Below are 115343 nucleotides of genomic sequence, written 5' to 3' on the forward strand. Positions count from 1 at the left end.
TTTCAAAGAACAATCTTCATTTTGTTACCGTTGTTGCATTCGACATTACTCAACATCATTTGCAACAGGATTTTATCTTAACACATCTTCCAACTCTATGTCAACATCTTTTTTTTCAAAAGCTGATTGACTGTTGTTTCGTTGTGTTCCGCCGTTTCTTGCGGCCGGATTTATAATATAGCATGGCTTGTCCTACTATAGCAACAGGTAATATCAACCATATTCACTCTTTCTATTATATAGAGTGATAGTGTTGATATTACCTTCAGATCCGGATTGCCATTTCTATCTTATCCGTTAATCCATGGCAGGCTTTGCATATGTTCCTTTTTTGGCGGAGCAGCAAGTTTCTTTTTTCGTAGAGTTGCTTTTCTCTCGCTGTTGCTTGAGCTGTGTGCTTCACCGCGAACCGTAGCTTTCTTCTCTTTACTATCATTGCTTTTAATAACGTCCTTGTCTTCTGCATCAGACGAATCTGTATCGGAAGCAGCTTGGAATTCTTCTTCCTGTCTTTCTCCATGACATGCGCAGTCACAAGATTTCGAAGGCATCGATGACTCATATGCGTCCACTGGCATGTTCGACGCCGAAGAATAGGCTGCGGGATTATACCATCCGGCTTCAGGCGAAACGTAGGAGGATGGATATGGAGCATATTCATACCCTTGATGGCCTTGCCGATCATAGCAGTTCGACGGTGCGGTATACATCTGAGCCTGATGAACGGGCGCGATACTCTCCTCGCAGCCGCATGGCATGGCATGGGTATACGGCATGGCGGCATAAGGCTGAATCATTGGTTCCCATATGCCAGACGGCACTGCGCACGGAATAGAGGAAGGAACAGCAGCTGGCACAGAAGACGGTATCATACTTGGCACACCGGATGACACTGCACCGTACATCGGCGGTACAGGAGGGTACATCACGCTCGGCATAGCCGGAAAAGCGTCGAAACATTCAGCTTGCGGATGATACATCGGCATAGATGCGTATGGCGCACAGTTAGAATAAGCATGTGGCATTGGCATCGGGGCCATCATTTCGGCAGCAGGCATGGCGAATTGCGCGAACAAATGATGATGAGGCTTTTCACAATCGCATGGCTTCATCTCAGGACATGGCGCCATCGGAACATACGGCATAGGTGCAATCGGCATTTCATAGTTTGGTGGTGGAAGAACAGGTATTGACGGCATGTTCGGCTGTTGGACTTGGGTCGCTGGAGCAACGTAAGTCGGCATGGGAGGTACTGTAGGCGGAGCCGGCACTTCAGGTGTTGGCGGAACATACGGTGCTACTGGCTTTACGTTTTCGACCTTTTCAATTTCATAAATGCACTCAGCTTTCTTCTCAGGTACTATAATCGGCTTAGTAAGCTCAGCTTTGGGCTGGGTGTTTTCCGTTTTCGGTTTTGTAAGCTCAGCTTTGGGCTTTGTCATTTCTGCATTACTATTTGGCTGCGCTGTCTCAGCAGGCATTGCCATTCCGGTGTGAACCTTTGGAATATTGATGACTTGACCGATAGTCAAGACATTCGGATTTTTCAGCTGCGGATTGGCGTTGATCATCGTCTGCAGCGGGATGCCCCAAGCTTTAGACAATTTCCACAGCGTATCCCCCTCCTTAACAACATGCTTATGAATAATTTCATGCCCGCTCGACGGATACTTTGAAGACGGAACCTTGATCTTCATGCCGACATCCAATTGGTTCGGGTCCTTCAATTGTGGATTCATGGCAATCAACTCTTCAAGGGATACATCGTACTTTTTGGACAACGAGTACAACGAATCGCCTTTTTTCACGATGTGAATTTTCACCTGTTGTAACCTCCCAACCGTTCATCATCCTCTTCACCTCGGGACAATCGCCCGGAAATTCAATTAATACATCCTATGCAGGTGTTAGGCATTTGACATCCCTCAACACAAAAAAATCCTCCCTAACTTAGGGAGGACTGGCCATTTGATATGAAACAGCGGCTAATCGTATACTTTAACGCCGTCTTCTGTGACGATTTTACGGAAATTTTCCAACAGGCTCAGTGTAACCGGTCCGGCTTGACCAGAACCAATAATACGACCGTCCACTTCGCGTACGGCAATAACCTCTGCTGCCGTGCCTGTAAAGAACACTTCGTCAGCAACATAAATGTCATGCAGCGAAAACGGTTCTTCTTTTAAAGTCAGTCCAAGCTTCTGGCACAGCTCCATAATAGCTCCGCGCGTAATGCCTTCCAGTGCGCCCAGGTAGCACGGAGGCGTGTAGACAACTCCTTTTTTCACAAGAAAAATGTTGTCGCCCGATCCTTCCGTTACATACCCTTGCGCATTCAGCATAATCGCTTCACCGACATCAGCCAAATTCGCTTTAATTTTGACCAAAATGTTATTCAAATAGTTGAGCGACTTAATCTTCGGATTCAAAGCGTCCGGGATGTTGCGGCGTTCGGCTACCGACACCGTGCGCAATCCGTTGCGGTACGCTTCTTCCGAATAAATCGCCAATTGCTCTACAATAATGATGACGCTCGCTTTCGGACAACGGAGTGGGTCCAATCCCAGATTACCCGGACCACGGGAGACAATCAGACGGATATATCCGTCCTGCAGCTCGTTTTTGCGAATGGTTTCGAGCAATACGTCCTGCATTTCCTCAATGGGTAATGGAATATTCAGCATAATCGACTTTGCCGAATCATATAGGCGCTCCAAATGCTCTTTACATTTAAAAATGTTGCCGCCGTATATGCGAATCCCCTCAAAAATACCATCACCGTACAAAAAGCCGTGATCATACACCGAAACTTTTGCATTTTCTTTTGTTACAAACTCACCGTCTAAATAAATCCACTGTGTCATCGTGCAGCACCTCCAAATGGTAGCATTATTCTGTCATAGCATGTTGAAAAGTATAACTCGGATAAGAGCCTAATATGCGAACTTGGCAACCGATAGCTTCAATCTCCTCCATTGCGGCGGGAAGTAGCACCGTATCCAGCGCCATTTCGACATCAATGTAAAAATAATAGTTTCCAAGCCGGCGCTTCGTCGGCCGGGATTCGATCCGGGAAAGGTTAATTCGACGCCACGCGAACGCAGAGAGCACCTGATGGAGCGCACCTGGGTAATCCTCCGGCAAGGTGACGAGAATCGTCGTCTTCCTAGCAGACGATTCCGGCAACGAAATCGGTTCTTTCCCGATAAGAACAAATCGAGTGAAATTGTTCTGATGATCAGTCACTTGCGGAGCCAATACATCCAAGCCGTGCGTGCGCGCGCCCAGAGCCGTTCCGATGGCAACCCACCCTTGACCCGGATTCTCCTTTACACGGTGAACAGCCTCGGACGTGCTGTTGACATGTTCCAATTCCGCATGCGGAAGCTGGGCCCGAATGAACTGCATGCACTGCGCCATCGCCACAGGATGCGACATCACTTTGCACACCCGGGACCAGTCACCTTTCACTTCTTCACGTCGGCCAATTACATTTTGAATCGATGGGTACACCCATTCCGCCTGAAAAGGGAGATCTACCTCATGGACAATCCAGTCCATATGTAAATTGACAGAGCCTTCGATCGTATTCTCGATCGGAATGACACTATAATCCGTATCCCCGCGTACCGTCGATAAAAACACATCCGAAATCAGCTTATGGTGCATAAAGCAATTCTCTTCACCGACTAAATATACCGCAGCTTCATGTGATACCGAGCCTTCAGGTAATAATGCTATTCGCGCCATAAGCGTTTTACTCCTTCGCTGACTAATAATTTATACGTGCCGCTAGAACGGAGGACATGTTGTCCCACGTACCGCAGCACACAGCACCCTCCCGACTAATTCCCATCTCCATGACTTTCGCTTCCACACCGTGTGCAAGAAACGTTTTTTTCATATAAGAGACAAGCAAAGCGCTCGATTGACGCTTGTCCGTAAACGCAAGCAGTGTAGGTCCGGCACCGCTAAGCGCAACGCCTAGCGCACCATGCTCTGTCGCCTCGTCCAATATGCGCGACATTCCGGGAATCAATGGTGCCCGGTAGGGCTGATGCAGACGATCCCGCATCGCCGTCTCAATCACATGGAATTGCCCGCTGCATAGCGCGGCGACCAGCAAGGAAGAGCGGCTAATATTAAACACTGCATCCGCCACGCTTACTTGCTTGGGCAGAACATTGCGCGCCAGCTTCGTTTCCAATTGGAACTGCGGAATGGCCACAACCGTGCTTAAGTTACAATGAGGCTCAATCCGGATATGTTCCGTTCGTTCTCCATCCCAAGCAGCTGCAATTATGCCGCCGAACAGCGAAGCCCCGACATTGTCCGGGTGACGTTCGATTAAGGTTGCCATGTTGAACAGTTGCTCTTGGGTCAATGGATAGCCAATCAGTGCATTGGCGGCATAGAGTCCGCCGATGATAGCCGATGCGCTGCTGCCGAGACCGCGTGTCAAAGGAATGTCACTGTACACATCCATTTCAAGCGGACGACCTTCTACTCCAGCTGCACTGAACACCGAATGAGCAATCCGATAGATTAGATTGCTCTCGTCGGTAGGTATGCCCGCCAACTCGCTGCCATGAAGCCGGATGACCGTTGCCTCTGCCGGCTTCATGGCAATCCATAAATGCAAATTGAGTGCCATGCCAAGCGTGTCAAAGCCTGGACCGAGATTCGCGGTACTGGCCGGCACACGCACGAGCACGCCGTCTTGTTGCCACATTATTGCTCACCCTCTAATTGCCGAATCGCGTCCATGACCGCCTCTTCCGAGTCTTTCACAACGAGCGGTTCGGTTGCTGCCGTCTTAATAGCGATGTTCGGGTCCTTCAATCCGTGGCCCGTAAGCACGCATACGACCGATTCACCGCCAGAGAAATAACCTTCCTTATGAAGCTTGATGACGCCTGCAACCGATGCGGCTGAAGCTGGCTCGCAAAATACGCCTTCACGCGCCGCCAATAGTTGGTATGCTTCAAGAATCTGTTCGTCGGTAACATAGTTGATCTGGCCGTTCGATTGATCAGCCGCTTCTACCGCCGTCTTCCAGCTTGCTGGATTGCCGATCCGAATCGCCGTTGCGATCGTTTCGGGTTCGCGAATCGGTTCGCCCTTGACGATAGCCATTGCGCCTTCCGCTTCGAAGCCGATCATCTTCGGCAACTGGTTGCTCTTGCCTGCAGCATGGTACTCTTTGAAGCCTTTCCAATATGCCGAAATATTCCCTGCGTTGCCGACCGGAATCGCGAGCACATCGGGAGCTTTGCCCAATTGGTCGCATACTTCGAAGGCAGCCGTCTTCTGTCCTTCGATGCGGTACGGATTAACCGAGTTCACAAGCGTAATCGGATGCTTCGCCGTAATTTCTCGCACGATTTCAAGCGCGCGATCGAAGTTGCCTTCGATCGCAATAACTTTTGCACCGTAAATCATCGCCTGCGCAAGCTTGCCAAGCGCAATATTGTTGTTCGGAATCAGCACGATGCAGTTCACCCCGCCGCGTGCAGCATATGCAGCCGCTGCCGCAGACGTATTGCCCGTCGAAGCGCACATAATCGTGCGGCTGCCTTCTTCCATCGCTTTCGCAACAGCCATTACCATCCCCCGGTCCTTGAACGAACCCGTAGGGTTTAAGCCTTCGTATTTCAAATATAAATCCAAACCAAGCTCATTCGACAGACGTTCTGCCCGAACAAGCGGCGTGTTGCCTTCATGCAGTGTGAGCATCGGCGTGTTGTCGTTCACTGGTAAGTATGATTTATAGGTTTCGAGCAGTCCCATGTATCTCATCCACATATCCCCTCTTCAGATGTAAATTATATATCGTTAGCCCAAGCCCTTCTCGTTGCTCGGCCTAGCCTTCCACTCGATAAGCGCTCTTGATCGATTTGATAACGTCAAGATTGTCGAAGTGCTTATACACCTTCTTCATGCTCGCTTGGCTCGCCTGATGCGTAATAATGATAATTTCTGCATCCGGGTTGTGCGGATTCGGCTGCTGAACGACAGAATCCAAGCTCACTTCGTACTCCGCAAATACTTGCGTTATTTGAGCAAGCACACCTGCTTTATCTTCAACATGCAGCAAAATGAAGTTTTTGTACACGATTTGATCGTCGGTTTTCAGCTTTTTCTCTTTATATGGGGTAAGCGCACGCTGGCCGTTAACACCAAGCTTCATATTTTTGATGACAGCGACCAAGTCAGCAACGACTGATGTCGCCGTCGGCATTTCACCGGCGCCTGGTCCGTAGAACATTGTCTCGCCTACAGCCTCTCCGTATACATAAACAGCATTGAACACACCGTTCACCGCAGCGAGCGGATGCGAAGTGCTGACCATTGTCGGCTGTACAACGACACTGATCTGGTCATCTTGGCGCTCTGCAATGCCGAGTAGCTTCATTTCGTAGCCGAGACGCTTCGCAAACGCGATGTCCTCCTTCTTAATCTGCGAAATGCCGCGCACATCCACATCTTCCAAAGCGACATCCGAATGAAAGCCGAGCGTAGCCAGAATCGCCATTTTACGTGCCGCGTCAAGACCTTCCACGTCTGAGGTCGGATCAGATTCCGCATAGCCGAGCGCTTGCGCTTCCTTCAATACCTCTTCATAGCCTGCCCCTTCTTGGCTCATCTTGGTCAGTATAAAATTCGTCGTACCATTCACGATACCCATTATTTTCTTAATCCGATCGGAAGAGAAGCCTTCCATCAACGTGCGAATGATAGGGATGCCTCCGGCAACACTTGCTTCATAAAATACATCGCAGCGCTTCTCCTTCGCCTTGGCCATAATCTCGCGTCCATGGAGCGCCATCAAGTCTTTGTTGGCCGTGATCACATGCTTGCCTTGCTCCAAAGCTTCCATAATATATTGCTTGGTAGGTTCAATGCCGCCCATCACTTCAACGACAACATCGATATCCGGGTTATGAATAATGTCACAGGCCTCTTCAGTAAGCATCTCTTCCGGAATAGACACACTGCGCGCCTTTTGCAAATCCTTGACGAGCACCTTTTCAATTCGAATTGGCGATCCTACCTGGCTCGACAAGTCGTCCTGATGCCCCTCCACAATACGTACGACTCCAGTTCCTACCGTCCCTAACCCTAATAACCCAACTTTAATTGGCTTCATCGCTGTTTCTCCCCTTCTCTTCAACGGAATCTATCTGTAAAGCTCAACCATTATCCTTGTCCAATAACCGCAACCCGCTTCACGCCGGGAATATCGCGCAACGAGTCCAGCATCTCGCCGAACGGCTCCGCAATAAGCGACGTTTCTACGGAAATAACGACATTCGCCATCCCCTGCAGCGGAATCGTCTGATTGATGGTCAACACGTTGCCCTCAAAAGATGCCACAGCACCAAGCACCTTGGACAAAATTCCTGAACGATGCTCCAAATCCATAGATATCGTTACGATTCGTTCCCGCTCCAGCTGATTCAAAGGAAAAATGCCGTCTTTATACTTATAAAAAGCACTGCGGCTTAATTCGACGCGCTCAGCCGCTTCATGCACTGTCTTCACTTCACCCGTAGCGAGCAATTGCTTCGCCTTCACAGTCTTGACAACCGCTTCCGGTAAAATGTCCTCTCGTACTAAGTAGTATCGTTCTGACATTGGTAGTCCTCCATAAAAAGACTTTTGTTTTCTTATAGAGGACATTATAGCGGATTTGTATGCGTATTGGCAATAGGCAATCCGATAAAAGTGCGTGATTCAAAGCGAGCTTTTTGCACAACCTCTACAAGTAGTTAAATTGGATCTATTATACACGATCGTGAACTTAACTAAAGCATTTTCCTAACAAGTTGCCTAAAAAAATACGTGGACCATACAGCAAGGGCGCTCCGGCATCATGTTTGGGCAATAAAGCGCCACGCTATTGAAACGAGTGCCACAAAAACAATAATCAATTCCCAGCAGTTGGAACTTTCACGCTTAGGACGCGTACAATGGAATAACGTCAGCACAGTATAGGACTGTTCAATACTGTTGAATTTACTTCATTTTTTAGAAAGGGATGCTTTTATTATGCAGATGAAACCATTAGGGGCCACTTCTCTACATGTGTCTGCCCTCGGATTCGGCGGAGCTCCGCTGTCCGTACAAGGAAGACCAGAACGTCCACAAGCGGAAGCTGCGATCCGGGCCGCTCTGGAGAGCGGGATCACGTTCTTCGATACCGCTGATACATACAGTTTGGGCGAGCATGATCTTGGGCATAACGAGCGCTTGTTCTTGGATACAATTCCAGCTGGCCTGGGTTGCGTCCTTGCGACGAAGGGAGGGCTGGCGAGACCGAACGGAGAATGGACCTATTCCGGCCATCCGCAGGCGCTGCGGGCAGCATGTGAACGCAGCTTGACCCTATTGCAGAGAGAAGCCCATCCGCTATATTACCTGCATGCACCTGATCCTGAAGTCCCCTTTGAAGAATCTTTCGGAGAGCTGACGAGACTACAGGCGGAAGGCAAGATTGAACATCTTGGCTTCCGCCTGTAGTCTCGATGGCTCAGTGTGAAACGGCATTCCGCATGGCGAACGTCGCCGCTATACAGAATCGGTTCCATTTCTTTGACCGGCGATCGCTGGATGTGCTGAATTATTGCGCCGAACACCACATCAGCTTTGTCGCATACAGTCCCAACGGCGGTCCTGGTCAAGCGGCCAAGCTGAAGGAGCATCCACTGCTGCAAGAGCTCTCCCAGCAATATGAGGTGAGCGTCCATCAGATCGTACTTGCATGGATGATGGCCCTGTCACCGCAGCTCATTCCGATACCGGGGGCGACAAGGCCAGAGTCAATCCGCGACAGTGCCAAGGCCGCACAACTATCGCTAGCGTCTGACGATCTGGCGAAGCTTAACGCCTGCAGCACCTCAGACGAAGTTCAGACATAACAGACAGAAGACCGCATGTCCATAATAGGACCTGCGGTCTTTCCTTTTGTTGTTTTTATGTCAATAGTAGCTGCTGCCTTCTACGAATTCAAATTCGAACTCGCCAATACGGATAATCGTTCCATCCGTTGCCCCGCGTTTGCGCAGTTCTTCGTCCACACCCATTTTGCGCAACGTGCGCGCAAACTTCAAAATGGCATCGTGCGAGTTCATTTGCAGTCGTTTCAGCATACCCTCAATCGCTTCGCTCTCTACGACAAACATCTCGTTCTCACGGCGAATCGTGAACTCCGACCGCGCCTCTGTCTTTTTATTATACCGATAAATTTTCCGTTCCTCGACCTCAGCCACTTCTTCGACTTCAGGCGCATCCGGTAGCTGCTCCAGCATATTCATCGCCTTATAGAGCAGCTCTTGCACACCCATTTTCGTCAAGGAAGATATCGGGACGACTTCGATGTCCCGACCGGTCTTGTCGCGCACTTTCTCCTTAAAGATCGCCAGCTGCTCTTCCGCCTCCGGCATATCCATCTTGTTCGCCGCCACGATCTGCGGGCGTTCCGCAAGCTTCTCGTTGTACAGTTCCAGCTCTTCGTTAATCTTCATCCAGTCATCGAACGGATCCCGTCCTTCTGTCCCGGCCATGTCCACAACATGGACAATAATCCGGGTGCGTTCCACGTGACGAAGGAATTCATGTCCTAGTCCGATGCCGGTATGAGCGCCTTCGATAAGACCCGGCAGATCAGCCATGACGAAGCTGCGGCCGTCTCCCACATCTACGACACCGAGATTCGGAGTAATCGTCGTGAAGTGGTAGGCGCCAATCTTCGGCTTGGCGGAAGAAACGACAGATAACAGCGTTGATTTACCGACGCTTGGAAAGCCGACAAGCCCGACATCAGCCATCACTTTCAGTTCAAGCACGACCCAGCGCTCTTCGCCTTCTTCCCCATGCTCCGCAAGCTCAGGCGCTGGGTTGGTAGCTGTGGCAAAGCGGATATTGCCGCGCCCTCCCCGGCCCCCCTTCGCAATGATGACTTCTTGATCTTGCCGCGTCAGATCGGCAACGATCTCCTGCGTATCGTCATCCACTACGACCGTCCCCGGCGGCACGCGGACGATCATATCTTCCGCGTTCGCTCCATGGCGGCTCTTGTTGCGGCCTTTTTCTCCTCGAGGAGCCTTAAAGTGCTTCTGATAACGGAAGTCCACCAACGTACGCAAACCTTCGTCAACACGAAAAATGACGTTGCCGCCCCTTCCGCCGTCGCCTCCGGCCGGACCTCCCATTGGCACATATTTCTCACGGCGAAACGAGACAATACCGTCACCGCCGTCGCCGCCTTTTACATAAATCTTCGTTTTATCTACAAACATGCTGTCACCTCATTACGCGCTGCATGGCACGACGATATGAAATGCATCGTGCTCATTATTTTGTTTCGCCGACAACTGCTCCAGCCGCACGCCGCGTTCCGATGCAATCCGACTAAGCTGTGCGGCCACTTCGCCCGGCCGAAGCAGTTTCCCTTCATATCGATAACGGATAACTAGACGGTTCGGTTCTCGCACGAATGCAAGCTGCAGCGGACTGAAGGTGTCCATTTGCGCCTTCGGCGCGAAGCGGAACGTCTGCACCGTCTCCATAATCACATCCGCTAAGCGGCTTGTGTCTACTTCCAAGTTCAATCGGTCGAGTTCTACAGGCTCGGGAATAATCACGTCGAGCGGCATTGTACCACCTGAAGTGCGTTGCTGCATTAGAAACATGACCAGTTCCGGTATGCCCAACTTCGCAATACGGCTTTCCTCTGCCATCCTTGCTTTTATTGTTTCCACACATTCCGGTAATTTATCGTACTTCTTCAAACGGACATAACCGTACAATAGCTGCAGATCATTCATCCAGTCGTGACGCTGATGATTCATCAACTCAATCGCCGACCATTGATATGACCGCAGCATGCGCTGCCGCTGTCTTGACTGCTCCTGCACAAGAATAGCGGCTCCGGAAATGAAGCTGACGGTTAAAAATATGAGACATACAGCACGCCATACCCAGGTGAGATCCCTGCCGATGATGAACGCGGCGCTACCCAACGCTACTGCCACACAACATCCCAACCCTAAGCGTATCCTCTTCATGGTTTCGCTCCCCGTTAACGTTTCCATGTTTCCAAATTATGTGCAAACACCCCAAAGTTCAGTATATCATGCAGGTGATTCGCACGTCCAAGAAAAGTGAAACGATTCTGGTCTCGTCGAAGCCGTTTTGTCAAAAATCGAGCGTTATAGTTAAAAAGAACCCCCGGCTCAAGCCGAGGGTTCCTCATGTCGTCTTACTTCTCCACAGCTGCTGCAACTGGTGCAACATCAGCCGGGTAGACGCTCACTTTTTTGCGGTCGCGACCCCAACGTTCGAACTTCACGACGCCTTCCACTTTCGCAAACAGCGTGTCATCTTTACCGATGCCAACGTTGTTGCCCGGATGAACTTTCGTGCCGCGTTGACGCACCAAGATGCTGCCAGCCGTTACCGTTTGGCCGTCGGCACGTTTCACACCAAGACGTTTCGAGATACTATCTCGACCGTTCTTTGTGGAACCTACCCCTTTTTTCGATGCGAACAACTGAAGGTTCAGTTTTAACATATGGTCTACCTCCTTTGCTCAATCATTTGTTCTTCTATTTGAAGATACGAACCGTATGAAGCCTCGATCGTACGTAAACTGACGATCATCGACTCCAATAGCAGTTGAACTTTCGTTTCAATGTCTTTCTGCTCAATAAGCGGCACAAATCCGCTTAAGAAGCCATCCTTCATCTTGCACTTCAGTTCAACGCCAGTCAATGCTTCAACGGCGTTCACCGCGCCCACCGACACAGCGGAGACACCAGCACATACGGTGTCTTCCCCGTAGGGAGCGTAATTCGCATGCCCCTCAATCGAGAAGCTCTCAATTGAGCGGTCTGACTTTCGTCGAATGTTAATGCGAATCATCACGGCACCTCTTACGCCTTAATGTTCTCAATCGTCACTTTTGTATATGGTTGACGATGACCTTGTTTACGACGATAGTTCTTTTTCGCTTTGTACTTGTAGACGACAACTTTCTCGCCTTTTCCATGCTTTTCTACTTTCGCCGTTACAGCAGCGCCGGATACGACCGGAGTACCTGTGACCAAACCTTTGTCATTGGATACTGCCAATACACGGTCGAACGTCACGCTTTCGCCTTCAGCAGCGTTCAGCTTCTCGATGTACAATACATCGCCAGCTTGAACTTTGTACTGCTTGCCACCCGTCTCAATAATTGCGTACATTGTGTGCACCTCCTCATGTCTCAGACTCGCCTAAATCAGGTGGTAACGCTCAAAAAGAGCATCACGCTTGCCAACCCGTTCGGTGCGGTTACAGCATGTGTGCAGCAACTAGACTAGACACATACTTGTAGATTCTAACACATCCCTTACAATAAATCAACGCATAAGTTCCGTTTCACGATGTGGGACGACTGCCGACACCAAGCCGGCTCCATTACAAGTGGGACAAGTCTGAAATAGTCGATTCATCACTTGCTCGCGCACTTTTTTGCGTGTCAATTCCAGCAAGCCGAGCTTCGTCCATCCGACGACCAAACATTTTGTTCGATCCTTCTTCATCATTTGCTCTAGCCGCTCGACTACACGCTCACGATGTTCGTCCGTGTCCATGTCAATAAAATCGACAATGATGATGCCTCCGATATCTCGTAGACGGATAAGACGCGCAATTTCTTCCGCCGCTTCCATATTGGTTAAGTATACCGTCTCTTCAAGATCGCTTGTCCCCGTATATTTGCCCGTATTCACATCGATAACCGTCAACGCTTCGGTCTGATCCCAGACTAAATAGCCGCCGCTTTCCAGCCAAGTCTTGCGCTGAATCGCTTTGTCCAAATATTCGTCGATCCGATATCGTTTGAACAACGGTTCGGCATCCTTATAGATGTGAACCCGATGCTCCAAATCCGGTGCGAATGAACGAATAAACGAAAGTACTCGCTTCGCTTGCCGTACATCGTCAATAAGCAGCTGGTCAATATCACGGGAGAACGCATCACGAACCAACCGTTCCACCATGTTCAAATCGTGGTGCAGGAGAGCAGGCGCTTCCACCTGTTCCGCACGGCGTTCAATCTGCTTCCATGCTTCTCGCAAAGATTGAATATCGCCTTCCATCGTATCCAACGTTTCTCCTTGAGCAACTGTACGAATGATCATACCTTCCTCATTCTCGCGAAGCTCATCCGCCAACTGTTTCAAACGGGTGCGTTCCGCTTCCTGCTCAATCTTTTTGGACACTCCGATATAATCGGCAAAAGGCATATACACCGAATATCGACCAGGCAAAGAGTAATGCGTCGTAACGCGAGCTCCTTTGCCGCCTAACGGCTCCTTCATGACTTGCACGATAAGCTCTTGTCCGACGCGAAGCAAACTTGTAATCGGAGGTTTCTGTTTCGGTTGTTTCTCCAAATGCGGGTGCAAACAATCATCGACATAAAGAAATGCGTTCTTCTTCTGACCGATGTCCACAAATGCAGCCTGCATCCCCGGAAGTACATTCACAACACGGCCTTTGTAAAAGCTGCCTACAAGCGTTGTGCCAGTGGCACGTTCGACTGCAAATTCGACGAGCCGACCATGTTCCAATAACGCCATTTGCGTTACTTGTTCCTCACAGTGAACAATCATTTGATTCATGGTATCACCTCTGCTACAGCGCGTCATAGTCCATTGTAACATGAAGCAGGATGCGGTGAACATGTCGGTTTATGGAACGAGCAAAAAAATAACCCCCAAGCTCTATTTCCGTCCGATATTCGTGCCGCCGGGCGTCGGAGCATCGAAGAACGCATCGATTAGCTGCTGCTCGGGGATGACGCGTTGAATGCGGCCGCTCTCGCCCATCACATAAATAAAATGATACGAATCCCGCCTAAATAGACGCACAACCATCGATAAAGATCGACCGGATTGAGCGACGATCGGCCGCCCTAGAGACACACGCTGCTCCCATTGCCTTAGCCGGATTGGCCGGTGCATCAGAAAGCGCACGAAGCGATAGGGAAGGTTGCGCTGCTCCACCCAATTGCTCCACAGCAAAAATAGGGAGAGCACAAACAAGTTCAAATTCATTCGTTCTCCTAACAGTAAAGGATAGACACTGAATAATGCCATCAACACGCTGCATCCAATGCTCATCCATGCGCCTAGCAGAAGTGTCCGATGATAGCTGAACCAGAGGGAGCATACTGCTTGCAGCATGCGTCCGCCATCCAGCGGCAAGATAGGAAGTAAATTAAATAAACCGATGAACGCGTTCGCTCGTACGAAGTCCTCCGTCCACTTATCATTCCACCATCCCATATGTTGAAAAAAGAGGGCAGCAGCGATCATGATGCCATTTTGCAGCGGACCCGCTATGGCTACAATCCATTCCTGCCATGCCGGAGCTAGCGATCCATCTTCCGTCTCCGCCACCCCCCCGAACGGGAGGAGCTTCACTTCCGTAATAGACCAGCCGAACATTCGGGCGGCGACCACATGTCCAAGCTCATGAACGAGCACAATTGCGAATAGCGTTAACAACTCGAATATATAACCGGTTAGAGCGGCCATGCCCAGCATGAGGACGAAAAGCGGGTGCAAACTGTAGACGGTGCCCCTCCATTTAATCAAACGAAATCACATCCGACGGATCGATGTACTGACCCTCTTTTTTGATAGAAAAATAAAGGGTATTCGGCTGCGTAGCTGAGGATGAGGATGAGAAATCTGCCAGCGAGCCGATTGCTTCTCCCGCCTCTACCCAATCGTTCATCTGAACCGAGCTCGAGCTAAGACCGCCATACACCGTCTCCAAGCCTTCCGCATGCTGGACGATAACGGTTGTCCCTTTTTCAGGATGATGTGTAATATCTATTACCCGGCCGGTCGTTGCGCTGTGCACCTCTGCCACTCCGCCTTCAGACGAGTCGGCTGCGATACGCACCCCCTTCAGACTCATGGCGAACGGCTGCACCACCTGGCCTTTCAACGGGGGAATGAGCGATATTCGGGCCTGTGCCGGTTTCGTCGCATCCACGCCTTGCGCGAACTGCGGAATGAACGATGGCGCGCCGGAGAATGTACGATTATACCACGCAGCAATCGGCTTCATATCCATTTCCTCTGTCAATGCCTGCACGATCCATGCTCGGGCAGGAGCATTCCACTCGGCGGGATATCGCATCACTCCATAGGCAGCTGCTAACAGCAGCACCGACAACATCAGTCTTATGCGGATAGAACGCCACAATCCTCCGCCTGGCTCCTGATCCCAGCCATAGCGATCATGCCATTGCCTGCGTGAGGATTTCCACAACCGTTCCGGATCGCCGGAATATGCCGGAATGGATTCCGTGTCATTCCACGTCACATCTCCTCTAGGATCCGCTGCAAGCGGAAATTCATCTTCGTATGGAATGATGTACTTATCGTCCGTAATATTCTGCGGTTCCATGACCACCATCTTGGCTTCCCGCGGATTCTCCTTGTTTATAATTTCTCGTATGCGCTCCTGCCTACGCCGACGAATGTCCTCTATCATGCTTGCCTCATCCCTTCATCACCGATTTCAACATACAGCCGTGTTGAACTTGTGTATATATCATATGTATGACAAGCCCCAATCGGTTATGAACAAGCTCTCCTTTAGAGGTTGTTCATAAAGTCCATTTTTGAACATGTTCGATTAGTACGCATGAGTCATTCTCCACAAAAAAAGGCTCCGCATCAGATCCTTCTTGAAGAAGGTCAAAATACGGAACCTTTGGCAGCCGGGCAATTAAGGCTCCAGCTGATATTTTTCCTGATAAATACGTATGCTCATGACAAGACCGATACAAACCATATTCAAGATGAGAGACGTGCCGCCGTAACTGATAAACGGCAACGTAATCCCGGTAATCGGCATAAGACCTATCATCATTCCGATATTCTCAAAGATTTGGAATACAAACATGGAGACGATCCCGATTATCATGTACGAACCCCTCAAGTCATAGCATTGGAAGGCGATAAGTATCATCCTGTATATTAACAAGAAGTAGAACAGAAGCAGCAGTGAGGAACCTTGAAACCCGAACTCCTCTCCAATGACAACAAATATAGCATCAGAATAGGTATACGGAATGAAGCTGCGCCGCTTCAATTCCCCCTGCATGTAACCGTCCCCGCTCAAGCCTCCGGAGCCGATGGCGATCATTGCGTAATTCGACTGGTGCTTGGCATCATTGGTCGCTTCTTCCGGATTAATCAACGTATCGATGCGCGTAAACCAATGCTCCTGCTTAATGACGTCTCTAAAAAAGCCTTGCAAATCGACTCGAAAAGTAGTAAAGGCAAAAAAGACGGCAGCGAACATAACGGCGGCCAGCAGGCTTGCCAGCAGAACATGGCGATATTTCATGCCGCCTATCCATAGCATCCCAATCAAGATCACGATGTAAATAATGGCGTTCCCCAAATCGGGTTGCTTGACAACAAGCAAAAACGGAACCAAGGTCACAGCGATAATAGGCAGCAAATCTTTGGTAAAGGTTAACGGATCGCCGTCTCTTCTGCCGATCAGCTGCGCCAGTGCAAAGATAAGTGTAATTTTGGCCAACTCTGCAGGTTGGAATGACATTCCCCCGGGAAGCTTATACCAGCCGATCGCTCCGTTCAGATTTTGCCCAAAATAGAATACGCCTACAAGCAAAACTATCGTAATACCCATCGAGATCGGCCAGCTCTTAAGCAGCCAGCGGTAATCGAATAAAGCGACAGCGAACATCAGCAAAAAGCCGATAATGAAATAAACGACCGTCTTCATTGCTGTTCCTTCAAAAGTCGGATCACCATGCGTCGCACTGAGAATTACAAGCGGGCTGAACACAGAAAAGGCAAGCAAAATTCCAACAATAACCCAATCGATTCTTTTAAATTTGTTCAGCACTGCTCACTCATCCCATTCCCAAAAACTTCTTCATCCGGGTGAACACGCCCTTTTTCTGTTCAAGCGGCATAAGCGGCACCGTGTCTCCTAATATACGGCGAGCAATATTGCGGTAAGCCATTGCTGCGCGTGAATCCGGGTTCATTACCGTCGGCTCGCCTGCATTTGCAGCCTTTATTACCATTTCATCATCAGGAACGAGCCCCAACAAATCAATATTCAGCACCTGTAAAATATCGTCCAAATCAAGCATTTCACCGCTCTTCATCATATTGGCGCGAATGCGGTTCACCACTAACTTAGGCGATCCGATGCTTGCATTCTCGAGCAGTCCGATAATGCGATCCGCATCCCGTACGGCCGCATTTTCCGGTGTCGTAACGACGATGGCGTGATCCGCCCCGGCAATTGCGTTCTTGAAGCCCTGCTCAATGCCTGCCGGGCAGTCGATTATGATATATTCGAACTCTTTCTTCAGCTCTAATATAATGTCTTTGACTTGCTCCGGCGACACAGCAAGCTTATCTTTCGTTTGCGCCGCAGGCAGCATGTACAATTCGTCAAATCGCTTGTCCTTGACGAGCGCTTGATTCAATCGGCAACGACCGTCTGCCACATCGCAAATATCATAGATGATGCGATTCTCAAGCCCCATCACGACGTCCAGGTTACGAAGGCCGATATCCGTATCGACCATGCATACTTTTTTGCCGAGTAAAGCAAGCGCTGTACCCAAATTGGCCGACGTCGTCGTCTTGCCAACGCCGCCTTTACCCGAAGTGACGACGATTGCCTCTCCCATTCTTCTACACTCCTTTGAACAAATTGATGTCCTTGCGAACACGATGAAGCTGCGAGATTTTATCGATCTGCATGATGCCGTCATGCACGTAAGCAAACTCCATATGCGCTTGTGTGACACCCCATTCATCCGGAGGACGGCTGATGACATCCGCAATGCGGAGCTGTGTCGGAGCGAACAATGACGCTGCAATGACGGCGGACGAATCACCGTCCACCCCTGCATGCGCTGTGCCTCGAAGAGCGCCGAGCACGAAAATATCTCCACTGCTTATAATCATTCCGCCCGGATTGACATCGCCTAGAAATAATAAATGCTCGTCATGGCATAATATTTGTCCGGAGCGTATAATTCCAGTCATCGTATGAACGTGGTATCCTTTCGTTTCTGTCTTCGAGTCGGCATCGGATTCCAACGATCGAATGAGCAAATTCCCCCGTTGTCTTAAAATTTCCAGCACTTCTGCCTTCTGCTCGTCCGTGACGGAACGGGCCCCTAACTTGACATCGACATACACAATCGGTCCGTCGAAAAAATTCGGTGTATGGTCAAGCTTGTCACGCAATTCACGCAACAAGTCCGTAAATTCACACTCATCGTCAAGCAGGAACACAAGGCCGTCCTTCATGCCTTTAATGGTTACCAATGGCTTGGCCGTCATGAATGTTCCCTCCCCAAGGTTATCTTTTTCGTGACGGAAGAGGAAAGTTCCTGCATGAAAGTAACGAAACATTTAAAAATGGCATTAGCCGCCTGGAAATAAAGTTTCCAAGACGGCTGTTAGCCTTGTTCATCTTCGGCAGATGCCTTTCCCGACAGACGGTCAAACCATGTCCGCATCGGAACATAAATCGCTAACGCGAACAATAGCTGCACGAACAAGCTCGGTATCATAAAATCAAACAAAGCATACTCGTACGTCATGCGATTGATGCCGAACAACGAATAAACAGCGAACAGAATCGTCTGGTTCGCAAAGCTTCCAAATACCGCAATCGCCATCATCGAAAATAAAGTGGCGTTGCGCGACGTGAATAGAAGTCCGACCAAATATCCTAATAACCCCATGCTAAAAGCATGCGGACCGATCATATGACCGTAATATACGATATCTTGCAGAAACCCGAATCCCAATCCCATCAGCAGTGAGGTGTGCCGGTGCTGATATACAGCGTGGTAAAGTATGACCATGAACACGAACTGCGGGACGATGCGCCCTTGCCACGCATCCGGGATCAATACGGGCAGCACCGTTCCCTCCAGCAGGAAGAGAATGAACATGAATCCGATCATCCAATTACGGTTCATCACTTGGCCTCTTTTCCCGTCTCGTTCGCATCCGGCGTAATGACGATGAACAGTTCGCGCCAATCGCGGTATGTCGCCGCCGGCTGCACCGTCGCCGTGCGAGTAAGACCGAATTCCCCGACATTGATGGAAATGACCGTCCCGAGAATAAGCCCCTTCGGAAAGATGCCGCCTTCTCCTGACGAGACAACCGTATCCCCTTCGGCGATTTCGTCATCCTCTTCGATGCGTGTCATAGAAAAAGTGCCGCTGCTGTGATCGTATGATTCAATCATGCCAAATGATTTTTTCTCTTTGCCCATAATCGTCGCCGAAATGGGCCGGGAGCTCGGATCCTTGTCATCCAGATTGGTCAGCAACTGTACAGTCGAAGAGAATTCGTACACGCGGCTAATCATGCCGACGACCCCTTCCACCGAGATGACGGGCATCCCTTGACGAACGCCGTTCTTGGAACCAAGATTGACATTGATCGTCTGGTTGAACGGATCAGCCACGTTAATGGACGTCACCTGAGCAATCCGGTATTCATAAGGAAGATTCAGTTTCTTCTGCCGTTCGGTGAACTTCAAGGCATCCATCAGCGATTCATTCTGCGCTTGAATGGCATTATAGTGAGCTTTATCACGCGTGTATTGAGCAACAGCGATCTTGAGGCGCTCGTTCTCTTCATGCACATCTTTTAGATTGGACACATCTTTAATAAATCCAGAAACGTAGGATGCAGGCTTATAAAAAATCTGCTGCACGAACGTGACGGTATCATGCACAAATTTCTCCGGCCATGACAAGTTCAAGCGTCCGCCAAGAGTGAAGCCCATCAGCGCAATAAATAATATAAGTCCGAACAACATAATAAATAATCGCTTGTTCCCCAACAGCTTAAACAGTGTCAACACCTTCTCATCGTAAAGCGATACTTGTTCCCCCACAAATCAGAGCCCGCGCCGTTAGAACGAACCGACGCGGGAATCCGTAACGCCATTAAGACGCTCTATTATCGTCTGGAACGAAGAGCAGAGCTGCTGCGTCCCTTAAATAAATGAATATTGTCCAACGCGCGGCCTGTACCGATTGCAACGCAATCGAGCGGATTCTCTGCCACGATGACTGGCATTCCCGTCTCGCGTGCAAGCAGTTTGTCCAGATTGCGCAGCAAAGCGCCCCCGCCCGTCAGTACGATACCCCGGTCCATAATGTCTGCCGCAAGCTCCGGTGGACATTTTTCCAACGTCACTTTCACAGCCTCTAAGATGGAGTTTACGGTATCCATCAACGCTTCCGTAATTTCTTGGGAAGAAATCGCAAGCGTCTTCGGAAGACCCGTCAAAAGGTCACGGCCGCGAATCTCCATCTTCTCCACTTCATCCAGCTTCATTGCCGAGCCGACATCCATCTTCAGCTGTTCCGCTGTACGCTCACCAATCATCAGATTGTATTGGCGCTTGATGTACTGAGTGATAGACTCATCCATCTCATCGCCCGCTACGCGGACGGAACGGCACGTTACAATGCCTCCGAGCGAGATGACAGCCACTTCTGTCGTACCGCCGCCAATATCGACGACCATACTGCCTGTCGGCTCCCATACGGGCAGGTCCGCGCCGATCGCAGCCGCGAACGGCTCTTCTATCGTATAGGCTTCGCGGGCACCCGCTTGCTTCGTCGCATCCTCGACTGCACGCTGCTCGACCGCTGTAATGCCGGAAGGCACGCATACCATCACGTTCGGATGGCGCGGGAACAACGAACGCTGCTTCTGCGCTTGTCGAATGAAGTATTTAATCATCGTCGCGGTCGTATCGAAATCTGCGATGACACCATCCTTCATTGGACGGATGGCACGGATGTTGCCCGGCGTACGGCCAATCATCTTCTTCGCAGCTTCACCCACTGCTTCAATCGTCTTCGTATCTGTGCGAATGGCAACGACCGACGGCTCGCGCACGACAATGCCTTTTCCGCGAATATAAACTAATGTATTTGCAGTTCCCAAATCGATTCCTAAGTCTTTTGTAAAGCCACCTAACATGATGTCAATCTCCTTTTTATAACCTTCAATCTCAATCATTATATTACATGAGCCCGCGTTCCTTCAAACTCACATATTGGTTATCTCCGATAACCAGATGGTCAAGCACTTCGATTCCGACAATTTCCCCTGCTTCCATTAACCGTCTTGTCAGAGCCACATCTTCCGGGCTCGGTGTCGGATCGCCGCTTGGATGGTTGTGAACACAGATGATGGATGCAGTTCCGTGCTTCATTGCTGCGCGGAATACTTCGCGTGGGTGGACAAGAGAAGCATCCAAAATGCCTATCGTAATCGTCTCTTGTGCCATAATGCGATTTTTCGTATTCAAAAAGAGGCAAACGAAGTGTTCCTTCTGGTAGTAACGCATCGATTCCATTAACAAATCTGCCGCATCCTGCGGACGTCGAATCGTGACGGCATCTTCTTGGCGCGCACGCGCCATACGCCGTCCTAGCTCTAAGCCTGCTTTCAGCTGAATCGCTTTCGCAAGACCGATTCCGCGGATATTCGTCAGCTCGGTAATCGACAAATCCTGCAGATGCCGCAAATGTCCCACCCGATTCAAGATGCGCTGCGCCAGCATGATCGCGGATTCATCCCGCGTTCCTGTACGCAGCAGAATGGCTAACAATTCAGAATGGCTTAACGCTTCCGCCCCATGCTGCATCATGCGCTCTCTCGGACGTTCATCGTGGGGAAGGTCGCGAAGAAGTGGACTTTTTGCCAATTCACAACCTCCTTAAATAATAAGGAAAATACGGCGTCTGTCAAAACGTTTGATTGCCTTTCCGATTACGGGATGATAATGTCAAACATCTTAAGCATATCCGTCAATAGCGATAACGGCAAGCCTACCACATTGAAGTAGCAACCTTCAATTCCAGTGACTAAGGTAGCGCCTATGCCTTGAATCGCATAGGATCCCGCTTTGTCCATCGGCTCTCCCGTTGCGATATAACGACGGATCTGTTCTTGTGTCCATTCGGTCATATGAACGGTCGTGACCCTATGGGACACTTCTTGGCGACCGTCAGCAGCACGGACGAGGGCAACGCCAGTATACACTTCATGCGATCGCCCTTGCAGTGAGGTTAACATTCGTTCCGCATCCGCTTCATCATGAGGTTTGCCTAATACCTCGCCATCAAGCACCACGATCGTGTCGGAGCCGATGACGATGCCGTCTTCACCGGACACGTGCCGCTCCTGAGCTACCGCTTGCGCCTTACGCAGCGCGAGCGCCTCCACAATTCGGGAGGGATCCCAGTCGGCAGGTACAGTCTCATCTGCATCGCTTGGCTGTACCACATGGGGCAATCCTAATGATGTGATAAGTTCTTGCCTCCGCGGTGAAGAAGACGCCAAGACGATAAGAGAGCGGTCGGATTGTTGAAAGTGCGTATTCAATGTTCTAAATCGCTCCTCGCCATTTTTTGACACCTTTTTCTATTATACGCGGAATTTTCTTTTGAAACAAACGATTCCTTTCATGATACCGCCAATCAACAGAAGGGAATTTGTGGAAAAATATAAAACTGTTATCCATATTGGTTAGACGTCAGTCCTATGCCTAAAGTTACGGAGGGAAATTATGAAACTTCTTGAAGGCGAATATCTAGATAAAGTGCTTGCAGTCCTTTCCAAATGGCAGGTCGTCTTTTACAATTGAGAAGGGAACCTCATAGCAGCAGCACGTCTAGTGGGCAATGAGTTCAAATTGAACGATTCAGGAGGTAACGAAGATGCAGTATCGGAGATTAGGCAAGAGCGGTGTGAAGGTGAGTGAAATCAGCTTGGGCAGTTGGCTTACATACGGCGGTTATGTTGAACGAGAAAATGCCGTGCAAGCGATACGGACCGCCTACGACTTAGGCATTAACTTCTTCGACACGGCCAACGTATACGAAAGAGGAGAAGCAGAGAAAGTGGTCGGCGAAACGCTTAAATCCTACCCTCGCGAGTCGTACGTCTTGGCAACTAAAGTGTTCGGTGAAATGGGAGATGGTCCGAATGATCGCGGTCTGTCCCGCAAGCATATCATCGAGCAGTGTAATGCCAGTTTGCAACGATTAGGCCATGATTATATCGATCTTTATTACTGTCATCGCTTTGATGCACAGGTGCGCATGGAAGAAACGCTGCGCGCCTTGGACGATCTCATCCGTCAAGGGAAAGTGCTCTATGTTGGCGTAAGCATGTGGACAGCTTCCCAAATGGCGGATGCCCTTGCGATCGCAGATCGTTATTTGCTGGATCGCATCGTGGTCAACCAACCGGTGTATAATATGTTCCAGCGACAGATTGAGCAAGAGGTCAGTCCTTACGGTGAACAACACGGTATCGGCCAGGTCGTATACTCTCCGCTCGCGCAGGGACTGCTTACAGGAAAGTACAGTTCGGCAACGGACTTCCCGGCAGAGAGCCGCGCGGCGAAGCTCGAGTGGGTGCGCAAAGGCATTACGGAAGAGCGCATCGAACAAGTGAAGCAGTTAACCGGCATCGCGCAGGAGCTTGAGCTATCGGTTGGACAGTTAGCTATTGCATGGATTCTGCGGCAATCCAACGTCTCTAGTGCGCTTGTCGGCGCAAGTCGCCCGGAACAAATCGAGCAAAATGCCAAAGCTTCCGGCGTACAGCTGACCGATGAAGTGGTGGCACGTATCGAGTCCGTGCTGAACGCGGACGCATAAGCATCTACAGATTACAAACACCCCCTCATACAAGCCTTTCGTTATAGGAATGCCTTGCAGAGGGGGCGTTTGATCAACGCAGCATCTACTTGATAACAACGTCGTTGAACTATGGCATTAGTTTGTGACATTTCGAGTCTTTCCCCGTTACAGACGAATACTTTCGCTTTGGCTATCCCGTTTCAGATCTGCTGCATCCCATTTCCAGTTCGTCACTTACTCCTACCACAAAAGAATTTTTGCGGCTAAAACTTTGCAACTCTGCATTCCTCCCATGCATCCTATCTTTCTATCGAAAACCGAAGAGCCGCAGGCTCCTCTCGCAACCGCAATGTTACGCCTTCATCGTGTCGAGCCAGTTGCTCTCCGCCGTACGATAAATCATGACCGCCTCCTGAACGCTCCACAAATGCGAAGCAGCAGGCTGCTTATTGTATTCATTTACCGCGCTTATCGCTGTATTCATCGCCTGTACGAGCTGCGTCCAAGCCTTGAGGGACTGCTCGGGCTGTCCCTTCTGCATCCCGTTCATCTGCTGCGTCCATTTTAAATGCTCCTGCCGCAGCTGCTCAGTTGCATCACCATCGAACCCTTTGACCTCACTCTTCTCCAAGTAAGCGATAGATTGGGACATCAGCCAGTCGTTCACCTTATCGCTCTGGGCAATGAACTGCTCCACAGTAGCCGCACCGCCTTGAAAAGCCAGCTTCGCCAATGCGGGACGCGTCATTTCACGGACATATAAATCGACCTGATTGTTCTTCATCAGCTGGCTCAATCCCATGGCATCCTCTTTCGCCTGGGCAATGGCTGCATAGACGCGATGCTGACTCGATTGCTCCTCCATGGCTGCAAGCCCGAGTTCACGCAGCTCCGAAGCTGCCTTCTTCGCGCCTTCTGGCTGATCGAACACGCCATACTGCAGCATGTAGAACACTTTTTCCGGAATATTTACTTCGGTTACATATACTCCGCCTGCCGTTGTCGCTGCATGTTGTGCAGCACCCTGGTCAGCTGCAGGCTGATTCGCAGCGGCGACCGTATTTTTCTTCCCTTCACCGCCATCCGCAGACGTAGATCCGGCCTTTACCGCAGCGCCTTGCGTGCTTGTCCCGTTCGATAGCGTTGGAATGGATGCTTCTGGATTAGGCATCGTCACTTCGCCTTTGAACAAAGAGAGAGCCAGAAATCCGAACACTGCTCCGGTCGCCACTGCCCCTGCGACAGAAGCGATCACTTTCCACAAGGAAGGTCTTCTCGTGCGCGTATGCACGCCCTGCCACAGCAGTTCTCCCTGATCGCTCAGCGATTCTCCAGCAGGATCCGCTACAGACGAGCTGAAGGAGTAGGACAGCGGCTTATGATCCGCCTCTCGTATCCACCGTTCAATTTGGTCGGTCTCTGAAATATTCCCGACTTGTGCTGCAATGCCATCATGCGAACATTCTTGTTCCGTATCTTCCGCTCGCAGAGATTCACGCGGCTCCGCCATCGTATTATCGTTAACCAGCGCCGCTTCGACAGAACGGTCAATGTATCGTGTAAAAGGGCTGTCGCTCTCTTCAACCGACTCCGTAGGCTGTATGAGCCCATCGCCTGGTTCAGACTTCGGAAACCGAAACGTCATTTTTGGATTTATTCCGCTCATCTCTCGCACACCTCACCTTGTCCTCTTCGTTACTATCAGTTATATGATAGATTGCAAGACGATAGAACAAGTCCCCGAGTGATTTTTCGCAACACATGCGAATGGCTTCATGCAGATGTCGTATCCGAATCTCGCAACTCATCAGATTGTTGATAGAACGTGGTAAAGAAGGAGACGACATGCGTATCAACAACAATATGAGTGCGCGTGAAGTGCGGCGATTCGTCGAACGGAACATAGGCCGGAGGGTTGATGTAGACTTAATCGGAGGCGCGAATCTGGAAGGAGTCATTTTGTCGGCAGGCGTGACAACATTCCCCTTGCACATTCGCCGCAGGGGACGTAACATCGTGCGCCGGATAGCTTATACCAGCGTCAGAGAAATCAACCTGGACAGAGACTAACCGTTCAGGATATACCGTAATGGCTTCGTCGTCTTGTCAAAAAACGCTCCGTTGGCCCAGAATGAAAGGGACAAGCAAACAGGTGACAGTTCCTGCTCTAGCATATTTACAAAAAGACCACTCCGGCTTATTTGCGGAATGGTCTCTTTGCTGTTCTATGTCAGCTTACGCATGTTCTTTCAGTGCCTTCGTCAACCCATATGCCGTCTTCCAGATGTCGCCCGCACCCATCGTAATGACGATGTCTCCCGGCCGCACAAGTGATTTGAGGCGCTCCAGCGCGTCATCCTTGCTCGCGAAGTATTGTGCGTTCTTGTTGCTGTTCTCGCGAATGCACTCGACCAACTTCGAGGAATGCACACCTTCTATCGGCATTTCACCGGCTGGAGAGTAGATATCGGTAAGAATCAACTCATCGGCATTACGAAACGCACGGCTAAATTGGTCAAACAAAAAGTACGTGCGCGAATATCGCTGTGGCTGAAATACAGCAATGATCCGCCGCTTGGTGGCTCTAGCAGCTACCAAGGTCGCTTCAATCTCTGTCGGATGGTGTGCATAATCATCGACGATAAGCACATCCTGCACTTCGCCAATGACTTGAAAACGGCGCTTGGCTCCGATAAAATCGCGAATGGCCTCTGCCGCCTCGGCAAACGGCACGCCAGCCTGCATGCAGACGATAAGCGTAGCCATCGCGTTCAACACATTGTGTTTCCCCGGAATGGACAAACGAACCGTGCCAAGCGGCTTATCTTGATGCTTCATCGTAAAGGCCATGCCGCGATCTTCGGCTGTAATATCTGCTGCAACGTAATCGGCAGGCGCTTCAATACCATACGTCACCACACCATCACCTAGTTGCGGCACCATGCCGCTTACGATAGGATCATCCGCGCAGAGCACGGCGTATCCGTTCTGATTACGCTGTGACAGAAACTGCACGTAAGCTGCTTTCAAGCGTTCAAAGTTCCCGTCGTAGTTTTCCAAGTGATCGGCTTCAATGTTCGTCACTACGGCGATGTACGGGTGATACGCTAGGAAGGAACCATCGCTCTCATCCGCTTCTGCCACGACGAACTCGCCGCTGCCCGCTTGCGCATTCGTACCCAGGTTCGTTACTTCCCCGCCGATAATATAGGTTGGGTTCACACCGCAGCGTTCTAGCACAAATGCGATCATTGAAGAGGTTGTCGTCTTCCCGTGTGCACCGGCAACTGCGATCCCCTTCTTCGCATTAAGCAGACGCGCCAGCATCTGCGAACGATGCAGCACGGGGACACCGCGTTCCTCAGCAGCAACCCGTTCAACGTTCTCTTTGGGACAAGCTGTAGAATATACGACGATGTCGGCATCCTGCACATACGCCGGATCGTGTCCGATATGTACCGTCGCGCCTTTCGCTCTCAATTTCTCCGTCAAATCCTGTTCGGCCACATCGGACCCCGTGACGGTGTACCCCATTTCCAGCATGACACGAGCGATGGCGCTCATTCCATAGCCCCCGATGCCGATAAAATGAATATGTTCCGTCGTCTTCAACACGAACTCACCAACCTTTTTCAGATTCGGTCCGATGCAGGACGTACGAGCGGACGTCCGCAATCAGATATAATGTGCCAGTGACTACCGCCAAATCGCCCGGTTCAGTCATCGCCTTGAGCCGCTCCAAGGACTCGCGCCAATTCGGCTCTACGATAATCTGTGGTCGGCGCGAGGCTGTTTCCAGCAATTGTTCTGCAATATGACTCAAGCTCTCCGCACTCATCTTCTTGCGGAAATCAGGTTCGGTAAAAATAATGGTATCCGCTAAAGGTAGTATATGACGCAGAACATCCTGATGATGCTTTGTTGACAGCATCCCCATCATGAAATGCAAACGCTCATAACGGTACGTGTCCCGCAATGCTTGTGCCAGCGTCTCTGCTCCTTCCGGATTGTGCGCCCCATCGAGCAGCATGCGCGGCTTCTCGCTTACTATTTCAAGCCGACCTGGCCATGCCGCACGGCGCATACCGGCACGCGTCTCCTCATCATCAAGCATGAAAGCCATATATTGCCGCAACACTTCCAACGCCATCAAAGCAGCGGCAGCGTTCTTCAACTGATGCGCCCCGTTTAACGTCAAGGTCATTTGCTCCATGCTGCGGAACGGCCCAGAGAACGTGAAGATTTGTTCATTTTCAACCGCATGCAGCAGTTCGACTGTGAATTGCTCGTTCATCGCGTACAATGTCGACTTCTGATCACCTGCCGTCTTGCGGATAATTTCGAGCGCCTCAGGCTGATCAACCGTAGTGACGATAGGCACGCCCGGCTTAATGATACCTGCTTTTTCCGCCGCAATCTGCTCGATGGAATCGCCTAAGATGTCCATATGATCGTGACCGATATTCGTGATGATGGACACGATAGGCGTTACAATGTTCGTGACATCGAGTCTACCGCCTAGGCCGGTCTCCCATACGACGACATCTGGATAAGCCACGTTCGCATAATACAAAATGGCCAGTGCGGTAGACACTTCAAACATCGTCGGCGAACCGAGCGAAGTATTCGCAATGTCATCGACAAGCGGTCTAAGCTCATTCGCGAGGCGCAGCAGCGTCTCTTCCGGTATATCCTCATTGTTATATTTAAAACGGTTCGTAAATTTCTCAATATAAGGCGAAGTAAACGTACCAACATCATATCCGTTCGCAAGCAGTGCGCTCGTCAGCAAAGCACAAGTCGAGCCCTTGCCGTTCGTACCTGCGACGTGGATAAATTTCAAGCGCCGGTGAGGAGAGCCCAGCTTGTCCATTAGCGCTTCAATGCGTTCCAGACCGGGACGTATGCCAAAAGGAATCAATGAATTAATCCAATCAATCGCTTCTTCTACACGTGTAAAGGGAACCTCGGTTATATCCGTTTTGTTCGGATCGTTTATTTCCGACATGGCTACTCATCCTTTGTATGATGTCATCAAACGACCGAACCGTCATGAGAACAGCATCTCATCCGGTTCGGCCGCATATCCACATAAATTGACTAGGCTTCTTTCAGTTCGGCAATGCGGGCGATTACCTTATCGCGCTTCTCGCTGTAATCACGCTGCTTCGCACGTTCTTCTTCGACGACCTTCTCAGGCGCTTTCGCCATAAAGCCCTCGTTAGACAGCTTTTTGTCAACGCGCTCTACTTCTTTGGTCAGATGCTCCACTTCTTTTTCCAAGCGGGCGATTTCCTGACCGATGTCGATAAGACCTGCAAGCGGCAGAAACAGTTCAGCACCGGTTACAACGGCGGACATCGCCTTGTTCGGAGCAGATACCTGCTGGCTCACTTCCAGCTTAGACGTACCGCAGAATCGTTCTACATATTCTAGATTATTCGTAACATTCGTCTCGGTTCCTGCATCTGTCGGCTTCACGAGCAGCTCGATTTTCTTGCTCATCGGCACGTTCACTTCAGCGCGAATATTGCGTACCGCACGAATCATATCCATAAGAAGCGTCATCTCGCGCACCGCATCCGGCGCCTCGAACTGAGCATCGTATGTCGGCCAAGCGGCCAGCGTAATCGTCTCGCCGTCATGCGGCAGATGCTGCCATATTTCTTCCGAAATAAATGGCATGAACGGGTGAATCATGCGCAGCGTGCGGTCCAGCACATATGCCAAGACGGATTGCGTCTTCTTCTTAGCCGCTTCATCAGTGCCATATAGACTGATTTTGGAAAATTCAATATACCAATCGCACAGGTCGTCCCAAATGAAGTTATACAGCACGCGTCCGGTTTCGCCGAACTCATACGCGTCCATTAGGCGGGTAATATCGCGCGCCGTTTCATTCAAGCGGTGCAATATCCAGCGATCCGCCGTTCCGAGCTTGCCGGAAATATCGATCTCCTCATAGTTGAAGCCTTCGAGGTTCATGAGGGCAAAGCGCGAAGCATTCCAAATCTTGTTCGCAAAGTTGCGCGCTTGCTCTACCCGCTCCCAACGGAAGCGCAAATCTTGTCCTGGCGTTCCGCTCGTTGAAATCATAAAGCGCATAGCGTCTGCGCCGTATTTCTCAACGACTTCCAGCGGGTCTACTCCGTTGCCGAGCGATTTAGACATTTTGCGGCCTTCCGAATCGCGTACCAGGCCGTGCATCAGCACATCTTTGAACGGAATATTGTCGGTAAACTCAAGTGCCGTAAAGATCATGCGCGCAACCCAGAAGTATATGATATCATAACCTGTTACGAGCACGCTTGTCGGATAGTACCGCTGCAGGTCATCCGTCTGTTCCGGCCAGCCTAGTGTGGAGAACGGCCACAGTGCGGAGCTGAACCATGTATCCAGCACGTCTTCATCCTGCTTCAAATTTGCGCTTCCGCAAGAAGAGCACGCCGTCGCGTCTTCACTGGCAACATGGACATGGCCGCAGTCTTCGCAGTACCAAGCCGGAATGCGATGACCCCACCAGAGCTGGCGGGAGATGCACCAGTCGCGTACGTTCTCGATCCAATTTAAATATATTTTTTCAAAGCGATCAGGTACGAAGTGAACGCCTTTTCCTGTCTTCTGCGCTTCAATCGCGCGTTCTGCGAGCGGCTTCATCTTGACGAACCACTGTGTCGATAAGTACGGCTCGACGACGGCACCGCTGCGTTCGCTGTGACCAACCTGATGCACGTGATCCTCAATCTGAATGAGCACGCCTTGCTCCTGCAAATCTTTCACAATTTGCTTGCGGCAGTCCGCACGGTCCAAACCTTGATATTGCGCAGCATGTTCGTTCATCTTGCCAGACTCATCCATCACCGTAATTTGCGGCAACTGGTGGCGCAGCCCGACTTCGAAGTCATTCGGATCATGAGCCGGCGTAATCTTAACGGCCCCGCTTCCGAATTCTTTTTCAACATATTCGTCAGCAATGACCGGAATTTCTCGACCGACGATCGGAAGCACCAGCATCTTGCCGATCATATGCTTGTAGCGCTCGTCTTCTGGATGAACCGCCACCGCTGTATCGCCTAACATCGTCTCTGGACGGGTTGTGGCCACCGTAATGGAGCCGCTGCCGTCTTGCAGAGGGTATTGCAAATGATAAAGATGGCCTTGCACCTCTTTATACTCAACCTCAATGTCGGACAGCGCCGTACGGGCAGCCGGGTCCCAGTTAATAATGTATTTTCCACGGTAAATTAAACCTTGCTCATACAGCTTCACGAATACACGGCGAACAGCTTTGGACAGCCCTTCATCGAGCGTGAACCGCTCACGTGAATAGTCTAGAGAAAGGCCCATCTTCGCCCATTGCCCGCGAATCGTATTCGCATAATGCTCTTTCCAGTCCCACACCTGCTCCAAAAACTTCTCCCGTCCCAAATCATAGCGGGAAACGCCTTCTTCACGCAGCTTCTGCTCCACCTTCGTCTGCGTCGCAATGCCCGCATGGTCAGATCCGGGCAGCCACAGCGCATCGAATCCTTGCATCCGCTTCGAGCGGATTATAATATCTTGCAGCGTAAAGTCAAGCGCGTGACCGATATGAAGCATCCCGGTAACGTTCGGTGGCGGAATGACGATGGTGAATGGCTGTGCGTCTTTTTTATTGCCCGCTTTGAAATATCCGCCCTTCAACCAATATTCATACCACTTTTGTTCCGCTGCCTTCGGGTCGTACGTTGTCGGCATGGACATTTGTTCATGATTTTCTGACAATGGAATCCCTCCGTTTATCATCGTGCACGTCATATAGACAATGTGCTCCTTGCACAAGCAGAAACGACTGTCCGTCCGTTCTACAAGGACAATTCGCTTCAATGCGGCAAAATAAAAAACCTTACGCCTCAAAGGACGAAAGGTTTAGCTTCCGTGGTACCACCTTTATTCCGCCATTCAAATAAAGGGCATGTATGGCCCAATCAGCTGTGGCGGCTCTTGAACTGCAAGGTAACGGTTGCGACCGTCCCATCCTAGCGCAGCTGCGGAACATGATGAACGTAATGCTCATACACTACCGTGATGCGTTCAAACGGGCGACTCCCAGATGACTTCAGCGCGGGACTTCCTGCAGGCGTTGCACCTCATCGCTCTGCTCTCTGTAAGGGCCTTGACGCTTACTCCTCCTGATCAATGTCTTTGCTTCACATGTATCCATCGTTTACTGAAACATAAAAGGTTGAAACGTTTACGATATATTTTACCTTCGCGCCTTGCATGAGTCAATAGACGAGTTCCAATTCCTTATAGAGGTTGAAGAAAAAGAATAAAAGGCCTTCTTTTCTAACATCCGCTTATAGATTAGTCATATCCCGAATTTCCATTTTCATAACATGTACTATGGGGGGTGGTCCATGCATGGAACGTTGGTGGGTGCGTATTCGTTATTCGGTGAAAGGTGTCATTTTCCCTCTCATCTGCTTGCAATTCGTTCGAACCTTGCTTCTGCCAAGCGGACTCGATGTATTTTTGCTATTTGCGTTATTTCTGATTTACCTCGGCTTTTTGTTAGACGTATATTAATTCATGCATCACAGCAATAGACCCGTCCGCTGGAAAGCCGGACGGGTCTATTGTTGATGAGCAGTTTTTCATTCCTCAGGTCGATATCGAATTATGATGAAATCGGGATATACAAGACCTGGCCTTCTGTTACACTAGGCTCGGCAAGCCGATTATACAGTGCAATTTCACGTGAGTTCATACGGTACCGGTCCGCGATTGTCTCGAGTGTATCCTCCCGCTGTACAATGCATAATCGTACCTTTTTGAATGCAGACTCATGATTGACTCGCTGCAAAAAGAGCGACTGCCACTTCATGTCGTCCCCTGTCGTGTCCTTCTGCGCCTCTACCAAAGCGGCTTCTTCCTCTGCCGCCACTCGTGCTTCCCGCTCCTTCTCCTTCGTCTGATAGCTCGATTGCAGCAGGGAACTGAAGCCGAGCTGCTGAGCCGCTTCCGGATCCACAGGCTTCGCGCTGCCGATCGCAACCTTCATCGCCTGCTTCGGCTCAACCGTTGCAGGAACGGATTCTTCTTCAACGACGACAGCGTCGACCTGTTCCACCAGTTGCTCGCGGCCTGCATCTTCGTCCTGATTCGCTTCCGCATGATGCGATTCGGCAGGATTTGCTTCCGCATGATGCGATTTGGCTTCTGTCGCAGGAGGTGAATTCGCACCGGAACCGGTAGTTGCTGCCGGTTCGCGCTGCTCTGGCACTGGTGCTCCCGCAACCGTTTCCGCCTTCGCCTCGTCCGAGAGGCTGCCCGCCATTGAAGCATCAAACGCGACATCACTATCCGCTGCTTCATCCTCCGCTTGCCTCATCTGCAGCGCATCCGTGAACGTCTCCGCAGCCGGTTCCTTCTCACCCTGTGCAGTAGAGGACTCCGCGTTAACGGTTGCATTCGCCCAAGGGGATTGGCTCCACGTCCATGACATGGGCTCTTGCTCCACATTTTCGGTTCGTGGTGTCGTGGCAGGTTCATCATCAGCTTCCGGCGGCAACGGATCGGACTCCCCTTCCTCCGCATTTTGTTGAACGGAAGCTTGCCATACTTCACTCTGTCGTTCATTCTCCGCGGAAAAGGAAGATATCTCAGCCTTTTCCTCCGTGGCAGGTGATGTCTGAATAGGCTGGCCGTAATCCCGCAGCCACGAAGGTTCTTCCTCTTCCCGCTCGCCATCCGTCTGATGCACGACCGTGAATTGCTCAGGCTCCCATGCCGGCGGTTCGGCGGACTCCATTGCAATCCCGTTTAAAGATAAAATGCCTGTAATGTTCAACGTTCGAGTCGAGATCAAATCGACATCAAAATGTTCAATGTCTACTGAAATGTCATCCAAGCTTCGTATACGGTTCAGTGGAAGGGTAATCTCAACAGGAATCCAATGCTCCAGTGTCTGACTCGTCTCATCTCCTGACGTTCCTACATACGCACCTGCCAATAGCAAGCTGCCACGCACCGTCACTTGGTCTCCGGCTGGAATGACTTGAATATGCGGTGTCAATTCAACCTCTTCCAATTGGTCAATGCCGACGACATCGTCGGACAAATGTACGCGTTCATAAATATCAAATCTTAAACCATAAGATTCATCATACACAGACTGCTCCTCCTCCCGCAGTTCATCTGTCATCCGCCCTTGTTCCCAGCCCTTATACGGTACAATGTGCATATCTCGCTGGCTGTTGCAAAGTCAGACTCGGTTCACTACTTCATCTATATGGGAGTAAAGAGAGGAGCATGACTATATTTTTTGCCGCAAGCGACTCATATCTTCAGGCCAAGGCGCATCCACTTGCACCCATTCTCCCGAGAGCGGGTGCAAGAATCGGAGACTTTCTCCGTGTAGGGCTTGTCGCGGGAATCCGCTGTCATCTCCGCCATATAACGTGTCTCCCAGCAGCGGATGCCCTTTATAGCTCATATGAACACGAATTTGATGCGTTCTCCCTGTTTCTAGGGAAAGACGTACCAGCGACAGCTGCGGACCTGATTCCACAACCTCATAATGAGTGATGGCATGATCTCCGCTCGGGCTTACCCGCCTTCTTGACGGGTGGTGTCGATCCTTGCCGATAGGCGCATCAATCACACCACGCTTGGGATTGGGCTGTCCTTGGACAATTGCAGCATAATGGCGCTGAATTTCTTTTCTGCGCATCGCTTCATCCAGCACGGCGTGCGTAAAGGCTTGCTTCGCATACAACACCGATCCTGACGTATCGACATCCAAGCGGTGAATATGCCGAACCCGCACCTCTTGGCCTGTCCAAGCATAATGGCAAGCGACAGCATGAGCCAAGCTGTTCTTCTGTCTGTCCTGCTCGGGAGTCGTTGCATGTACGGGCATTCCGGCCGGTTTGAACGCGACCAGACACGCATCGTCCTCATACAATACGTCTGCCGGCGCATCGGCTGCTTCTAACGAATCGGTATCCGGTGTAAATATTTTAAGCCGGAGACGATCGCCCGCCGCACGTATTTCCTCCCGCTGCAGCATCAATCTTAACATCTTCTGAGGCATGCGGAGTGTGTCTGTAAGCCACGCGCTCATAGCTTGCTCCGATTCAATCACACTGCGCCCCGGCGTAAACTCCACCCACTCGCCCTGCCGTCTCCAATGTCGGTGCACGCTTCATTCCTCCTTATCACCATATCGGCACAAATCCTGCTTCTTTCCTCTTAAGTCACTATGTCGGCATAGGTACACTGCTTCTTCCTCTTCAAGTAACATGTCAGCATAGGTACACTGCTTCTTCCTCTTCAAGTAACTATGTCAGCACAAGGCCTGCATACTCGATAAGAGCCCCTTGTAGGTTCGCGTTGCATTGGAAAAGATCCAGCGGAATTGCCGGTTTCAGCAAAAATTCGCCGTTCTATTGGAAATTGTCCAATCAAATCCAGCACATGTCTGGTCCACAGCCGTTAAAGGGTCGAATCCATTGGACGTTTTCCAACCAAACATCTCGCATCGCCCCTAACCTCCCCAAACCATTGTATAGAATCCAATGGAATGAACAGGTACATTGGCTTTAATTCTTCTGCATAGATCCTTATGTATGGATTCCTACATGAGGCTTCTCTTGTATGGATTCTTCACGCAGCTTCATCATTCCCGTTGCCTGCAATGGAAAGCCCGGCCGCCGCATATCATCTATGCAGCCCGCCGGGCCAGTCGCCGCCTCACAAACAGATGCGCGTGATTTCCGTTGCTTCTTATCAGTTGCTTTTTAGTAATTGCTTGTTACAGCTTTTTCAACGCTTCATAGTGTGCCTGAATCGTAAATTCCAAATCCTCATCTGTATGTACGGCCGATACGAACATGCCCTCGAATTGAGAAGGTGCAACGCTTACGCCTTCATCAAGCAGATGCTTGAAATAGCTGCGGAAGTGTTCCAAATCCGACGTGCGTGCCGAATCGAAATCGGTAACCTTCTGCTCCGTAAAGAATGGGCAGACCATCGAACCGACACGGTTGATCGTACATGGCACTCCAAGCTCGCGCGCATTGCGTATAAATCCTTCTTCAAGCTTCGCTCCCTTGCGTTCAAGCTCCTCATATACATCAGGCGTAAGGAGAGACAAGGTCGTATAGCCTGCTGCCATCGCAAGCGGATTGCCGCTTAGCGTACCCGCTTGGTAGATTGGGCCGCTTGGAGCAATTTGCTCCATGTATTCGCGTTTCCCGCCGTATGCACCGACTGGCAGACCGCCGCCGATCACTTTGCCGAAGCATGTAATATCCGGCGTCACGCCGAACCTGCCCTGCGCACTATTGTAATGCACACGGAACCCTGTCATCACTTCGTCAAAAATAAGCAAGCTGCCGTACTGCTCCGTAACCTCGCGCAGCCCTTCCAGAAATCCTGGCAGTGGAGGCACCACGCCCATGTTGCCTGCAATCGGTTCAACGATGACACAGGCCAGTTCCTCGCCATGTCGTTCAAACGCGATTTTAACAGATTCCAAATCATTATAAGGGACCGTAATCGTGTTGCTTGCAACGCCTTCCGGAACCCCTGGGCTGTCCGGGAGACCAAGCGTGGCAACACCGGAACCCGCTTTAATGAGCAAGCTGTCAGCATGCCCGTGATAAGAGCCTTCGAACTTCAAAATTTTGCTGCGTTTCGTAATGCCTCGGGCGAGCCGCAAGGCGCTCATCGTCGCTTCCGTCCCGGAGTTGACCATCCGGACGATATCTACCGATGGCACTCGTTCGCACACCGTCTTCGCCATCAGCGTTTCGATTTCTGTCGGAGCGCCGAAGCTGGTTCCCTTGGCAGCCGTTTCTTGCACGGCCTGAATGACCGCGGGATGCGCATGCCCGAGAATAAGCGGGCCCCATGACCCCACATAATCAATGAACACATTGCCATCGATGTCATAAATACGCGAACCTTCGCCTCGTTCGACATAGACCGGTGTAAGACCAACAGACTTAAATGCCCGCACCGGGCTATTTACTCCACCAGGTATGTATTTTTTCGCTTCTGCAAACGCTGCTTGGGAACGGCTGTCGCGGCGGATTGATTTTTTTTCCGTCATGTTTAATCGCTCCTTCTATGTTTAATCATCATATCTATGATAAACTATTAAAAAATTGGAATGGACAAAAGAGGGAAAAGTCATGATTAATTTACTTAAACGTGTACCTTTGTTCGCTGATTTGACCGACGCGCAGCTTGAGATCGTATCTTCCATTACGTCCCGCCGCGAATATGATCCCCATACCATTTTGTTTCAACAAGGAGATCCGGGTCAAACCTTTTGCATCGTCGTTCGCGGCGCAGTGAAAGTGTATACTTCCAATAAGCAGGGCCAGCAGAAAATATTAGCGGTCTTCCAGGCTGGCGACAGCTTCGGCGAACTGGCGCTTATCGACGGCAAGCCGCGGTCCGCAACAGCAGAGACGTTGGAAGAGGATACGGTGCTGCTGACCGTTACATCGGAAAGCTTTCACCTATTGCTCCGCGCACATTACGATATTGCGAAGCAAGTCATGGTTCAGCTGTGCAGCCGCCTTCGTGCAACGAACGGCCACGTGTACGACTTGACGTTTCTTGACGCGCCTAGCCGAGTCGTGAAATATATTGTTCGCATCGCTCAACAGCAGGGCGAACGGCGCGGTGACAGAATAATTATCCGCTCTGCCTTCGATCCGGACGCCATGTCCGGCCTGGCGGGTGTTCACCGCAACGTGCTCGAGCATGTCATACGTGATTTGGAACATCAACGCATCTTATTCTTGGGAGCGTCCGAATACTCACTCGACATCTCCAAGCTGTTCCAGAGTCCCTACATCAGTTAAAGGCAATCCGCTAAACGCAATTAGACAGCCTTCCTTCCCCAAAGCATCGTTATCGGGACAGGAAGGCTGTTATTTATTGTGTATCTGACAACCAGCGTGCGGCGTCCTTCGCAAAATACGTAATCACGATATCCGCTCCAGCTCGCTTCAATCCGACCAACAGTTCCATCGTTACAGCCTTCTCATCTATCCATCCGAGCTTGCTGGCTGCCTTGACCATGGAGTATTCACCGCTGACGTTGTACGCGACGATAGGAAGATCGAACTGATCCTTCAATACGCGGATGATGTCCATGTACGCCATCGCCGGCTTCACCATCAGCATATCCGCGCCCTCGATTACATCCTCCTCCGCTTCGCGCAGCGCTTCTCTTGCGTTGGCCGGATCCATTTGATATGTCTTGCGATCACCGAATTGCGGTGTCGAGTTCGCCGCGTCCCGGAACGGGCCATAAAATGCGGATGCGTATTTGACCGAATAAGACATAATCGGAATATCCGTGAAGCCCGCCTCGTCAAGCCCTGCACGAATGGCCTGCACAAAGCCGTCCATCATGTTCGAAGGCGCGATGATATCTGCTCCTGCTTGAGCTTGGGATACAGCGGTTTGAACCAAATATTGCAGCGACGCATCGTTGTCCACAACGCCCACCTGCTGACCGTTTACTTCGTGGACGTGAACCATGCCGCAATGGCCGTGATCTGTATACTGGCATAAGCATGTGTCTGCGATGACTAACAAATTAGGGTATTTCGCTTTAATTTGACGGGTCGCCTGCTGCACGATGCCATTCTCATCGAATGCAGAGCTCCCTACGGCGTCTTTCGTTGCCGGCACGCCGAACAGAACGACCGCAGGAATGCCTAGCGCAACGATCTCATCCACTTCGGCATCCAGATGATCGAGCGAGAAGTGGTATACCCCAGGCATCGAAGCGATCTCTTCCTTAATGTCAGTTCCAGTTGTTACGAATATTGGCATAATCAAATCGTGGACGGTTAATATCGTCTCCCGCACCATATTGCGCATTCCCGTCGAATTGCGCAAACGGCGCAAGCGTGTTGTTGGAAATTCCATGTTAGCACCCTCCCTGAACAGCTGTTGGCTCAAGCGCACAAACCGCTTCAACCAAGCCGTCTATCGTAGAATATTTCGCTACCGTATCCACTCGCAAGCCCGCTTCTCGAGCCGTACGCGCGGTCATCTCGCCAATGCAGGCCACTAGGGCATGATTCAGTCGTGCGACCGGATCCTGGACCCCCATATACCGAAGCGCAGCAAGCAGATTGGTTACGGTAGAGGAACTTGTAAACGTAATAATATGAATAGACTTCTCCTCGAGCATTTCCAGCAAATCAGGATCGTCCTGCTCGGGCAGCACCGTGACATACAGGTCGACCTCATCCACATGAAGCCCTTCCTCCTGCAGCGTTTCCTTCAACCAAGAACGTGACAGATCTCCCCGGGCAAGCAGCACGCGCTGCCCTGGATGCACAAGCGGCTTCAGCGCTTCCCATATACCTTCCTGGCTATACTGAGCGGCTGCAACATCCGGTTGAATGCCATATCCCTGCAGCGCCTCGGTCGTCTTCGGACCGACGGACACAATTCGTGTGCGGGCCCATTGCCGGATATCAGCCTGCTGCTCCTGCAAATGCTTGAACCAGTAATGTACACCGTTCACACTCGTCAACACGAGCCAGTCGTACGTATCCGCCTCCGCCATCGCACGGCGCAATGCTTGTCGCTGCGCCTCTGTCTCAGGCAGGCGCGTCTCGATGACGGGGAACTCGTATGGCTCACCGCCCAAATCTTCGATGCGCCGCACGAGCTCGCTGGCTTGCGAACGGGCGCGTGTCACAAGAATACGGCGGCCGAACAGCGGACGCACTTCCGCCCATTGCAGTTGCTCACGTTCCCGTACAACGTCGCCGACGATGATGACCGCAGGAGCCTTGAAGCCCGCCCGCTCCACCTCATCGGCAATCGTGGCCAGCGTCCCTACTATCGTTGCTTGTTCCGCTCTTGTTCCCCAGCGGACAAGGGCTACCGGCGTATCCGGAGAGCGCCCATAGCGCAACAGTTGATCCGTAATATAGCGCAGCTTCGCAACCCCCATCAAAAAGAGAAGCGTTCCTGCCGCCAGTGTCAGTTTATCCCATTCGATGAGTTCGTCCAGCTTATTCGGATTTTCATGTCCCGTTACGACGCAGAACGACGAAGCCCAATCCCGATGGGTAACGGGAATGCCCGCATAAGCCGGAACAGCGACAGCTGAAGTGACTCCCGGAACAATCTCGAACGATATGCCATGCGATCGAAGCAGTGCCGCTTCTTCGCCAACCCGCCCGAACACGCACGGGTCCCCGCCTTTCAACCGCGTGACAGTATACCCTTCCAATGCCAAGTCAACGAGCAGTTGATTGATGTCTTCCTGCTTCATCGCATGGCGATCCGGCAGCTTGCCGACGTATATCTTGCGTGCGCCTGCCTTTTTAAATTGCAGCAGGCGCGGTCCTGCGAGGCGATCATACACGATGACATCCGCCTCTTGTAAGCAGCGCATGCCCTTTACGGTAATGAGACCTGCATCGCCTGGACCTGCGCCTACCAAGTATACTTTGCCCGTCTGACGAGGATGCTGCTCCACGGTCATCAACCTCTCTATAAGTGTGTGTTCAAAAAGTCACTTTTCAGCACCAAGATGTACAAGTTTTCGCAAGAAAACTACATTGGAAGCATCCTCGAAGGAGGAGTGGAGTTAATAAGTTCGCGAAGCTCTTCGAGAATGAATACATGATTCGTTGCCGAATCACATCTTGAGACGCTCAGAATCAAAAGGGTCCTTTTTGAACTTCCTCTATTAGGATAACATCCGGTCTGCGCCCCGAGCGAGCAGCCGTTCCGCAACGGCTGTTCCGATTGCTTCGGGATGGTCGCCTTCCATCGTTTCTTTTATAATCTCGCCATCCTCTGCGGAACCGACCAGCCCTGTCAGCTGTATAGCTCCGCACATGCCCACGTTCGTCGCATAAGCGCCGATCGGCACTTGGCAGCCGCCGTTCAACCGGCCGAGAAATGCCCTTTCCGCACGCACGGTACGGGCAGTGTCCGCATCATGATATCGCTCAAGCAGTGAGCACACCTCTTCGTCGTCTTTGCGGCATTCAATGCCGAGAGCGCCCTGTCCAACCGCCGGGACACTTACTTCCTCGGGCAAATAAGAGCTAATGCGCTCCTGCCACCCCATGCGGTGAAGACCTGCTGCAGCTAGAACAATCGCATCGAATCCTTCCGTCTCCAGCTTTTTCAGTCGTGTATCGATGTTGCCGCGCAGCGGTTCAATCTGCAGATCGGGACGATACGCTTGAAGTTGGCAAGAACGCCGCAAGCTGCTCGTTCCCACCTTTGCTCCCAACGGCAAATCATCCAGCGTCTGTCCAGATTTCATAATTAAGCAATCCCGCGGATCTTCCCGTTTCGGAATCGCTCCTACCATCAAACCTTCCGGCTGTTCCCACGGCATATCTTTCATGCTATGTACGGCCATATCAATTTCTTTATCTAATAAAGCCTGCTCGATTTCCTTGACGAACAAGCCCTTGCCTCCAACTTTGGACAGGGTAACATCCAGAATCCGGTCACCTTTTGTCACAATTTTGCGTATTTCAAATTGGAACGGCAAGTTCGCCTTCTCGCATATGTCTTCCAAAGCGGCTATGACGTGTCCCGTCTGTGTCAATGCAAGCGCGCTCTGCCTCGTTCCTACGATAATCGTGCGCATCTCCACTTCCTCCTCGCTTACCTATGTGAACTATTGAAATCTTGTATCCAAGTGCTCCACACTGGCAAAGGCTCCCCTAGTTCATGAGCATGCCAGCATCGATCCGCATACTGCCGCAGCACTTGATGGCGGGCTTTGGCATCGATGAAAGACGACTGTGCTTCGTGCCTTGCTTGCAGCAAATGTTCAGCAAGCTCTGCAAGGCCTTCGTCCATCAGAATGGACAGCTTGTGCATCAAAAGTCGGGTTAGCGTAGGACTGGCGCCGCCAGTCGAAACGGCAACCTGCACCGCTCCCTGTTGCAGAACGCCGGGATTGGCAAAATCGCTTAGTTCTGGCGCGTGCGTCAAGTTCACAAGCGCGCCATCGCGTCGCGCGTCTGCAGCCACCCGCTCATTCACGCCAGCGCAGTCGGTAAGCGCAAAGACGAGCAATGCGCCTTCCGTATCCCCGCATGCATACTCCCGCTCCAGATGAACAACATTCCCTTCCTGCACCAAACGCCGAAGCTCGGGAGTCAACGTCGGACTGACTACCGTCACTTCGGCGCCGCTTGCAATCAAATAGCGTATTTTCCGTGCTGCCACATTGCCTCCGCCGACGATTACACACCGCCGTCCTGCTAACGTGAGCATCATCGGGTAATAAGGCATATGTGTCATGGCTTACACTCCCATCCAACGATGAAACGTCGATAAGGAATTTAAGCTGAAGTTCAGTACCATTGCGGCATAACATCCTAAATTCCACAACGCAAGCCTAAATCCTGTCGACAATTCGCGCGAACGCGTCACAAAATAAAAACTGTATAATATTAGTGCAAACAGTGTCAGCCATATTTTCAAATCGAAGAGCAGCTCGGTCCGGTTGCCGAGCAGCACAGCGCCTATTGCCACGGACAAAGACATCAGAAACAGCGGAATGCCAATGACAGCTGAGCCGTACGATAACCGCTCCATTTTCTCGAGACTTGGCAGCCGACGGACCGCGTCAGACCATTGCTTCGCCTTCAACTTATGATGCAAAAATAAGTACATGCCCGCAAATACCGCTCCGACCGTCAGCGCGGCGAAGCCGCATGCCGCAAGCGCAATGTGGAACGAGAGCAGATTACGCATCATTTCCCATTCCTTCATGGCCGTCGGCGTTGTCGGATCATTCAGCATATTGACGAGAAGCAGAGCGAACCCGATTAAGTTTACGAAAAACACTATGAATTCAATATGAAAAAAACGACTTATAATCAATGAGACCGTTACAAGCAGCCATGAAAACAAGAGCATAAACTCAAAGCTGCTGAATACAGGCACATCCTGATGCCGTACCATGCGCACGGCCATAAAAACCGTTTGCAACACCCAAACAAAAATAAGAAACCCTGTGCCCATCCGCTTCGCTTTCCGATTCATGCCTACGACATCGGAAAAATAAAACAGAAGGCTCAGGGCATATGTGTAAATAATCGCATCGTAAATCCAACTATTCGTCACCATGTGAGCCTGCCGCCTCCCGTCGTCCTCCGCTTACCATGTGACGGCTGCCCAAGATAACGCAGGCTTGGCCCGCTCCGGGTCAGATTCCGTCTCGCGCGATGCTTTGCCGGTAGTATGCTGCACTTTACGTTCCTCTGCGCTGGAAGGAGTACCTTCCGGCTCTTCCAATGCGAATATTTGCGAGAAGAAACGCAGCGCATCTTCCCCGTCCTTCTCTGCGGCTAGCTCTTTAATTTGTAATATCGGATCATGCATCATCTGATTCAGCATGCTCTTGGTCAAGCGGCGTATAAGCTTCTCTTCCCGCTCAGACATATCTGGCAGCTTGTTGAACAAGCTCTCAATCGTTTCTTGATGAATGCGCTCGGCTTTGCTTTGCAGCGCGCGAATGACCGGGGTGATACCTAGCATTTTGAGCCATTGATGGAAAGCTTCCAGTTCATCCGCAATAAGCGCCTCAATCTTAGCCGCTTCCTTGCGCCGGATCGCCAGATTGCTTTCGACAATCCCTTCCAAATCGTCGATGTCGTACAGGAAGACATTCGACACTTCCCCTATACTCGGATCCAAGTCGCGTGGCACCGCAATATCGATAAGAAAGAGCGGGCGTGATTTGCGATTCTTCATGACGTGCTCCACCTCGGCGGCAGATAAAATATATTCCTTGGCCCCGGTAGAACTAATGACGATATCCGCATCACGCAGGAGATGGCCCACGTTGTCGAGCGTTCCGGCTCGTCCGTTGAATTGCTTGGCCAACTGTTCTGCGCGCTCAAGCGTACGATTCGCAACCATGACTTCAGCCGCTCCGTTGGCGTACAGATGCTTAACCGTCAATTCGCTCATTTTCCCGGCGCCCAAAATGAGCACCTTCTTCCCATGAAATGATCCGAAGATGCGCTTGCCGAGCTCTACGGCAGCGTAGCTTACCGACACGGCATTGTCGTTAATGTTCGTCTCCGCATGGGCGCGCTTCGCAAGCGTAATCGCTTGCTTGAACAAGGTATTGAACCATGTTCCTGTAGTCCCTTGCTTCTGTGCGAACAGAAAAGCGCTCCTGATCTGGCCAAGAATTTGCGTTTCTCCAATTACCATGGAATCCAAGCCAGACGTGACTCGGAACAAATGCTCAACGGCCTGATCATTTTCAAATATATATAGGTAAGGCGTAAATTGCTGTCTAGGAATGTCAAACCATTGTTCCATAAAGCTGCGGATGAAGTAACCGCACATATGCAGCCGATCCACTACGACATAGAGCTCCGTTCGGTTGCATGTAGACACCATGACGCACTCAAGCACGCTCTTCGTCTGTCTCAGTTGTAAAAGCGCCTCTTGCCAATCGCTTTCGGGAAGAGCGAACTTCTCCCGAATCTCCACAGGCGCCGTACGATAGTTCATGCCGACGACGACGATGTGCATTCGTTTCACCTGCTTTATCGAAATTTAGTACATTATCAGTTGATAATCATTATAACATGAATCGACACGATCACACGTTCGTTATTTGAAAATATTATGAAATGCATGTCAAAATTTAGTCTGTGCTTGAACAACGCACCTTATACTACCATTCCTATTCTTTAAAGTCATCTTAATTTTCTAAGATCAACCTATTTGAATTACGGCTTTAAATAACGATCCAAGGCCGAGATAAGCTGCTGCTCCGCCGACTGCAGCTCGTCATTTTTCGATGAAATAATTTGTCCGCTTGCATTGAACAGATGGGCATAGCTCTCATACATCGTTGCAATGTGGTCCGCGGCGTTCCCCAATATTTCTTTCTCTGTATCCGTTAGCTGCCGTTCTCCGCTCATTTGCAGCACCGTCACGAATTCGACGAACCGACTCAATCCGGCCAATGACGTCAGCTTCTTCGCACCAACCGCTTTCACCAGCCTCTCATGGGTATACACGGTCGAATAGGCAACCAACTTCACTTTATTCAAAGGAGTGGCTGTATCGTAGCGCTTCGCTTCTTGCATCGATCCGTTCAACAGGTTCATTTGAAAATGGGCAACTTCATACAGCATAATCATCGGATTTTCTGTGCTAGAATGCGGCTGCAGCAGACCATACAACTGGTAGGCCGGCCATATTAGCAAAATAAACAGCAGCACCGGCAGGACTGCACCCGCACGAAATCGCTTCGGTCTCATCATATTCTCCTATCTAGAGGTTTTTTAGAGGTAAACTCGCACTTATATATGCTATGGAGGAGCAGATGGACAAATAACCATGGATACGAGTATCCACGGTTATTACACAGTTATTGTACGATTTTGTGTCTACAATACTGGTTGTATTAAGTTGCTGGATAAATAAAAAAAGCCCGCTCAACTGCTTCTTACAGCAGGTTGAGCGGGCTTGGCTGCCATTTATACCAACTCGGATACTTTCACATCCGGAGTAACTACTTGCAATTCACCTAATCCGCGCACTAATTTCTTAGCGAACGTTCTCTCCGGTTTCAATACAGAGACCAGGTAATCAATGGCCAGTTGCGGGTCTACCGTTTCTCCGCAAGTATAACAATCGATTGCTGCAAATCCACGTTCAGGATATGTGTGGATTGAAAGATGACTTTCAGACAACATGACAAGAACCGTTGCTCCTTGTGGTTCAAACTGTTTGGATTGAACGGACAAGACGGTTGCGCCACACGCTTCAGCGGCTTCTACTAATTGCGTTTGAAGAAATTCAGCATTGTTCAACAAATCGAAGTCGACTCCCCACGTGTCAACAGCAACGTGTCTTCCGAAAGTTGAGTATTCCATCTTTCGGTTCCCCCTTCCTAGGAATAAAATGTTGGAAAAAAAATTTCATCCGCTAGGACCTACGTCATTCACTTCTCGAGGGAATAATCTCTCGCAACAGGCTATGTCCTGAGTGAATCCTGGTTCCTATATTGTTTTCAACGAGATTAAAAATAACATCTTATACTCATAAATGCAACCCTTTTTTGAAATTCATTCGTTTAATTAAATGCAGACCGCACTTTTAAACGCACAATACTATATGGCCTATAAGCTTGTTAGGTTCACCATATATAGAAGCCGCTTTGTAATCGATGCTTGCCGCGTCTTTGCCAGCTTAGGATTTCGTTTTGTTTCGGAGACTCATCCGACTGCAACCTCCTCAAATTGGATTCGTGTGCCTCAAGCTGGCTAATGGCAGGCGCTTGGCAGCCCCCATTCCTGACTTTCACCGCAGAGATGACGCCCATGTTGGCGCACGAAAAAAGCACCCAAAGCTTTTGGGTGCTTTTTTCCACGATTATGAATTAACGTTTAGGCTTCCAGCATAAACAATTGGTGAGCCATGCGGCTAAGTTCTGAATCGATATGATGGAGCGTTTCCGGCTTGCGCGACCGATTCCGTTCATCCAGCAGTACGTTGATGTGACTTTGAACGGAAGCAATACGCAGTTCTACGCTATCATTGCTGTACAGCTTCTGCAAGCTGCGAACCGTATCCTTATGTTCGAAAACAACACGAGACTGGCCTTGCTTATGCTCAACAATCTTACGTACAGCCCCGTCTTCATAATAATAAGTCATCGTAAATCCATAAAAAATCCGATTGACTACCGCTTCGCCACGGAAAGTGGCCACAAGTTTATGCATCACTTGCGTCAATTTCGGATGAACCAAGCGGCAAGACGTTACACAGACATACCGATTGCCTTGTTTCTCGAACAGGAAAGTAATCTCATCACCCTGACCGTCCTCAAGAACCACCTCTTGATTACCGTTTTCCAATACTTTTACTCGCCACACCGTACATTGTAGTGCGAGCGACTGCAAAAATCGGGTCAACTGAGCTTCTGTCAACTGTATACTGGCTTTCACATATTCTGTGGCTAACCGCCGAGCCATAAAAAATCTCCTCAATTCTTTTTTCATACCTGAATTCTTACTCATATTATACTACATGCAAAAAATGAATTCCTGTTCACCAGCCGCCAAATTATTGAGGATTTCTTAAAAAAACGGATTGAGGCCGAAGCAAGCGCATATTTTGCAACGGATCCTCACTAAATAACCATTACATCCCCATCTCGCGTTAACATCTAACATTTTCTATAAAATTACAAATCACCCGAAATGCATAATTATGCATTCCCACCCGGTTCTTCGTCGATTTCATTGTTCTCATCGAGACGCGTATGCTTCACGATCATGTCCCACAATTCCTCTCTGCCTTGACCGGTCTCTGCAGAGAACAAGACACACGGAATGTCTGGTCTGAGACCAAGTGTGCTTCTCACTTGCTTGATGTGCTTTTGCCAATGATTTTTCGAAATCTTATCAGCCTTCGTCGCGACAACGCACACCGGCACACCATAGTGCGTCAGCCAGTCATACATCGTACAATCGTTAGCCGTTGGCGGGTGGCGCAGATCAATGACGAGCAGGACAAGACGGAGCGTATCGCGATCTTGGAAATATGCTTCAATCATGCGTCCCCAAGCTGCGCGTTGCTGCTTCGATACACGGGCATACCCGTAACCCGGCACGTCAACAAAATAAATATCTTCATTAATACGATAATAATTGAGCTGCTGCGTTTTCCCTGGCTGCGAACTGGTGCGCGCCAAATTTTTCCGCATAATCATACGGTTGATTAACGATGATTTCCCTACATTGGACCGTCCGGCAAGACCGATCTCTGGAAGTCCGTCATCTGGATATTGAGCAGGACCAACAGCGCTAATAATAAATTCTGCATTCGTAATTTTCATGTTATTATAACCTCACCTTTACCCTCTTAACATCCATTGTACACGAAAACAGCGCCGAGAAGAAACCAGAATGCCATCGCCGACTGCTATGGATGCACTCATATTGGTTTAGCCTTTTGTCATTATTGCTGGCTGATATGAATCACTCATCTTGGATGACCTTGCTCCACTCTCCCCTTGCATCAGAAACGCCCTCCATCGCATCCCACTCCCAGCATCCCCCTATCTGCCCTCAGCATAATAACCTGATCATGCGCTGATCGAAATTGCTGTTCGTATCTGCTTTACATAATCGCTTTTACACAAACGGACCGTCTGAGTGGCTGCCATTGGAAAATGTACAGTCATTTTTTTCATTTTCTATATTTCATGCAAAAATCTTTGTTCCATTGGAAATCGCCCATCAAATCATCGTTTTTCCGGTTCAGCGACCATTTACAATATTAGAGCATTCCAATGAATCACCATGCTATCAGCTATAACAACGACGGTTCATTGGACAATATCCAATGGGCAGCCCATTTTAAATTTTCCGTCAAACCACTGCAAAAAAAAGAAGCGGACGCATTGCAACCGCGCCCGCTTCCGTAACAAACATATGCTTATTGCAGCGGCGGCTGCTCCAAAAGAGCATGCTGCAGCACTTCGTCCATATGAGATACCGGTATAAAGCTCAACTCTTCACGAACGCTTTCCGGTATATCATCCAAATCGCGTTCATTGTCTTGAGGAAAAATGACCGTCTTAATGCCTGCGCGCAGCGCAGCCAGCGACTTCTCCTTCAATCCGCCGATCGGCAGCACACGGCCGCGCAGCGTAATCTCTCCGGTCATGGCCACATCCTTCGAGACATAACGGTTCGTCAAAGCAGAGACGAGCGCCGTGGCCATCGTAATGCCCGCGGAAGGACCGTCCTTCGGTATTGCGCCTTCCGGCACGTGCACGTGTATGTCCGACTTTTCATGAAAACCCGGCTCCAACTGCCACTGCTCCGCCTTCGAGCGAATATAGCTGAACGCCGCCTGCGCGGACTCCTTCATGACATCACCAAGCTTGCCGGTCAACAGCAGCTTGCCGGAACCAGGCACGACGGTCACTTCGATATTCAGCGTGTCGCCGCCAACCTCCGTCCAGGCGAGACCGGTAACCGTCCCGACTTGATTATCGGTTTCCGCGAGACCATAGCGGTATCTTGCCACCCCTAAATATTCGGATAACTCGTCTGAATGAATGATGACTTGTTCCAGCTGTTCGGAGACGATGCGCTTCGCCGCCTTACGGCACAGCGCAGCCAACTGCTGCTCCAGCTGACGGACGCCGGCTTCACGGGTATATTCGCGAATGACGCGCTCAATGCACGCTTCGTCTACCGACACCTGCTCCTCCGTAAGACCATGCTCCCGCTTCTGCTTCGGAAGCAAATGACGCTTGGCTATTTCCAGCTTCTCCAGCTCCGTGTACCCTGAAATGGACAACAGCTCCATCCGATCCAGGAGCGGGCGCGGAATGTTGTGCACTGCATTGGCAGTCGTCACAAACATGACGCGAGATAGATCGACCGGCAGCTCAACGAAATGATCGCTGAACGTGTTGTTCTGCTCTGGATCCAGCACCTCCAAGAGAGCGGAGGCCGGATCCCCGCGAAAATCAGCTGCCATCTTATCGATTTCATCAAGCAGCATAACCGGATTCATCGTGCCTGCCGTCTTCAATGCTTGAACGATACGTCCCGGTAGTGCACCGACGTACGTGCGGCGATGACCGCGAATTTCCGCTTCGTCCCGCACACCGCCAAGCGAAATACGAACAAATTGGCGCCCCAATGATTTCGCTATAGAACGGGCGAGCGACGTCTTCCCGACACCCGGCGGTCCGACTAAACATAGAATAGGCCCCTTCATCCGCTTAACTAGCTGCTGAACGGCCAAATATTCAAGTACACGTTCCTTCGGCTTATCCAGTCCATAATGGTCCGCTTCCAATATAGACTCCGCCTTATGCAAGTCCAAGTCATCTTCCGTCAGCTTGGACCATGGAATCATGAATAGCCAATCGATATAGTTGCGGATGACCGCACCTTCCGCCGATGTAGGCGGCATCTTCTCCAAACGATCGATTTCTTTTTTGATTCTTTCACGTACTTTATCCGAAGCTTCCAGCTCTTTCAGCTGCGCTCGAAGTTCGTCCACTTCACCCGCGCGTCCTTCTTTATCGCCGAGCTCTTTCTGAATTGCCTTCATCTGCTCACGCAAATAGTATTCCTTCTGCGTCTTCTCCATCTGCTTCTTCACACGCTGGTTGATCTGCTTCTCCAGCTCAAGCACTTCGCTCTCATTATTAAGCATTAGAAGAAGCTTATTCAGACGTTCGGCCGTATTGACGGTCTCAAGCAGCTCTTGCTTGTCTTTCATCTTGAGTGGGAGATGGCTTGCAATGACATCTGCAAACCTCCCTGGCTCTGTAATATCGGATACGGAAGCGAGCGTTTCGGGTGTTACCTTTTTGGACATATGCACATAACTCTCAAATTGAGATAACACCGTCCGCATCAACGCTTCTGTCTCCGAAGACGTCATTTCGGCTTCTTCCTCCAACAAGCGTACGTTTACCTCATAAAATTCGTCATTCGGCACATAATCGATAGCCTCTGCCCGGTCCACACCTTCCACCAGCACGCGAATCGTGCTGTTCGGCAGACGGAGCATCTGACGAACCTTCGCTACTGTCCCGATGCGAAATATATCCTCTTGAGAAGGCTCCTCAATGCTTACCTCCGATTGCGTACACAAGAGCAGCATTTGGTCTCCCATCATCGCATGTTCGAGCGCTTTTATTGATTTGTCGCGCCCTACATCGAGATGAAGCACCATGCTCGGGTACACGAGCAATCCTCTAAGCGGAAGAAGAGGCAGTCGTCGTCCCTTCGTATGTTTAAGCCCCATCGTTCGGCACCCCCATGGTTTACCTTATCTTATACACATGTAAGCAACATTTTATCAAATGTTCACATAAAACACCAATGTGCTGGACTTAAGCGAAGCCATTTGGTTCGGAATGCTTCGTATTGTCCGAGGCTTCCGCATGCATAAGCGGCATCGCTGCGCCCGAAGTCCGTTCGAACGGCTTCGTCATTTGCAGCGGGTCTTCCTGCATGTGACTGCCAAAGGAATGAGCGAATGCTTCATCCACATGTTCAATAGGAATCACTTGTAGTCCACCCAAGTCTGCGAAGATTTCCTGCCAATTCTCCTTAGGGATAAGTACCCGTGTCGCGCCAGCCTGAAATGCGGCCTCTACCTTAGCCAGCACACCGCCTACTGGCTTGATGCGACCGTGTATGCTCATTTCTCCAGTCATCGCCAGCTTGTTGTCCACTGGCCACTGATTAAGTGCCGAAGCGATGGCAACCGCCATGGCCATTCCGGCCGACGGCCCGTCTACAGGTGAACCGCCCGGGAAATTGATGTGCAGATCGTAATTGGCTGTCTCATAGCCTAAGCTGCGCAGCACGGTAAGGACGTTCTCCACTGAGCCTTTCGCCATGCTCTTCCGGCGCAAGGTTCGGCTTCCGCCGCCTAACTCCTCTTCATCCACCGCACCGGTAACTGTATATTTCCCGTGGCCATTCTTCACCCGGATCGCGCTCACTTCGATTTCAAGCAGGGCCCCCATACTCGGGCCGTATACGGCAAGGCCATTAACAAGACCCACTTGCGGCTCTGCAGGCACTTTGCGGTCCGGTCGCGGAGCAATTTGACTGCAGTTCGCTACCCATTCCACATCTGCAGCCTCGATAGCAGATCGTCCTTCTGACATGGCAAGACCTGCGGCCAATTGCACGATATTGACCGCTTCCCGGCCATTCGTAGCATACTTTTTGACCATATCGACCGCTTCTTTCGAGGGCGGGAACCCGATCTTGCGCACTGCATGATCCGCAATGGATTCAATCTCATCCGGCAGGAGCGGACGGAAATAAATCTCCATACAGCGCGAACGAAGCGCCGGAGACAGATCCTGAGGGGACCTCGTTGTTGCTCCCACCAGACGGAAGTCTGCTGGCAGACCATTTTGAAAAATATCATGAATATACGTCGGAATGTTCGAATCCTCGGAATTGTAATAAGCGCTCTCGAGGAACACCTTCCGATCTTCGAGCACTTTCAGCAGCTTGTTCATCTGTATCGGATGAAGCTCACCGATTTCATCGATGAAGAGCATACCGCCATGCGCCTTGGTCACTGCTCCCGGCTTCGGCTGCGGGATACCGGCGACTCCCATTGCGCCAGCTCCTTGATAAATCGGATCATGTACCGAACCAATTAATGGATCGGCGATGCCCCGTTCATCGAAGCGAGCGGTCGTCGCATCAATTTCCGTAAATTTCGATTCCATCGTAAAAGGGGAGCTCGGATTTTTCTTCGCTTCCTCCAACACAACACGTGCTGCCGCTGTCTTGCCCACCCCCGGTGGACCGTAAACAATGACATGCTGCGGGTTCGAGCTGCATAACGCGGCCTTCAACGCCTTCAGGCCATCACGCTGCCCGACGATATCGTTCATTGTCGTCGGTCTCGTCTTTTCCGCTAGCGGTTTCGTTAATGAAATGGATCGCAGCCTGCGCAATTTGTCCATTTCCTTCTTCGACTCGCGATCAACTGCGGAGCGGTTACCTTTCTGACTGCGGAGCAAATTCCAGAAATAAATGCCGATTACAACGGCAAAAAACGCGTTGATTAGCATCAATATTACACTTAAGTTCATCGTTCCATCCTCCCGTGACGCCTATTTCAGGCACAAAAAATCCGGCAAAGTTTAATACTTGGTAGTATTGCCCTTTGCCGGATGCATTATAAGTTTGTTTTAGTCAGAGTTTAAATTTCGTTCCCAACATTCGGCATGCTTTAATCCAGGAACCGAATCCGCATAAAATACGGGCTCTTCGCCAAGCTTGCGCTGCCGCATATAATCCTTCAATGCCGCAAACGCCACTTTTCCCAGAAGCATGATGACAATCAAGTTGATGAACGCCATGAAACCCATGAACAGGTCGGCCAAGTTCCATACGAACGTAAGCTTGGCGATGGAGCCGAACAACACCATTCCTACGACCCCAAGGCGATAAGCGAGCAACCAGCCCTTTTTCTTCGTAATGAACTCGATATTGCTCTGCCCGTAATAATAATTTCCGATAAGCGAAGTGAACGCAAACAAAAAGATAGCTAAGCCAACGAACATGTGCGCCCAATCCCCGACCTGCGAAGCAAGCGCATATTGCGTCAATCTGATTCCATCCAGTTCCCCAGTCGCAGAGACGCCTGAAAACAGAATAATGAATGCCGTCGCCGAACAGACGAGCAGCGTATCGACGAACACGCCGAACGATTGAACCAAGCCTTGCTTAACCGGATGCGTAACATGAGCGGTCGCCGCGGCATTCGGAGCGCTCCCCATCCCGGCCTCGTTCGAGAACAAGCCGCGTTTGATCCCGTTCATAACGGCGGCTCCGATTCCCCCTGCTGCCGCTTCCTGAAATCCGAATGCACTCTTTACAATGGAAGCGAACACACCCGGAATGGCGTCAAAATTGATGACCATGACGAACAATGCGATCGCAATATAAGCAAGCGCCATAATCGGCACGATTGTAGCCGATACTTTCGCGATTCTCTGCACGCCGCCGAATATCGTCGGAACGACAAGCACCGCAAGAATGATCCCCATATAGAGAGGATCCAGGTTGAACATATCCTGAAACGCAGCACTTACGGTATTCGCCTGTACGGAGTTAAACACAAATCCGAAACTGAACGTGATAAGAATGGCGAACACGATGCCAAGCCAGCGCGCATTGAGCGCCTTTTCCATATAGTAAGCCGGACCTCCGCGGAAATGCTTGCCGTCGCGCACCTTGTATACCTGTGCCAGCGTCGATTCTACGAATCCGGAGGCGGCTCCGATGAGCGCAATGGCCCACATCCAGAACACAGCCCCCGGACCCCCGAGCGAGATGGCGAGGGCTACCCCTGCCAAATTGCCCGTACCTACACGGGAAGCCGTGCTCATCGCAAACGCTTGGAAAGAGGATACGCCCTTCTCCTGGCCACTCGTCTTTTTGGTATCGCGTCCCAACATGATGCGGAATGTTTCTTTTATCGCCGAAAGCTGAACGAATCTCGTTCGCAACGAAAAATAAAGTCCTGCGGCAATTAATATAAAAATGAGCATGAAGTACCATAGATCATTAAAGTATCCAATCGAGTCTTGGATTTTTTCAATCATATACCGCACCCTTTCTGATTGTATATCTGCTAGCTGATTTGCGATATGTTAAGTTTACTAACACGCAACAAGAATGATTGTAACTTAAATTAATGCTGATAGCAAAATGTTTTTTATCATAATGTTATTTGTGATAAATTTTCCCTTTTATCAATCGACACCTATTGTTTTATTCCGTCAAATATTGTCTTTTTTCGCTTCCAATTTTCTATACTTCATGTACAATAGGAGTGTTGTATGTAAATATGAACACCTACTCAAACCCGTAGTATTAAAGGGAGGAAGAACCGATGGCCAGGTCTGATGACCGCAGCTGGACATGGATGCTCATTCGGGGCGCCAATCGACCAGCGATTCAATATAGACTGCCTAAGGCTATAGTTATGCTTGTCACCTTTGTTATCATTCTTATTTTTCTGACTCTGCTTATATCGTTCGTTATTCAGCGAGCAACCATTCATTACACCCTCACACAAGTTGAACAGCTTCAGTCTGATCTCACGCAAAAGGAACGCCAGCTTGCCGAAATGAACCGGCAATTATCCGTCATCACTGCCTCCTCCAATCAAATGAAGGAACGGATGGACAAAGTGGCACAGTGGGAACGCCAACTGCGATCCTATCTTCATGTATCGAGCAAGACGGACACACCATCGACACAGAAGTCACCTCCGCCAGCATCCAATGAGCGGCCTTTTGCACAGCTTCCTGGCTTAATGCCTGTGGGCGGTGAATTTATTGAGTCAGTCTTGCCTCCGCAGCGACTATCATCTACTTCAGGGCGGACGCAGTCCTTGCTTGCCGAACATCCCGCATTAGCGATGTGGTATGACTCACACAGGCAGCTGGAGCAAATGGAGCGAACTTGGAAGGAGTGGGATACACAGATTCCACTCTTGCTTGAACAGGCAGATTCTTTTAAGAAGAAGCTGGATGCTACGCCAACTCTATGGCCTACAGAGAGCACACGCATCACATCAGTATTCGGAGACCGAGACGATCCATTCCACCGCAGCAATGCGTTTCACGCAGGCTTGGATATTGGCGGAAACACCGGCGACAGCATCTATGCCGCCGCCGAAGGTGAAGTAATTGAATCGGATGTTGATGAGCTGAAAGGCAACTTTATTATTATTAAGCATCAAAGCGGGCTCTCCACCCGATATTTGCATATGAACAAACGCGTGGCCCAAAGAGGAGATAAGGTAATAAAAGGACAAATTATCGGAGAAGTAGGTTCCACCGGCAGGAGCACCGGGCCTCACTTGCATTTCGAAATCCGTCAAAGCGATCAAGCTATCGATCCGGAGGGCTACATTAGCCCGCCGTGATCACCTAACAACGTTATTATAAGAAAGAGGGGACTAGGCATGTTTTCCAAAGCATCGAATGCTAAAAAGCCGCCAGGTACCGATACGTTAATCGGGCAGGCGACGAAGCTGGAAGGACAATTGGATTGCGATACTGATTTGCGTATAGAAGGCACCGTCAAAGGAGATGTCACTTGCAGCCGCGATGTCACAATTGGGGAAACCGGCATCGTAGAATCTAATATGCGGGCCGCTAACGTCATCATTGCAGGCACGTTGAACGGAGATGTTGACGTGACGGGAACGCTTATCATCGAACAAACCGGTCAACTGACCGGCAATACAAGCTGCAGCGCTTTTATCATTAAAGAAGGCGGGCATTTCAACGGGACGAGCCGCATGTCAGTCGAAGCCCATGACAAGCAATCAGCCAAGCACGGCAAAGCGGCAAAGCAACGTGCCGCCGAGGCAGCGATGGAATCCTAATTACATAGAGGTTTTTGAACACGCATATTAGTCACAAAAAAACACACGAACGGTTGCTCGTAACGTTCGTGTGTTTTACGTATATAACTGTTAATGCTTGCGGCCCGGAATCTTGCCGGTGCGTTCATATTCAGTCACGATATAATCGATTTCTTTCTTTAATTCGGAGACAAGCTCCTGCTCAGGCACTTTGCGAATCATTTCTCCGTAACGGAATAGCAGTCCCTCTCCGCGGGCACCGGCAATGCCGATATCTGCCTCACGGGCTTCGCCCGGTCCATTGACGGCACAGCCGAGCACCGATACTTTAATCGGCACTTTCAGCTTCGAGATGTACTCTTCCACCTCGTTCGCAATCGAGAACAGGTCAATATCCAGCCGACCGCAAGTCGGACAGGATACAAGCGTTGCCGCATTCGTAATTAAGCCGAACGACTTCAACAGCTCGCGTGCCACCTTCACCTCTTCGACGGGGTCAGCACTTATGCTTACGCGAACCGTCGAACCAATCCCCATCGCCAAAAGCGCCCCGAGGCCGGCAGCGCTCTTCACCGTACCGGAAAACAGCGTCCCTGCTTCGGTAATACCTAAATGGAGGGGATATGGAATGACCTCGGCTGCTTTTGTATAGGCTGCTATCGCCATTGGCACATCCGATGCCTTCAGTGACACGATAATATCGTGGAAATCGAGCTCCTCCAATATTCCGATATGGAACAAGGCGCTTTCCACCATCGCTTCCGGAGTCGGGTAGCCGTATTTTTCAAGCAAATGATTCTCAAGCGAACCCGCGTTCACTCCGATACGAATCGGAATCCCGCGTTCTTTGCACGCTTTCACCACAGCTTCGACCTTCTCACGGCGTCCAATATTCCCCGGATTAATACGCACTTTGTCAATGCCGTTCTCGATCGCTTTTAGCGCCAAGCGGTAGTCAAAATGAATATCTGCGACGAGAGGTATGGAAATTTGCTCCTTAATGTCCTTAATCGCTTCCGCCGCTTCTTGATTGTTGACAGTGACGCGGACAATCTGACATCCCGCTTCTTCCAGACGATGAATCTCGGCAACGGTAGCTTGCACGTCTGCCGTCTTCGTCGTACACATACTCTGGATGATAACGTCGTTGCTTCCGCCAATCGTTACATTGCCTACTTGAACAGGTCTAGTCTGATGTCGCAAATACATGATTCACTCTCTCCCATGCCGGAAACGAACGGAAAAGCGCCGGTTAGGCGCTCTCCTCTTGCTTCTTATCCGTCGTTAGTTCCGGAATCATTCGTTCACGGACCACTTGTTCCGTTATGACACATGTCGTAATATCGTCACGCGACGGCACTTCATACATTACATCGAGCATGATGCCCTCGATGATCGCCCGCAGTCCGCGCGCACCTGTGCTTCGTTTGATGGCTTCGCGCGCGATAGCCTCCAATGCGCTCGCTTCAAATTCTAGCTTCACATTGTCCATCTCAAGCAGCTTCTGATACTGCTTCGTGAGCGCGTTCTTCGGCTCGCTCAAGATACGGACAAGCGTATGCTCATCAAGCGGCTCCAATGTAGAGATGACCGGCAAGCGGCCTACGAATTCCGGAATCAGGCCGAACTTAAGCAAGTCTTCCGGAAGCGTCATGGACAAATATTCACCCGGTTTCAGGTCCTTCTGTCCGCCATCCGCGTTAAAGCCGATAATTTTCTTCCCGACACGACGCTTAATGAGTTGTTCAAGGCCGTCAAATGCCCCGCCGCAAATAAACAAAATGTTCGTGGTGTCGATTTGAATAAATTCTTGATGCGGGTGCTTGCGTCCGCCTTGCGGTGGAACCGAAGCAACCGTACCCTCCAAAATTTTGAGCAGCGCTTGCTGCACACCTTCGCCCGACACATCGCGCGTAATGGAAGGATTCTCGGATTTGCGCGCCACTTTATCGATTTCGTCAATATAAATAATGCCGCGCTCCGCTTTTTCCACATCATAATCTGCTGCTTGAATCAGCTTGAGCAAAATGTTCTCTACGTCTTCACCGACATAGCCCGCTTCCGTCAAGGAAGTCGCATCCGCAATCGCAAACGGAACATTCAAAATCTTTGCCATCGTCTGCGCCAAGAGCGTCTTACCCGAACCTGTAGGTCCGACTAACAAAATATTACTCTTCTGCAGTTCGACGTCTTCGATCTTGTTCTGCGTATTGATACGCTTGTAGTGATTGTATACGGCTACGGACAGCGATTTCTTTGCTTGCTCCTGACCGATGACGTACTGATCCAAAATCGAGCGAATTTCCTTTGGCTTCGGTATATCCTTCAGATCGATTTCTTCCTCATGACCGAGCTCTTCCTCGACAATCTCGTTGCACAGCTCGATACATTCGTCACATATATACACGCCTGGTCCAGCCACTAATTTACGTACTTGTTCCTGAGACTTGCCGCAGAACGAGCACTTCAATTGGCCTTTCTCATCATTAAATTTAAACACTCGGTATCCCCCCTTACTTCAGCTCTGGACTACCCGGATGCAGAACGTGGTCGACGAGGCCATATGCCTTCGCATCATCCGCGCTCATGAAGTTATCACGGTCTGTGTCGCGTTCAATTTTCTCCAGCGGTTGTCCCGTGCGTTCTACATAAATTTGGTTGAGCTTCTGTCTTGTCTTAATAATCCAGTCCGCATGAATCTTAATGTCGGACGCTTGCCCCCGCACTCCACCAAGCGGTTGGTGAATCATGATCTCGCTGTTCGGCAGTGCGATGCGTTTGCCCGGCGCTCCCGCCGTCAGCAGGAGAGACCCCATGCTGGCCGCCAAGCCGACACAAATCGTGGAGACGTCAGGCTTGATGTGCTGCATCGTATCGAAGATGGCCATACCGGCCGTAACCGAACCACCTGGAGAATTAATGTACAAGTGAATATCCTTTTCCGGATCATCCGCCTGCAAGAACAACAATTGTGCAATGACGCTGTTAGCTACGTCATCATCGATTGCACTGCCTAAGAAAATGATGCGATCCTTAAGCAAGCGCGAGTAAATATCATAAGAGCGTTCGCCGCGATTTGTCTGTTCGATGACCATCGGGATTAAGTTCATGGTACCGACCTCTTTTCTTTACAAAGCTATACATTTGTATTTTATCATTTTCTGTACTCGATGTCATTTTTACACCGATTACCAATAGTGTATGTACGGCAAATGGGCCTATTCCCTTGAAGCGATGAAGATCCTAATTTGAAATGCGTACGTGTATGGTACCCTAACCAACAGCAGTCTACTTATACATTATGTACACCCTTACTCGGGTGGTGAACCGTTATGTGTGTGAATCGTGATAGGGCTTGGCTTATGAAAAAATAAGGCACGCCTTCGAGAGTAACGTGCCTTATCCTGTTACGCCGCAGGTGATGTCTGCAGCCGATATGCGATTATTTCTTGCTGTTGTCCACGAGGAATTTAATCGTTTTGCGAAGTGCAGCTTCTTCACGCAAGTTGTCGATCGTACCATTTTTTTCCAGAATAGTACGGATTTCGTCAGCCGAACGCTGATAAGATTGCGCCATTTTCTCAAGCTCTTCTTGCAACTCTTCATCCGTAATGGACACTTTTTCTTCTTTAGCGATTTGCTCCAACACGAGGTTGTTCTTCACGCGAGTGTTTGCTTCTTTTTGCATTTGTTCGCGCAAATCAGCAATTGTCTGACCGGACAATGTCAAGAACATGTCAATGTTCATGCCTTGCATACGCAGGCGGTTGTCAAGATCCTTAACCATATGTTGAATTTCGGACTCGATCATCGCGTGTGGAATTTCCACTTCCGCGTTTTCAGCCGCTTTTTCTACCACTGCTGCTTCGCGAGCCGATTCAGCATCGCGCTCTTTGCGATCTTGAAGCTGCTTCTTCAAATCTGCTTTGTATTCGTCCAACGTTTCGAATTCACTTACGTCTTTAGCGAACTCATCATCGAGCTTAGGCAATTGCTTACGCTTGATTTCGTGAACTTTTACTTTGAAGACAGCCGGCTTGCCAGCCAAGTTCTCTGCATGATAATGCTCAGGGAACGTTACTTCAACGTCTTTGAAGTCGCCTGTGCCAAGACCGACCAATTGCTCTTCGAATCCAGGAATGAACGAGTTCGAGCCCAGTTCCAGCGTATAGCGTTCTGCTTTACCGCCTTCAAATGCTTCACCTTCAACGAATCCTTCGAAGTCGATGACGACGCTGTCGCCTGTCGCTGCCGTATCTTCGTCAACGATAACAAGCTCAGCATGACGCTCTTGCATACGCACGAGTTCAGCATTCAGCTCTTCTTCCGTAACTTCAACCTCTTGGTTCTCAACTTCGAGGCCTTTGTAATCTCCAAGCTTCACTTCAGGTTTAACCGTAACTTTTGCTTTGAATTTGAAAGACTGGCCTTTGCCAATCTGTTCAACTTCGATTTCCGGTTGGTCTACCGGGTTAACGTCTGTTTCCTTGAGTGCTTGGGAATATGCCTCTGGAAGCATAATGTCAATAGCTTCTTGGTACAAGCTTTCCACGCCATATTTTGCTTCAAAAATCGGGCGAGGCACTCGTCCTTTACGGAAACCAGGAACGTTCGCACGCTTAGACACTTTTTTAAATGCTTGGTCCAGTGCTTCCGTTACGCGATCCGCATTGACCTCAACTTCCAAAACCCCAACGTTCTTCTCTATTTTTTCCCAGGTTGCTTTCATTTTATGCCTTCCCCTCCAAAAAAAATCACATGGCTAGAGTGTACCATAACACGTCCTGAATAACCATTATAGTATAGCCGACTATGAAAACTTTTTCAAGATGGGCGTATTTACCACTTTAGAACTAATTTTGCCGTCAATTGACTCGCACTTAATTACAGCTGCAACCGCTGCTGACTGATTACTCTCCACTGAGCGAACGTGTAAGTGACCGGAGGGCACGCTCATAGATGATTCGCAAATTATCGGTTATTCCATATATGGTCTTCACTTCGAATTCTTCCTCTTCCAAGTGCAAGAGTCGCGCCACGATGCGATGCAAAGCCGCCGCCCAAGCATCCGCCTCCAGCTCTTTGCCCTCACACAGCCTGCGATAGATTTCCGTACCGTATATGAGCTTCAAATATTGATGCCACATCTCCTGGGCAAAGTAAGCCAGCGATGGTTCACGCACCGAAGCGGCATCGTTCACTCTGTCGATCGGCGCGATGGCAGCTGACGGAAAGGATGAGAGCTCAAGCGGTGTCGCTTCGACTTCGGCTACGATAATCTCTTGCCCGCGCATGAAGCCGACTTCACCTTCAACACCTCTGCGCTTCAACGTTTGCAAGATGCTGAATTGCAGTAGCGGATGAAGTTCTCGCTCCTTCAGCAGAAGCATGAGCGCATCGTCTACGCGCGCATCGTCCGCTACCGCAAGCTGCTCCAGAACCAACAGTTTGCGATCATCCATATCGCCTTCCGTAAGTGAAGTCAGCAGACGTTCCATATATTGCTCATCTGCATGTACCTTCTCTTGAAATTGACGCCGAAGCATATCCTGTTCCGTCTCGTCTTCGGCAGATGTTGTCTCACCGGTATGGACGGCTCCGAATTGCCAACCTTCCTCTGGTCGTTCTGCTTCCGGAAACGCCGAAGTCAACCATTGCAGCAATGCGTGCCATTCCGCGCGAATCTGGGAATCCTCCCCGTCGCACTGCAGCAAAAAGCGGAGCAAAGAAATCGCTTCTCCGTAACGTTCAGTTTCCAACATTCGGGTCAATTCAATTTGGTAGAAATCATGCGTCTTCGGAAATAGAACGACTTTATTTTTTGTCGATGGGGAATGTTCTTCCGGCATACGAGCACCTTCTTTCTATAACAAGCCAACTGCTTAGAACTCAGACGTATTCTTCTATAATATATTCTATGTATTTGCAACAAATCGTTACGTGGGTGCGGTTACGATTGCATTATAACATACCGCGCTCCCTCCTGTTCAACGGCCCTCCATCGCATCGGTTTGATAGGAATGAGAAGTGTGGTGCAATGCGGATTGTGAAGGATGTAAAAAAATATTAATGTTATTTTTTAATTTCCCTATTGCATGAAGCTGATTCTTTTGATAAAATCATTAATGTTCTAATTTTTCTTCCTTACCTGTCCCAGTAGCTCAGCTGGATAGAGCAACGGCCTTCTAAGCCGTCGGTCGGGGGTTCGAATCCCTCCTGGGACGCCAATTGAGAATACATAATGCCGCCTATACAGGCGGCTTTTTTGTGTCCAACAACTGCTGAGGCATAAGCACAGAGCGAAAGTGTGCTAAAATACGCCTCGCCCGCCTTCACCCGTCGATGATGAATCCGATGACTTCACCGTGCGGGCAACCGCAAGTATTAGTCTGTTCAGCCCCGTTATAAATATCATAATACATTTGGTCTTGATACACGGTAAGGCCACTGGTTATTTCCAGTAATAGGTTACCGAATAATCTGATATACTGTACGTACTGCACATATCGTCGAAAGGAGACTAACATGTCGACTCGATATATATTGTCTTCGCTGAGCTATTTCAGCATTTTCTTCGCAGGGTTTATTTTGCCGCTTGTGATATGGCTCGTGGCGAGTGACCCATACATTAAACATCATGCCGGTCGCGCATTGTTTTCCCATATTATTCCTTATGCGTTTATCGTTCTGGCAATCATCAGCTTGATTACAGCCCAGTTTTTGTTAAGTATCGGCTTCGTCATTATTATGGGTGCCGCGTCCCTGTTCATCTTCATCTGGAACGTCATTATGGGCGTGCGCGTGTTGCGTGAAGGCGGAGCGTTCTAATGTGGCTGCGAGACTGATTCGAAGGCCCCTGCCCTTCACTGGCAGGGGCCTTCGCCGTGCTGCTAGGATGCGCATTAGCATCCGACCCGCTATTTGTTTATGAATTCCCACGGGTTCTTCTCCGCAGGATGCTTATGATTGCCGGCAAGCACCGCATTGGCATGCTTCTTCTGATGAACGTACTTGTTACCTTTGTTCTGCTTGAATTGTTCTGTCATTTGTATTCACCCCCTTTCCCAAGGAGTGCTGGAATGTCAAATGTGCCGCATTAATCCATCTGGAACAAATCATCGACCGCATAACGGACTTCAGTCGAACCTAGAACAGCATCCAAAAAATGTGACTTGGCATTAAAATTCACTCCATAATCACTTGTTACAAAGGTTTCCGCCGCAACCTCTTCAAACGCATTATGCATATTATTGTCATACCAATCGTTAGCCAAGCTCGCATCATTGTGCACGACACGCACCAATTCGTAACCACCGTTACGGACGGGGGCAATATACGCAAGCAGTGGAATTTCTTTATCATCAGCCGGAATGATGCCGACCTCAGCGCATAATCGCCCGTCAATCTCCACAGGCCGCCGGAACTTGGTTGCTTTGATCTCAATCATGTTTGCTCTCCTCCGATTACAGAATGCCTATCCCGATGCTACGATTGCTGATCGAACATCTGCTCCACGAACCGCTTCGTATCTGCGGCACCAAGCTTATGGATGTACATATATACTGCATGCAATCTTTGCTGATAGGGAATGTTTATTTTTTCATTTGTTTGAATAGTGACCAGCATGAAACAGTCACGAAACGCATCGGTCTCCGCATCCCCCAAATCATCAATCAGCGCCTGCAAATGCTCACGTTCCGCTCCAGTCGCCTCAATAACGAATTCATAGCTCCCGGACGAAGGATCCGTAACGACCGTGCGTCGTTGAACGGACACGTAGTAAGGTTGGCGTTCCATTGCACACCTCCTTTTTTGTACCGCGCAGGCAATGGCGTTCATCAAAAACAACATGAATGCCTTCATCATCTCCAGCAGCATCACAGCGTATGCTAAGCGCGGTCGCTCTTCAGTGATATGACTCCAGAAGGAGTTTTTCTTATCATCTCCCGATGGACATACATCTTATGCTGTTTTTCGCATACCCATGGTATTATCTCAATCTTCCAGCTGCCCGGTTTATTCGGTCTTCCGGGGGACAGATTGATGCGGAGAGGATGAACGTAACATGTGTGGAATAACAGGTTGGATTGACTGGCACCGGGACTTGACGCAATGCTCCGGCATTTTAGAGCAAATGACCGAAACATTATCAGCGCGCGGCCCGGATGCCAAAGGAACGTGGATCTCCGGACCCTGTGCACTAGGGCATCGGAGGTTGTCCGTCATTGACCCGGTAAACGGCGCACAACCGATGATTCGGCAAACAGAACGCGGCGCCTACGCCATCGCCTATAACGGTGAATTGTACAATACAAAGGAATTGAGATCCGATCTGCAAAGCCGCGGACATCAATTTCTCACACAATGTGATACCGAAGTGCTGCTTGTCGCTTATTTAGAGTGGAAGGATGCTTGTGTAGAGCGGCTGAACGGTATTTTTGCGTTTGCGATCTGGGATGAGGCGGAGCAACGGCTGTTCATGGCACGTGATCGGCTAGGGGTTAAACCGTTGTTCTATGCCCGTGGCGAAGGATGGTTCGTATTCGGTTCGGAGCCAAAGGCGCTCCTTGCCCACCCCGATATTGAGCCAATCATTGGTCTGGAAGGCATGGCGGAGATTTGGATGGTTGGCCCGGCGCGCACACCGGGACATGGAGTTTACGATGCTCTGTCTGAGCTTCGCCCTGGACATACACTTCGCTACGATTATAATGGTCTCGCCATAAGCACATATTGGAAACTGGAAAGCGTTCCACACGAAGAAAATGCCGAAGAGACTGCCTCGCATGTACGCATGCTGCTGGAGGATACGGTCGAGCGTCAGCTTGTATCTGATGTGCCTGTGTGTACTTTGCTGTCAGGAGGATTAGACTCCAGCGCCTTAACCGCTTTAACCGTGCGCCATTACGAGCGGCATGGATTGGGCCAAGTGCATACGTACTCCGTTGACTACGTCGATAACGATAAGCACTTTCAAGCGCATGCTTTCCAGCCGAATGCAGATGAACCTTGGATTCGACGCATGGTTGAGAAGCTTGGCACAGAGCACCACTGGATAAAATTCGATACTCCTGAGCTGGTCGCTTCCTTGGAAGAGGCGGTGCGTGTCCGGGATTTGCCTGGCATGACAGATGTTGATGGATCTCTGCTGCGGTTCTGCCGTGAAATTAAACAAGGAGCCACCGTCGCACTCTCTGGGGAAGCTGCAGATGAGGTGTTCGGCGGCTATCCTTGGTTCCACCGGGAAGAGGCGCTCAGTGCCAACACCTTTCCCTGGGCGCTCGCAACCCCGCTCCGGGCGAGCCTGCTCAAGCCTGAAGTGGCAGAGCACATTCGTGCTGAGGAATACGTGGCGGACCGCTACGCGCAAGCGGTAGGCGAAGTTCCTGCCTTACCGGGAGAAGACGCTCAATCGGCTCGCATGCGGGTGATGTCGTATTTGAACATCACTCGCTTCATGCCGACTTTGCTCGATCGCAAAGACCGAATGAGCATGGGCGTCGGCTTGGAGGTGCGCGTGCCATATACCGATCACCGCCTGGTCGAATACGTCTTCAATACTCCATGGGAAATCAAGACTTATGGCGGACGAGAGAAAGGCCTGCTGCGTAAAGCGCTCGAAGGCGTACTCCCCGATGATGTTCTGTACCGTAAGAAGAGCCCCTATCCAAAGACACATAACCCGAATTACTTGAATATCGTACGCCGCAAAGCATTGGATCGTCTCGATGATTCAACTTCACCGCTGCATCAATTCGTCAATGCAGAGCGTATTCGCGACATCGCTGCTTCCGAGGAAGCTAGCTCCCATCTGCCGTGGTTCGGCCAATTGATGTCTGGCCCGCAGCTGTTCGCTTATTTGCTGCAGGTCGATGTATGGCTCAGAGAATATAACATACGGGTGGCTTGGTAACGGATAAACTTCTTTTAACTCAGCAAAATGATGACAAGTCCCGTATCGGCATGACGTCCCAACGTCAGCCGGTATGGGGCTCTTCTTTAACTCATCATCCACGAGAATTATTTGTCTTTTTAATACTCGTAGTTCCACTCGTCTTCGAGGCTTTGGTTTATTCATAATCTCGGTTCATACGTGCGGCCGTCAAGTTATTTCATTCTCGTTCACAATCAAGCGCAGCATGAAAAAACGCAGCCTTACGGCTGCGCTGTATGACTATGTTGTGATGTGCCATCTTATGTGACTGCTACCCAAACAAAGTCCTTCTTCTCGCCAGACTCAAACTGATGAGCCTGACCAGGCCATTTATTAGCTAGATTGGCTTGCCGCAATGGCTTGCTCCAAATCATACAAAATATCGTCAATCGATTCGGTACCGATGGATAAACGGATAATTCCGGGACCTACGCCTGCCCCAATTTGCTCTTCCTCGCTCAATTGCTGATGCGTTGTGCTTGCCGGGTGAATGATAAGCGACTTCGAGTCGCCGACATTAGCTAAGTGCGAAAATAATTTAACGTGGTTAATAATCTTCCGTCCTGCCTCGATGCCGCCTTTAATTTCAAAGGTTAAAATAGCGCCTTGGCCTTTTGGCATATATTTCTGCACCAGATCGTAGGATCGATGACTTGGCAAGCCGCAATAGCTTACTGATTGTACGGCTTCATGGCTCTCCAGGAACTGAGCCACCTTCAAGGCATTCTCGCTATGCCGCTCCATGCGCAGATGCAGCGTCTCGAGTCCTTGCAGCAGCATGAAGGCATTGAACGGAGACAATGCGGCCCCCATATCGCGCATGAGCTGCACCCGAGCCTTGATAATATAAGCGATTGGTCCGACGGCTTCCGTATAGACCAGTCCGTGATAGCTTGGATCAGGCGTCGTTAATCCAGGGAATTTGTCATTGGATGTCCAATCGAACGTTCCACCGTCTACGATAACGCCCCCGATGGAGGTGCCGTGACCGCCGATGAACTTCGTAGCGGAATGAACGACGATGTCGGCGCCGTGTTCAAGCGGGCGAAGGAGGAACGGACTCGGGAATGTATTATCGACAATGAGCGGAATGCCGTGCTCATGGGCGATCTTGGCGACGGCTTCAATATCCAACACATCGCCTCGAGGATTGCCGATAACCTCCGCGTAGAGCGCCTTGGTCTTATCTGTAATCGCTTTGCGGAAGTTCTCCGGTTCGCTCGAATCAACGAAACGCACCTTAATGCCCAGCTTATTGAGCGTGGTGGAGAAAAGATTGTGCGTTCCACCGTATAAGCTGGTGGCGGATACGATCTCGTCGCCTGCGCCGGCAATGTTCAAGATGGCGTATGTAATCGCCGCTTGTCCCGATGCCGTCGCGAGCGCGCCCGCTCCGCCTTCCAATGCAGCAACCCGTTTCTCAAACACGTCGGTAGTCGGATTCATCAAGCGTGTATAAATGTTGCCAAATTCCTTCAAAGCGAACAAATCCGCCGCATGATCGGTATCTTTAAATGCATAAGACGTTGTCTGATACAATGGAACCGCTCGTGATAAGGTTGTAGGATCCACCTCTTGGCCGGCATGAACCGCCAGCGTTTCAAATCCAAATGTCCGTGTTGCCTCACTCATAATCATCCATCCTCCTTTGCCTTGTTGGAAAATATTCTCTCACATTTTCTCGCGCTTGGGAAGGACTAAATCTGAGTAACCTTATAGAAAAAGACACCTAAACATGCATAATGCGGCTAGGTGTCTCATATAAAGCTAAATTTGCAGTTTTAGCGCAGCTTCTGCTGAAGCTGTCGGATGGCATCTCCGCGGTGGCTGATGCTTTGCTTCTCTTCTGGCGACAGCTCTGCCATCGTACGGCCGAAATGAGGCAAGTAGAACAGCGGATCGTAGCCAAAGCCGTTCCTGCCGCGCGCTTCACCGATAATATAACCATCGGCCGTCCCCTGTACTTCCAAAGCTTGACATGAAGCCGGATCATACAGCGCCAGCACGCATACAAATTGTGCCTCGCTCAATACCTGAGCTCCCGCATCGAGCGACAGACCTGCTCCCATGTCCTTCGGTGGCAGCTTCGCCAGTTCTGCCAGAAGCTTCGCATTGTTAGACTGGTCGTTGCCGTGCTCGCCTGCATAGCGCGCGGAATAGACGCCCGGCGCCCCGTCAAGGCGTGCTACGCACAGCCCAGAATCATCGGCCAGCACCGGAAGCGCTACAATTTCCGCCATCGTCTTCGCCTTCTTCAACGCATTCTCTGCAAAGGTCTTGCCGTCTTCTTCGATATCCGGAATATGCGGAAAATCCGCCATGCTCAATACTTGCTTGCCCAAAGGGGAGAAGGCAAGCTGAAATTCCTTCAGCTTGCCTTGGTTCTGTGTCGCAATAATAATCGTATTACTTGCGATTTCCATGTCCGCCAGCCCCCCCTGTCGCAGTCATTGCCTGCACGGCAATTTTATCCGCGATAGGTCCGAGCGCTTCCTTCTGCAGCTCCACGATATTCATAATCCCCTTCTCTGCGCTCGCGAGGAGCTCGTTCAATTCCTCGCGCGAGAACGGACTGTCTTCGCCTGTTCCTTGAACTTCGACGAATTTTCCGTTCCCGGTCATGACTACGTTCATATCTACTTTGGCTGTAGAGTCCTCATTATAGTTTAAGTCAAGCAGCGTTTCACCTTGAATAACCCCGACGCTGACGGAAGCCAAAAAGTCGGTGATCGGGAACTTCGGCAGCGAATGCTGAACTGCAATCTTGTTGATGGCCATGGCCATCGCGACAAACGCACCCGTAATCGAAGTCGTGCGCGTTCCCCCATCCGCCTGCAAAACATCACAATCGAGCGTAATCGTCCGTTCGCCGAGCGCATGCAGATCTACCACAGAACGCAGCGCGCGTCCTATTAGGCGCTGAATTTCCATCGTTCTACCATTGACTTTGCCGCGTGCCGATTCGCGCTGATTGCGAACTTGCGTCGCGCGCGGAAGCATCGAGTATTCCGCCGTTATCCACCCTTTGCCTTGACCTTTCATAAACGGGGGAACTTTCTCATCGACCGAAGCCGTACACATAACGACCGTGTCGCCTACTTCGATCATTACGGATCCTTCCGCATATTTATTCGTGTTCGTCCGAATCGTAATTGGGCGGAGGTCATCCGCCTTTCGTCCGTTGCTTCTCATGTAAGTGCCTCCTACAATTCCACTGTCATCCGTAAAGTAACATCCCCTATTCTACCAAAGACCTTGGCGAAAATCATCAACCTTTCCAAGCCAAGTTCACAACAGGACGTGCCACCGGCTCAGAATAGTCTTTCTTATCCGTACCTTGAATATCCGCCATGCCGTTCATTTTGACCTGCACCTTGGCGATGCCTTTCTGCTCCGTCATGGACAGCACGACGGCTTTTACCAGCTCCGCGGGAATCGGATCACCCTCTGCAAACATGCTGTCTGCCAAGTCCACCGTCAACGTATCGCCTGAACGGACAATTTCGTTAATTTTCGTTTCCTTCGTAATAGTCATGGCCATCGCCTTTTTATCGAGCGGACCTTCAATCATTTGCTCCAGCGCTGCCTGAATAGGATCGTCAGAAGGCTCGATCAGGCGCGTAACCGGAACAAAATATGATTTTCCGTCCTCACTGTAGCTCGAGAAATAGAGCGTGACCGGCATCGAATGCAAATAGTTCACCGTGTCCGGCTTCTCTACGTTAATCCCGAACTGACGGTTAAGCGGCACATCGAGCGGCATGCCATCCACGGGCATTTCATTCAATTTCTGCGAATCCATCCACAGCTGAACATTCTCGATATCTGGCAAAGAGGTCAGCGTCCACGTGATCGACTCCAATATTTTACGCTCCTGTGCCGGTTCATAGCTTGCAAACTGCTTCGACAGCTCGACAATAGCGAGCTTCTGATCCGGCTTGAGCGTCAAGTTCGTTACGGTTGTCCCTTTGGGGAGCGTCGCTGTAAATCCAGAAGGCAGCTTATCCTTATGCATGCCTCCCTCCACAAGCAATTCCATGGACGCTTGCGCCAGCGATTTCGTATTGTCCGCATCCCATTGGTACGAGATCGGAGCCAAATAACCGTGACGATCCTGTACGAACACCGTCATGTTGGTATTCAATTGCGCTTCATCCTGCAGAGACGGGCTTGTCCCGAGCAAGCTGGTCTTTGCTTCCGCCGAGGCCAACATTTGCGCCTCCACATCAGCTGGCGGCTGATCTATCGCTCCGTCGCTTCCTCCACAAGCGCTGAGCAAAAAAGGCAGTGTCAGCACGACCGCGAGCGCCCCTTGTCGTAATCCTCGTGTCCGCATCATATGCGAAACACCTCCTTAATGACGATTTCGTCAGGGGTGACTATGATGCGTTCCCCTCCCGTTTGTCCTATGTATACGAGATGGCTGTCCAAAACATGACGATTTTAGGGATTTTAGAGAGGTTGTCCAAAAAGTCACCTTTTTGAACACGCACTTTAAGGCAATTGTTTCCTCCTCTTTTAAGTAGAGGATGAAGGTATTGGGTGTATCTTTGTCGTATACATAAGAGTACCCATCTGAAGAAATAATATGGAAGTGAAAGAAAAAGAGGTGATTGCCATGACTCAACCGATCGAACCAATGGCTCGAGAAGCGACTAAACCGTACAGCTTGGATAGTGAAAAAGTGCAAAACGCTACGCGCGAATGGCTGTTGAAACGGGGCGTGACTGTTGATAAAATCGCGGAACTCGTTATGTTTCTGCAACAGCAGTATTTTCCGGAACTGACAATGGAGTATTGTATATACAATGTAGAGCAGGTGCTGGAGAAGCGTGAAGTTCAGAACGCTGTATTGACGGGTATCCAGCTCGATATTATGGCTGAAGAAGGCAAGCTGTTTCCCGCCCTTCAGGAAATGGTTGAGAATGACGAAGGCTTATACGGCGTAGATGAAGTGCTGGCGTTCTCGATTGTCAATGTATACGGAAGCATCGGATTTACGAACTTCGGCTATGTGGATAAAGTAAAGCCGGGCATTCTGGAGAAGCTGAACGACAAACGCGACGGTGAAATTCACACGTTCCTCGATGATATCGTCGGTGCCATCGCGGCTGCGGCCAGCAGCAGAATCGCCCACAGGAAGCAGGCCGAACGCGAAGAGGAAATGGGGCAATTGCGGCAAAATGAATAGGCACGATAAATAGAGCTGATGAAAACCGGTTGCGGTGATCATCAGCTTTTTTTTGTGCGGATGCCTAACAATACGCAATTTCAATCCACGTTTCAGATTTTGTATAGATGGATCATTTAATATACCGTAGGAAAGCGCCTTGGGATACGGGTGAAACCAATCGTTTTCATGGACAAGAAGCGAAAGCCATGATGCAGGCGCGACTTGTCCCTATTTCAAGGAGGTGTGCTGCAATTATTGGCCTTAGTTTCGAGATTCAGCGCGTTACCAAGTTCAGAAATGAAAATCGAGGAAAGGAGGAACCATCCGTATGAAGAGAATCAAGAAGTTTCAGGCCATTGTATGGGCGTTAGTGCTTGTATTGAATGTCGTGCTGTCCCCTGCAGCGGCACATGCCAATGATGCATCAGGCGATGGCAGCATCATCAGATTGAGCGTGAACGAACAAGAGGTGCTGACTGGAAAGACGTTTACTTATACGATCGATTACAGTCTTTCCAGTACAACGGGAGATTTCTCGAGTGCTGTTATCGAACTCCCCCTGCCCGAAGGTGTCGAACTCGTTAATGATGATGGGAAAGGCTTTAAAGGCGACGAATTCGCACTAGGAGAGTATGACGATCAGGAGCGCAAGGTCACGTTTACCTTTAAAGCTGACACAGCGTCCGGCAAGACAGGAACACTGCAGGTCAACGCTCGTTTCCCTAACTATACAACGCCTAACGGGACGACTGCTTCAACAAATGTCGCTTTTAAACGCAGCCCTGACAGCACGCCTGTCGAGTTCAATACCGCTGCCGTCACGGCAGTCGCTTCCGCAGAATGGGCGCTCGTAAAGGAGCGGGTCGTTCCCGTTGAGGGAATTCAACCTCGGCCCGGAACTAATGTCACCTATCAAATAACGCTCAAAGATATAAAGGGAAAAAACAATTCAGAAAAATACGGAAATCTTAACGTAAGCCATGTGACCATTACCGACATTTTGCCGGACGCAGCTGCGTTCATTAAGGCTGAACCTGCGCCATCTTCCCAGAACGGTCAAACACTGACATGGGACATCGACGCCGATAAGCTGAACAACAAACCAAAAGATCGTTCCGCAACTATTCTCGTCACCGTGTCTTATCCAGAAAATGTGCTTGAACTTGTTGAAGACGACCCGCCAGTCGAAATAATTGATGAACATGGCAAAGTCGTATATAAAGGTTCCGGGGTAACAAATAAAGCTGCGGCTTCTTTGCAGCCATTGGGCGAAAATCCGCTTGATAATCTCAAAGCTGAGGCTAAACACGGATTTATAAAAGAACCTAATGGCGGCATGTGGATCTACAAACAGATCTGGGACGGCGCGGAAAAAGAACTATCAGAAGGACAGGGAGTCACCTATTCGATCGGAGGTCTCAGCAACTCGGCCAACGTGCCGTTGGACAATGTGAAGATAACCGACATGACACCCAAGGGCATGACCTTGGAGTTTATCGATCTCCCTAGATTTGCCGGAGAGCAGCTTGGCTCATACAGCTTGGAATATACGACAAATCCTGAACCCGATGAAGGAGATTGGAAAATTTGGAGAAGCGCCCTATCCTTCCTTTCTGAGTATAGAGTAGACGCCAAAGATCTCCCTTCGGTAAAGCCTGAGGAAATTAAAGGTATTCGGCTCGTATTCGGCAATGTTCCGCTTCATTTCCAGCAACAAAATGCACTGCAATTGCGTTATACGTTCACGTCTTACAAGGACGTGGAACAAGACGGGTACAAATACGGAAGTTTCCCGCTCTTAAATCAAAAATTTCCCGATAACAAATATGGATATTTAGACGAGGAAAATGGTCTGCCATCCGATGAAGAGGCTCGTTTCCACAACAAGCAATGGAAGCAGATCATTAACTATGCCAAGTTGGAATACGGATATGGTACGGAACGGAAAGAGCATTGGGATGCAATCAAGGCTCTCGCCGTTGCCGAACGTCCGCTCATTCAAGTGGAGAAATATGCTAATGGCTCCTCATTCAAGCCAGGCGACAAAGTCACGTATACACTCAAAGTGACGAATAAAAGCCCGAACGGCGTACCTTTTAAAGATCCGATCGTATCTGACTTGCTGCCGCGAGAGCTGGAGTATGTAGAAAGCTCTTGGAAGTTGGATATGGAAAAAAGCGCTGTGCCAACTCCAGATTTCAAACGAGAAGATCTCAACAGCCAAGGAAGCAAGCTCATTTGGACGTGGGGTCCAGACACCTTTACTCTGGAGCCGAACAAGACGCTCATCATTACATTCGACGCCAATGTGAGCACAGGCGTAACGACAGGCGCGATCGATAATGAAGTGGAAGTTACATCGGCAACGCAAACTTATGTGAACAGCTTCCCTAAAAACTTTGACAACCAAAAGTTCAAAGATGGCAAATGGTACGTCTATAGCAATGTAACAATCAACGTTAATTCGGCTACCAATCTTGAAGCGGTGAAGTATGTGCAAGGCGATCTGGACAACGGACAATGGTCCAAATATCCGGCTATAGGAACCGTCTCATCCGGTGGCAAAATCAACTACAAGCTGGAAGTAAAAAACTCCGGTACTGTTGACGTAAAAAAGGTAACGATCGTTGATGTTCTTCCGCGTAAAGGCGATATCGGCGTAATTGACAGATCACCGCGTGACAGCAAGTGGAGCCCTATTTTAACAGAGGCGATTAAGTACGAGAATGTGGACGTCTACTACAGTACAAGTAACAATGTATCCATGACGACGGGCTCGTGGAGCACCGAACCGCCGCAAGATCTGACGACGGTAAAAGCTCTGAAATTCGTGTTTGCGCAGCAAACTGCTTTAAAACCTGGGGAAACGAAAGTGCTGGAATGGACGATGCGGTCGCCTGTTGGGGCACCGGTCGGAGATGAGGAGATCGCATGGAATTCTTTCGGCTTTACGGCTTCACGGACCGACACAAATACCGACCTGTTGCCAGCCGAACCGCTCAAGGTAGGAATTAAAATCAAGAATAGTCCGAAGGCTGAGATCGGCAATTATGTTTGGTTTGACAAAGATGGCACCGGAATTCAGACGAATGATTCCCATTTAGGCGTCAACGGCGTCAAAGTAGAATTATATGACGCCGACAGTAAGGAACTTCTGGAAGCCACGTTGACAGGTGACGATCATAAAGGGAACCCAGGCTACTATCTGTTTACAGGACTAGATAAAGGTAAATATTTTGCAAAATTCCATCTTCCAGAAGAGTATACGGGGTTCACTAAACAAGGTGCAGGCGATGACAGGAACCTTGATTCCGACGCCAGGCCAGAAGGCACGACGGACATCATTGAGCTCAATAGAGGCGATAAACGCCATGACATCGATGCCGGATTAGTAAAGAGAAAACTCCCGCCTAACCCTGAACCGAAAAAGGGAGCAATCGGAAAATATGTCTGGTTTGATACGAACGGCAATGGAATTCAGGACGATGGGGATACTGGCATCAACGGTGTTACCGTGGAGTTGTACAACAATGAAGGCAACAAGAAGCTCGCTTCCACAGTAACCCGCTCCGTATACTACAGTTCAGTTACGAATTCGGTCTATGATCCTACAGTAACGGGTTCTGTGTATGATCCGACTGTGACTGACTATGTATACAGGTCCGGCTATTATCTCTTCGATAACTTGGATGCAGGCGATTATAAGGTCAAATTCTTTGCACCGGACGGTTATACCTTCACTCTGAAAGACACAGGCGACAATAGGGCACTTGATTCCAACGCTTATAAGGACGGGTGGACAGATGTCATAGCTCTTGCCCAAGGTGAGCATAACATGACAATCGATGCGGGACTCGTTCGCAAACCGGTAGATCCAGTTGAACCTAATAAAGGTTCCATCGGTAATTACGTCTGGTTCGATGCGAACCGCAATGGGATTCAGGATGACGGGGACACTGGCATGAACGGCATTACCATACAACTGTACGATACTAACGGCACATGGTTAAGATCAACGGTGACAGAATCGGTATATAAAGACACGGTTACCGGCGCAGTGTACGAATCAGGCAAACCTGGATACTATCTCTTCGATAACTTGGATGCAGGCGATTATAAGGTCAGATTCATTGCACCGGACGGCTACACTTTCACTTTGAAAGGTGCAGGAGACGATCGTTCACTTGATTCCGACGCTTATAAGGACGGGTGGACAGATGTCATAGCTCTTGCCCAAGGCGAGCATAACATGACAATCGATGCGGGACTGATTCGCAAACCGTCGGCACCAGGCCCAGATCCCGATCCTGATCGACCAGGCGGGTCAGACAATTCCGGAGGGGATCCATCTACACCGAATCCAACGACGGAGCCTGATAGACCGTCTGAGCCATCTAATCCGGATTCAGAACGAGACGAACCTTCCGATGTCAATTATCCAGGAGACAACACTGAAGGAGAACAAGATGAAAATAACGATGACGCTAATGATACCGAGATAGATGGCGATACCGACTCCAAGCCAATAACGGATGAACAGCCAAAATCCAAACCAAAAAATATGGATACGCTGCCTCAAACAGGCGAAGAATCCCCTGTCACACCTGTCATCGGTGTCATCTTATGTACGTTAGCTCTCGTCGCATGGTTAGCACGAAAAAAATTGTTCGCGCAAAGCTAACCAAATAGCCGTCAAGGAAAGATGCCTCACGGCTTGTAACTGCCCAAAATAGTATGTACAACCTTTTCTGATTCATATATAGTGTAAATAGTTACATTGATATTCGAAATGGATAACGGCAAACTCTAGCGAAAGCAGAGGACGCAAAGCCACGGGTCTAATGCATGTGTATACATGCGATGACAGCCGGGTTGCCCTAATTGCGACATTTGTCGTCGCGCTTATTTGAGCGCCGCCGTTAGGGCGGCGCTTTTTGTCGTCGCCCTAACATACCGTTATTCATCTCATTCAAGCATAAATCTTAAAAGTGCGTGTTCAAAAAGGCCGGTTGTCAGCACCGAGAAGGTTACAGGAACTCGAAGCGTATGCTTCCGAAGCGAGCTTTGCTCCGCAAAATTTGTAAGGAGCAGCGCAGTGTAGGCGAGACTACATGAGCAGCGGACTTTTTGAACAACCTCTAAAAGAATGGGAGATGGTATTATGTCGAAACGTGTTGTTTCAATATTAGGCACTTATAACGCTGCGGTATACAGACGACAGCATTATACACAACGAGGAAAGTGGTATGTACCCTTATTCGTCACCATTATGATTGCGGCCTTGTTCTGTTCCTCTCAATCAGCACATGCAGCCAATAAACATCCCGCGACTGCATCAAGCGGCTCATCTGACCTTTATACCCAGACGATTGTGAAGTCAAGTTCGAAGAACCAAACTGATTTCATTGTGCAAGGCGTATCCATCGGCATGAGCGAACAAGCTTTGATTGATGTGTTAGGAGAACCAGCCCGCAAAGATGTAAGCGAATACGGCTTTGAATGGTTTATCTACAATCACAATTATAAGCGGTACTTGCAAGTCGGCGTAAATAACAGCAAAGTAGTAGCTCTCTACACGAACGCCCAAGATTGGACATCCGCGAGCGGCATTCAATTTGGTTCGACGAAATCAGAGGTGGAAGCTGCACTCGGCCCCGCACTCACCAAGATAAAAAAAGGGAACACCAATTATAATTACAAAGACAACGGCGGCAAGCTGAGCATTCATCGAGTTGGCGACCTGTATGCAACCGTATTTTACGATTTGAACCAGCAGGGCACGGTTACGGCGATTCAGCTTATCGCTGCGGAAACGGAATTAGCGTTTAAAGGATACTACGGTACGCCTAGTGAACGCTTGCGTGAAAGCTTTGAACGGGAAGTGTTCGATCTGACCAATGCTATCCGCGTGCGCTACGGCAAGGAACCATACGAGTGGAACGATGTTATTGCGGATACAGCACGCAAACATAGCACAGATATGAAGAGCAGAAATTTTTTCAACCATAACGACCCTGACGGAAAAACACCTTTCGATCGGATCAAAAAGGACGGCATCACTTACAAAGTGGCTGGAGAAAACATTGCAGCCGGCCAGACAAGTGCCATCTTTGTCCACGAGGACTGGATGAACTCTAGCAAGCACCGCAAAAATATAATTGGGGATTATGAACAACTGGGCGTCGGGATATCCTTCGGGGGCAAATCAAATGTGTTCTACACGCAAAACTTTTATACTCCAAATCTTTGACGCCACGCTCCGGACAAGCATGTTACGGACAAGCACGCACAGCCGCCGCATGAATAAGATGTGGCGGCTTTCATTGCAGCTTTCCGCTCCAACTTTAAGTGCGTAATCAAAATGGTCACTTTTCAGCACCGAGAAGGGCCTTAATAATGAGCCGATGTGTCGGATTATCCATCGGTTCGCAAGTAATCAGCGTCAATTGCTTGTCATCCTTGTTCTGATCAAGCACGGACAAGTCTTCCGGTTCGACTATAAACTTCGTATTCACCTTGTATACATAAGTGTTGTTCGTCGTTTCGATCTTAATTTCATCGCCGGCTTCGAGTTCGTCAAGCCGATTGAAGTGCCGTCCGAATGTTTGGCTGCGGTGACTCGCTAGAACGAAGTTCCCCGTTGTGCCCGGCGTGCGATTCGGCACTACGACCCCACTTCCATGCTTCAACGACTGTGCTGTGGCTCCCGCAAGCATCGGCTCCCGCAAATCGATTTTCTCAATCGAGATGGCGCCATATAAAGGTATGCCGTCTATCATCACTTCAGGATCTGGAGCTGGTTCTGGAGTTCGTACATCAGATGTAGGGAGGGATGCTTTAGAGAGTAGAGGCTGTGCCAAGTTATCCGCGTAAGAGCTTTCCTTCGGAATAGCGTCCCATTCGGTCAGCAAATGCAACTCTCGCTGTTGTTCCACATACTGCACCCACTTGGGATAAAAGATTAATATTAAACCGACAAGCAGCAACGTGAGCGCAGTTACGTTCCATATTTTCATTTTGACGCGTGTGTTCATGGCAATGATTGCACTCCCTTTCCACGTTAAAGTGCGTGATCACAAGTGGACTTTTCGAACAACCTCTTAAAGTATGACCTTATTATGTTTACGCAAATGGCGCTATTCTGATTCGGATGCAACACGCTATCTGTCGGATGTTGTTGTCCATTGCCATGTATGCAGCGGTTGCAGCTTCTGCGCCAGCCCCCGACGCTCCAACTCCAGCAGATGAGCGATCATCTCCCCCATAGCGAACCGGAACTGATGCACCGTCAACCGCTCCAACGAGCCGAACCAAGTGCAGCACAGTTCATAGGCTGTGCGAGGCTCTGTCAAGGAAGCGGCGATCCCGGCGAGACGCTCTTCGTGATGGCGCAGCAGTTCCTCGATGCGAGAGGAATAGTGACTGAACGGATGGCGATGACCCGGCAGCGCCAGATTGACTTTCAGTTGCAACAGCCGCTTAAGTCCCGTCATGTAAGAATAAAGCGGCTCTGGATCGCTTCCTGGCATAAAGCTTACATTCGGAGAAATTTGCGGCAGCACATGATCCCCGGCGACCAGAATACCGCTTGCTTCGTCATAGAAGCTCATATGCCCGGGAGCGTGGCCGTGAGTCTCAATCGTGTTCCAACTACGGCCGCCAAAGACAACTTTTTGATCGTCTCGAATAAAGCTGACTTGCGGAAGCGGAGACACAAGCGGAATGAAGCTGTCCATATGTTCGCCTATGGCCTGCACGACCTCATCAGGCGCGCCGTGCTCTTCAAATAACAGCTGCATGGTGGACGCCATCGTCTGGGAAGAATCCCACAGCATCTGCGCATGACGCCACCCCGTCTCCGACAGCCATACCGGCGCGCCGAATTGCCGCTGCAGTTCGCCCGCTATGCCTAGATGATCGGGATGATAATGGGTAAGAACGATTTGCGCCACATCGCCGCTGTTGATGTGCAGCTGGGCAAATACCTCTTCCCATGTCCGTTCCGCCTGCTCCGTCCGCAAACCCGGATCGACGATCGTCCACCCTTCCTCCCCTTCCAGCAAATAAGCGTTGACCCATCGCAGGGAGAACGGCAGCGGAACTTTGACTTGAATGATATGCTCGGCGGCGTAATCCAACTTCACCGTCATTTCTCGGCCTCCGTCCGTTTATTTATGTACCGGCCGGTCAGGGTCTATGCCCGACCATAATCATCCGCGCCGCCTGCTGTTCAGCGTAAGGCGTGCCGTCATAGCCTCCGTATACGGCATCCAATTGAAGCCCTGCTTCCCTCATCATGGCTTCGAAATCCGGAAGCTCATACAGACGGACGCGCTCTTCATATTGCCGCTCGTCGTTCGTCACCATATCGGTTAACGTAATGTCCTTCTTCACGAATCCGGCTTCAATCCGGCGGCGTTCCTGAATGAGGGTTCCTTCGGCTTCACGCTTCGACTGCGGCACCAAATGGTGCTTAACGTAGGACGGATTCAGGAAATCTACAATATATCGTCCCTGCGGCTTCAATACGCGGAATATTTGTTGAAATACCCGTGCATTGTCATCGTTATCTGTAAAATATCCGAATGAAGTAAATAAGTTCACCACTGCATCATAAGGACCATCCACCGGAAGTTCACGCATATCACCGCGTATGAATGTAACCTTTCCTTCTGCATCATGTTCCACGGCCTCGTGCAGCAGCACCTCCGATAAGTCTATGCCTGTCACCTGATAGCCGGCATCGGCGAGCGCAAGCGCGTGTCTGCCCATTCCGCAGCATAAATCCAATACGGTCGCAGAGGACGGCAGCATAAGCCAATCCATCATGCGGTGGACTTCCTCGGTTGCCCCTTGAAAATCCCGATGCTTATATACAAGTAAATAGTCACGACCGAAGCTCCGTTCGTACCATTCTGCCATTGTTATCACCTCAAATTGTCTATTATTACATTGTAACGTTTGCACTCAGGTTTGCATAGCGAAAAGCTGACCTCAGTTGTTTTCACTAAGTCAGCTTTTGCTATCAATGAGCGGATACTCATGGATTCCATCCGAGGCATAGACATGAACCTGGGCAGTGGCATATAACTCCAATCTGCCCACCGGCGTATATATTTCCTCAAGGCTCTGACCGCTGTAGCGATATTTCAGCAATAAATACAGAACAAGTCATACATCCAATCGTTCCCAGGGAACGAGCCATTCCAATAGTAAAGTTAGCAAAATGCCCATCAGCAATCCGTTCGATACGAGCGGCCGCACTAACGCAGGGATTTGCACCCATGCCTCATTCGGAATCGTCATCCAAGCAAGCCCGACAAAAATAGGCAGAGCCACCCGATAAATGGTACGGGCACTGAATCGTATTCCTTCCAAATGGCGCAGCGCAGAGCCAAACATGCTCAAGTAGGCAACAAAAAGCACGGCATTGCCTACCGTCAGCGGCATAGAAGCAAACCATTGCGCCACTGGAGGAAACACACCGAACAGCGCAAATGCACAAGCTCCTATCATAAATGGGCGTCGTTCAGTAATGCGCGTCGACTGGAGAAATCCGATAGAAGACGCATACGTAGCAAAAGGGACCAAGCTAAATATGCCGCTCAAAATATACATAAAGCCTGTCACGGTAAAAGAACCCTTATATTGGCATACGGTCGTCGGCCGGCCGTACAATTCTTCCGCCGCTTTCAGCGTAGCCACAGTATTGGACAGACTGAGCAGCCCGGTTATAAAGGACATGAGTATGATGCCTGCATTCAACTGATGGAGATCGGGCTCCCCCCAAACGAAGGGGCGCCATGCAAATCCGGAAGCAGCCGGCACCGTTTCCGCTGCAGGAAAGAGCACGACGTAAGCGGCCCATCCTACGACAATGCCGATAAGAATCGAGAAATTGCGTGCGAATCCTCGGCCCCGAATATTGAGCCATAACGTAAGCGCGACAATCGCAATGGACAAACCTGCAACGGCAGGGTCAATGGTCCCGCTGTCATTCAGCCCGAGCATCCCTTTAGCAAAAATGAACACTAATTGGGCACCTAACAGCGTAAGCACGACGAACATGACGAATGAATTGAACCAACGCTGCAGTATGCTTCCGAAGCCGAGCAATCCCAGGACAATGACCGCAGCCCCGGACAGCATGACGCCGACAGCAAGTGAGCCGCCCAGTTCCGGCAAGGATAGACCCATCGATGGCGCCGAAGCGCACAGACTGATGATGACGCCCCACCATAAGCCAGCCTGTCCTTCCATGAGCGCCAAGCGGTGCCCCAACCAGCCTTGCAGCAAGCAAGCCGCTCCCGTCAAAAGAAACGCTCGCTGCATCGTAAATGCAATCTCCTCCGGCGGAAGCTGGAACGCATGGCCAATCGTCAAAGGAATGACGATCGTGTTCGTAAACATAAAAAAGAGCCACTGCACAGCGGCCAATCCCGTGCGCGCTCCTTTCAATGAAGATGTCATATCTGTTCATCCCCCTGATGAAATTCAACTTATCATCTATCCTAGTGTTGTCCGCTGGAATGATCAATCTTTAATTTCGCTAAGCATGAGAAAAGCTGTTTAGGTCTCTACATCCTTGTCAATGCGCAAAAACTCTCGCCTTCAGTCGTACCTTATAAGATGGGGCTCGGCAACATTTTCGGTAATAAAAATAAGGGGAACTGCCATTCTGAATGATGGGGAGAGTGGAGCAATGGATGAAACAGACATACCTTCTTCGGGAAAGAAACGTGATGAGGTTCAGAGCAATAAAAAAACCGACACACGTCATCGCTGACGCATATCGGTCCATGTGATTGATAGCTTCAAAACGCGCCTTTGCGCCTAGCCTTTTAGCCCGCCCATGCTGATGCCAGCCGTCATTTGACGCTGCAGGAGCGAGTAAGCGACGATTGTCGGCACCATGACGATGACGAGGCCTGCGAAGAGCGCCCCCCAATCGGTGGAGAACCGCTGTATTTCCATCAAATAGACAAGGCCTAGCTGTAGTGTACGTTTCGTCTCCGTCGTAATGAACGACAACGCCATAATATATTCGTTCCAGGCCGCCATAAAGTTAAAAATGATAACCGTGATAAGGGATGACTTGGCCATCGGTCCGATAATTTGGAACAAAATCTTCGTGTTCGAGCAACCGTCAATCGAGGCCGCTTCTTCATATTCTTTTGGAATGCTGGACATAAATCCGATTAATAGAAATATCGTGTACGGAATGTTCACAGACGCGTATACGATAATCAATCCCCACAAGCTGTCCAGCAAGTGGATTTTGCCGAGCAGCAGAAATAACGGCACAATCATAAAGGCAGAAGGAATAAATAATGCCGACATATAGGCGTTGCGCAGCCAGCGCATCGCTCTCGACTTAGAGCGTGCAATAGCGTAAGCGGCCATGAAGGATACGAATACACACAGTGTGACCGATATAACCGTCACGAATACGGAGTTCATGAAGTAATGGCCAATGCTCGCCTTCTCAAACGCATTCATATAGTTCGTAAATGAAATGCTGCTAGGCAGCGACCACGGATTTTCATAAAATTCTTCTGTCGTCTTAAACGAGGTGGTGACCGTCCAGAACAATGGATAGAGCACCGCTAAACTGTACAAGAGCAATAGGATACGGACGCGAAGGTTGCCCATAAATTTCCGGAATGAGAACTTGTTCTGCATCGTAGCACCCCTCCTAATATTCCACTGCGTCTTGCCCCATCAGCCTGTCGCTGATGAAGGATAACGTCAGGGAAATGAATAACATAAACACGCCGACCGCCATTGCATAACCGAAGTTCCCGTTCTGGAACGCCTGCTTGTACATATAGGTCATCAAGATCTCCGATGATCCGTCCGGCCCGCCGTCAGTCATGACTTGAATGTAGACAAAGCTCTGGTTGAACACTTGAATAAAGAAGAAAATAATCGTAATCCGCAAAATGCCCCAAATAAGCGGGACCGTCATATGGGTAAACTGCTTCCACTCGCTGGCGCCGTCGATAACGGCCGCTTCATATATATCGTTCGGAATCCCTTGGATAGCCGCGATATAAATGATCATATAGTAACCGATTGCCTGCCACACCATAGGAAAAATAAGTGCCCACAGAACGGTAGATTTCTCACCTAACCAAGCATGTATCCATGAATTCAAGCCGGCAGCTTCCAGGAAGGAATTAAGGATGCCGAATGTCGGATGATAAATGAACGACCATAAGATCGAGATGACGACAATCGCCAGCACGTTCGGGAAAAAGAAGATCGTACGGTAAAATGTCGTTTCACGCAGCTTGCGCCGCGTCAACAGAACAGCGAACAAGAGCGAAAAACCCATCGTAATCGTAGGTACAACTAGGAGTAAAAACACGTTGTTCGTTAATGCCGTCCATACTTTCGGGTCATGAATCAAGGTTTCAAAGTTCTTCAAACCGATAAACGTCACTTCGTCTGACATCCCGCTCCAATCATAAAAAGCCATCACGATTGCCTGGAAAAATGGATACAAGGCAAAAATCGAAAAGATGATTAGCGCGGGCAGGGTACAGAACACGAGGAACCATTGTCTTGATTTCGTATTCATTCGGTCCACATCCCTCAGTGTGTAATACTTGCGGGAGCCGGGGGACTCCCGCAAGATCCTATCCTTATCTATGCCTCTATATATTTACTGCGACAACTCACGCAATTTCGTAGCGTAGCCTTCCATGCGCTCGATCCACTGCTCCACCGTCATATCCTTGTTCATCACGCTGCTAATCGCATCGAACATTTCTTTGTTGATATTGATTTCCGTCTTCGGTGTGACGTTCCACTGGAATATAAGCGGCTTAACGCCTTCTTCAAAAATTTTAATCGAGTTATACACCGATTCTGGCACAAAATCTTTCACGAGCCCGGAAGCATTCTTCACGGCAACGATTCCCGTCGTCTTCTCGGCGTTCAATTTGATGCTGTCATCACGATATTGGAACTTGATGAACTCTTTTGCCAACTCGGGATTTTTCGCCTTTTTCGGGATGAACAAGCCTTCATATACAGTCAAAGCGTAACGGTCATCCCCTTTGTTGAATATCGGCGGCGCCATAAATCCGAAGCGGAATCCCTCTTCACGAGGCGCGTCCTTCATTTCGCCTTCGAACCAGCTTCCGTTAGGAATAAACAACGCTTTTCCTTTCAAAAATTCCGTCTGTGCCTGCGTATGGTTCATCGCAACGGTACCTGGCATCAAATAGCCCTTTTGCGCGATGGTGTCGAACAGTCCGAACACTTTACGAACGGCATCCGATTGGAATGCGCCCTCTTTGTAGCTTGCTGCATCTTCGATCGCTTGCTGTCCGCCTGCCGACGCAATGCTAGGGAATACGATGTTGTCATTGTAGGTCGGGTAAATGCCTTGATACGTAAATAGGAAGCGGCCATCTTGCTGCGCAGTATCGTGCATCGCAAACAACTCGTCCCATGTTTCTGGCGCTTTCCACCCCTTCTTCTCGAACAAATCGGCGTTATACCACATGCCAAGCGTCGAGATATTAAATGGAGCTACGACGATTTTGCCATCGCTGTGCGGCGCCGCGTAATTTAATATGCCGTCTACCATTTTATCCTTGAGTGGCACCGACTCTCCTGTAAGTGTGGAGTCGAACACGTCGTTCAATTCCAGCAATGCTTTCTCTTTAATCATCGTCTGGACAGTGCCTGTGTTGTCAGTCATCGGTGCATAAATAAAATCCGGTGGATTGCCTGCAACGATTTGCGGCTTAATGATATCCATAATTTTCGGGTTTGACGTCATATTTACTTTAACCCCTTGATATTCTTGTTCGAAGCGGCTGATCACTTCTTCCCAATAAGCTCGGCCGAAGCCGCCTTCAAATACGGCAATATTCAGCTCTTTGTTCTCAAAATCCGGTTTACCTTCTTCGTCTTTCGATGTTTGCGTCGTGGTTTCGCCGCCTTTTGTCGTCTCTTCGGCTGCCGGCTTGGAGTTGCCGCACCCGGCAAACATCGTGGCTACCAACGTGAGTATGCATAACATTATCCATGTTCGCTTCATGTTGTATGACCTCCACTTTTTAAAATGTAATTGCTTACATTTCTATCGTAACGGAAACTGCTGAGCTGCAACATAGAGCAAATTTGGAACTACCTAGATTATTTTTACTTTTTGAACTCGCACTTGTGGACCGATAAACGCAAAAAAAGTTCGTTTGCCATAACAAACGAACTAATCATCAAATGCTACACATTCTCTCGAACCTCTTTAAAATAGTAAAAGGCGCCCTTGCAGGCGCCCCATTTGTTCCCGATACTAGTTTAATTTTTCAAGCGGCTTCGCGTTGCCATACGCAGGATAAGAACGTGTTGAAGGCTTAGCCCAATTCACCGCATTATAAATGACGCGGCGAACCTGTTCATTGTAATACGTCGGATACGTTTCATGACCTGGACGGAAATAGAAGACTTTGCCCATCCCGCGATGGTAGCAGCATCCGCTGCGGAATACTTCTCCACCGGTGAACCAGCTTACGAACACTAGCTCGTCCGGCTCAGGAATATCAAAGTGTTCTCCGTACATCTCTTCTTGTTCCAGCTCAATATACTCCCCAATGCCTTCTGCTATTGGATGCCCCGGAGAGACGACCCATAAACGCTCTTTGTCGTTTGCTTCGCGCCATTTCAAGTCACAGCCCGTACCCATGAGCTTCTTGAATATTTTGGAGAAGTGACCAGAGTGCAGAACGATAAGTCCCATTCCTTGCAACACACGTTGATATACGCGTTCTACAATCGTCTCTTCAACCTCGTTATGCGCCATATGGCCCCACCAGAGCAGGACATCCGTTGCGTTCAACACCTCTTCGGTTAAGCCATGCTCCGGCATATCCAATGTGGCGTAACGTACGTGAAATTCTGATTCCAAACCTTCTCCAATGGCACCGTGAATTCCATTCGGATAGATTTCAGCGACCTTCGGGTTCTTATGTTCATGGCGGTGTTCGTTCCAAATCGTGACATTGAGTTGTTTAGTCATCGGTGTCTGTCTCCTCTCACATTCCCCGCTTCTCTTCAGCAATTATATGGCGTGAAGAGAAGCGGGGGCGTTGCCTCTATATGAACCTGTGTGGGATGTTACACCCACCACATCTCGCCGAGCGGCTCCTTCATCAAAATCGGTTGCAAGTTCTGCACTGCTTTCGTGAAGCCTTCGTCGATCGACATCAAACCGTCTTCATGCTCAATGCTTACGACATAATCGTAACCTACCAGGCGAAGTGCGCTAATAATATCAGCCCACGTCTTCATATCATGTCCATAGCCGACCGTGCGGAACTGCCATGCGCGATCCAACATCATCGAGTACGACTGCATATCCGTAATGCCGTGCTTGTTCACATTGATCGGATCAATCGTCGTATCCTTAGCATGGAAGTGATAGATCGCGTTCTCTTGTCCGAGAATACGAACCGCCTGCACCGGATCGATACCTTGCCACCACATATGGCTCGGATCGAGGTTGGCGCCGACGGCTTCCCCAACCGCCTCGCGCAAGCGAAGCATCGTGCCAGGGGAATGAACGGAGAATCCACCGTGCAGCTCAAGGCCAATCTTGAGTCCGCGCTCAGTGGCATACGCACCAACTTCTGTCCAATATGGAATCACCTTTTCTTTCCATTGCCAATCCAATATTTCTTGATAATCGTTTGGCCAAGGCGCGACTGGCCAGTTCGGATATTTCGCTCCCTCATGATCCCCTGGACAGCCAGAGAAACCATTTACGATCGGAACTTCCAGCTTCGCCGCCAAGTCTAGCGTCGCCATGAAGTCCTCATGGAATTGCTTGGCAATCTCTTTCTGCGGATGAAGTGGATTGCCGTGGCAGCTCAATGCGCTGATCATCAAGCCACGGGATTCCACAGCTTGCTTGAACGCCTTTATTTTGCTGTCGTCAGCGAGCAGTTCGTGCGGGTTGCAATGATTGTTGCCGGGATAGCCTCCAGTGCCGATCTCGACTGCCTCCACGCCTTTGGCTGCGATCGTATCCAATGCTTCTTCTAGCGGTAATTGTCCATACAATACTGTAAATACACCTAATTTCATTGCTAGACCTCCTTCGGTAAATCAGCCCTGTGCGGGATGATGACTTGCTGTCTGCCTCTTTTATTCGAAATAAATCGCTTTGCCCGTGCGAGCCGACTCATATATCGCTTCTAAAATTTCGGAGACGACGCATGCTTGCTCTGCTGTCACAACCGGTGTCTTATCTTGCTCAATCGCGTCGATCCATAGGCGCATTTCCAAATCTGGAGCGTTTTCTGTTTCACCGTCATAAAAATCAACGCCGCCTGAGTCGAGTTCGATCTTCTGCTGATACAGACGGCTATGCTTTTCACCATTAATGTTCAGCCCGTTCACCATATCCGCTCCGCCTTCGGTTCCACATAGCGTGCACTTCGCTTCGCCGACCTGCGTCGTGTTGAGCGCCCAGCTGGATTCCAGCATAATGGTCGCGCCGTTCTTCATTACGACCATGCCGAACGCCGAATCCTCGACCGTAAATTTCTCCGGATCCCATGGACCCCATGCATTGGCTGCTTGCTCACGGCTGCTGAGCTTATGATAGGCTGTGCCAAGAACGACCTTCGGCTCGTAATTGTCCATCATCCACAGCGTCAGATCAAGCGCGTGCGTTCCGATATCGATGAGCGGGCCTCCGCCTTGCTTCTCTTCATCCAAGAACACGCCCCAAGTCGGAACGGCACGGCGGCGAATCGCGTGAGCCTTCGCATAGTAGATATCTCCGAATGTTTCGTCTTCGCACAGCTGCTTCAAATACTGGCTATCGGAGCGGAAGCGGTTGTTGTAGCCGACGGTCAACTTCTTGCCTGAACGCTTTGCAGCTTCCACCATGCGGCGCGCGTCTACCGCCGTCTTCGCCATCGGCTTCTCGCACATGACGTGCTTATCGCTTTCCAACGCTGCAATCGAGATTTCCGCGTGGGAATCGTTCGGCGTACATACGTGTACAATATCAATGCTGCTGTCTTGCAGCAATTCTTTATAATCACTATATACTTTGGAATTTTCATTACCGTATTTGGCTTTCGCTTCTTCAGCGCGTTCTACCACGATATCGCAAAATGCAACCATTTCGATGTTATTCAATTTGGACAAGCTAGGCAAATGCTTGCCATTGGCGATGCCGCCGCATCCGATAATCGCAATTTTATAAACGTTAGACATTATTAGTTTCCTCCTCAAAATCGACAATATTATTGTGGGTTCATCGTTTTATCGTTATGGTCATGACTTGATGGACATGACCATAACGAAGATGTGCAAATGTGCCAATTACTTGCCCAAGTTGCTCTTAATCCATTGACGGCTGTTCTCAACGCTTGCCAAGCTCGGACGTTGGCATTCATCCTGTTCAACGATAAGCCATTCAGCTCCGGCATCCTTCGACGCTTGCGCGATGGCCATCAAATCCAATTCACCAAGACCCAGCTCTACGGTCAACGGCTTGCCCTCTTCTGTACGCTTCAAATCCTTGAAGTGCACGAGCGGGATACGTCCCTTATATTGGGCGATTACGCTGAGCGGGTCATATCCGCCATACTGTACCCAGCATACGTCAAGCTCTGTAAAGAGCTTCTCCGCAGGGAGCTGCTGGAACAGCGTGTCGAACATCGTCTCCTCACCCAGCTTGGTCGTAAATTCGAAATCGTGGTTGTGGTAGCCCAGCTTAATGTTATGCTCCGCAAGACGCTCTGCCGCACGTGCGAAATGTGCCGCTGTCTCTTGAAGAGCCGGCAGCGTATTGTAGCGTGACTCGCCCAACCCGGGGCAAATTACGTGACGGTTGCCGATTGCCACGTTCATCTCGATCTGTTCATCCAAATGATCGATCAGCTGCTCGATGCTGACGTGGGATCCGGCGGCTTGCAAATTCAACCGTTCCAGCGTCGCAGCCAGTTCCTGCGGCTGCAATCCGCCGTAACCAGCGAATTCAACTCCGTCATAGCCCATTGCCGCTACTTTTTCCAAAGTGCCGACGAAATCCTTAGCAGTCTCGTCCCTTACGGTGTATAACTGTAATCCAATCTTCACCTGTTCCACCTCATTTTTATATGAAAAATAACGAATAAACAACATTTTTTTGCCTGATTGAAAAGGTTTTCAATGAACTGCCTTCATTGTGCCACAATGCCTCCCTAGTGTGAATGAAGGATATCCTTTTAAGATGAACTATCTTGCTATATTTGCTATAATTATTGTAAATCAAAACCGATTGCGACAGGAGGAAACAATGTCCCCATCGATTGAAACAGATAAAGACTTCACTTTGATGTTCTCAGGATACGCCCGGCACAGCAAACCGATGAGCATGGTTATTCCAGAGCTGAAGCACTATCTTGTACGAATCCAGCTTGAAGGCAGCGCCCACGTATGGCTTGAAGATCGCTTCGAAGCGTTCAAACCCGGAGATATGCTGCTGCTCGCGCCCGGACAATACTACGATTTGCAGATAGGCTACCGCAATCCGGGCACATTGGATCCGCTCCCTAAGGTGCACAGCCTTGACTATTATTTCATTATCAATGGTCCTTGGATCGCATCCTGGTGGAACAGGCGGGAGCGTCCCGGCAAAGCAGTGCTTGGCATCGATGACCGGCTGCTTTCGCTATGGCGGGATATTATGCAAGAGCAGCGTCTGTTCGGCAGCAACAACATGAACGATATTGTCAGACATCTGACCTTCGCCTTCTACCATATGCTGGACCGCACGCTGACGGAGCGCTCCCATCCTTCGTTCCAAAATATGAAACGAAGCACACAGCTGGCGCATCAGATGAAGCATTATATCGAAATGAACGCAACTGAGGCATTCACGCTGAATGAAGTGGCGGAAGCAGTGCAGCTAAGCATATCGCGCGCGTCTCATATATTTAAAGAGACGTTTCATCAATCCGTAATGGATTATGCGATACATGTCCGGTTGACTATGGCTTGTGAACGGATACTGCATGGCTATATGCCGCTGGAGCAAATTGCAGAAATGTGCGGCTTTCAAAGCTATTCTTATTTTCATCGCACATTCAAAAACCGCTTGGGCCTATCCCCGCGTCAATTCCGCGAGCAGCGTCAATTAGGGCAATAGTAATCGCATCGTTGAGCGGGCGTTGCAGCAAGTGTGATGAAATTGTGGTGTTTTTCACTTTCAGCTTGTAATACGGCCGCTTATTTACTATGATTAAAGTGCATTGAAATAATTTTCATCAATAGAGTGAAAATAATTAAAATTATTTTCATCAAATCCAACCGTAAGAGGATGATTTTATTGTCCAGTATATTGCATGCGATTCGGCAGCAAGCGCACGACTTTCATCCCCAGGAACGCAAGGTAGCCGATTACATTTTGCAATTTCCGGGCAATGTAGTGTCGATGGGCATCACGGAGCTTGCCGAACAATCGGGAACGTCCGCTGCTACGGTGACCAGATTTTGCAAATCGCTTCATTTTCGCGGATACCCCGATTTCAAGACAAAGCTTGCAGCTGATTTGGCTCAACAGACAACACCGTTATCCTACCAAGATATTATTGCAGGTAATCCCCTGCGAGATATTATTTCAGCTATTGAGTCCAATCACATCCGTTCTATATCGGATACGACACGGCTACTGGATATTGTCACCTTGGAACGTACGCTGCTTGCATTCCAGCAAGCGCGGCAAATCGATCTATATGGCATGGCGACTTCAGGCATCGTAGCGATGGATTTCTATCAAAAGCTCATTCGCATTGGGAAGCGAGCCACTTGTTTCCCCGACCCTCATATGCAAATCACTTCTGCTGCGAACCTTACCGAAGAAGACGTTGCCTTTGCCATTTCCTATTCTGGGGAAACGCCGGAGACGATTGAAGCTCTGCAGTGTGCGAAGGAACGCGGCGCCACGACCATTTCCTTAACGAAGGTCGGCGTCAATCGGCTCGCCTCACTAGCAGACATCTCTATTTGCGCTTCTTCCTTAGAAGAAGGCATTCGACGCGGCGACATGGCATCGCGCATCGCGCAGCTTCACATTATCGACATTTTGTTTGCGGGCATGGTCAGCGAGCAATTCGACGAGCACATCCCCAAGCTGGAGCAATCGTATCGTATGGTACGCAAGTACCGTAAAGATAAAGGGAGGTAACAATCACATGAATCTGTTAACTTTTCAAACGAATGAAGAATTGAATCAAATCGGGGCAAGCATTATCGCAAGCCTTGTCCAGACGAAGCAGAATGCGGTTCTAGGTCTCGCTACCGGCAGCAGCCCGATTGGCATTTATCAAGAATTAATCCGCTTAAATGAAAAAGGCTACGTGAGCTTCAAAAACGTTCGTTCTTTCAACCTGGATGAATATGTCGGTCTGCCTGCAGGTCATCCGGAAACGTACTTATCCTTTATGAATAAGCAGTTATTCGATCATATCGATATTAATAAAGAAAATACGCGCGTACCGAATGGCAACGCGGAGAACCTAGAGCAAGAATGCAAGCTATACGATGAAATGCTGGCTGACGCTTCAATTGATTTGCAAGTGTTAGGCATCGGGCATAACGGTCATATCGGGTTCAACGAGCCCGATCAGAACTTGCACGGCGGTACCCATATTGTTACCCTAAAAGAAGAGACTCGCCAAGCGAACGCGCGCTTCTTCGATTCCATTGACGAAGTGCCTAAGCAAGCGGTCACGATGGGTGTCGGATCTATTTTGAAAGCTAAAATGATTATGCTCGTCGTTCGTGGCGCAGATAAAGCAGACATCGTACACCGTGCATTAACGGGTCCGATTACAACGGAAGTTCCGGCATCGCTCTTGCAAACGCACCCGAACGTCGTCGTATTGCTCGACAAGGAGGCGGCTAAATATTTCCATGGCTAATTCAACATTTACCCTCACCAATGCGCGTGTCGTTACACCGAACGGCACACTGTGCGACGGTGTTGTCCGTGTCGAAGACGGAAACATCGCCTTTATCGGCAAGTGGACCGAGTTAACGGAAGCTCAGCAGCAGGATTGGGCTCCTGAAGCGATCGACGCTCAAGGCGGCTGGGTGCTTCCAGGATTTATTGATTTGCACGTGCACGGCGGCTTCGGATCGGACTTTATGGACGCGACTAGCGAAGCGTACGATGCCATTACGAAATATCATATGGAGCACGGCACGACTGCTATGCTCGCGACGTCGATGACGCAATCCCGCGAGGCGCTTGACCGGGTCATGGTTGCAGTAGATGGCTATATGAAGCAAGGCATGAACTATACGCAACTGGCCGGCATTCATTTGGAAGGACCGTTCGTGAACCCGAAATATAAAGGGGCTCAGAACGCTGATTTCATGATTGACCCGCAAATCGACTGGTTCGAAGATTGGCATGCGCGCTTCCCAGGTCTTATGAAGCAAGTCAGTCTGGCGCCTGAGCGCAACAATGCGCTCGCAGCCATCCGCTGGCTGCGAGCACACGCCGTGAACGCAGCGGCTGCACATACTGCTGCCACATACGATGAAGTGACTCGCGCGGCGAACGCGGGGTTGAATCAGGCAGTGCACACGTTCAACGCGATGACGCCGATTCACCATCGCGATCCGGGTGTAGCCGGCGCGGTGCTGACCGATGATCGCATTACGGCAGAGATCATTGCCGATGGTATCCACGTGCATCCGGCCTGCATCAAGATGCTGGCGCGTACCAAGGCACCGGGCAAGCTCGTCATCATTACTGATGCGATGTCCGCTGCAGGCATGCCAGACGGCCAGTACGATTTGGGCGGCTTGGCTGTTACCATGCGGAATGGCGTATGCCGTCTGACCGAGGGCGATTCGTTAGCAGGCAGCACACTGACAATGATTCAGGCTGTTAAAAATATGGTGAGCTTTGTAGGACTGACTATCCCTGAAGTATCCCAACTCGCGAGCACGAACCCTGCCAAGCAGATTGGCATCGATCACGTAACCGGCAGCATTGAAGTCGGCAAGCAGGCGGATCTCGTCTGGACCGACGTGGACTTGAACATTCAACGCGTATGGGTTAAAGGCAGCACTCATATGTAACGATTACAGATAGGCAGAAGCGCTTCTCCGAGAGAGGCGCTTTTCTTTTTATACAGTTAAAAAAATAAAGCGTAATTCCAACAACGTTACGCTGTTAGTCCTACGCTTGAATTTATTCGGTGCAAGTCGTCCGAACTTGCTCATCAAAGAACCTCCTATCACATGATCCGTTGTAGGATATGGTCAAGAAGGCTAAAATTGTCAGGGCGATGGGCTAATTGTTAGATTTTTAACTCCCCAAGCTTGATTAGCTCGACTACCGCTTGCGAACGACCCTTTACGTTCAATTTTTGCATTACATTCGAAATGTGATTTCGGACCGTTTTTTCGCTAATAAATAATTGTTGTGCAATATCACGGGTCGTTTTGTCCTGAACAAGTAATTCAAAGACTTCGCGTTCACGATTAGTCAGCAGGAACTTGCTTTTGTGATCGCTACCCTTCAAGTGTCACCCCTCCTTGCCCAAATTTTTGTAATATAACAAGGTTAAGGGATACAGTCAAAGTTATACTATGAAGGGCGATTACACTTGGTGCGGTGCTTCGTAAAAATGGGCTTCGCCTTCCCCAAAAACAAGGCAGCATACATAAAACAATCCCGGTTGAAGCACGTTAACGATAGGCTTCTTCTTTTATGTAAATGCAGGGCTTGTCTCTCTGCTGCACACATAACGCATACTTGTTGCGGAGAGATCAAGTCCTGCATCGTAGCCTTGACGTATTATCTTCCTGGAGCCATGTTGTTCAACCGAGTCGGCTGTCCTGTAGGGTTAGCGCCGGCATTCGTCGGGAAGATGCGGTAAATCATTTCTTGGAATTCATTAGCAAACCCGGTAAGTGGCTGTCCGTTTGCTGCATAATTATTATAATAATTCATTCGATCAACGAAATCCGGATTGGCAGAAACATACACATTGTTACAGTTTGGCGCTTCTTTTTTAACCATATTGCCGATTTTTTCTTTCAAATCAGTAGGGACATCGCTAGCGCTCGTCGAACGTGTCCCATAAGAGCCAGCATGAGAACCATGCTTGCTTGTCCCATGAGTACCCATATGAGAACCGTGCTTGCTTGTTCCATGAGTACCCATATGAGATCCGTGTTTGCTTGTTCCATGAGTACCCATATGAGATCCGTGCTTGCTTGTTCCATAAGTACGGCCATCTTGGCGATGAGTACTCATTCCAGAGATTTTACCTTTCGGCGCCGTTGTTGTATGTTCCGTTGTAACCGCAACGTAAGCATTGTTATTCGTCACCACTACGTTTGCCGATTTCACGCCTTTAATTGTTGCAATCTTATTGGCGATCTTTTGGCTCATTTCCATTTTGCTGTTCGCGGAATGCATACCATAGCGTCCGCCACTCATGTCGTAATTACGACCGTGCATGCCATCATAATTACGGCTATGCATGCCATCATAGTTACGACCGTGCATGCCATCATAGCTACGACCGTGACCGTACATGCCGTCGTAATTACCGTGCGTTCCGTACGTTCCGCTTAAATTGTTATCTAGAGTGTTCGTACGGTAACCGTTTCCGGTAAAATTCGTATTATAGCGGTTGGCATTAAAGCGGTAATCCCCGTCAAGCGGTCGAACACCATCTGTGGAACGGTACATGTTATTCGGGCGGGCACTCTTGGTGGTTACATTATCCCGAGTCGTACAACCTGTCATACCCATCGTCATCACGAGCGCAGCCGTCATCGTCAGCAAAGCCACCTTCAATCGCATCGAATTTCCTCCTTGTATAGTTGAATGGGGGGTGTCACAACACATAGCATGCGCTGACGAGAGGATGTTATGCCGATATGTTTTTCCCGCTCTTCCACTCCTTGCAGTGGAATGGGTTGGAAATTGCCGCCTCTGAACAATCCTTTGTTGACAATTTTTAGCTGCCACTATAATATTAGAGCATCGCACTTTAGTACCAGGTGCTAATTAAAACACTGCATTTACTCATACACTTTTTGATACGTATTAAAGGAGGATTTTATCATCTTGCAAACCGTGAAGCTGCATACTAAAGCACGAATTACAGCATTCGGCACCTACGTACCGGAGCATCGTTTGACCAATGAAGATCTATCTGCGATGGTCGATACGAATCATGAATGGATCGTTCAGCGTACAGGTATGATTGAGCGGAGAATTGTTGGTCCCGATACGTATGCCAGCGATTTAGCATATCATGCAGTGCTTAATTTGGCAGAGCGTCATGGTGTGGATGTGCAGACTATAGATGCGCTGCTTGTTGCGACCTCGACTCCAGATGCATTCTTCCCGAGCACAGCCGCTCTTGTTCAAGCCCGACTAGGCATTTCCAATGCGATGGCGTTAGATATTTCCAACGCATGCGCAGGCTTTGTCAGTGCGATGCAAGTAGCCATCGGTCTGATTGATTCCGGCATGCACCGCAAGGTGCTTGTTATCGGCTCTGAAGTATTAACGCGGGCGGTGGATTATCAAGATCGCAGCACCTGCATATTATTTGGCGACGGAGCCGGGGCTATCCTCCTTGAAGCCGGGACGGAACAAAGTTGCTTTATTGCTTCCGGTTCGTTAACGATGGGAGATACAGGGGGCGTATTGCATCGTCGCGCGATAGCTGAGCGCATCGGAGACATTGAGATGAGGGCTGACGGTACATTGTTCCAAAACGGAAGAGAAGTATACAAATGGGCGCTGCAGCAAATACCAGCTGGAGTGAAACGGATATTGAAAGAAGCAGGATACTCAGCGGATCAAGTGGATCAGTTTGTTCCCCATAGTGCCAATCTGCGCATGATTGAATCGATATGCGAACGCTCTGGCATCCCAATAGAGCACACGCTGACAAGCGTACAATATTATGGCAATACTTCCGCTGCGAGTATCCCATTAGCCATTGCCGAGGGGTTGAAGGACGGAAGATTGCAGCCGGGGCATCTCACGCTTCTTTATGGCTTCGGCGGCGGCTTCTCGCAAGCGATACTGCTTCTTCGATGGCCCTCTTTTTGACATATAAGCCCTCTGTGGCTTTTTCTTTTTCTTGTTTACTCTACTCTTATCCGGCAACAGGCATACTTCACCCATAAATCTTCCATTCTTCAGACAGACTTCTCCCTTGTATCCATAGCAGCAGTTTTCCATTTTCCGTGCTTCTTCATCCCGCCCATCGTTATCAGCGCATGGGCAATCCCTGCTGCTTCGTCCATGTAATCTTAAGCAGATTCTAAGAAAAAAGACGTCTATAGTCCTGCATTGCTCGTAAATACAACGTGTCCATGATTCGCTTGGAATACATCTTCGCACACCAAAGTTTGAATCCGTTACAGTTGAATGATTGTCAGTTTCAAGTTTTGCGGGCAAATGTCTAGTTACATGCATATTATTACTTAAGTCTTTACACCCCAATTAGGAGGTTTTTATTAATGTATTTTCATCACCGGTATATGTTAAATCAACCTTTTACCGGTTACACTCCGTGCTACACCCCGTACCCTAATTCCGTTCTCGTTTATCCTGTTGTTGTATACCCTAGGAATGAAGCTGGACATCTTCGCAGAAATAAGGAACTCGTTCGAAGTCTCTTCGACACTGTATTTAATCAGCATCAAGTGGATGCTGCGGTCCATTTGCTGACAGAAGACTATATTCAACATAACCCCGCGGTGCCTACCGGACGAAAAGCATTTATGGATACTTTTAGGGATCTTTTTAAAAAGTACCCTGGCTATCATGCATCGATCAAGCGGATCATTGCCGAAGGCGACTACGTTGCGGTGCATAATCATACGGTTACGGGTCCAAATGACCGTGGAAATGCTATCTTGGATATTTTTCGAATTGAGGATGGGAAAATCGCCGAGCATTGGGATGTCATTCAACCTGTGCCAGAGCATTCAGCCAACCAGAACACCATGTTCTAGGAAGAAGACGGGCCCGGAGGACAACGCCGGATTATACGCCTCCGGCGTCCTCTTGAAAATTCCAGGTTTTTCTCCTCCAGGCCTTCTCTCTCATTTCTTAGTGGCTTGTTTATCTTCGTTATCGCTCATCTTCCCGTGCCAGAGCGTCTGAACATCCAGAAGCTCCTGCTTATGAATGGCATATGCCCACTCACTATTTGGCGGAACAATCCATAGCTCTTCGCCTTGCATATATCCCTTATACTGTCGCGTCTCTGCTTTTCCTTTTTCCTCTTGTCCCGTCACCTCCTGATCCGGCTTCAGCGAAAGGTCCAACGACCAATCCGGTTCATTATTCGCAATATGAGACAAGGATGCAGTCCGAGATGGCTCCTGCTCCGTCATCCAATACCTCATTTTGTTCATCAGCGTCGTGGCGTCATTTTCGGTTATAGACTTACCGTTAAGCAGCCAATTCTTTATTTCACTTTCTTCCTTATTGGCCTCTTGGCTGCGGCCGTCGTCAGAATTGGCTTCCGTTGGTGTCTCCGCTTTGTCCACATGCTGCAAACGATAGGACTGCCCCGACCAGTTCCATTCGAACTGCTTCACCCGTTCAAGTGGAAAGGTCAGAGGCTCCTTCGCAGCAAAGTCGAAGGCTGTTCGCGCCAGGCTCGACAGCGCGGATTGTGACACTTGATACACCGTCCGTTCATCATCTGCCGTTGCATAGAAGAAGCCGGAGACGGGAGACTCGGCACCGACATTGATGCGGTGAGTCTTGCCGTCACGCACGGACACGGTGAATGTCTGAGACGGCTTCTCTAATCCATACTTGTCCATATCAGCAGCGTGCTCCTCCACCGTCGACTCCACGCTCACGTTTGATATCGTCGACAACCAATCGTCTACTGGATAGGTATTTATAGGATAGGTATCCGGCTTGGTCATCGCCCATTGCCCCTTATTGTTCACCAGCTCCACCTGTTCTTCCTGAATCTGAATCGTCAGGGCGGTAATTTGCTGTTGATTCACTTGCAGGAGCGTATTCTTGGCTTCCTCCTGATTGGTACGGAAGAAATTGTTGGCTGATGCATACCATAATCCGACTGCGAATACAAGCAGCAGAATGACCGTCGGCAGCGCCTTCTTCATTATCCATGCCTCCTTCTCCACCATAGTCCTGCCCCGATGAGGAGCAGCAAGAGTGGGAAGCCAATAACAGTCGTCCATAAAATGGCCTGCGCTTGACCTGGAGTGAGATATGTTATCTGGTATGCTTCATGCTCCCGCGGTCTAATCGTGACTTGATCATCGTTGCCTTGTAACCAGTTCACACTGTTCAATGCAAAATCGCGATTGCCTTGCGTATAAATGTTATCGTCATCCAAAAAACTGGAACCGCCGATGACAACAGCCTTTGGCTTGCCGTCCAACGTCGTTACCGCCAACCCGAGCGTCAACGGACCATTGATATCTTGATCTCCGCGTTCGCTTCCCTCTTTTATAAGCCGCTCAAGATCTGTTTCTCCATACGATTCGGCTGACGTACGAAGGATCGGTTCCGCCTCCAGCGTATCTGTCGCCTTTGCCTCAAGCGGCAGCCCCAGGCTGAGCATCGTAAGCAAGTTGTATTGCGACAGCTTGGCCGTCAATTCATGCGTACCATACTCGGGTATGATTGTGAATGGATCGTAAAGAATGCTCTCTTTCGCTTCTACCGCTACCGCATGCTTGTTCTCCACCCCTAGCTGCTGCAGCAGTCCATCGAGATTGCTCCATGACCGTTCCATCTCAGGATTGAATCCGAGCGCAATGTACAGCTTCCCGTCTCCCTCCGCGTACTTCTTCAGCAGCTGCGCTTCCTTATCGGTCAGGTCCTGGCTGCCACCGAGCAGCATCACGAAGTCTGCATCCTTCGGAATCTCACCTTCGCGGTACAGATTCAATTCCTGTAATTCAATATTATCTTCGCCAAGACTAGAAGCCAACGCCGTCATTTGAGACAGCGGAAGTTCCTGATGACCGGACAGCACATAGGCCTTAGACTTCTTATCAGTTGTCAAGCTGCGCAGCGCCTGCGTCATTTTCTCCTCGCCGCTGAACTTATAAGCCCCATATCCGTCACCAGCACTGAACATTTCATACAGTCCAACCGTCTTGCGTTTTGATCCCTGCTCGAACACAATCGAGCTTCCTGCCAGCCCATATTGCTGCGCCAATGACGGCTCCTTCAGCAGGTCATACTGCTGAAACACAATATGACTGTTATGCTTCGCGAGCTCCTGCCCCATATCCGCAACCTGCCGCGTTAGAAGTGGATCATCGTTCGGAGTTAAGAACAGCTTCATATCAACTTTATCTTGTATCGACGTCAAGGTCGTGGTCGTCTGTTCCGACAATGTAAATGATTTGTTTTGCGTCAAGTCCCACTGAAATCCCGTTAACGACTGTAAAAAATACGTCAACAACACAAAGATGCCGATAACGGCGGCCGACAGCAGAGCAGCGTTCGTTCCTCGCAGCCATTTTTTCATAATTCGTTACCTCCACCGTTTTCTTTCAAGCACCTGAATACTCAACACGACGAATACGGCCGTCAATGTAATGAAAAAGAGGACGTCCGCGCCATTTAGCACCCCTTTCATGAACGAGTCCAGCCGCGTGTTCATCGCAAACGGCATCAGCCATTCTCCGAGCGTGCCAGAGGATGATGCCGCCCAATCCAACATCGTCCAGAACGTGAGCAGCATGACAAAAGAGGCGATCGCCGTCACCATCTGATGCTGCGACAAGGTGGACGCGAACAACCCCACCGCCGCCATGGCAGCCGTCAGCAGCAGCATGCCGATAATGGAAGTAATCATCATCTTCATATCCAATGTGCCGTAAAATGACATAACGATGGGATAAATGAGAGTAAAGCCGACCAGAACTACCATTAATACGAGGGCTGCGGCATATTTGCCGAGCACAATTTCAGTCATTCGTGCCGGGGAAGTAAGCAGCAGCTCATCCGTTCCCTGTCGGAATTCATCCGAGAAGAGCCTCATTGTCAATAAAGGAATAACAAATACGTACATAAAGGTCGCGTTGCCCGATACGAGCCGGAAATCGATGATGCTAGGCTGAAACATAACAAAGTTCATATAAAATAAAATGCTGGAAATGAGTACATACACCGCAAAAGCAACATAAGATGTCGGCGACGTAAAATAAGCATGCATCTCCTTGCGAAAAATGGCATTGAACCTACGCATCACCTGAATCCTCCTCCGTTGTCAAGCGAGTGAACACATCCTCAAGACTCGTCATTTCCCGCTTCATTTCAAGCAGAGGGTACCCTGCGTCTGCCAGTGCGTAGAATAGCGCTTCGCGCACATCGGAATGATCCTGTGATACGACGCGCAGCTTTATTGTCTCTCCTGATTCCGGCGAAGGAACGCCTGGTTGTGAGGTGGTCAGCTCATAATTGTCGACGCACACCTGCACTGCTAAGTCCGCCTCCTGTCCAGCCCCTTCTAGACCCGTGTCGGTATGATCCATAGTTGTAATCGGAGCCTCATCAACTTCTTCATTCCGGCAGGCCTCTTGAAATCCATCGCCGACAATTTGGACTTCCGTCACAAGCGGCAAGGCAGACACCACTTGAATAATAGACTCAGTCGGTCCTTTCACTTCCAAATGCAAACTAACCTCTTGCCCCATGGCCGTGCCTAATCTGTCCGGACGTTCGTCCAGCACGATTTGTCCTTGATGAATAATAAGCACACGGTTGCACAACATATTCACTTCGGGGAGTATATGGGTGCTGAGCAGCACCGTATGCTGCTCCCCAAGCTCACGGATCAGTTGACGAATCTCAATAATTTGATTCGGGTCGAGTCCCGATGTCGGCTCATCAAGCACAAGCAGATCAGGCTTGTGGATTATGGCCTGTGCCAATCCAAGCCTTTGCTTGAACCCTTTCGATAGACTTCGAATCATTTGTTGCTCTCTGCCATGCAATCCAAGCTTGTCCAGCATTTCATTGATACGCTTCTTCTGCTCCCGAACCGGAACGTTCCGCAAATCGGCCACAAAACGCAAATACGACATCACGGTCATCTCCGGATAAAGCGGTGGTGTCTCAGGCAAGTAGCCTATTTTGCTGCGAGCTTTAGCACCGTGTTCCGACATGGATAGCCCGTCAATGGTAATGCTCCCGCCGGTCGGGTTCAGATAGCCCGTAATCATGCGCATCGTCGTCGTCTTACCTGCGCCATTCGGACCCAAGAAGCCGACGATTTCGCCGCGCTCCATCGTGAAGTCAATGTGCTGTACGCCACGACGTTCGTCGAACATCTTACTGACGTCCTTCACTTCTAACATAATGACCCTCCTTGTCCTAACCTCCCGTGGACGGCACCCGCAAGCCACATGCGGCGTGCCCTCACAGAATGCTCCAACAAGCATCATACCCAATGAACTCTAATGTGAGATTAAATGAAACTGAAAGCATACTTAAAAGTTCGTGTCTGAATTGTGAACGATATCAATCCGCACTTCAGCTTTCTTTAGCGTTATATGCATGATAAGTACGTTCCAATCCTTCAAGAAGAGAGACTTTCGGAGACCATCCCATATCCTGCCGAAGACGCTCGTAACTGAGACAGCTGTGACGTATATCCCCTAATCTCTGTGGAAGCTTTTCCAGCTGTGCAGGCTTTCCGCAAATGTGCAGCAAATGATGAACAAGCTCATTGATGGAAGTTGTCTTCCCCGTTCCAACTTGCCATAAGCCGTCCTTGCGGCATTCGGCTGCACGCAGGCATGCATCCACAACATCCCCGACAAAGATGAAGTCCCTCGTCTGTTCTCCGTCCCCATGAATAGTAAGAGGAGCATTGGCATGCAGGCGGTCTATGAACAAGGCGATAACACCACCTTCACCTTTTGGCGTCTGTCTCGGTCCGTACACATTCGCAAAGCGCAATATCGTTCCATTCAGACCATGTAAGCGGGCAAATAATTGAAGATAGCGTTCAGCCGTTAGCTTGGATAATCCATAACAGGAGAGCGGCGCTGGGGGCTGATGCTCCTCATACGTATCAAGGGCAATGTCTCCATATACGGCTGAGGTTGAAGCGAGCACCACATGCCGCACCTTCGCTTTCAAGCATGCGGCAAGCGTAACCAAGGTGCCTTGAATATTGGTTCGCATATCTATTACCGGCTGCGCAATGGAACGCTTAACATCCGCTTGCGCGGCAAGATGAAACACAATTTCCGGCTGAATGAGCTCTATCTCCCGCCCCGCTGCTTCTTCCGCGATATCCAGTTCATGAAGCACCGCTTGCGGTGTAACATACGATTTCCCTCCTGCACTGAGGTTGTCAAGGATATGCACCTCATGTCCTTGACTGATTAGAGCATCCACGAGATGTGACCCAATGAAGCCCGCTCCACCCGTTACAACGATTCGCATTTTATTCACCCCGTCTCCCACTCAATCTACTGTCCCGTTTCTAGTCATAGGATCGGACCCTATTTCAACACGTCAACCTCCGTGAACGTCTCCATTCCAAGCGTACGAACAATGGATTGCTCGTTGTTTTTCATTTGCACAGACACCTGCAATGGATGATTGCCTATAATGGTTGTAAACACTTGAAATCCATACGGTCCAGGTGAAAGCCGCACGTCCGATATTTTAAGCACGTCACCTGGATTTCCCTGCTGCGTTATTCTATGAATATGCTCCGATACGATGACCCTGTTGCAAATAAGGCGTACCAATACGTTCGCCCCTTGTGAATGTTGGTTTTCAATTCGAATATCTGCATATTTCACCATCAGTTCATCATTAACGAGCGGATTATCTAATAATTCGGAATAGTACACTCCCAAATTCACGCTGCTCCTTCCTTTGGCTGCTGCCGATGTTCATCGCTAACAACATATGCACAATACTCCATCGCGGCAAGGGTATGCGCCTAGCGAGATGCGCCTATAGCATCCCCTCACTTCAGAGGGGAGCACCCAAATGTTCAGCAGCCGAACCATAGGATGCTCCGTCTTATTCCTCTCGGCGTTACACTGACATCCGCTGCAAAAACTTAGCAAGAAGCGGTTGGTACCGGCTGTTCGTCTCTGCAGCCTCTTTCATTATTGCGGCTCCATGCTTCATCGTACCCATGCCACCGTGCCAACGGTAAGCCGTGAATGGCTCATCGACGAAATGAAAGTCAAAGCCGTTCAATATGGCCCGGTACCAAAGATCCAAATCGTGCGTAAACGGGAGTTCCTCGTTAAAGTTACCGATATATTGCAATAATTCGCGCTTCATCATTACCGTACATCCGTTCACCGGATTGAATTTGAAGAAGCTCTGATAAAATTCGCCCATAGACGGGAATGTTACGGCCGCGCGATGCTGCGTCACTTGGCTGTATCCATTGATGTTATCGAAATTCGTGTGGCAGATGTAGGCGTTCCACGTCATCATATACTCCAACTGCTTAACTAGTTTGTCAGGATAAAACAAATCGTCGGAGCTCAGCCAAGCAATGTATTCTCCTGAAGCATACTTGATGCCATGATTAAGCGCGGATGCCGTCCCGCCGTTCGCTTTGCCCAAGTAATGAACGCGATCCATATAAGGGCGAATGCGATCCGCATACTGAGTGGAACCGTCATCAACGACGATAATCTCGAATTGGGGATACGTTTGCTGAAGCGCACTGCGAAGGGCCTGACCCACAAACAGATCGTTATAAAACGGGATGATAATCGTTACTAATGGGAACGTAAAATCCTTCAATGGAGTTCCCCCTCCTTCCGATAATAATGCAGAATATCAGCCACTGACTGTTCAAATGCGCGCAGCGGTGCCCAGCCCCACCGCTCAGGAAAAGAGATGTCATTGGGTTTAACGCTGGAGTATGGCTCAGTCTCATCGCCATATTGGAATTCGACTGGTACTAGCGAACAGCGAGCGAATGTATCCGCCACACTCCCCAAACTGCGATACCGTCCGCTTTCAACGGGATAAATGTGTCCTTGCTTGCCATGCTTGAGAATGAGTTCGTACGCTGCTGCCGCATCCCGCACATCGAGGAAATCTCGCTGTTCATGTCGATTGGATATGTTGAAGCGCGGCGGCCCTTCTCCTTTTTCCGTCTGCACAATATAGCGTCCCAGCAAGCCGCAAATGCCTGAAGAGGAACCAGGGCCGATCAGATTGGACGGCTCTGCCAGCAGAACGTCCTGTGCAAATAGATGAGCCCATCCGAGGGCTGCTAATTCTTGCAATGTCTTGCTTAACGAGTAGGGATGAGACGGCGAAAAGACAGGCGCATAAGATGCTTTCAACTTCGATGTAACGATCAGAATACGGCTGTTCGGAGTCAGGCGGAGCGCGTTCAACAAATGCAGCGTGGACATTACATTCACATCCAGCATGTGAAGTGGATCGGACCAAGAATCCTGTACGGAATTCATGCCGGCCAGATGAAGCGTATAATCCGGATGCACCTGCTTCACTACTTCCGAGACCCGCTCACGATCTTGCAAGTCACACATGACCACTTCCGCTCCCATCGCTGACACATCAGCATCCGCACGCCGCGTAAGGGCAATGACCCGCATCCCGGAATTCAGAAAATGACGACAAGCATGACGACCGGTAAATCCGGAAGCTCCGGTGACGAGCAGTGTCCCACCCCCGTTCATCGCCAATGCATCCTTACCGCTAATTCTGTCACCATGGCGATATACGAAGGGAGTGGATAATCAGCATCGGCACGTGTATTGGCCAATGTACGATTTGAAGCAGGCTCGTCGGTTGGCACAATGTCTACATTGACTTTCAGGAATACATCTTTGAACAACGTCAGTAAGTCATGCTTATGAATCGGTTGCGGATGCCCCAAATGGATTAAGCCGCTTATTCCGCGCTGAAGGTAATGATGAATAGCACGCGCCAGTTCCCATGTCGTGACTCCATTCCACCACACTTGACGATAGCCCTGGATTGTTCCTTCTTGACGGAGAAACCAATGCAGCAGTCCGATGCCTTGCGGTCGGATTTCAGGTCCGATAATCGAGGTGCGTATGGTGAGGTGTGGTGCAACGGTTAACTCACCCAGCTTTTTGGTTACCGCGTATAGAGAGGCTCCATCTGTTTTATCGTCTTCCCGGTACTGCCCTTTATGCCCGGAAAACACACAGTCGGTACTAATATGAATGACACGCGCTCCCATTCGGTCAGCAATCTGCCGCAGACGATGCGGCAGCAGTCCGTTCACTTGATAGGCTTCGATCGGCCTTTGTGCCGCCGCTTCATTCAACATGCCGACGGCATTGATGATGACATGAGGACGCACGGCAGTTACGAGTCGTTCCACTTGCTCCGTATCGGTCACATCCAATATTAGAGCGTGTTCTTCTGTTGCATCACGGCACGTATAGAACAAGGCGACGTTCCTTTGTTCCCGGAAATAGCGGACCAGAATATGGCCCGCCATTCCGTTGCCCCCGATGACGAGAATTTTCATTTCAAGAAGCCTCCCCGCTTCAGCAGCGCTGCGATAGCGTCTTTATTCATCAGATCGTGCTCTGAGCTGAAGCTGGAGAAATCGACCGGAGAGTATCGGCTGTATTGCTCTTTTAACCTAGGTAAATCAAGGGTAGGCAAAATAACTAAGTAGGCGTCGTCATACACGATAGTCGTCAAACTTTCATATTCGCTCATCAATATTTCATGAATTTTCTCACCGGGACGAATGCCTGTCTCGACAATGCGCACATTATCTTGACCCGAATGATCGATCAGCACTTCTGCCAAGTCGATAATGCGGCAGGTCGGCATCATCATGACGAAAACTTCACCGCCGAAGCTCTCTTTTGTCGCTTTAAACAAAAGCGTGACCGCATCTTGCAAAGTGAGAAAAAAACGTGTCATTTTTTTATCGGTAATTCCAATTTGGCACTTCGTCTTGATTTGATTCATGAACAGGTGGATAACGCTGCCGTTGGTGCCGAGCACATTGCCGCCGCGCACACAGACGAATTTGGTAGAGGAACGCAGCAGATTTGCGTATACAATCAACTTTTCTCCGATCGCTTTGGTCATGCCATAGAAATTCGACGGGTTAGCTGCTTTATCTGTGGAGATGTAAATGACCTTCTTCACTTTATTTTCAACTGCTGCCTCAATGACGTTCTGTGTTCCAATGACGTTAGTCTTTAATGCCTCATACGGCTGTTCTTCACATACAGGCACGTGCTTGAGTGCAGCGAGATGAAAGATGTAGTCCACTTCCTGGCACGCGTGCATGAGCGCATCCTTGTCCCGTATGTCACCGACGCAGAAGCTTAACCTATCATCTTCAAACGCACGGCTCATCGCCACCTGACTTGATTCATTGCGAGAGAATATCGTCACTTTTTTCGGATTTTGCGGTAACAGCTGCCGAACTAGCTCATGTCCCCATGAACCGGTGCCGCCAGTCACAAGAATGCGCGTGTCATTAAACATGGATGTTCCCTCCAAGCAAAAATTTAACTACTTTATCCGATACATCCTTCGTTACGTATCCGTCCGGACAGCTCCAGCCGGTAGGCAAAGCCGTCATAATGGATACCGCATCAACGATGTTGTCGGCTTGCAATCCGGATACGACGTTGCTTCCACAATCAACGGTTTCGGGACGCTCGGTCGAATTGCGGATGGTTACGGTCGGCACCTGAAAGATGCAGCACTCCTCCTGTACGGTGCCGCTATCTGTAATGGCACAGCGCGCATGCTGCTCCAGCCGGACGAAGTCAAAAAAACCGAACGGCTCATAACTCTCGACTAGCGGATGCAGCTTGATACGATGCTGGGTCAATTTAGATCTGGTTCGTGGGTGAATGCTGAAGATTAAACGGAGCTGTTGTGTCTCGGCAATGGTATTTAAGCTTTGCACAATTTGAATCAAATGCTCGGGGTCGTCTACGTTCTCTGCGCGATGGGCTGTCACGATGAAATATTGCTGCGGCTGTAATTGGAGCTGATCGAGAATGGGGCTTGCATTAATTTGCGCCTGATAATGGAGAAGAACTTCGTAGATTGGGTTCCCCGTCACCACTATCCGCTGGCTGGGAATGCCTTCGCGAATCAAATTCTGCTTGCTCTGTTCGGTGTACGGCATGTTAATGGAAGAAATCGCGTCGATGACGCGGCGATTCTTCTCTTCCGGCACCGCCAAATCAAAGCAGCGGTTGCCCGCTTCCATGTGCACGACGGGAATGCCTATACGTTCGGCAATGATGGCCGATAAGGCGCTGTTCGTGTCCCCGAGCAGCAGCACTTTGTCTGGCCGCTCTTTTTCCAAAATGATTTCGACATGCTCAAACATGGAAGCAAGCTGTCCGCCGAAGCTTTGCTGCTTATGGTTTATCACATAATCAGGCTGCCTTAATTGCATCTCTTCAAAAAAGATGGCGCTCAACGTATGGGTAAAGTTCTGTCCCGTATGCACGATGACATGACGCCCGGCCAGTCGGTCTAGCTTCTTCATTATGACACTGAGACGAATGATTTCGGGGCGTGTTCCGAGAATCGTCATGACACGCATCGCACTTATCCCCTCGTTTCAAAAAATATTTAGTCTGCTTCGCGAATGTAAGCAGGAAATAGTTCAAGGACGTTTGCGGCGCTGCACGCGCTTGCGCCCTTGCCGCACTCTCCTGTTCCCGCTTCTGCGAATGGCCCGGATGCGCCGCTTCGGCGAAATGCGCAATCGCCTCAGCTCACGCCGACTTCTTCTCACTGTGCGGGCTCGGCGCTTGCGCTTTCTACGGCGCGGCCGTTCTTTCCGCGTACCTTCTACCGGAGCGGGCGGCGCTGTCCCGGGCATTTCCACGGCTGCTCCTTTCGGCAAAGCAGCAAGCACAGCATCTGGCAGGCGGCGGACATGTGCCGGATCCGCATACTTGAACCGATGAGCTGCGGGAATAGGACGATACGCACCATGGTCCTCCAAGTAAACGATAGGCTGTGAGCCTTGAATGAGGCGATAGATAGCGGGATTATGGATGACGTGGTGAACAAGTATGTGAGCTAACCGATCTCGGTATGTTCCTGCACCGAACTCCCGCTCCGCCGCTTCCCGATTGCGTCTGCCAAGCGCTTCGGCTTTATCCCGATGCAGCGCCAAATCTAACACCTTCTGCGTTAATTGGTTCACGTTGCCCGGTTCGGCCATGGATTCCTCATTGCCGGTAGCCCGCATAATTTCCGCTAATCCACCCGAACCATAAGCGACCACCGGTTTGCCGAACACGAGACCCTCCAGCGCAGTTAAGCCGAAGCCTTCCGGGGCAAGGCTTGGTATGACCACGATGTCCATTGCGGGGTAAATGGACTGGACGGAAGACACAAAATGAATAAAATGAAAGCGATTGGCGGGCGCTGATTTCACCATGTCCTTGCATGTTTTAAAGTACGTTTCATTCGCCGGGGCGCCAACCACCACGAAGCGCGCATCCTTGACACGTTCGCTTACTTGAAGGGCCATGTGCAGAAAGTGTTCTAAACCTTTGTTGGCGTATATGGCAGAGGATATATAACCGATGAGGCGGTGAGCGGGAGAAAGATCAAGCTCATACCGCTTCCTTGCCCTGAGCTCGGACCATCGTTCCGGTTCCAACGAATCCATGTGCCAAGAGGGAGGCAGCACGTATATCGGAACATGCGGTCCCGCAACATAACGGCGAAACGGCGCAAGGGTAGTCTCCGAGACTCCGATGATTCCATCGCTGAACATTCGAATGAGCGAGACGGCATTGGAGGTGAATGCATTATCTGCAATCGCTTCATTAATCTGCCACAGCACCGGTATGCCTAGCGACTTGGCGGCAAGCGCCGGCAGCGCATGCACCGAGGTGTTGGTCAACACGATATCCGGTCGCAGGTCGGCCAGAAGCCGAACGACCGCATCCCACTCCGAATGCTGCCGTACATGCTCAAGCTCGGCAAGCAAATTCGCCGACGGCAACACCATCGAGTAGAACAATCGGCATGGCTGGACAATAAACGGAATCTGATAGGCTGATGCTTGTGCAGATAACTGTCCCTCTTCAGGTACGACAAGCACGCAATCGTAGTATGCCTGCAATTCACGCGTCAGAAAAAGAAGCAGTTTTTCAGCTCCGGTAATGTAAGTCTTGTTGCATAAATGGGAGAATAAGAGCAACTTTGGTTTCATCAGGTTCTGCCCGTTCTGCCGACTTACGGGGAACAGGTATCATTCCACCTCCTTTGCCAAGGTACTACAGTATATTAGTCCACGACGGGTATCGGCACGACATTTGAACCTAATACAAGCGTACAATTTACAAAAACAGAGCCACTTGTCCGTTACCAGTTCCTGTTTACTCTAGCAGCCGCCATACAGTTCCGTAGAAATCCGAATCTATGAATTATTAGAAGACATCAATCAGTTGCAAAAGACAAAGTTTATACATGAAAATAGCGCGTTCAAACTGACGGTGATTCGCTTCATCCGATCCTTTGCTTCATTCTCCCCTTCCATCAGGAGGCGGTACGTCCTTTGACATTCTTGTTCACCGTCATCGTGATCGGCCGTTTCATGGCAGGATATACGTAACCGACATGAGCCTTAATCCTCGACGCTCTCCGGGTGAATGGAGCGAAAGGCCACTGCACGGAAGTCAGACAACATGTTTTCGATAAAAAGGAAAGGGAGTTCTGCGCTCTGAACATCTTCTATTCCGATTTTATGAATTCTGTAAACTCAAAAAAACTCGCCCTTGCAAGGACGAGTTTGGCTGTGGAGAAATCTAGAGATTTGGCGATCGCCCATTCTCATAAACAACACGATTTCATGCGGTGGGCGACTGCGATCGAGAGCCCGCCAGAATAAATTCCGATAACAAAAAGGAGACCTGATCCGACTGTGTATAAATGACGTAATCCGCACCGAGAAGCCGGTAAATGGAACGCGGGTGATGACGCTTCGTTATTAGCGTAATCGGCTCACAAGACCATTGCCGGCATACTTGAAGCAGTCGACACGACAAAACAAAGCTTTGTTCGAACAAGAAGAGGCGCCCCACTGGCACTTCGGGTACATTCCATTCTTTAGGATCAGTCGTGTTGACTCGACATACATGCGCGACACCCAGCTTCTCCATTCGCTTCACAAGCCGACCGTTATTGGCGATAGCCGCAACGGAAAGACCTGCTCCTCTCAACTGGCGAATGAAATCGACGCCCATGGCATTCGGTGCGAACACGGTAATGATTCGGTCCGCGTCGTGCATATTCAATTCCCTCCTGTCGTGTCCGATGCCCTGCTTTTAGAAGAAAGAGGTGCGTCGACAGTTAACAGTCGGGCGCGCCTCTCTCCGTACGCTTACGAGGTTAGCTGACGGATTCGGAGGCGAAGAGTCCCCCTACCGGACCAGACGAATTGCCTGGCTTCCAGATTCACCCCTTGCGAACGGCCATACCGGCATCATCCTGCCAGTCAGCTCTGTCCGCTTCATTTGGTTCCCCCGTTCCCGCCAGACAGCGGGATTCAGCGAATAAGACGCAACGGATTTCATTGATACTGCTGAACTGAATCTTACCCCTTTCCCGGGCTTGGTGTAAATGGAAATGAAAGCTTGTTACAAGCAATCCGGCGCAAATCCGGATATAAAACAGCTCTTTCTCTTCATCAATGGATTCATTTTCTCATCAACGCTCACTGAAGCTTATCCCCTCGTGATAGGAAGAGATAAATGAAGCTTTTCACTTGAAAGAGGCAGTTGTAAGCGGTTTACTTGTCGTTTCACTCCAAAATAATCCTTTGGCAACCCGATAAGAAGGCGCACAGACATAACAAAGCCCGGACGGTAATCGACCGGGCGATCCATCATCCGAAGACGATGCTTAACATCTGATTAAGGCGGTTCGCATAAGTATGATCGCGCAATGTTCTGGCCAAACCACGAAGTGCAATCTCACGGCGTTCCTGCTCATGCGATAAATAGTAATCGATTTTATCAAGCATCTCTTCCGGTGAGCTATACGTTTCGATTTCTTCTCCCGGTGTATAGAACCGGGCTAAATCATCGCGCACGTCGGTCAATTGCAGAGTGCCGCAGCTGCATATTTCAAAGGTGCGCGGATTCGGGGAAGCTGCAGTGATGTTGGCGGAGTTCTGATTGACCGAATCGTCATCATGTGCACGGTGCATGTTGATGACGATTTTCGTGCCGTTATACGACGCTGCGGTCTCCTGTGGATCCATCCAGCGGCCGAGTTGGATTTGATGCGCGTATTTTCTGAATTCGGAAAGGCGGTCCCACCAGAGACCGGAAATGACGATGTTGCGCTTCATCAGCTGCGGCAGAATCGGTTCAATCGACTTCACCCGATTCCAATATGCCGAACCAATAAAGGTAAGATTTTGCCGGAGCGGAGATCTCGTCTTGATGGGACGGAATTGACCCGGAAAGGCGGCGAACGGCAAATAATGCGCGTTCGCGCCAATCCCTTGATAGAACGGAACGCTGTTCGCTTCGAGTGTGAACACATAATCATAATGCGTAACGATATCGGCCATCATGCTCGTATAGTACGGATCGTCCGTAATCCATAGCGCAGTGCGTATGCCATGAGCGCGGATTTCATCCACTTGCTCGGCTGGGAAATCCATTCCATCCAAGGCGACGACAAGATCAGGACGAAGCTGGACTGCCGTTGCGGCAACCGGGTCCCGTGGTCCTGCCACGGACAGCTGGCCTACCATCCCCTGGAACGTCGAGATGATGCCTTCATCCAACGGAGAGTATGGGTATCCTTTTCCGGTCGAAACATACAAGACATGCAAGGGGCGAGATGACACCTGCGCTTGTGTCGTATTCACAATATAATCCGCTCGCCCTCGCAAATATCCCTCTTGGTAGCCTCCTTCAAAACCGGCTTTGCGTCCTTGGCGGCGAGAATGCTCCCTCGGATGAACCACCCCCGTACGGATCCGTCTTCTTCGCCGTATACGAAATGTTCGCATGAGATCTCTCCTTTTGGTCATCAGTGGTTTTAAGAGCTAACGAATGTTTCCAGCAGCCGTTGTACGCGATGCTCGAACGTATGCTTAAGCAATGTCGTGTGCAATCCTTGCACTGCGACGCGCTGCCGGATCGTTTCATGCTGCAAATAGTAATCAATCTTGCTCATGAGCTCCTCGGGACAGTTGAAGGTCTCTATATCCACGCCCGGCGTATACATTTCTGCAAGCTCACTGCGCACATCGGTCATTTGCAGCGTACCGCAAGCCGATATTTCGTAGGTTCTCGGGTTTATGGACTCCCCGCTTAACTGATGGCTGTTGCGGTTGTCTGAACCATGCTCGACAGGCCGGTGTACATTAATAACGATTTTAGCGCCGTTATAGTACGTTGCCGTTTCTTCAATCGGTACCCAGCCTTGACGAATATGCGGACGGAGAACCGCATACCGGCTTAATCGCTCCCAATGTCCGCCCGCAATGATTACCTTCTTGTCAGCAAGAAAGGACGCCATATGGTCGAATAGGTTCACGCGATTCCAGAATGCACTGCCGATAAAGCAAATATCGTGCGAATAAGCAGGTTCGGCACGCAAGGGACGAAAGGTGGAGATCCCCGCTCCAAGCGGAAGATGAAACACACGATTGCATCCTAACTGCTTATAAAACGAAACGCCGCTTCGCTCATGGGTAAAGATGAAATCGTAGTAAGGAGCGGCAGCAGCCGTATCTTCTGAAAAGTAAGGGTCATCCACAAACCAAACTGCCGTCTTCATCCCCATCTGGCGAAGCCGCCCAATATGCTCAAGATGTTCCGGGGGATACACGTGCAAGCCATTCATCACAAGTACGAGATCAGGCTTCATCCTCTCTGCTGCTTCCGCCATCTGAGCGGGCTCCACCTGTGCGCATTCTCGAGTAAGCTTCGTTAACGCCTCGCATACGCCTCGGTCAATTGCGTCAAATCCTTGCGGTACGTAAAGGACTCGCAAATCAAAAGAAGACAGCTGCGGCTTAGGCGTGCGCTGAACCGTTGCTTCGCATAACCCCATTCGATACCCTTCTGAATACCCGCTCCGAAAGGCATTCGTCTTGATTCCCGTCCTTTTGGTATTGCGATCTTTTCTCATGCTTCGTTCACCCTGCTTCTGGCGCAAGCGGCACAGAACGCCATGAAATTGTTTTTAACACGCTTCATCATATGCCGCCCCGGCAAATGCATCATGGACGCTTATCCTTATGATTCAAAAAAGGCGGTTACCCAACCCCATTTCATGATGATGGAGCAACAAAAAGGCAGACCGACAACCCGCGAAAAGAACGCAAGCGTCAGACTGCCTATGCTTCGTGTTTAAACAGCCTCATATAATTATGCTTGACCGGAATATGCCATCTGATGCCCATCTTCAAATCCTTTGGCAAATCCAGCATTGAATCCATCATTATACGTCTCGTTAAATCCTTGGTTATACGCCCCATTGGAGGCTTCGGATTTGGGCAATCCTCTTCTGCGGCGGGCCGTAAGCTTCTTATGGCGCCGCTGGGAGCGCAGCGTCCGGCGAAGACGCGACCGCCGCGAGAGCAGCCGGCTTTTTCCGCCCCGCCGCAATGCTCTTCCTGCTCGAAGTGTTGCCTTCCGACGTCTGCCCGCGATCCGGGTCCGTCGTACTCGTTTGACCTTTCTCAATTGATTCATCCTCCTGTGCTCCTCGGGTTAAGATGCGCTGCAGCTTACAAGCTGGATGCAACCATGGCGATGTAGGAGTTCCTAAGGTTAGCTGGCGCAAACGCCAACCCGTAATCATTCCGCACAAGCTAAGCTGATAATCGGATAATAGGCGGATATTGTCTTTTATTCGCTTTGCAGATGCCTCGGAATGATCCGCAACATCCGCAACTTGCTCCAACATGCGAGCTAAAGCCGTTTGACTGCGCACAATAGCTTGAATCATATCGATTCTTGCCCTCTGCTCCTGCTCCCTGTGCATCATTACAACTTATCTCCCAAATCAAATTCTCCACTGAAAGATCCGTCCGCAGTACCGTCTCCGAATCCACCCGAGCTACCGCGATCCAGCACCGCCTTCATGTTGTTTGAGAGACTGAGCTGTAATTTCGTCAAGCCGTCGATGACCTCTATGATTTGCTCGTGAACTTCCAAGGGATCACTCAATTGATCTTTATGAGTGACAAAGGCGCTATCCGTCAAATGGTTCAATAACCAATTACGTGTTTTTTCGGCTTCCAGCGCTTTCGCTTCAAGTATCATGGACACGTTCCACTGCATTTTTGCCATAGCGTCAAGTATTAAATGGTAGGACCGCTCTCTGCTCACCTGACACCATCCTCCTTACACTGTGCTTTATTCCTCAGAATCATCGTTCAATTCTTTCATAATGTGCTGCAATTGTTCTGCCATCGCTTCTTCCAGCTCCGCTAAACCGTTCAAATAAGCAACAATGTTCTTGGTCACAGTGGCCGATTGCTCCTTCAGACCACTAATGCCCTCAAATTCAGGATGGACATCCGGCAGTGCGTGAATGATTTGAGCCATGCGGACCGCGACTTGACGCTTAGCGTCCAATACTCGAGCCATATGCTGCTGTGAATTCGATATGTGCACGATAATTTCACTAACGATATGTTGCATGGTCTTACCTCCCAAATCCGATACACGAATGGCCGACAGCCTGCGGACGTATTCAGCCATTACCTTCTACAACATATGCTGCGCCTAAGGAGACGTAAACGGGCCAATCGCCCAAAACGCGCACCGATCGAATAAAAAAGAAGAGCATGCGTACGGCTCTTTACGCATACTCCAGCGATTACAAATGGTACGCTTGGATGACGGGAGCCGCCATAATGGGCAGCCCTTCTTGTAAAGATTGCCGTTCCTTCTCCGTTCGAACGGTCATTTTCCCATTAAGCTGCCAGCGAGCAACCGCATGCTCGCTCATCAACTCCCGGTACGAATCCCCTTGACGTTGGTACCATCTCCCCGTTTCAGTCGTAAACACGCCCCCGTCCGGTATCGTTCCGTCCGCAGCCGATCGCTCGTTCCATTTGTGAATGGCCGTGGCCGCATTCACAACCGGACCGGTAGCCCATCCCCGCAAATCGAGCTGTGATACTTTGACGACGGGAATATTCAGCTTGCCCTGGATTGGGTATTTGGTTCCATGCTCGATCCAATACAGCGTCTCCGTCAATCCGGTGACCGCGACGTGCGTCGGATAATAAGCATGATTTCGCTCAGCCGGAGCACCGTTGTTCCGCTCACGTACCCGATGAATCCAATCGTATGGATTGCCCCACTTCTTGCTGAAGAAGGCTGCATTCCGATTGTTTACCTCTTGGAACTTATCTCCTAACGCCTTCATGCTGGCACTGCCGAAATGATGAATGAACGTATCGCGGGCAATCATCAGCTTGCGCCTGTTTAATCGGACGCGAATGATATAATCTTCATCTTCGAAATTACCG

Annotated in this window: 106 protein-coding genes, 1 tRNA gene, 2 riboswitches and 2 other annotated features (1 of these 111 running past the window's edge); of the genes, 20 read left to right on the forward strand and 87 right to left on the reverse strand. The window is 49.9% G+C overall.

Features of this window, described 5'->3' with window-relative positions; all coding sequences use genetic code 11:
* Nucleotides 1–290: 290 nt before the first annotated feature.
* The 7 genes from A372_RS0118345 to A372_RS0118375 form a co-directional block, all read right to left on the reverse strand.
* Entirely contained in the window at nt 291–1823 is a 1533-nt protein-coding gene (locus A372_RS0118345) for a LysM peptidoglycan-binding domain-containing protein (RefSeq protein ID WP_019422347.1), read from the reverse strand.
* Nucleotides 1824–1985: 162 nt separating this feature from the next.
* Nucleotides 1986–2864, reverse strand: coding sequence for a branched-chain-amino-acid transaminase (ilvE, locus tag A372_RS0118350; RefSeq protein WP_019422348.1), 879 nt, complete (start codon nt 2862–2864; stop codon nt 1986–1988).
* A gap of 25 nt (nt 2865–2889) precedes the next feature.
* Complete coding sequence (pheA, locus tag A372_RS0118355; protein ID WP_019422349.1) at nt 2890–3750, reverse strand: prephenate dehydratase; 861 nt, start codon at nt 3748–3750, stop codon at nt 2890–2892.
* 22 nt (nt 3751–3772) lie between these two features.
* The gene (gene thrB / locus A372_RS0118360; RefSeq protein WP_019422350.1) at nt 3773–4732 is read right to left on the reverse strand and encodes a homoserine kinase; all 960 of its coding nucleotides are present in this window, start codon (nt 4730–4732) and stop codon (nt 3773–3775) included.
* Complete coding sequence (gene thrC / locus A372_RS0118365; RefSeq protein ID WP_019422351.1) at nt 4732–5799, reverse strand: threonine synthase; 1068 nt, start codon at nt 5797–5799, stop codon at nt 4732–4734. The genes thrB and thrC overlap by 1 nt, the downstream gene beginning before the upstream one ends.
* A 64-nt stretch (nt 5800–5863) precedes the next feature.
* Complete coding sequence (locus A372_RS0118370) at nt 5864–7150, reverse strand: homoserine dehydrogenase (RefSeq protein ID WP_019422352.1); 1287 nt, start codon at nt 7148–7150, stop codon at nt 5864–5866.
* Between the two features lie 50 nt (nt 7151–7200).
* Nucleotides 7201–7638: an ACT domain-containing protein gene (locus A372_RS0118375; RefSeq protein ID WP_019422353.1), complete on the reverse strand. Its 438-nt coding sequence runs from the start codon at nt 7636–7638 to the stop codon at nt 7201–7203.
* A gap of 414 nt (nt 7639–8052) precedes the next feature.
* Here A372_RS0118375 and A372_RS39100 point away from each other — a divergent pair, with 414 nt between their 5' ends.
* Together A372_RS39100 and A372_RS39105 are read left to right on the forward strand one after the other, a co-directional pair.
* Nucleotides 8053–8523, forward strand: a complete 471-nt coding sequence (locus tag A372_RS39100) for an aldo/keto reductase (RefSeq protein ID WP_019422354.1) — start codon at nt 8053–8055, stop codon at nt 8521–8523.
* Between the two features lie 5 nt (nt 8524–8528).
* Nucleotides 8529–8921, forward strand: coding sequence for an aldo/keto reductase (locus A372_RS39105; RefSeq protein WP_019422355.1), 393 nt, complete (start codon nt 8529–8531; stop codon nt 8919–8921).
* A gap of 60 nt (nt 8922–8981) precedes the next feature.
* On the opposite strand, the gene obgE is transcribed toward A372_RS39105, so the two are convergent.
* The 16 genes from obgE to A372_RS0118460 all read right to left on the reverse strand — a co-directional run bounded on the left by obgE (nt 8982) and on the right by A372_RS0118460 (nt 22499).
* Nucleotides 8982–10301 (reverse strand): GTPase ObgE, encoded by a 1320-nt coding sequence (gene obgE, locus A372_RS0118385; RefSeq protein ID WP_019422356.1) that lies wholly within the window; start codon nt 10299–10301, stop codon nt 8982–8984.
* 12 nt (nt 10302–10313) lie between these two features.
* Nucleotides 10314–11069, reverse strand: coding sequence for a Spo0B domain-containing protein (locus A372_RS0118390; RefSeq protein ID WP_026011151.1), 756 nt, complete (start codon nt 11067–11069; stop codon nt 10314–10316).
* A gap of 194 nt (nt 11070–11263) precedes the next feature.
* Nucleotides 11264–11575, reverse strand: a complete 312-nt coding sequence (gene rpmA, locus A372_RS0118395) for a 50S ribosomal protein L27 (RefSeq protein WP_019422358.1) — start codon at nt 11573–11575, stop codon at nt 11264–11266.
* A 5-nt stretch (nt 11576–11580) separates the two neighbouring features.
* A complete protein-coding gene (locus tag A372_RS0118400; RefSeq protein ID WP_019422359.1) occupies nt 11581–11925 on the reverse strand; it encodes a ribosomal-processing cysteine protease Prp in 345 nt (114 codons plus the stop codon).
* 11 nt (nt 11926–11936) lie between these two features.
* Nucleotides 11937–12248 (reverse strand): 50S ribosomal protein L21, encoded by a 312-nt coding sequence (gene rplU / locus A372_RS0118405; protein WP_019422360.1) that lies wholly within the window; start codon nt 12246–12248, stop codon nt 11937–11939.
* Nucleotides 12249–12260: 12 nt separating this feature from the next.
* Nucleotides 12261–12348 (reverse strand) — a sequence feature (ribosomal protein L21 leader region).
* Between the two features lie 56 nt (nt 12349–12404).
* Entirely contained in the window at nt 12405–13670 is a 1266-nt protein-coding gene (locus A372_RS0118410) for an Rne/Rng family ribonuclease (RefSeq protein ID WP_019422361.1), read from the reverse strand.
* A 102-nt stretch (nt 13671–13772) separates the two neighbouring features.
* A complete protein-coding gene (locus A372_RS0118415; RefSeq protein ID WP_019422362.1) occupies nt 13773–14648 on the reverse strand; it encodes a M50 family metallopeptidase in 876 nt (291 codons plus the stop codon).
* Entirely contained in the window at nt 14641–15558 is a 918-nt protein-coding gene (locus A372_RS0118420; protein WP_019422363.1) for a M23 family metallopeptidase, read from the reverse strand. The genes A372_RS0118415 and A372_RS0118420 overlap by 8 nt, the downstream gene beginning before the upstream one ends.
* 237 nt (nt 15559–15795) lie before the next feature.
* On the reverse strand, nt 15796–16947 hold the full coding sequence (locus A372_RS0118425; protein WP_019422364.1) for an FtsW/RodA/SpoVE family cell cycle protein: 1152 nt from the start codon (nt 16945–16947) through the stop codon (nt 15796–15798).
* A 7-nt stretch (nt 16948–16954) separates the two neighbouring features.
* A complete protein-coding gene (gene minD / locus A372_RS0118430; protein WP_019422365.1) occupies nt 16955–17749 on the reverse strand; it encodes a septum site-determining protein MinD in 795 nt (264 codons plus the stop codon).
* 4 nt (nt 17750–17753) lie between these two features.
* Complete coding sequence (locus tag A372_RS0118435; protein ID WP_019422366.1) at nt 17754–18410, reverse strand: septum site-determining protein MinC; 657 nt, start codon at nt 18408–18410, stop codon at nt 17754–17756.
* Nucleotides 18411–18529: 119 nt separating this feature from the next.
* A complete protein-coding gene (gene mreD / locus A372_RS0118440) occupies nt 18530–19057 on the reverse strand; it encodes a rod shape-determining protein MreD (protein ID WP_019422367.1) in 528 nt (175 codons plus the stop codon).
* Nucleotides 19057–19989, reverse strand: coding sequence for a rod shape-determining protein MreC (gene mreC / locus A372_RS0118445; RefSeq protein WP_019422368.1), 933 nt, complete (start codon nt 19987–19989; stop codon nt 19057–19059). The genes mreD and mreC overlap by 1 nt, the downstream gene beginning before the upstream one ends.
* Before the next feature lie 65 nt (nt 19990–20054).
* A complete protein-coding gene (locus tag A372_RS0118450) occupies nt 20055–21089 on the reverse strand; it encodes a rod shape-determining protein (protein ID WP_019422369.1) in 1035 nt (344 codons plus the stop codon).
* A gap of 43 nt (nt 21090–21132) precedes the next feature.
* Nucleotides 21133–21819 (reverse strand): RadC family protein, encoded by a 687-nt coding sequence (radC, locus tag A372_RS0118455; protein ID WP_019422370.1) that lies wholly within the window; start codon nt 21817–21819, stop codon nt 21133–21135.
* A gap of 65 nt (nt 21820–21884) precedes the next feature.
* Nucleotides 21885–22499: a Maf family protein gene (locus A372_RS0118460; RefSeq protein WP_192813621.1), complete on the reverse strand. Its 615-nt coding sequence runs from the start codon at nt 22497–22499 to the stop codon at nt 21885–21887.
* 335 nt (nt 22500–22834) lie between these two features.
* Between A372_RS0118460 and A372_RS0118465 the strand changes: the two genes are divergently transcribed.
* Nucleotides 22835–23782 (forward strand): aldo/keto reductase family protein, encoded by a 948-nt coding sequence (locus tag A372_RS0118465; protein WP_019422372.1) that lies wholly within the window; start codon nt 22835–22837, stop codon nt 23780–23782.
* A gap of 334 nt (nt 23783–24116) precedes the next feature.
* Here the strand turns inward: A372_RS0118465 and A372_RS0118470 are convergent, their stop codons facing one another.
* Nucleotides 24117–25430 carry an SPOR domain-containing protein gene (locus tag A372_RS0118470; protein ID WP_019422373.1) on the reverse strand — a complete coding sequence of 438 codons (1314 nt, stop codon included), beginning with the start codon at nt 25428–25430 and terminating at the stop codon, nt 24117–24119.
* A gap of 179 nt (nt 25431–25609) precedes the next feature.
* Between A372_RS0118470 and A372_RS0118475 the strand changes: the two genes are divergently transcribed.
* Nucleotides 25610–25834 (forward strand): hypothetical protein, encoded by a 225-nt coding sequence (locus tag A372_RS0118475; protein ID WP_019422374.1) that lies wholly within the window; start codon nt 25610–25612, stop codon nt 25832–25834.
* 165 nt (nt 25835–25999) lie between these two features.
* On the opposite strand, the gene murC is transcribed toward A372_RS0118475, so the two are convergent.
* The 3 genes from murC to A372_RS0118490 form a co-directional block, all read right to left on the reverse strand.
* Nucleotides 26000–27379, reverse strand: coding sequence for a UDP-N-acetylmuramate--L-alanine ligase (murC, locus tag A372_RS0118480; protein WP_019422375.1), 1380 nt, complete (start codon nt 27377–27379; stop codon nt 26000–26002).
* 4 nt (nt 27380–27383) lie between these two features.
* Nucleotides 27384–28772, reverse strand: coding sequence for a bifunctional folylpolyglutamate synthase/dihydrofolate synthase (locus A372_RS0118485; RefSeq protein WP_019422376.1), 1389 nt, complete (start codon nt 28770–28772; stop codon nt 27384–27386).
* Between the two features lie 92 nt (nt 28773–28864).
* On the reverse strand, nt 28865–31507 hold the full coding sequence (locus A372_RS0118490) for a valine--tRNA ligase (protein WP_036704665.1): 2643 nt from the start codon (nt 31505–31507) through the stop codon (nt 28865–28867).
* Between the two features lie 149 nt (nt 31508–31656).
* Nucleotides 31657–31952, reverse strand: a binding site (T-box leader).
* Between the two features lie 215 nt (nt 31953–32167).
* On the opposite strand from A372_RS0118490, the gene A372_RS37990 reads away from it, so the two are divergent.
* Complete coding sequence (locus A372_RS37990) at nt 32168–32332, forward strand: hypothetical protein (protein ID WP_019422378.1); 165 nt, start codon at nt 32168–32170, stop codon at nt 32330–32332.
* 91 nt (nt 32333–32423) lie between these two features.
* On the opposite strand, the gene A372_RS0118500 is transcribed toward A372_RS37990, so the two are convergent.
* The 3 genes from A372_RS0118500 to hemL all read right to left on the reverse strand — a co-directional run bounded on the left by A372_RS0118500 (nt 32424) and on the right by hemL (nt 36863).
* Nucleotides 32424–33950 carry a LysM peptidoglycan-binding domain-containing protein gene (locus A372_RS0118500; protein WP_237728564.1) on the reverse strand — a complete coding sequence of 509 codons (1527 nt, stop codon included), beginning with the start codon at nt 33948–33950 and terminating at the stop codon, nt 32424–32426.
* Nucleotides 33951–34061: 111 nt separating this feature from the next.
* The gene (locus A372_RS0118505) at nt 34062–34949 is read right to left on the reverse strand and encodes an RluA family pseudouridine synthase (protein ID WP_019422380.1); all 888 of its coding nucleotides are present in this window, start codon (nt 34947–34949) and stop codon (nt 34062–34064) included.
* 612 nt (nt 34950–35561) lie between these two features.
* Nucleotides 35562–36863 carry a glutamate-1-semialdehyde 2,1-aminomutase gene (gene hemL, locus A372_RS0118510; RefSeq protein ID WP_019422381.1) on the reverse strand — a complete coding sequence of 434 codons (1302 nt, stop codon included), beginning with the start codon at nt 36861–36863 and terminating at the stop codon, nt 35562–35564.
* Nucleotides 36864–36945: 82 nt separating this feature from the next.
* Between hemL and A372_RS0118515 the strand changes: the two genes are divergently transcribed.
* Nucleotides 36946–37626, forward strand: a complete 681-nt coding sequence (locus A372_RS0118515) for a Crp/Fnr family transcriptional regulator (protein WP_019422382.1) — start codon at nt 36946–36948, stop codon at nt 37624–37626.
* Between the two features lie 73 nt (nt 37627–37699).
* Here A372_RS0118515 and hemB read toward each other — a convergent pair whose 3' ends face one another.
* The 13 genes from hemB to A372_RS0118585 all read right to left on the reverse strand — a co-directional run bounded on the left by hemB (nt 37700) and on the right by A372_RS0118585 (nt 53930).
* Nucleotides 37700–38704, reverse strand: coding sequence for a porphobilinogen synthase (gene hemB / locus A372_RS0118520; RefSeq protein ID WP_019422383.1), 1005 nt, complete (start codon nt 38702–38704; stop codon nt 37700–37702).
* A 1-nt stretch (nt 38705) separates the two neighbouring features.
* Nucleotides 38706–40277: a uroporphyrinogen-III C-methyltransferase gene (cobA, locus tag A372_RS0118525; protein WP_019422384.1), complete on the reverse strand. Its 1572-nt coding sequence runs from the start codon at nt 40275–40277 to the stop codon at nt 38706–38708.
* Between the two features lie 213 nt (nt 40278–40490).
* Entirely contained in the window at nt 40491–41411 is a 921-nt protein-coding gene (gene hemC / locus A372_RS0118530) for a hydroxymethylbilane synthase (RefSeq protein ID WP_019422385.1), read from the reverse strand.
* Nucleotides 41412–41428: 17 nt separating this feature from the next.
* The gene (locus tag A372_RS34255) at nt 41429–42073 is read right to left on the reverse strand and encodes a precorrin-2 dehydrogenase/sirohydrochlorin ferrochelatase family protein (RefSeq protein ID WP_019422386.1); all 645 of its coding nucleotides are present in this window, start codon (nt 42071–42073) and stop codon (nt 41429–41431) included.
* Between the two features lie 3 nt (nt 42074–42076).
* Nucleotides 42077–42904 (reverse strand): cytochrome c biogenesis protein CcsA, encoded by an 828-nt coding sequence (gene ccsA / locus A372_RS0118540; protein WP_019422387.1) that lies wholly within the window; start codon nt 42902–42904, stop codon nt 42077–42079.
* A 30-nt stretch (nt 42905–42934) separates the two neighbouring features.
* Nucleotides 42935–44326: a glutamyl-tRNA reductase gene (gene hemA, locus A372_RS0118545; protein ID WP_019422388.1), complete on the reverse strand. Its 1392-nt coding sequence runs from the start codon at nt 44324–44326 to the stop codon at nt 42935–42937.
* Between the two features lie 200 nt (nt 44327–44526).
* Entirely contained in the window at nt 44527–45066 is a 540-nt protein-coding gene (locus A372_RS0118550) for an S-adenosylmethionine decarboxylase (RefSeq protein WP_237728565.1), read from the reverse strand.
* Nucleotides 45067–45282: 216 nt separating this feature from the next.
* Nucleotides 45283–45681 (reverse strand): adenosylmethionine decarboxylase, encoded by a 399-nt coding sequence (speD, locus tag A372_RS0118555; protein WP_019422390.1) that lies wholly within the window; start codon nt 45679–45681, stop codon nt 45283–45285.
* Nucleotides 45682–46194: 513 nt separating this feature from the next.
* The gene (locus tag A372_RS0118560) at nt 46195–46782 is read right to left on the reverse strand and encodes a hypothetical protein (RefSeq protein WP_019422391.1); all 588 of its coding nucleotides are present in this window, start codon (nt 46780–46782) and stop codon (nt 46195–46197) included.
* 236 nt (nt 46783–47018) lie between these two features.
* Nucleotides 47019–47648, reverse strand: coding sequence for a ribosome biogenesis GTP-binding protein YihA/YsxC (yihA, locus tag A372_RS0118565; protein ID WP_019422392.1), 630 nt, complete (start codon nt 47646–47648; stop codon nt 47019–47021).
* 602 nt (nt 47649–48250) lie between these two features.
* Nucleotides 48251–50590 (reverse strand): endopeptidase La, encoded by a 2340-nt coding sequence (gene lon / locus A372_RS0118575; RefSeq protein ID WP_019422394.1) that lies wholly within the window; start codon nt 50588–50590, stop codon nt 48251–48253.
* 88 nt (nt 50591–50678) lie between these two features.
* Nucleotides 50679–52412 (reverse strand): ATP-dependent protease LonB, encoded by a 1734-nt coding sequence (gene lonB / locus A372_RS0118580; protein ID WP_019422395.1) that lies wholly within the window; start codon nt 52410–52412, stop codon nt 50679–50681.
* Between the two features lie 99 nt (nt 52413–52511).
* Nucleotides 52512–53930, reverse strand: a complete 1419-nt coding sequence (locus A372_RS0118585) for an alanine/glycine:cation symporter family protein (protein WP_019422396.1) — start codon at nt 53928–53930, stop codon at nt 52512–52514.
* A 290-nt stretch (nt 53931–54220) separates the two neighbouring features.
* On the opposite strand from A372_RS0118585, the gene A372_RS39110 reads away from it, so the two are divergent.
* Entirely contained in the window at nt 54221–55261 is a 1041-nt protein-coding gene (locus A372_RS39110) for a M23 family metallopeptidase (protein ID WP_019422397.1), read from the forward strand.
* 39 nt (nt 55262–55300) lie between these two features.
* Nucleotides 55301–55726 carry a bactofilin family protein gene (locus tag A372_RS34260; RefSeq protein ID WP_019422398.1) on the forward strand — a complete coding sequence of 142 codons (426 nt, stop codon included), beginning with the start codon at nt 55301–55303 and terminating at the stop codon, nt 55724–55726.
* Nucleotides 55727–55816: 90 nt separating this feature from the next.
* Here A372_RS34260 and ispG read toward each other — a convergent pair whose 3' ends face one another.
* The 5 genes from ispG to A372_RS0118620 all read right to left on the reverse strand — a co-directional run bounded on the left by ispG (nt 55817) and on the right by A372_RS0118620 (nt 61554).
* Entirely contained in the window at nt 55817–56914 is a 1098-nt protein-coding gene (gene ispG, locus A372_RS0118600; RefSeq protein WP_019422399.1) for a flavodoxin-dependent (E)-4-hydroxy-3-methylbut-2-enyl-diphosphate synthase, read from the reverse strand.
* Between the two features lie 43 nt (nt 56915–56957).
* Nucleotides 56958–58205 carry an ATP-dependent protease ATP-binding subunit ClpX gene (gene clpX, locus A372_RS0118605; RefSeq protein ID WP_019422400.1) on the reverse strand — a complete coding sequence of 416 codons (1248 nt, stop codon included), beginning with the start codon at nt 58203–58205 and terminating at the stop codon, nt 56958–56960.
* Nucleotides 58206–58218: 13 nt separating this feature from the next.
* Complete coding sequence (gene clpP, locus A372_RS0118610; protein WP_019422401.1) at nt 58219–58815, reverse strand: ATP-dependent Clp endopeptidase proteolytic subunit ClpP; 597 nt, start codon at nt 58813–58815, stop codon at nt 58219–58221.
* Between the two features lie 332 nt (nt 58816–59147).
* Entirely contained in the window at nt 59148–60434 is a 1287-nt protein-coding gene (gene tig / locus A372_RS0118615) for a trigger factor (protein ID WP_019422402.1), read from the reverse strand.
* 181 nt (nt 60435–60615) lie between these two features.
* On the reverse strand, nt 60616–61554 hold the full coding sequence (locus A372_RS0118620) for a hypothetical protein (RefSeq protein ID WP_019422403.1): 939 nt from the start codon (nt 61552–61554) through the stop codon (nt 60616–60618).
* 301 nt (nt 61555–61855) lie between these two features.
* Between A372_RS0118620 and A372_RS0118625 the strand changes: the two genes are divergently transcribed.
* Both A372_RS0118625 and A372_RS0118630 read left to right on the forward strand, forming a co-directional pair.
* Nucleotides 61856–61932, forward strand: a tRNA-Arg gene (locus A372_RS0118625).
* A gap of 298 nt (nt 61933–62230) precedes the next feature.
* A complete protein-coding gene (locus tag A372_RS0118630) occupies nt 62231–62533 on the forward strand; it encodes a DUF4870 domain-containing protein (RefSeq protein ID WP_019422404.1) in 303 nt (100 codons plus the stop codon).
* Nucleotides 62534–62622: 89 nt separating this feature from the next.
* Here A372_RS0118630 and A372_RS39115 read toward each other — a convergent pair whose 3' ends face one another.
* The 3 genes from A372_RS39115 to A372_RS0118645 are packed head-to-tail and all read right to left on the reverse strand — an operon-like array spanning nt 62623 to nt 63502.
* On the reverse strand, nt 62623–62751 hold the full coding sequence (locus A372_RS39115) for a hypothetical protein (RefSeq protein ID WP_019422405.1): 129 nt from the start codon (nt 62749–62751) through the stop codon (nt 62623–62625).
* Nucleotides 62752–62801: 50 nt separating this feature from the next.
* On the reverse strand, nt 62802–63152 hold the full coding sequence (locus tag A372_RS0118640; protein ID WP_019422406.1) for a hypothetical protein: 351 nt from the start codon (nt 63150–63152) through the stop codon (nt 62802–62804).
* A 38-nt stretch (nt 63153–63190) separates the two neighbouring features.
* On the reverse strand, nt 63191–63502 hold the full coding sequence (locus A372_RS0118645) for a hypothetical protein (RefSeq protein WP_019422407.1): 312 nt from the start codon (nt 63500–63502) through the stop codon (nt 63191–63193).
* Between the two features lie 268 nt (nt 63503–63770).
* Here A372_RS0118645 and asnB point away from each other — a divergent pair, with 268 nt between their 5' ends.
* Complete coding sequence (gene asnB, locus A372_RS0118650) at nt 63771–65618, forward strand: asparagine synthase (glutamine-hydrolyzing) (RefSeq protein ID WP_019422408.1); 1848 nt, start codon at nt 63771–63773, stop codon at nt 65616–65618.
* Between the two features lie 354 nt (nt 65619–65972).
* On the opposite strand, the gene A372_RS0118655 is transcribed toward asnB, so the two are convergent.
* The 4 genes from A372_RS0118655 to A372_RS0118670 all read right to left on the reverse strand — a co-directional run bounded on the left by A372_RS0118655 (nt 65973) and on the right by A372_RS0118670 (nt 69978).
* Complete coding sequence (locus A372_RS0118655) at nt 65973–67271, reverse strand: homocysteine synthase (protein WP_019422409.1); 1299 nt, start codon at nt 67269–67271, stop codon at nt 65973–65975.
* Between the two features lie 149 nt (nt 67272–67420).
* Nucleotides 67421–68062, reverse strand: a complete 642-nt coding sequence (locus A372_RS0118660; protein ID WP_019422410.1) for an XTP/dITP diphosphatase — start codon at nt 68060–68062, stop codon at nt 67421–67423.
* Nucleotides 68046–68831 carry a ribonuclease PH gene (gene rph, locus A372_RS0118665; protein ID WP_019422411.1) on the reverse strand — a complete coding sequence of 262 codons (786 nt, stop codon included), beginning with the start codon at nt 68829–68831 and terminating at the stop codon, nt 68046–68048. The genes A372_RS0118660 and rph overlap by 17 nt, the downstream gene beginning before the upstream one ends.
* Before the next feature lie 76 nt (nt 68832–68907).
* Complete coding sequence (locus tag A372_RS0118670) at nt 68908–69978, reverse strand: GerMN domain-containing protein (protein ID WP_019422412.1); 1071 nt, start codon at nt 69976–69978, stop codon at nt 68908–68910.
* 279 nt (nt 69979–70257) lie between these two features.
* Here A372_RS0118670 and A372_RS0118675 point away from each other — a divergent pair, with 279 nt between their 5' ends.
* The 3 genes from A372_RS0118675 to A372_RS0118685 all read left to right on the forward strand — a co-directional run bounded on the left by A372_RS0118675 (nt 70258) and on the right by A372_RS0118685 (nt 77062).
* A complete protein-coding gene (locus tag A372_RS0118675) occupies nt 70258–70830 on the forward strand; it encodes a phosphatidylglycerophosphatase A family protein (RefSeq protein ID WP_026011157.1) in 573 nt (190 codons plus the stop codon).
* A 310-nt stretch (nt 70831–71140) separates the two neighbouring features.
* Nucleotides 71141–75493 (forward strand): SdrD B-like domain-containing protein, encoded by a 4353-nt coding sequence (locus A372_RS0118680; RefSeq protein ID WP_019422414.1) that lies wholly within the window; start codon nt 71141–71143, stop codon nt 75491–75493.
* Nucleotides 75494–75600: 107 nt separating this feature from the next.
* Nucleotides 75601–75692: riboswitch (cyclic di-GMP riboswitch) on the forward strand.
* Between the two features lie 281 nt (nt 75693–75973).
* Entirely contained in the window at nt 75974–77062 is a 1089-nt protein-coding gene (locus A372_RS0118685) for a CAP domain-containing protein (protein ID WP_019422415.1), read from the forward strand.
* Between the two features lie 115 nt (nt 77063–77177).
* Here A372_RS0118685 and A372_RS0118690 read toward each other — a convergent pair whose 3' ends face one another.
* The 11 genes from A372_RS0118690 to A372_RS0118740 all read right to left on the reverse strand — a co-directional run bounded on the left by A372_RS0118690 (nt 77178) and on the right by A372_RS0118740 (nt 88923).
* On the reverse strand, nt 77178–77846 hold the full coding sequence (locus A372_RS0118690; RefSeq protein WP_019422416.1) for a class D sortase: 669 nt from the start codon (nt 77844–77846) through the stop codon (nt 77178–77180).
* A gap of 126 nt (nt 77847–77972) precedes the next feature.
* Complete coding sequence (locus A372_RS0118695; protein ID WP_019422417.1) at nt 77973–78962, reverse strand: MBL fold metallo-hydrolase; 990 nt, start codon at nt 78960–78962, stop codon at nt 77973–77975.
* Between the two features lie 37 nt (nt 78963–78999).
* A complete protein-coding gene (locus tag A372_RS0118700; RefSeq protein WP_019422418.1) occupies nt 79000–79734 on the reverse strand; it encodes a class I SAM-dependent methyltransferase in 735 nt (244 codons plus the stop codon).
* 249 nt (nt 79735–79983) lie between these two features.
* On the reverse strand, nt 79984–81282 hold the full coding sequence (locus A372_RS0118705) for a uracil/xanthine transporter (RefSeq protein ID WP_019422419.1): 1299 nt from the start codon (nt 81280–81282) through the stop codon (nt 79984–79986).
* Nucleotides 81283–81645: 363 nt separating this feature from the next.
* On the reverse strand, nt 81646–82494 hold the full coding sequence (locus tag A372_RS0118710) for a carbohydrate ABC transporter permease (protein WP_019422420.1): 849 nt from the start codon (nt 82492–82494) through the stop codon (nt 81646–81648).
* A 13-nt stretch (nt 82495–82507) separates the two neighbouring features.
* Nucleotides 82508–83395, reverse strand: a complete 888-nt coding sequence (locus tag A372_RS0118715; RefSeq protein ID WP_019422421.1) for a carbohydrate ABC transporter permease — start codon at nt 83393–83395, stop codon at nt 82508–82510.
* Nucleotides 83396–83479: 84 nt separating this feature from the next.
* Nucleotides 83480–84868 (reverse strand): carbohydrate ABC transporter substrate-binding protein, encoded by a 1389-nt coding sequence (locus tag A372_RS0118720; protein WP_019422422.1) that lies wholly within the window; start codon nt 84866–84868, stop codon nt 83480–83482.
* 255 nt (nt 84869–85123) lie between these two features.
* Entirely contained in the window at nt 85124–85846 is a 723-nt protein-coding gene (locus A372_RS0118725; protein ID WP_019422423.1) for a ThuA domain-containing protein, read from the reverse strand.
* Between the two features lie 98 nt (nt 85847–85944).
* A complete protein-coding gene (locus tag A372_RS0118730; RefSeq protein WP_019422424.1) occupies nt 85945–86913 on the reverse strand; it encodes a sugar phosphate isomerase/epimerase family protein in 969 nt (322 codons plus the stop codon).
* 60 nt (nt 86914–86973) lie between these two features.
* Nucleotides 86974–88056: a Gfo/Idh/MocA family protein gene (locus tag A372_RS0118735; protein WP_019422425.1), complete on the reverse strand. Its 1083-nt coding sequence runs from the start codon at nt 88054–88056 to the stop codon at nt 86974–86976.
* Nucleotides 88057–88164: 108 nt separating this feature from the next.
* Nucleotides 88165–88923, reverse strand: coding sequence for a sugar phosphate isomerase/epimerase family protein (locus tag A372_RS0118740; protein ID WP_019422426.1), 759 nt, complete (start codon nt 88921–88923; stop codon nt 88165–88167).
* Between the two features lie 199 nt (nt 88924–89122).
* On the opposite strand from A372_RS0118740, the gene A372_RS0118745 reads away from it, so the two are divergent.
* From A372_RS0118745 to nagA, 4 genes are all read left to right on the forward strand, one after another.
* The gene (locus tag A372_RS0118745) at nt 89123–89974 is read left to right on the forward strand and encodes a helix-turn-helix transcriptional regulator (protein WP_019422427.1); all 852 of its coding nucleotides are present in this window, start codon (nt 89123–89125) and stop codon (nt 89972–89974) included.
* 180 nt (nt 89975–90154) lie between these two features.
* Nucleotides 90155–91012, forward strand: coding sequence for a MurR/RpiR family transcriptional regulator (locus A372_RS0118750; RefSeq protein WP_019422428.1), 858 nt, complete (start codon nt 90155–90157; stop codon nt 91010–91012).
* Nucleotides 91013–91019: 7 nt separating this feature from the next.
* Nucleotides 91020–91748, forward strand: a complete 729-nt coding sequence (gene nagB / locus A372_RS0118755; protein ID WP_019422429.1) for a glucosamine-6-phosphate deaminase — start codon at nt 91020–91022, stop codon at nt 91746–91748.
* A complete protein-coding gene (gene nagA / locus A372_RS0118760; RefSeq protein ID WP_019422430.1) occupies nt 91741–92919 on the forward strand; it encodes an N-acetylglucosamine-6-phosphate deacetylase in 1179 nt (392 codons plus the stop codon). The genes nagB and nagA overlap by 8 nt, the downstream gene beginning before the upstream one ends.
* Before the next feature lie 221 nt (nt 92920–93140).
* Here nagA and A372_RS0118770 read toward each other — a convergent pair whose 3' ends face one another.
* Both A372_RS0118770 and A372_RS35525 read right to left on the reverse strand, forming a co-directional pair.
* Nucleotides 93141–93365, reverse strand: coding sequence for a helix-turn-helix domain-containing protein (locus A372_RS0118770; RefSeq protein ID WP_019422432.1), 225 nt, complete (start codon nt 93363–93365; stop codon nt 93141–93143).
* A 275-nt stretch (nt 93366–93640) separates the two neighbouring features.
* On the reverse strand, nt 93641–94657 hold the full coding sequence (locus tag A372_RS35525; RefSeq protein ID WP_019422433.1) for a YhcN/YlaJ family sporulation lipoprotein: 1017 nt from the start codon (nt 94655–94657) through the stop codon (nt 93641–93643).
* 267 nt (nt 94658–94924) lie between these two features.
* Here A372_RS35525 and A372_RS0118780 point away from each other — a divergent pair, with 267 nt between their 5' ends.
* Together A372_RS0118780 and A372_RS34270 are read left to right on the forward strand one after the other, a co-directional pair.
* Entirely contained in the window at nt 94925–95923 is a 999-nt protein-coding gene (locus A372_RS0118780) for a ketoacyl-ACP synthase III (RefSeq protein WP_019422434.1), read from the forward strand.
* Between the two features lie 413 nt (nt 95924–96336).
* A complete protein-coding gene (locus A372_RS34270) occupies nt 96337–96834 on the forward strand; it encodes a nuclear transport factor 2 family protein (RefSeq protein ID WP_019422435.1) in 498 nt (165 codons plus the stop codon).
* Nucleotides 96835–96924: 90 nt separating this feature from the next.
* Here the strand turns inward: A372_RS34270 and A372_RS34275 are convergent, their stop codons facing one another.
* The 19 genes from A372_RS34275 to A372_RS0118885 all read right to left on the reverse strand — a co-directional run.
* Nucleotides 96925–97968 (reverse strand): DUF4340 domain-containing protein, encoded by a 1044-nt coding sequence (locus tag A372_RS34275; protein WP_019422436.1) that lies wholly within the window; start codon nt 97966–97968, stop codon nt 96925–96927.
* On the reverse strand, nt 97968–99350 hold the full coding sequence (locus tag A372_RS0118795; RefSeq protein WP_019422437.1) for a GldG family protein: 1383 nt from the start codon (nt 99348–99350) through the stop codon (nt 97968–97970). The genes A372_RS34275 and A372_RS0118795 overlap by 1 nt, the downstream gene beginning before the upstream one ends.
* 6 nt (nt 99351–99356) lie before the next feature.
* On the reverse strand, nt 99357–100073 hold the full coding sequence (locus A372_RS0118800) for an ABC transporter permease subunit (RefSeq protein WP_019422438.1): 717 nt from the start codon (nt 100071–100073) through the stop codon (nt 99357–99359).
* Nucleotides 100066–101184 carry an ABC transporter ATP-binding protein gene (locus A372_RS0118805; protein WP_019422439.1) on the reverse strand — a complete coding sequence of 373 codons (1119 nt, stop codon included), beginning with the start codon at nt 101182–101184 and terminating at the stop codon, nt 100066–100068. The genes A372_RS0118800 and A372_RS0118805 overlap by 8 nt, the downstream gene beginning before the upstream one ends.
* A gap of 175 nt (nt 101185–101359) precedes the next feature.
* Nucleotides 101360–102280 (reverse strand): NAD-dependent epimerase/dehydratase family protein, encoded by a 921-nt coding sequence (locus tag A372_RS0118810; RefSeq protein ID WP_019422440.1) that lies wholly within the window; start codon nt 102278–102280, stop codon nt 101360–101362.
* Between the two features lie 59 nt (nt 102281–102339).
* Nucleotides 102340–102708 carry a hypothetical protein gene (locus A372_RS0118815; protein WP_019422441.1) on the reverse strand — a complete coding sequence of 123 codons (369 nt, stop codon included), beginning with the start codon at nt 102706–102708 and terminating at the stop codon, nt 102340–102342.
* Between the two features lie 178 nt (nt 102709–102886).
* Entirely contained in the window at nt 102887–103615 is a 729-nt protein-coding gene (locus tag A372_RS0118820) for a glycosyltransferase (RefSeq protein ID WP_019422442.1), read from the reverse strand.
* Nucleotides 103612–104526: an NAD-dependent epimerase/dehydratase family protein gene (locus A372_RS0118825; RefSeq protein WP_019422443.1), complete on the reverse strand. Its 915-nt coding sequence runs from the start codon at nt 104524–104526 to the stop codon at nt 103612–103614. Before A372_RS0118825 ends, A372_RS0118820 begins: the two co-directional genes overlap by 4 nt.
* Nucleotides 104523–105350, reverse strand: a complete 828-nt coding sequence (locus A372_RS0118830) for a dTDP-4-dehydrorhamnose reductase family protein (protein WP_019422444.1) — start codon at nt 105348–105350, stop codon at nt 104523–104525. Before A372_RS0118830 ends, A372_RS0118825 begins: the two co-directional genes overlap by 4 nt.
* A complete protein-coding gene (locus tag A372_RS0118835) occupies nt 105347–106333 on the reverse strand; it encodes a polysaccharide biosynthesis protein (RefSeq protein WP_019422445.1) in 987 nt (328 codons plus the stop codon). Before A372_RS0118835 ends, A372_RS0118830 begins: the two co-directional genes overlap by 4 nt.
* Entirely contained in the window at nt 106326–107414 is a 1089-nt protein-coding gene (gene wecB, locus A372_RS0118840) for a non-hydrolyzing UDP-N-acetylglucosamine 2-epimerase (protein ID WP_019422446.1), read from the reverse strand. The genes A372_RS0118835 and wecB overlap by 8 nt, the downstream gene beginning before the upstream one ends.
* Before the next feature lie 63 nt (nt 107415–107477).
* Complete coding sequence (locus A372_RS34280; RefSeq protein ID WP_019422447.1) at nt 107478–109046, reverse strand: glycosyltransferase family 4 protein; 1569 nt, start codon at nt 109044–109046, stop codon at nt 107478–107480.
* Between the two features lie 637 nt (nt 109047–109683).
* A complete protein-coding gene (locus A372_RS0118850) occupies nt 109684–110124 on the reverse strand; it encodes a hypothetical protein (RefSeq protein WP_019422448.1) in 441 nt (146 codons plus the stop codon).
* Nucleotides 110125–110197: 73 nt separating this feature from the next.
* A riboswitch (cyclic di-AMP (ydaO/yuaA leader) is annotated at nt 110198–110397 on the reverse strand.
* Between the two features lie 323 nt (nt 110398–110720).
* Nucleotides 110721–111860: a CgeB family protein gene (locus A372_RS0118855; RefSeq protein ID WP_019422449.1), complete on the reverse strand. Its 1140-nt coding sequence runs from the start codon at nt 111858–111860 to the stop codon at nt 110721–110723.
* Between the two features lie 29 nt (nt 111861–111889).
* Nucleotides 111890–112987 (reverse strand): CgeB family protein, encoded by a 1098-nt coding sequence (locus A372_RS0118860; RefSeq protein WP_019422450.1) that lies wholly within the window; start codon nt 112985–112987, stop codon nt 111890–111892.
* 399 nt (nt 112988–113386) lie between these two features.
* Nucleotides 113387–113848: a hypothetical protein gene (locus tag A372_RS38715; RefSeq protein ID WP_019422452.1), complete on the reverse strand. Its 462-nt coding sequence runs from the start codon at nt 113846–113848 to the stop codon at nt 113387–113389.
* Nucleotides 113848–114192, reverse strand: coding sequence for a hypothetical protein (locus A372_RS0118875; RefSeq protein WP_019422453.1), 345 nt, complete (start codon nt 114190–114192; stop codon nt 113848–113850). The genes A372_RS38715 and A372_RS0118875 overlap by 1 nt, the downstream gene beginning before the upstream one ends.
* 27 nt (nt 114193–114219) lie before the next feature.
* Nucleotides 114220–114507 carry a hypothetical protein gene (locus A372_RS0118880; RefSeq protein WP_019422454.1) on the reverse strand — a complete coding sequence of 96 codons (288 nt, stop codon included), beginning with the start codon at nt 114505–114507 and terminating at the stop codon, nt 114220–114222.
* Nucleotides 114508–114685: 178 nt separating this feature from the next.
* Nucleotides 114686–115343: the final stretch of a glycosyltransferase family 2 protein gene (locus tag A372_RS0118885; RefSeq protein WP_019422455.1), read on the reverse strand. Its footprint extends 713 nt past the window's final position; only the last 658 of its 1371 coding nucleotides appear in the window; the start codon falls outside the window, past its right edge; its stop codon occupies nt 114686–114688.

Source organism: Paenibacillus sp. OSY-SE, assembly GCF_000283315.1.
Lineage (GTDB): Bacteria > Bacillota > Bacilli > Paenibacillales > Paenibacillaceae > Paenibacillus_B > Paenibacillus_B profundus.

Coding starts and splice junctions, on each gene's coding strand:
- A372_RS0118810 (WP_019422440.1), bottom strand. CDS start 102,280: ATGCGAATCGTTGTAACGGGTGGAGCGGGCTTCATTGGGTCACATCTC.
- A372_RS0118880 (WP_019422454.1), bottom strand. CDS start 114,507: ATGCAACATATCGTTAGTGAAATTATCGTGCACATATCGAATTCACAG.
- A372_RS0118490 (WP_036704665.1), bottom strand. CDS start 31,507: ATGTCCATGCCGACAACGTACGACCCGAAGGCAGCGGAACAAAAGTGG.
- A372_RS0118500 (WP_237728564.1), bottom strand. CDS start 33,950: ATGACAGATGAACTGCGGGAGGAGGAGCAGTCTGTGTATGATGAATCT.
- A372_RS0118370 (WP_019422352.1), bottom strand. CDS start 7,150: ATGAAGCCAATTAAAGTTGGGTTATTAGGGTTAGGGACGGTAGGAACT.
- lonB (WP_019422395.1), bottom strand. CDS start 52,412: ATGAACTTAAGTGTAATATTGATGCTAATCAACGCGTTTTTTGCCGTT.
- A372_RS0118685 (WP_019422415.1), top strand. CDS start 75,974: ATGTCGAAACGTGTTGTTTCAATATTAGGCACTTATAACGCTGCGGTA.
- yihA (WP_019422392.1), bottom strand. CDS start 47,648: ATGAAAATTACGAATGCAGAATTTATTATTAGCGCTGTTGGTCCTGCT.
- A372_RS0118825 (WP_019422443.1), bottom strand. CDS start 104,526: ATGAACGGGGGTGGGACACTGCTCGTCACCGGAGCTTCCGGATTTACC.
- hemC (WP_019422385.1), bottom strand. CDS start 41,411: ATGCGCACGATTATCGTAGGAACGAGGCAGAGCGCGCTTGCATTGACA.
- A372_RS0118850 (WP_019422448.1), bottom strand. CDS start 110,124: ATGCACGACGCGGACCGAATCATTACCGTGTTCGCACCGAATGCCATG.
- rph (WP_019422411.1), bottom strand. CDS start 68,831: ATGAGAAGCAACGGACGAAAGGCGGATGACCTCCGCCCAATTACGATT.
- nagB (WP_019422429.1), top strand. CDS start 91,020: ATGAATCTGTTAACTTTTCAAACGAATGAAGAATTGAATCAAATCGGG.
- rplU (WP_019422360.1), bottom strand. CDS start 12,248: ATGTACGCAATTATTGAGACGGGTGGCAAGCAGTACAAAGTTCAAGCT.
- A372_RS0118585 (WP_019422396.1), bottom strand. CDS start 53,930: ATGATTGAAAAAATCCAAGACTCGATTGGATACTTTAATGATCTATGG.
- A372_RS39105 (WP_019422355.1), top strand. CDS start 8,529: ATGGCTCAGTGTGAAACGGCATTCCGCATGGCGAACGTCGCCGCTATA.
- lon (WP_019422394.1), bottom strand. CDS start 50,590: ATGGGGCTTAAACATACGAAGGGACGACGACTGCCTCTTCTTCCGCTT.
- A372_RS34275 (WP_019422436.1), bottom strand. CDS start 97,968: ATGAAGAAGGCGCTGCCGACGGTCATTCTGCTGCTTGTATTCGCAGTC.
- A372_RS0118645 (WP_019422407.1), bottom strand. CDS start 63,502: ATGGAACGCCAACCTTACTACGTGTCCGTTCAACGACGCACGGTCGTT.
- clpP (WP_019422401.1), bottom strand. CDS start 58,815: ATGAACTTAATCCCGATGGTCATCGAACAGACAAATCGCGGCGAACGC.
- A372_RS0118670 (WP_019422412.1), bottom strand. CDS start 69,978: ATGATGCGGACACGAGGATTACGACAAGGGGCGCTCGCGGTCGTGCTG.
- A372_RS0118435 (WP_019422366.1), bottom strand. CDS start 18,410: ATGACGGCCAAGCCATTGGTAACCATTAAAGGCATGAAGGACGGCCTT.
- A372_RS0118680 (WP_019422414.1), top strand. CDS start 71,141: ATGAAGAGAATCAAGAAGTTTCAGGCCATTGTATGGGCGTTAGTGCTT.
- A372_RS0118730 (WP_019422424.1), bottom strand. CDS start 86,913: ATGAAATTAGGTGTATTTACAGTATTGTATGGACAATTACCGCTAGAA.
- A372_RS0118720 (WP_019422422.1), bottom strand. CDS start 84,868: ATGAAGCGAACATGGATAATGTTATGCATACTCACGTTGGTAGCCACG.
- A372_RS0118675 (WP_026011157.1), top strand. CDS start 70,258: ATGACTCAACCGATCGAACCAATGGCTCGAGAAGCGACTAAACCGTAC.
- hemB (WP_019422383.1), bottom strand. CDS start 38,704: ATGGAATTTCCAACAACACGCTTGCGCCGTTTGCGCAATTCGACGGGA.
- A372_RS0118800 (WP_019422438.1), bottom strand. CDS start 100,073: ATGCGTAGGTTCAATGCCATTTTTCGCAAGGAGATGCATGCTTATTTT.
- A372_RS0118475 (WP_019422374.1), top strand. CDS start 25,610: ATGCGTATCAACAACAATATGAGTGCGCGTGAAGTGCGGCGATTCGTC.
- A372_RS0118725 (WP_019422423.1), bottom strand. CDS start 85,846: ATGACTAAACAACTCAATGTCACGATTTGGAACGAACACCGCCATGAA.
- rpmA (WP_019422358.1), bottom strand. CDS start 11,575: ATGTTAAAACTGAACCTTCAGTTGTTCGCATCGAAAAAAGGGGTAGGT.
- nagA (WP_019422430.1), top strand. CDS start 91,741: ATGGCTAATTCAACATTTACCCTCACCAATGCGCGTGTCGTTACACCG.
- mreD (WP_019422367.1), bottom strand. CDS start 19,057: ATGAACCGTAATTGGATGATCGGATTCATGTTCATTCTCTTCCTGCTG.
- A372_RS39110 (WP_019422397.1), top strand. CDS start 54,221: ATGGCCAGGTCTGATGACCGCAGCTGGACATGGATGCTCATTCGGGGC.
- A372_RS0118745 (WP_019422427.1), top strand. CDS start 89,123: ATGTCCCCATCGATTGAAACAGATAAAGACTTCACTTTGATGTTCTCA.
- A372_RS0118450 (WP_019422369.1), bottom strand. CDS start 21,089: ATGTTAGGTGGCTTTACAAAAGACTTAGGAATCGATTTGGGAACTGCA.
- thrB (WP_019422350.1), bottom strand. CDS start 4,732: ATGTGGCAACAAGACGGCGTGCTCGTGCGTGTGCCGGCCAGTACCGCG.
- A372_RS0118700 (WP_019422418.1), bottom strand. CDS start 79,734: ATGGCAGAATGGTACGAACGGAGCTTCGGTCGTGACTATTTACTTGTA.
- pheA (WP_019422349.1), bottom strand. CDS start 3,750: ATGGCGCGAATAGCATTATTACCTGAAGGCTCGGTATCACATGAAGCT.
- A372_RS39115 (WP_019422405.1), bottom strand. CDS start 62,751: ATGACAGAACAATTCAAGCAGAACAAAGGTAACAAGTACGTTCATCAG.
- A372_RS34270 (WP_019422435.1), top strand. CDS start 96,337: ATGTATTTTCATCACCGGTATATGTTAAATCAACCTTTTACCGGTTAC.
- A372_RS0118660 (WP_019422410.1), bottom strand. CDS start 68,062: ATGGAAATCGCAAGTAATACGATTATTATTGCGACACAGAACCAAGGC.
- A372_RS0118400 (WP_019422359.1), bottom strand. CDS start 11,925: ATGATTCGCATTAACATTCGACGAAAGTCAGACCGCTCAATTGAGAGC.
- A372_RS0118420 (WP_019422363.1), bottom strand. CDS start 15,558: ATGATAGAGGACATTCGTCGGCGTAGGCAGGAGCGCATACGAGAAATT.
- A372_RS0118515 (WP_019422382.1), top strand. CDS start 36,946: ATGATTAATTTACTTAAACGTGTACCTTTGTTCGCTGATTTGACCGAC.
- minD (WP_019422365.1), bottom strand. CDS start 17,749: ATGGGAGAGGCAATCGTCGTCACTTCGGGTAAAGGCGGCGTTGGCAAG.
- hemA (WP_019422388.1), bottom strand. CDS start 44,326: ATGCACATCGTCGTCGTCGGCATGAACTATCGTACGGCGCCTGTGGAG.
- ispG (WP_019422399.1), bottom strand. CDS start 56,914: ATGTATTTGCGACATCAGACTAGACCTGTTCAAGTAGGCAATGTAACG.
- A372_RS0118705 (WP_019422419.1), bottom strand. CDS start 81,282: ATGACATCTTCATTGAAAGGAGCGCGCACGGGATTGGCCGCTGTGCAG.
- A372_RS0118860 (WP_019422450.1), bottom strand. CDS start 112,987: ATGAGAAAAGATCGCAATACCAAAAGGACGGGAATCAAGACGAATGCC.
- A372_RS0118470 (WP_019422373.1), bottom strand. CDS start 25,430: ATGAGCGGAATAAATCCAAAAATGACGTTTCGGTTTCCGAAGTCTGAA.
- A372_RS0118410 (WP_019422361.1), bottom strand. CDS start 13,670: ATGAATCAAATGATTGTTCACTGTGAGGAACAAGTAACGCAAATGGCG.
- A372_RS0118620 (WP_019422403.1), bottom strand. CDS start 61,554: ATGCCGGAAGAACATTCCCCATCGACAAAAAATAAAGTCGTTCTATTT.
- ccsA (WP_019422387.1), bottom strand. CDS start 42,904: ATGGTGACGAATAGTTGGATTTACGATGCGATTATTTACACATATGCC.
- wecB (WP_019422446.1), bottom strand. CDS start 107,414: ATGCGTGTCATGACGATTCTCGGAACACGCCCCGAAATCATTCGTCTC.
- A372_RS35525 (WP_019422433.1), bottom strand. CDS start 94,657: ATGCGATTGAAGGTGGCTTTGCTGACGATGACGGCTGCGCTCGTGATG.
- hemL (WP_019422381.1), bottom strand. CDS start 36,863: ATGACGGAAAAAAAATCAATCCGCCGCGACAGCCGTTCCCAAGCAGCG.
- A372_RS0118485 (WP_019422376.1), bottom strand. CDS start 28,772: ATGTCGGAAATAAACGATCCGAACAAAACGGATATAACCGAGGTTCCC.
- A372_RS0118630 (WP_019422404.1), top strand. CDS start 62,231: ATGTCGACTCGATATATATTGTCTTCGCTGAGCTATTTCAGCATTTTC.
- A372_RS34255 (WP_019422386.1), bottom strand. CDS start 42,073: ATGACACATATGCCTTATTACCCGATGATGCTCACGTTAGCAGGACGG.
- A372_RS0118805 (WP_019422439.1), bottom strand. CDS start 101,184: ATGTTAGAAGTGAAGGACGTCAGTAAGATGTTCGACGAACGTCGTGGC.
- A372_RS0118715 (WP_019422421.1), bottom strand. CDS start 83,395: ATGAATACGAAATCAAGACAATGGTTCCTCGTGTTCTGTACCCTGCCC.
- A372_RS34260 (WP_019422398.1), top strand. CDS start 55,301: ATGTTTTCCAAAGCATCGAATGCTAAAAAGCCGCCAGGTACCGATACG.
- A372_RS0118695 (WP_019422417.1), bottom strand. CDS start 78,962: ATGACGGTGAAGTTGGATTACGCCGCCGAGCATATCATTCAAGTCAAA.
- A372_RS0118735 (WP_019422425.1), bottom strand. CDS start 88,056: ATGTCTAACGTTTATAAAATTGCGATTATCGGATGCGGCGGCATCGCC.
- asnB (WP_019422408.1), top strand. CDS start 63,771: ATGTGTGGAATAACAGGTTGGATTGACTGGCACCGGGACTTGACGCAA.
- A372_RS0118795 (WP_019422437.1), bottom strand. CDS start 99,350: ATGAAAAAATGGCTGCGAGGAACGAACGCTGCTCTGCTGTCGGCCGCC.
- ilvE (WP_019422348.1), bottom strand. CDS start 2,864: ATGACACAGTGGATTTATTTAGACGGTGAGTTTGTAACAAAAGAAAAT.
- speD (WP_019422390.1), bottom strand. CDS start 45,681: ATGGAATACTCAACTTTCGGAAGACACGTTGCTGTTGACACGTGGGGA.
- A372_RS0118640 (WP_019422406.1), bottom strand. CDS start 63,152: ATGATTGAGATCAAAGCAACCAAGTTCCGGCGGCCTGTGGAGATTGAC.
- thrC (WP_019422351.1), bottom strand. CDS start 5,799: ATGAGATACATGGGACTGCTCGAAACCTATAAATCATACTTACCAGTG.
- obgE (WP_019422356.1), bottom strand. CDS start 10,301: ATGTTTGTAGATAAAACGAAGATTTATGTAAAAGGCGGCGACGGCGGT.
- A372_RS38715 (WP_019422452.1), bottom strand. CDS start 113,848: ATGATGCACAGGGAGCAGGAGCAGAGGGCAAGAATCGATATGATTCAA.
- A372_RS0118690 (WP_019422416.1), bottom strand. CDS start 77,846: ATGAACACACGCGTCAAAATGAAAATATGGAACGTAACTGCGCTCACG.
- A372_RS39100 (WP_019422354.1), top strand. CDS start 8,053: ATGCAGATGAAACCATTAGGGGCCACTTCTCTACATGTGTCTGCCCTC.
- A372_RS0118710 (WP_019422420.1), bottom strand. CDS start 82,494: ATGCAGAACAAGTTCTCATTCCGGAAATTTATGGGCAACCTTCGCGTC.
- A372_RS0118560 (WP_019422391.1), bottom strand. CDS start 46,782: ATGGCTCGGCGGTTAGCCACAGAATATGTGAAAGCCAGTATACAGTTG.
- A372_RS0118835 (WP_019422445.1), bottom strand. CDS start 106,333: ATGTTTAATGACACGCGCATTCTTGTGACTGGCGGCACCGGTTCATGG.
- A372_RS0118390 (WP_026011151.1), bottom strand. CDS start 11,069: ATGAAGAGGATACGCTTAGGGTTGGGATGTTGTGTGGCAGTAGCGTTG.
- A372_RS0118375 (WP_019422353.1), bottom strand. CDS start 7,638: ATGTCAGAACGATACTACTTAGTACGAGAGGACATTTTACCGGAAGCG.
- A372_RS0118830 (WP_019422444.1), bottom strand. CDS start 105,350: ATGAAAATTCTCGTCATCGGGGGCAACGGAATGGCGGGCCATATTCTG.
- tig (WP_019422402.1), bottom strand. CDS start 60,434: ATGAAAGCAACCTGGGAAAAAATAGAGAAGAACGTTGGGGTTTTGGAA.
- A372_RS0118855 (WP_019422449.1), bottom strand. CDS start 111,860: ATGCGAACATTTCGTATACGGCGAAGAAGACGGATCCGTACGGGGGTG.
- A372_RS0118655 (WP_019422409.1), bottom strand. CDS start 67,271: ATGAGTGAGGCAACACGGACATTTGGATTTGAAACGCTGGCGGTTCAT.
- A372_RS37990 (WP_019422378.1), top strand. CDS start 32,168: ATGGAACGTTGGTGGGTGCGTATTCGTTATTCGGTGAAAGGTGTCATT.
- A372_RS0118550 (WP_237728565.1), bottom strand. CDS start 45,066: ATGATGAGACCGAAGCGATTTCGTGCGGGTGCAGTCCTGCCGGTGCTG.
- A372_RS34280 (WP_019422447.1), bottom strand. CDS start 109,046: ATGAAACCAAAGTTGCTCTTATTCTCCCATTTATGCAACAAGACTTAC.
- A372_RS0118465 (WP_019422372.1), top strand. CDS start 22,835: ATGCAGTATCGGAGATTAGGCAAGAGCGGTGTGAAGGTGAGTGAAATC.